This window comes from Kitasatospora sp. NPDC032150, from assembly GCF_055579945.1.
On the sequence record NZ_JBVIMH010000002.1, the window covers coordinates 1 to 111,373 of the forward strand.

A 111,373-nucleotide genomic window follows, 5' to 3' on the forward strand; every position below is an offset into this window, starting at 1 on the left:
CGGTGATCTGGTGGGTGCCGCCGGGGACGGTGGTGGTGTCCCAGGTGATGCTGGGGTTGTTGCCGGTGTCGGAGCCGACCGCCTGGCCGTCCACGAAGAACTGGGTGCTCAGCGAGACCGCACCCGAACCCGACGCGGACGCGGACAGGAACACCGTCCCGGACTGGTCACCGACCGGCTGGTTCACACCCACCGACGGCGCAGCCACGTCGTCGACGACCTTGTTGTAACGCAGGGCCTTGTAGTCGCCGTTCGGGTGGCTGTCGAGCAAGTCGGCGTTGATGGAGACGCCGGTGCGGTGCTTCACCGGCGTGGAGCCGAACGAGTAGTAGGAGAAGGTCGTGTGGGCGTCGTCGTCCCACTTCTCGAACAGGATCACGTGGTCGTAGTAGCTGTTGAGGATGTCGCCGGCCTTGAGGTCGCTACGCGGGATCTCGTAGGCGAGGCCGGGCAGCCCCTGGGTGTTCGGGCTCCAACTGAGGTGCCAGGCCATGGAAACGTAACCGGAGCAGTCCGTACGGTAGTTGCGACCGTCCTGATCGGGGTAGGAGCTGCCCTGGTCGTAGGGGATGCCCTTGCCGAGCCAGTACTGGGCCCGGGCGATGATCTCGGAGCGGGTGATCTGGCCGTCGACGGACGAGGTGCTCGCCGCATGGGCGGCTGTCGTGCTGAAGGCGGCGGTGGTGACCGCGCCGGAGACGGCGATGGCAGCGGCGAGGGCGATCCGGGTGAACTTCGAGGCCTGGGAAGACATGGCGGCAGTCCTGACTGGGTGAGAAGAGTGAGGTGGGGTTGCCTGGTCAGAGAGCGCTGACGGCTTGCCGGCCTGCTCGGGTACGGACGGCTGCCCTGCAGGAGCAGCGGTCGACGGTGGCGGAGCGGCGGCGGTTGAACGTCGGAGCCGTCAGGCGGCGACGGGTCAGTCCCAGATGGTGTTGGCCGGGACTGCGGCGGTGGTGCGGATGTCCGTGGCGGAGGTCTGGGCGGCGGCCGGTACGGTGGCGGCGAGGGCGAGAGCGGTGACCGCGGCGGCCTTGGCGAGCGAGGTGCGAAGCATGGGAGTGGTCCTCTGCAGGAGTTGGGACGAGTGCTTTCCCGGTCTCGCGTCCCGCGGTTGACGCTTCGTCCGGTGTTGCCTGCGGGGCAGTGTTCCCTGCTGGCGAGTACTAGCTTCGTCGCAGCTCAGAGCAGGTGGAAGGGGTTTCAGGTGGACGGAACCGGCCCTGGACTGATCCGTCCAGCGAGGCCCGAAGAGGACAGCAGCCGCTCGTAGAAGGGGGTGACCAGAGGTGCTCCGATCCGGGGCACCGACCAGCCGCGCAGGGCGGGGACGGTATCGATGGCGCGCTGGCACAGCCTGGCCACCAGCGCCTCGGCGGCATCCAGGTGATCGGCGATCAGGTAGACACCGAGCACCGGTTCAGGACCTGAGCCCCTGTGCACGGCGATGTGCTCGATCTGCTCGTGCGGCATGGCGACCGCACGGACGAGTGCGCCGGTGTCCTGGGGCAGCGTCGTGTCCGGGTGCGGAGCGCGGAGGTCTGCGTGGATGAGGTACATGGCTCTACCGTTCCAAGACGCCCATGCATCCCAATAGATGGCCAATCGGGCCGATTCCGTCCATGGCCCAAACCGGCCACGGCCCGCGTTGGCCTTTCGAGCGTCTAAATGAAATGATCTTGTGTGCTTGAGTTCAGAATCTGCTCATCGGGGGATGCGCATCGTGTTGACCGCGCTCGGGTTGGATGCCGTGTCGGAGGCCGTCTATCGGTGCATGCTCGCCCATCCGAAGGACGGGGTGAGTGCACTCGCTGAGCGGCTGGCCCGGTCGGAGGACGAGATCCGGCGGAGTCTGGACGTGCTCAGTGAGTTGGCCCTGATCCGCCCCTCGTACGGGCAGACGGGCGGTCTTCGCGCGGTGTCGCCGGACGTCGGTCTGGAACTGCTGATGGCCCGCCAGCAGGCCGAGCTGGCCGCGCAGCAGCTGCGGATCGAGGCATCCCGAGCCGCGGCGGCGCAGCTGATCGCAGAGTTCGCGGACCTCAAGCCCGCCGCCTCGCAGCCCGGGGTGGAGCAGCTGGTGGGTCTCGACGAGATCCGGGACCGGATCGCCGGGCTGGCCCGCGAGCTGCGGACCGAGATCATGACCTTCGCCCCCGGGGGCGCGCACAGCCCGGAGAGCATCGAGGCGTCCAAGCCGCACGACCGGGACCTGCTGGGCCGGGGCATCCGGATGCGCACCGTGTACCTGGACAGCGTGCGCAACAGCCAGCCCACCGTGGCGTACGTGAGTTGGCTGGCGGAGCTCGGCGGCGAGGTCCGGACCGTACCGGAGCTCGCCACCCGGATGATCATCTTTGATCGGAGCGCCGCCCTCATCCCGGTGAGCAGCGAGGACACCCGGGCTGGCGCGGTGGTACTGACCGGACAGGGCACGCTGACCGCCCTGTGCGCGCTGTTCGAGCACGTCTGGACCTCGGCCCAGCCGCTGACCAGCGGCACGGTGAGGGACGAGGCGGGCCTCAGTGCCCAGGAGTCCACGATCGTCAGACTGCTGTCGCAGGGGCTCACCGACGAGGCGATCGCCAAGCGGCTCGCCGTCTCCGCCCGTACCGCCCGGCGGCAGGCCACGGACCTGATGGAGCGGCTGGGAGCGCGCAGCCGGTTCGAGTTCGGGGTGCGGGCGGTCCAGCGAGGGTGGCTGCCGCAGGGCCGGTGAGAGAAGCGGGAAGCGGCCCGCCGGCCTGCACCGGGGAGGAGCAGGGGGCGAGCCGCTTCCGGCTGGGTGAGGTGAGCTCAGCGGGCGGAACCGGCGAGAGCTCGCTGCGACGGGTCCTGCGAGTGCAGCTCGGAGGCCGGCGGCGGGACCTCGCGCTCCTTCGGCTGGAGCGAGTTCTGCCGGATCTCCGTCATGGCCCGGTCAAGGGTGGTGCGGAACCTGCGGCCGAGCGGACGCTCGACGGTGCGGTGCAGCAGCCAGGCCAGAACGATCATGGCGATCGCGGTGCCGACCACGAGCGGGACAGGGCTGACCCGCGGCTTGAGGGCGTTGATGATGGTCCAGCCGATGTTCTCGTGGAGCAGGTAGAGCGGATAGGTGAGCGCGCCCGCCGTGGTCAGCCACCGCCACTGGATGCGGTCGAACGCACCGAGGGCGATGAGGGTCATCACGGCGAACGCGACCGCGATCAGGATCTGGGCGGGCCAGGCCGCGATCGAGCGGTTCGGCTCGCTCAGGTTCAGGCCGACGCGCTTGACGATCTCGTTCTCGGCGAGCAGGAAGGAGATGACCAGGATGCCCACCAGGACCGCGTTCGGCTTGAAACGGTACACCAGGTAGAGCGCGATGCCCGCGATGAAGTACGGCGAGAAGAGCGGCATGGCCCACATGTCGAGCAGGTCGTTGGGGACCGAGTAGTCGGCGATCCCGACCACGCTCCAGACGCCGCAGAAGAGCACGCAGTTGCGGTAGTTGACGCCCCGGGTGACCACCAGCAGGGCGAACAGCAGGTAGAACTTCATCTCGGTGAACAGCGTCCAGTAGACGCCGTCCACGTCATGGACGCGCATGCCGTCCTGGAGCATGGTCAGATTGGCCGCGATCTGGGTCCAGCTCCGGATGTGCTCGACCTGCGGCCAGAGGCTGATCACGACTGCTGTGATGACCACGGCGGCCCAGTAGGCCGGGTAGAGCCGGGACGCACGCGAGACCACGAAATCGCCGAGCGACTTGCCCCAACTACTCATGCATATGACAAATCCGCTGATCAGGAAGAAAACCTCCACCCCGATCCAGGCGTACTGGGAGACGTGGTGCAGGGACGGGAAGACGGTCCGGGTGTGCCCGTCCCAGGGGGTGTCCATCGCTGTGTAGTGGTAGAGCACCACCATCAATGCCGCCACCAGACGCAGTCCGTCCAGTACCGCCAGTCGGGGCTTGCCGGACGGGGGCGGGGCCACCGGAGCTGTGGTGCGGCGGTAGCGCGGTTTCTTGATCATGCTGCTGTGACTCTCCTGATTGGCAATCCCGGGCTCTGCCATGGGGCGGGCAGTGGGCGCTGTTCCGGCTGGAGCACTCATCCGGTAGGTACGCCGTGCAGCACCGCGTCCGGGCCGAGGCCAGGGCGCCGACGACGGAGACAGATCACCGGTGGCGCGGTGGTACTCCAGGGCGGCGCAGGCAGTAGTACGGCGCGGCGGGATATTCGGCTGGGGCGGCGGACTGTCATGGGAAGCTTTCTCGAACCTGACGGAGGACTGGCTCCCCCTGTGGAGACCTGGACATCCGTACCCAGGACTATCAGATCCTTGGGATGAGGTATATGACGGGTGAACGCATGGAGTCACTCCGTCCCATGCACCTTACACGCCGCCCGCGCGGCGCCTCAGAACCGGAGGGGACGGGGCCGGGCACGGTGAAGGCGACCGCGGCGACCACCGGGAGGCCGTAGGGCAGGGTGCTCCGCTGGCGGTAGCCGTCCCCGGTGGATGCGTGGCGCACGGCACCCACCAGCACGCCCGTCGGTGATCGAACGGCCAGTTGCGCGGCCGCTGTTGCCGGTCCGCCAGCCGCACCGCCCGGGTGCTCGGCTGATCGGAACGGGCTGCATTCCTTCCGGGCAGGGAGGCTCATTCAAGGTGCAGGTCGACATGGGGCGGCCGCTCGGGACCAAGGGCGAGCATGGGATTCGAAGCTTCATCAATGATGAACGGAAGGTTTTCAATGCCTTCCCGTACAAGCCGTGAGAAGAAAGGGGATGGTGATGATGAGGTGCAGAACGTTCCGGATGACCCACCCGATCCGATGGAGAGGAGTGCCTTCCGGGACGCCCCCCGGGGCACTCCTCTGGTCTTGAAGGAGCGTTCCGTCCCACTGATGGTGCTGGTTCAGGCATCAGCCGTCCCCGCTGCGCTCTTGCAGCATGTGCCTACGGCACCGGCGCGCAGTGCAGCGCCGCGTCCGGCCCGAGGCGGGCGGGCACCGGGCGGTTGTCGACGTCGAGGGCGAGGGCCGCGGTGCCGACGACGGGACCGGGACGCTGCTCCAGCGCGCCGGCTTGCCGGAGCCGAAGGTGGCCAGGCTGGAGGAGCCGTCGTTGTTGCGGGCCGCCAGCAGGATGCCGTCGCGCAGGGCGAGCAGGGTGAGCGGGCCGAAGCCGCGGGGGGCAGGTCGAGCGGCATACGACGCCAGGATCTCCGCCGAAGCCACCGGCAAGAGCAGGACCGAGGCCGCCAACGAGGCGAGCGTCGCCAGCAGCAAAGCCTGGGTGGCGTACCTGGACAACCAGGAGTGGGAGCGGAATTTCGACAAGACTCTCCAGGATTTCCGGAACGCGCACCGCTACGACCGAGATGCCGACTTCACTGCGCTGGACGCTGTCCATCTCCTCCTCGACGTAGTCGGCCTCGTCCCTGGCGCCGGAGCACCCGCTGACCTCCTGAACTGTGCTGTCTACGGCCTGCAGAAGGACTACGTCGACGCCGGCCTGTCCTGCGCCTCCGCAATTCCGATCGAGGGTTACGCGGCCTCTGCGGTCAAATTCGCAAAGTGGGGCGACAAGGGTGAGATTCTCCTCAAGAACCTGATCCGCGACCGGCCGAGGGAATCCGGATTCGAACCCCATCTTCCCTCGTGCCTGACGCAGCCGAACAGCTTTCCCGCCGGCACGCGTGTTCTGATGGCCGATGGCACGGCGCGTCCGATCGAACAGATTCGGATAGGCGACCAGGTTCGGGCAACCGATCCCGAGACGGGGGCAATCAGCGCCCGCCGGGTCGATGCCGCCATCTACACCCCGGATGACCGTGACTTCACCGATCTCACCATCGGGTCGGCGGACGGCACTACCAGCACGATCACCTCGACGGACCACCACCCTTTCTCGTCCGAAAACCGGCGGACCTGGGCTGACGCTGTCGATCTCGCTCCGGGTGACTCCGTCCGCACGGTCGAAGGCCGGGCTGTCCCGATTGCCGCAGCCCACCACTGGAAGACCGTCCAGTCGACCTACAACCTCACCGTCAACACGATCCACACGTACTATGCACTGGCAGGTAATACGCCAGTGCTGGTACATAACGCTGGCCCGGGCTGCGGAGGTCTCGGTGGTTTCAAGGTCGGCATAACGTCAGATGAGATCTCGACAATAAACCAGGGATTTGGCGGGGCGCGACTGCTTAACGGCTCCCCCGAGAATGCCCTAATCAACGCGGATCGGTACGGTAGTTTCTGGGAGAAGTCGGCCGTGATTATTAGAGACATTGCCGGTAGTCACATGTTTGATAACGGAAATAAGCGCACTGCTGTGGCGGTTGTGCAGGAGTTGATGGACCGCAACAAAATCATGAGTGGGCCATCAGGCGATCAGCTGTGGAGCGTAGTCGGCAGGGTTGCAGACTCTCGGGAAGCTGGCCATACCATGGACGTTGGCGAGATCGCGAAGATGTTGCGAGGGTACTGATGAGTGACAATTGGATCAACATCGAGCAGTTTATGGAGCGACTGGGAAGCGCTGGTGTAACCATAATTCTCAAGGTGGACCACGAGAGGATGGCAAGTGGCGGGAAGCCTTGGACGATAGTTATGTCCGGTCCGGGAATGGGAGAGAAGGGGAGTATCCACACTGACTCTCGCAGCCTCGAGGATTGTCTGGAGTATGGAATTAGCGAGCTGCGCTCGCGACCGGGCGACTGGGAGTGGCTCGACGAGCTTTCCTGAGCGTTAAGAGAAAGAACGAAGAAGGGCCCGCCGGAATCGGATCCGGCGGGCCTTCTGGCCGTCTTGACGGCAGTATCAGCGGACGGGTGCTGCACAAAGGAGCGGATCGTCGCCGTCGTCGGGGTCGGTGGCCGCCTCGGAGGGCTGGCCCAAGGTACGGCCGAGGAGGTCAATTGTGTCGCGCTGGAGGCGGAGGCGGACGTGTGCGTAGACCGTGGCGGTGACCCCGATTTGAGCGTGGCCAAGGAGTTCCTTGATGACGACGAGTTCGACGCCCTGTTCCCAAAGGAGGGTCGCGGTCGAGCAAGCGGATCTGACGGAGGTGCGCTCGGCGGAGGAAGCGCGGCATTCGGGTTGAGCAGTCGTCGCCGTCGGCCAGCTGCGCCGGTGCCGGGCGCGTTGGAGACCTACAGCGGCCCAACACCCGAGGAGCTGAGGACCCGCCAGCGCACGGAGCACCTGGAGGATGTCCTGCCCGGCGAGCTGGAGCAGATCGAGGAGATGCGCGAGCGCATCGAAGCCCTGGAAGCCGCCGCCAGGCCGAAGAAGAGCACCGCACGGAAGCACAGCTGATCCCTGATAGGCAGTGTTGCCCAGCCAGGTGCAGTCACCAGCTGTTCACGCTGAAGGCAGGGCAGGCGGCGTACGGTTGGCGGGGAACGAAGTCACGTGTGCAGGGGTGGCCATGGCGGAGAGCATCGGGGACCGGATCGGCCGGGTCCGTCGGCGCAGGGGCATGACCCAGGAACAGCTGGCGGAGGCGTCCGGAGTATCGGTGGCGACCATCCGCAAGCTGGAGCGCAACGATCGCGAAAGCGCCCGCATGGGTACGTTGCGTCAGCTTGCCGAAGCCCTCGGCGTGAAGACCACGGACCTCATGCAGACCGGCCCGATCGAACCACCGGTCGCCCCCGAGGTCGACCCCGCCGGGATCCTGGCGATCCGCCGAGTCATCACGCCCGCTCGTGGCCTGGGCCGGGTCGCCCTGGCCGACGACACCGCCGACGCCCCGACCCTCACCGGCCTGCGAATCTCGGTGCGCGAGGGCAACCGCCTCTATCTGGGCGACGACTACGCCGCCACCGTCGGAGCCCTGCCGAACATCCTGACCGAGGCCGCCCAGCTCGCCGAATTCGCTGATGGTGATGCCCAGTTGGCCGCACTGGAAGTGCAGGCGCAGGCGTACCAGCTGACCGGTTCCACGCTGATCCACCTCCGGCACGACGACCTCGCCTACCAGGCGCTGAGCCGGGCCATCGACCTGGCCGAGCAGAGCGGCAACCGGGTCCTCGCCGCCTCGGCCGTGGTCTCCCTGTGCTGGCTCCTGCTGCGGCAACGGCGCTTCGACGAGGCCGAGCAGGTCGCCGTCGAGACGGCCGACGTGATCGAACCGTCCTTCCGGAACTCCGACGCCAGCCACCTCGGCACCTGGGGCTGGCTGCTGCTGCGAGGGTCGGCCGCCGCCGTCCGCAACAACCGCAGCCCGGAGGCCGCTGAGATGATCCGGCAGGCCAGGGCCGCCGCCGTCCTGGTCGGCCGAGAGGTGATCGACTACCACGAGTACTGGACCACCTTCGGCCCCACCACCGTGGCCATGAAGGAAGTCGAGAACGCCATGGTCCAGCGCGAGTACGGCAAGGCCCTCGCACTCTCGGCCCAGGTCACGGTGCCGAGGCGGTCGACCTCCAACAACCGCAACCGCCACCTGCTCGACCTCGCCGCCGCCCACACCGAGCAGCGCGACTACACGCGGGCCGTAGAGATCCTGACCGGCATCAAGCGGGCCGCCCCCGAGTGGCTGCGCTATCAGCGCTACGCGCGCGACATCACCACCACCCTGGTCACCCGCCGCAAGCGCGGCCTGTCCCCCCAACTCGTCCAACTCGCCGACTTCCTTGCCGTCGAACTCTGACCAGCGCAGCTGAGACACCACGTATCAGTTGCTGACCCGATGACAGGCGGACTGACCCCGCACGGTCCTGGGACGCTCCGACCTGGGACGACACGATCTCAGTAACCGCACGCGCACGCATTGGCACGACTTCACCTGTCGTCCGGTGCCGCGCCGCTACCGAGATCGGATGAAGGATGACCAAGCCCACGAAGCCCATCGCTGTCATCTACCTGTGCACCGCCAAGGGCGAGCCCATTGTCACTCGCAAGGCCATGTGCGAACGCGTCGCCCGCGACTCCGGACACCACCTCGCCGGAGTGATCCACGACGACGAGGGCGCCACCGACCCCACCCAGCGCCGCGGACTCACCTGCGCCCTCCAGATGCTCCGCGACGGCGAGGCCGACGTCATCATCGTCCCGACCGAGGAGATGCTCTCCGTGCTGCCTGCCGAGAAGGCGCGCGTGAGCCGGTCCGTCGCCAAGGCCGGCGGCCGCCTCCTCGTGGCCCGTGAGCTGATCAACCGCTGAGCCGTTGTGGCCGGACCATTGCGCGCCACCTTCCGCCTTGAGTTCGGGGTGCGGGCGGTCCAGCGCGGTTGGCTGCCGTTCCAGCCGTGACCAGCGGTTCCGGCGCGTCCTCGGGAACGGCGCTGCGCTCTTGCAGCGTGTGCCTACGGCACCGGCGCGCAGTGCAGCGCCGCGTCCGGCCCGAGACGGGCGAGCACCGGCCGGTTGTCGACGTCGAGGGCGAGGGCCGCCGTGCCGACGACGGGACCGGGGACGGTGTTCCAGCGTGCCGGCTTGCCGGAGCCGAAGGTGGCCAGGCTGGTGGAGCCGTCGTTGTTGCGGGCCGCCAGCAGGATGCCGTCGCGCAAGGCGAGGAGGGTGAGCGGGCCGAAGCCGCGGGGGGTCAGGTCGAGCGGCTCGTCCTTCCAGGTGCCGCCGGCCTCCAGGCGGTGGGCGAGGGGGCGGGCGGTCTTGGCCTCGCGGTGGGCGAGCAGCACGGTGCCGTCGGGGCGGACGACCGCGCTCGGCGGGTCGGCGGGTGCCGGCAGGCCGGTCGCCACCACGGTGAACGGCCCGTTCGGCTGCTGCTGGGCCCAGTGGTGGACGGTGTCGTGGCCGGCGCCGAAGACGTGGATCCGGCCCGAGCCGTCGGTGACGGCGGCCAGGCCCTCCTGGACATCCGCGCCGCCCAGGTCCGTCCAGTCGCTCCAGCTGCCGTCGGTGCGCTGCTGCCGGGTGGAGATGCCCTTGGCCCAGTTGCGGACGAACAGCTGGGTGGTGCCGTCCGCGTTGCGGGCGAGGACCGGGCCGCCCACCCGGCGGCCGTGGTCGGGGTCGGACTCGGGGTTGCCGAGCGAGGTCCAGGCGCCGAACTGGCCGCCCTTGGCGCTCTGCACCGCCGTGACTATCTCGCGCCGGTTGTCGGCGGCGGCCGGTCCCAGTGAGGCCATCCGTTCGGCGAACAGCTGCCAGCGGCCGTCCTCGGTGAGCGAGGCGGTGATGCCCGGCAACAGGTCGGCGCCGTCGAGCAGTTGCGGCTCACCCCACCTGCCGCTGCCGGGAGCGGTCTCCTGCCACATGGCGGCCTGCCGGTCGAGCAGGCCGAAGGCGGTCAGTCGGTGGTCGGCGTCCAGCCGGAGCCACGGGGCGGTGGCCGGGTAGCGCACGCTGGTGCGCTGCAGCCAGCCGGTGCCGTAGGAGCGGTCCTGGCCCACGTCGTAGTCGCCGCAGCCGGCCGTGAAGGTGCAGCCGTTGTCCGGGGAGCCGCCGTAGGCGTTGAGGACGTCGGCCTTGCGGCGGGCCAGCTGCGCCGGGAGGTTCTGCGGCCAGCGCTCGTTGTAGTAGCCGCGGTAGGCGGTGACGGTGTAGTGGCGGCCGCCGGCCGCGCGGTGGCGCTCCAGGGCGGCGTGGGTGAACAGCGCGGCCGCGGTGTGGTCCGGGTGGTCGGAGTAGCCGTCCTGGTCGTGGTGCTGCTTGTGCTGGTCGTCGTGGACCTGCATGTCCGGGTCCGGGTCCAGGGTCCGCACCAGGGTCGGCTGGTACCGGTCGAGCAGATGCACCAGGGCGGCGATGAGGCTGTCGTGGGTGACCTGGTGGGCGCTCTTCACCGGGGAGCCGGTGCTGACCAGGGTCCGGCTGACCGCGGCGGGGTTCGCCCACAGGTCCGGCAGGCTGACGCTGTCTCCGCTCGCCGTCTTGAAGTGCTGGCTTATTCCGAGGAAGACCAACTGGACGCCCTGGTGTCCGCCCAGGGTGTCCACCTCGACCACGGTGCCGTCCGGCAGGGTCTCGGTGGACACGTCCCAGGGGGCCAGGTGGTTCCCGGTGGCCATCAGCCCGTACGCCTGCCGCAGTCCCTGGCGCCGGGCGCCCGCGTACGCCGCCTCGTCCGGCTCGGGGGGGTTCTTCGCGCCAGGGACCTTGTTGACCCCGCCGCTCTCGCCGCAGTTCAGGTAGACGCTGACCAGCCGGTCGTTGGCGTCGATGGACTGTTCCAGGTCCGGGTTCATGAAGTACAGGTCGTCGTCCGGGTGGGCGACGACCTGCACGATCGTGCTGCCGCTGGTCCCGTCCCTCTCGGGCGACAGCGAGGCGCGCGGCCGGGGCACCGGCGGGGCGGCCGGTTTGGCCGTGCAGCCCGCCACCGCCAGCGCCGCGATCCCCGCGAGCACGGCACGGCGGGATATTCGGCTGGGGCGGCGCACTGTCACGGAAAACTTCCTCGAACCCGGTGGAGGGCTGCCGCCCCCTGCTGAGACCTGGACATCTGTTCCCGGGACCACCAGGTCTTCGGGCCGAGGTGAACGACAGATGAACACATGGACCACCCCGTCTCATGCACCTTACACGCCGCCCGCCGGGCGGCTCAGGCCCGGAGGGGGCGGGGCGGGGTGCGGGTGAGGACGATCGCGACGATCACCAGGAGGCCGCCGAGGGCGGTGTTCCAGTGCACGGGTTCGGCGAGCAGCAGGGCGCCCAGGGCGGTGGACCAGAGCGGGGTGACATAGGTGACGGTGGCCGCGACGGTGGCGCCGGCGGTGCGGACCAGGTTCAGGTTGAGGATGTAGGCGACACCGGTGCCCAGGGCGCCGAGTACCAGCAGGGCCAGTGCGGCGGCGGCTCCGGGCCAGTGCGGTGCGCCGGCCGCCGCCGGGGCGATGAGGGCCAACTCGGCCGTGGCGCAGCTGATCTGGAGGGTGGCCAGGCTGGTCGTGCTGTGCGGGAGGTCGGAGAGGAAGCGGCGGGTGTAGGCGAAGCCGGCGCCGTAGCAGGCCGTGGCGAGCAGACAGGCCAGGCTGCCGGCGGGCTGGCCCGACTCGATGCCCCGCCACACCCCGAGCACCACCATGACCCCGGTGAAGCCGAGGGCGAGCCCGGTGGCCCGGCGCGCTCCCAGGCGTTCACCACTCGCGGTCAGCAGCGCGAACAGCAGGGTGAACAGGGGAGTGGTGGCGTTCCACACCCCGGCCAGCACCGAGCTGATCCGGGTCTCGCCGAAGGAGAACATGACGAACGGCGCCGCGTTCAGCAGCACCGCCACCACCGCCGAGTGCGCCCAGGCACGGGCCTCGCACGGTACCGCCTCGCGCCGGACGGCGAGGATCGTCCACAGCGCGGCGGCGCCCAGTACGCAGCGCCACAGTGCAACCCAGACCGGTGGCACGCCGGCGTCCACCGCCACCTTGATCAGTGCGAAGCTCGCACCCCAGATCGCCGACAGCGCCATGAAACCCGGCCACCACTGCCGCACCTCGTCACCTGCTTCCGTTCCGGGACCGGCCGGGCCACGGGCAGGGACCCTGGCGCCGGCCGGTCCGACCCACCGGGCCCGAGCGGGCCCGTGGACACACCGTGCCGAAGCGGGTGATCATGAGTCCAACAAGTGACAGCACGGCAGGGATGAGGGTTGCTCATGTCGGGCGGAGTGAACCTGGCGCAGTTGAGGGCGCTGGTCGCCGTCGCGGAGAGCGGTGGATTCGGCGCCGCGGCAGGGGAGTTGGGCATCAGCCAGTCCGCGGTCTCGCACGCCGTCGCGGCCCTGGAACGCGCCGTGGGCGCACCCGTGGTGCACCGCACCGGCCGGGTCAGGCCCACTCCGCTGGGCGAACAGCTGCTGCCGCACGCCCGCGCCGCCACCGCCTCCGCCGACGCCATCGCGGTCATCGCCGCCCGGCACCGGGGCGGCCCCGCCGGCACCGTGCGGTTGGCCGCGCCCACCACCGTGTGCCAGGGGCTGCTGCCCGGGCTGCTGGGAGAGTGGCGCGCGGCGCATCCGCGGGTCAAGGTCCGGATCTTCGAGGGTGAGGACGACGAACTCGCCGCGTGGCTGGCGACCGGTACGGTCGACGCCGCAGTCCTGATCGACCCGGACCCCGCCCCCGCCGGGTCGCTGCAACTCGCCCAGGACTCCATGCACGCGCTGCTGCGCCGGGACCATCCGCTGGCCGGGCAGCCGGTGGTCGACGTCCGGGACCTGGAGGACGACGTCTTCCTGCTCTCCGAGGGTGGCTGCGAGCGCCACATCCGGGAGATCTACCGCCGGATCGGCGCCCGCTTCACCCCCACCCACCGGATCCGCGACGTGGGCACCCTGATCAGCATGGTGCACGCGGGCATCGGGGTCTCGGTGATGCCCGCGCTGGCCCACGCCATGATCCCGGCGGGCTGTGTGCTGGTCCCGCTGCTCCCGCGGGTGACCCGCCGGCTCGTCCTCACCGGGCCGTCGGACCGGCCCTGGCATCCGGCCCTCACCGCGCTGGTGGCGACGGCCGGCGGCGTCCCTGCCGGATAGCGGTCAGCGGAAGCAGTACGAGTCCGAGGAGGCGTCACCGCCGCTCAGGTGGGTCTGGTGCACCCGCAGGCCCCGGAAGTCCGCGCCGTGCGGGAAGAAGCGCGGATCCACGGTGAGCCCGCCGTTGACGGTGTCAGCGTCGAGCTTGATCATCCACGGGTCGATGCCTCCGGGGTAGAACTGGTCGTCCCAGGAGCCGTAGAGGGAGTTGGTCAGGTAGACCCGCTTCCCGTCCCGGCTCAGCTCGACCATCTGCGGGCCGCCGGTCAGCGGGACGTCGGGCGCGGTGGGGTGCGGGGCCCGGCCGGTGATGCCGCCGAGCCGGACCGAGCCGGTCTTCCTGGGGTGGAACGGGTCGGTCACGTCGTACTGGAAGAGCTCGCCGGTGCCCCAGGCCGAGACGTACAGCCAGCGGTCGTCCACCGACAGGTTGATGTCGGTGACCAGCGGCGGCACCGCGCCGAAGGGCTGCAGGGCGGGCGGCAGGTCCTCGGTCTTGGCCGGCTCGGCGGGGATCTCGATCACCTTGCGGGCGGCGAAGGCGGCGCCGTCGCGGTACCAGAGCCAGACCGAGGCGGACAGGTCCTCGACGTTGGTCACCACCCCGACGAAGCCCCACTGCTGCTCCGGATCGTGCGCCGGGCGGAGTTCCAGCACCATCTGGTGCTCGTCGCCGAGGTCGATCCGCTGCAGGTGCCGGCCGGAGTCGAGCTCCCAGAAGTGCAGGGCGTGGCCGTACTTGCGGCCCAGCAGCAGCTCGGGCACCACCCCCTCCTCCACCATCGACGGGGTGCCCCACTCGCTGGTGATGCCGACGTTGCCGGCCAGGTGCCACCAGATGTCGTAGGCGAGGTGCTGGGGGCCCCGGTCACTCTCCCAGGCGCGCAGCACCTCGAAGGTGGTGTGGTCCAGCAGCGCCACGCCGCCGGGGCCGTCCGCGCCGTCCGCACCGCCCAGGCAGGAGAGGAAGACGCCGTCCGGACCGCAGTGCAGCGTGTGCGGGCGCGAGTACCCGGCCGTGGCGGCGAGTTCCTCGGCGCTCACGGTCTTCACCAGCTTCGGCCGCACCGGGTCGGGCCGGGTGTCCATGACGTGCAGCCGGGAGGACCGCAGCCCCGGCAGCAGCAGGAACCTCCGCTCGGGGTTGCTGTGGCAGGCGTGGGCCAGCGCGCTGGAGCAGGCGTTCCAGCCGAAGTGGTGCAACTCGTCGCCGGTCTCCGGAAGTTCGGCGAAGTTGAGCACCCGGCCGTAGCCGGGTGAGTCGGGATCGGTGTCGACGGTGATCAGGGCGTCAGGACGGCTCGCGGACCGGTCGAACCCGACGACGTACGCGAGCTTCTCCGGAGGTGCGGCCACCGCCTCCGCGGGGGTCCGGTACAGCGACGGATCCGTGTGTCCTTGGGCGGCGTGCGCGTCTGCCATGACGACTCCTCAACTCGACCGGGAGCCCGGCCGGGAACAGGTACGGGGGAGTGCGATCGGAATGAGACAACTGCCCAGGCAGCCTTCCACACAACCGCGGGCGCGCCACGGGGCGCACGGGGGCGAAGGGGCGCGCGCTACGGCTGCGGTGCACCGGCGGACGGGATGCCGGGATCCACCTGAGTGGACGTCAAGCGGCCAGAGTGGAACGTGATGTGCGAGCGACTCGATGGGATGCTGTGAGCCAAGAGCGACCGGCATGCGACGCCACGGGCCCCGTTGCCGGTCGGTCCACGCACAACGCCCCTTGATCGGAGACGCCGGTGACCGAGACCAAGAACCCCACGCTCACGCCCGAGCTCTACGCCTACGTGCTGAGCCAGAACCCGCCGCTCGATGCGGTGCAGCAGGAGCTGGTCGAGATCACACACAGCACGTACGCAGACAGCGCCGGCCTGCAGACCGCCCAGGAGCAGGGGCCGCTGCTGGCGTTCCTGGTCCGGCTGATCGGGGCCCGCAGGATCGTCGAGGTCGGCACCTTCACCGGGCTGTCCGCACTGTCGATGGCCCGGGCGCTGCCCGAGGACGGCAAGTTGATCACCTGCGACATCTCCGAGGAGTGGACCGGGGTCGGCCGGCGGGCGTGGGCCAAGGCGGGTGTCGCCGACCGGATCGAGCTACGGATCGCGCCCGCGATCGAGACGCTGCGCGCGCTGCCCGAGGAGCGCTGGATCGACCTGTCCTTCATCGACGCGGACAAGGCCAACTACCCGCTGTACTGGGAGGAACTGGTCCGCCGGACGCGGCCCGGCGGGCTGATCGTCCTGGACAACACCCTCTTCCAGGGGCAGGTCGTCGATCCGGACGCCACCGGCAGCGCGGGGGCGATCCGGGACTTCAACGAGGTGGTCCGCACCGACAAGAGGGTCGAGGCGGTGCTGCTCACGGTCGCGGACGGGCTCACCCTGGCCCGCCGGCTGGACTGAGCCGGACCGCCCCGGCGGTCCGCACTCCGAAGCGGCATGGTCATGACGGAGTATCGGTGGAGCCCGCATGGAGCGGCCGCGCCGGTGGTAGGTCCTGGAGGTTCGCGGTTGGTGCCGGCCCGAGGACGACCGGCCACCACCGGCTCCAGCCGACCGACCAGCCGACCGGCCGGGCGACCGACCGGGCGGCCGACCTCCAGGGGATGACCGGATGCACTCTGCGCGCAGGACCAGATCCACCGGAGCCCGCGGGGCGCTGCTCCCGCTGCTCGGTGCCGTGCCGTTCGCCGGGATCCTCGGCGGCGTCTTCTTCGCCAACCGGGTGACGCCCTATGTGCTCGGGATGCCCTTCCTGCTGTTCTGGATGGTCCTCTGGCTGGTGCTGGGATCCGTGGTGACGGGGGTGGTCTACCGGCTGGATCCGAGCAACCGGGAGCCGGCCGAGGCCGAGGAGGCCGGCTCGTGACCGCACTCGCCGTCATCGCGGCCTTCCTGCTGCTCGCCGTCGGCCTGGGGCTGCGGGCACGGCGGGGCAAGGACATGGACCTGGAGCAGTGGTCGGTCGGCGGCCGGGGCTTCGGTTCGGTCTTCGTCTTCCTGCTGCTGGCCGGGGAGATCTACACCACCTTCACCTTCCTCGGGGCCTCGGGCTGGGCGTACGGGAAGGGCGGACCGGCCTTCTACGTCCTCGCCTACGCCTCGCTCGCGTATGTGATCTCGTACTGGCTGCTGCCGGTGGTCTGGCGCTTCGCCAAGGAGCACCGGCTGCTGTCCCAGTCCGACTTCTTCGCGCGGAAGTTCGACAGCCCGGCGCTCGGAGCGCTGGTCGCGCTGGTGGGTGTGGTGGCGATGGTGCCGTACCTGGTGCTGCAGCTCACCGGGCTGGGCATCATCGTCTCCACCGCCTCGTACGGGCACGTCTCGCCGCACACCGCGGTGGTGATCGGCACGGTCGCGCTCACCGGGTACGTCACCATCTCCGGGATCCACGGGGCGGCCTGGACCGCGGTGGTCAAGGACGTGCTGATCCTCGGGGTCGTGGTGTTCCTCGGGATCTACCTGCCGCTGCACTACTCCGGCGGGATCGGGCGGATGTTCCACGCCATCGATGCCGCCAGGCCGGGTTTCCTGACCCTGCCGCACCAGGGGCTGAGTCCGTGGTGGTTCGTCTCCACGGTGCTGCTCTCGGCGCTCGGCTTCTACATGTGGCCGCACACCTTCAGCGCCACCTTCAGTGCCAGGGACCCGAAGGTGTTCCGGCGCAACGCGGTCGTCCTGCCGCTGTACCAGCTGATCCTGCTGTTCGTGTTCTTCGCCGGGTTCGCCGCCGTGATCGCGGTGCCCGGCCTCAAGGGTGCCGACGGGGACCTCTCGCTGCTGAAGGTCACGGTCAAATCCTTCGACCCGTGGTTCGTGGGGGTCGTCGGCGGCGCCGGGCTGCTGACCGCGCTGGTGCCCGGCTCACTGCTGCTGATGACCTCGGCCACCTGCCTGGCCAGGAACGTCCTCCTGCCGCTGCGGCCGGGTACCGACGAGCGGACCGCAGGCCGGCTCACGAAGCTGCTGGTCCCGCTGCTCGCGGCCCTGGCCCTGGTGTTCACCTTCAACGGCGGCAGCACCATCGTGAACCTGCTGCTCATGGGGTACGCGCTGGTCACCCAGCTGTTCCCGGCGCTGCTGTTCGCGCTGGCCGCCAGGCGGTCGGTCACCAAGCAGGGCGCCGCGGCCGGGATCGTCGCGGGCGTGGCCACGGTCGCCGCCACCACGCTGACCCACACCACCGCCGGCGGCCTGCTCCCCTTCCTGCCGCAGGCGGTGAAGGACGTCAACATCGGGGTGATCGCGCTGCTGGTGAACACCGTAGTGCTGCTGGCGGTCTCCGCGGTCACCCGGCCGTCGGCCGTGGCGGCGGCGGTGCCCGCGGCCGGGGACGCGGGGTGAACGGGAGTTGCACGTTCCCACAGCAGCGAACTCGGCTGCCGCCCGGGCGAGTTGAGCCCGGCGCGCCGGCTGCGGGAGTGTGGACCTACCGGTCCCCGCCGGACCTGTGGAGCGAGGAGTACCTGAACCTGGTGGCCCTGGCCTGACACGGGACCGGTGCGGCCCGGGGCGCTGTACCCCGGGCCGCACGCCGGCTCAGGCGTCCGTCCGAACGGGCTTGCGGGCCTCGATCAGGAACCGGGTGGCGTGGGCGACGAACGGCCCCTCGCGCCGGATCAGCTCGTGCAGTTCCGCGAGGCGGTCCCGGTACTCGGCGACGGTGAAGCCCGGCACCATCCAGATCACCTTCCGCAGGAAGTAGACCACGGCGCCGATGTCGAAGAACTCCGTCCGCAGGGACTCGATCCGCAGGTCAAGCACCTCGAGGCCGGCGGCCTCGGCGGCCGCGCGGGCGTCCCCGTGGTGGCGCCCGCGCCGTACTTCCTCGGACTGCGGTCCGAGGAAGTACTCCACCAGCTCGAAGACGCTGGAGTGGCCGACGTGCTGGGCGAGGTACGTCCCGCCGGGCCGCAGGACGCGGGCGATCTCCGTCCAGTGGGCGGTCACGGGGTGCCGGGAGGCCACCAGGTCGAACGCCTCGTCGGCGAACGGCAGCGGCGGCTCGTCCCGGTCGGCGACCACCACGATCCCGCGCGGGTGCAGCAGCCTGGTCGCCTTGGCGACGTTGGGCGGCCAGCCCTCGGTCGCCACCGTCAGCCGGGGGAAGTTCCCCGCGCCCGCCAGGACCTCCCCGCCGCCGGTCTGGATGTCCAGCGCGGCGGAGGCGAGGGCCAGCCGCTCGCCCAGCAGTCGCTGGTACCCCCAGGAGGGCCGCTGCTCGGTCGCCCGACCCTCCAGCCAGGAGAAGTCCCAGCCCTCCACCGGGGCGGCTTCGGCCTCGGCCACCAGTTCGTCAAAGCTTCGCGTCGTCTGTGACATATCGGGATCATTGCGGCATTTCCGAGCGCAATCCAGCGAATTAACGTGTGCAGGGAAGGTGAAGGCGGCTGCGCGAGGGCGCGGTGGCGCGCGGGGTGGGCGTTCCCCGGGTGGTGTGTATGCCCTCTGAGCTGCGATGTCCCCGCTGGTTTTGCCGGGGGTTGACGCTTCGGGGATCGAAGCGTGTCTGCGTCGAGGCCGGGCCGAGATCTGACGGCTAGAAACTTGTTAGGCAAGCCTTTCCTGTCCTAGGTTTCTGTGTCGCCAGGCCGGTCCCGGCGCTTCCCGCCCGGGCGTGCGGGGGTGCCCCCGCATCCGACTGGCCCAGCCACTCGGGGTGCCGCCGTCAGGCCGGCCCCGCTCATCGCGGAGGACCCTCACCATGTTCGGAACCAGGATCGGTGCTGTCCGTCCGGCCGCGGCGCTGTCGCTGGCGACCGCGTGCGTGCTTGCGCTGGCCGCCTGCTCCAGCTCGGGCGGCAGCTCGTCGGACGGCCCCTCGCAGGCCGCCACCGGCGCCCAGGCGCTCGCCGGACAGACCATCACCGTCTACAGCGGCCAGCACGAGCAGACCGTCAAGGCGCTGGCCGCCGACTTCGAGAAGCGCACCGGCGTCAAGGTCGACCTGCGCTCCGGTGACGAGGCCGAACTCGCCAACCAGATCCTCCAGGAGGGCAAGGCCTCCCCGGCCGACGTCTTCTACGCCGAGAACCCGCCCGCGCTCACCGTCCTGGAGGAGCAGGGCCTGCTCGCCGCCGTCCAGCCGGACACCCTCAAGTCCGTTCCCGCCGGGGACAGTTCACCCAAGGGCGACTGGGTCGGCGTGTCCGCCCGCACCGCCGCCTTCCTGGCCGCCGAGGGCAAGCCCGCCGACACCGCGCCGCCGGCCTCGGTCCGCGACCTGGCCAAGCCCGAGTGGAAGGGCCGTCTGGGCATCGCACCCAGCGAGACCGACTTCGCGCCGATCGTCACCCGGATGATCAAGACCGACGGCGCGGACGCCACCAAGCAGTGGCTGCTCGGCCTCAAGGCCAACGCCAAGAGCTACGACAGCAACGAGAGCCTTGCCGCCGCGATCAACAGCGGCGAGGTCGAGGGCGGCGTGATCGACCACTACTACTTCTACCGCCTGCGCGACGAGAAGACCGCCGCCCAGACCCACGCCAAGCTGCACTACTTCACCAAGACCGACCCGGGCGCCCTGGTCGACGTCTCCGGTGCCGGCGTGCTCAAGGGCGGCAAGCACCAGCAGGCCGCCCAGGCATTCCTCGCCTACCTCGACAGCGCCCCCGCGCAGACGCTGATCGCCACCTCGGAGAGCTACGAGTACCCGCTGGTCGCGGGTGTCAAGGGGAAGGCCGAACTGCCCGCGCTGGACGCCGTCGGCGCGGTCGCCTCCGCCGCCGACCTCGGCGACGGCAAGGAGGCCCTCCAGCTGCTCCAGGACACCGGTCTCCTCGCGTGAGCACCCCGCACTCCGCACGGAGCACCGACAGCCCGTCACCGCTGCCGCGGTGGCGGGCCGCCGGCCTGCTCGCGCCGCTCGCCTTCGCGATCGTCGCCGTGGTCGCCTCACCGCTGGCCTTCGTCGTCGTCCAGGCCGGGCAGGCGGGCTGGGACCAGGCGCAGCGGCTGCTCGGCCGCCCGCTGATCGCCACCCTGCTCTGGAACACCGCCACCCTCGCCGCCGCCGTGACCGCGGCCACCGCCGTGCTCGGCTTCGGCGCCGCCTACCTGGTCGAGCGCACCGACCTGCCCGGCCGTCGCTGGTGGACCGTCGCCCTCGTGCTCCCGCTCGCCGTACCGGAGTTCGTCCGCGGCTACTCCTGGGTCTCGCTGTTCTCCTCGGTGCGCGGCTACTGGGGGGCGGTCCTGGTGATGACCTGCTCCCTCTACCCGCTGGTCTTCCTGCCGGTCGCCGCCACCCTGCGGCGCGCCGACACCGCCGCGGAGGAGGTCTCCCGCAGCCTCGGCCGAGGCCCGCTCGCCACCCTGTGGCGGGTCACCCTGCCGCTGACCCGGCCCGCGCTGGCCGGCGGCGCGCTGCTGGTCTCGCTCTACCTGCTCGGTGAGTACGGCGCCTTCGCGATGCTGCGCTTCACCACCTTCGCCACCGCCATCTTCACCCAGTACAAGTTGGGCTTCGACGCCGCCTCGGCCGCCCAGCTCACCCTGGTCCTGGTGGCGCTCGCCCTGCTGCTGGTCCTGCTGGAGGCCGGATGCGGCCGTCGGGGACGGGTCGCCCGCAGGGGCGCCGTGGGCCGCCGGGCGGCAGTGGTCCGGCTCGGGCGCTGGAAGCCGCCGGCCCTCGCGGCGCTGGCCGCCCTGGTCGCCACCGCGGTCGGCGTACCGCTGTACGCCCTCGGGTACTGGCTGGTGGTCGGCAGCTCCACCACCCTGCCGTCCGCGTCCGTGCTCTCCGCCGCGCTCACCACCCTCGGCTACGCCGCCACCGCCGCGCTGGTGGCCACCGCGGCCGCCGTCCCCGTGGCGCTGTACGGCTGGCGGCGCGGCACCCGCCTGGCCAGGGCCGCCGAGCGCGCCGCCTACCTCACCCGCGCGCTGCCCGGAATCGCCGTCGCGCTCTCGGTGGTGCACTTCGCGATCCGCTACGCCGAGCCGGTGTACCAGCAGCCGCCGCTGCTGGTCGCCGGGTACGTGATCCTGTTCTTCCCGCTCGCGCTCACCGCCGTACGGGCCGCCCTCGCCCAGGTGCCGCCCGGCGTCGAGGAGGTGGCCCGCTCGCTGGGTACGCCACCGCTCGGCGTGCTGCTGCGGGTCACCCTGCCGCTCGTGCTGCCCGGCCTCGGCGCGGCCGCCGCGATGGTCGCGCTCACCGCGGGCACCGAGCTCACCGCCACCCTGCTGCTCCGCCCGACCGGCACCCAGACCCTGGCGACCCAGTTCTGGGTCTACACCAGCGGCCTCGCGTACGGCGCGGCCGCACCCTACGCGGCACTGATGACGGCGATGTCCGTGCCGCCCGTGCTGTTGCTCACCCGCCGCACGCTCGGCACCAACTCCCGTACGGAGGATTCGCGTTGAGTGGACTCAAGGTCAGTGGACTGCGCGCCGGGCACGGCCGGGCCGAGATCCTCTCCGGGGTCGACCTGGTGGTCGAGGACGGGGCGCTGGCCTGCGTCCTGGGGCCGTCCGGCTGCGGGAAGAGCACCCTGCTGCGGGTGATCGCCGGGTTCCACCCGGCCGCGGCCGGCCGGGTGTCCCTCGGGGAACGGACCCTGGACGACGGCCGGTCACGGCTGCCGGCCGAACGGCGGCGGATCGGGTACGTGCCGCAGGACGGCGCGCTCTTCCCGCACCTCACCGTCGCGGGCAACATCGGCTTCGGCCTGCCGCGCGGCAGGCGCCGCGAGAAGGCCGCCGAACTCCTGGCCCTGGTCGGCCTCGACGGCCTCGGTGACCGCCACCCGCACCAGCTCTCCGGCGGTCAGCAGCAGCGCGTGGCGCTCGCCCGCGCGCTCGCCACCGAACCCGAACTCCTGCTGCTGGACGAGCCGTTCGCGGCACTGGACGCCGCGCTGCGCACCGAGCTGCGGACCGAGGTCGCGGCCACCCTGCGCCGGGCCGGGGCCACCGCGATCCTGGTCACCCACGACCAGGAGGAGGCGCTCTCCTTCGCCGACACCATCGCCGTGATGCGCGCGGGCCGGATCGCCCAGCAGGCCGCCCCGCACGAGCTGTACCACGCACCCGCCGACGCCGCCGTCGCCCGCTTCCTCGGCGAGGCCAACCTGGTCCCCGCCCAGCTGGACGGGGCCAAGGCCGACACCGCCTTCGGCAGCCTCCCGCTGACCGCCGACGCGGGCACGGCCCGCCGGGGCCTGGTCCTGCTGCGCCCCCGTCAGCTCTCCCTCACGGCCGACCCCCTCCCCGGGGCCGTCCGGGCCCGGGTGACCCGCTCCCACTTCCGCGGTCACGACCACCGCGTCGAACTCCGGCCGGACCCGCAGGACGGCCTGCCCGGCAGCCTGATCGCCTACACCGACGGCCCGTGGCCGCACGACGATGCCTACGTCCGGGCGCAGGGCCTCGCCCACCCGCTGGACGAGTCCGAGGACACCCCCGCCGCCGTCGGCAGCTGAGACGGCCGGGGAGTCGTAGCCGGTCAGGAGGGGAGGACCAGGCGGTTCTCGTAGGCGAAGACCACGGCCTGGACACGGTCGCGCAGGCCGAGCTTGAGCAGGATCCGGCTGACGTGGGTCTTCACGGTGGCCTCGGCGAGGTTGAGCTCGGCGGCGATCTCGGCGTTGGACAGGCCCCGGGCGAGCAGGACCAGGACGCTGCGCTCCCTGGCGGTGAGGGCCTCGACCGCCTCGTCGGCGCGGGCCCGGCTGCCACCGTCGGTGGGCAGTTGGGACGCGAAGGTGTCGAGCAGGCGGCGGGTGATGCGGGGGGCGACCACCGCGTCCCCGGCTGCGACGGAGCGGATCGCCGCGAGCAGCTCGTCCGGCTGGGCGTTCTTGAGCAGGAAGCCGGAGGCACCGGCGCGCAGCCCGGCGAAGGCGTACTCGTCCAGGTCGAAGGTGGTGAGGATGAGGACCTTGGTGTCGGGGTTGGCCGCGACGATCCGGCTGGTGGCCTCGATGCCGTCCATCCCGGGCATCCGGACGTCCATCAGCACCACGTCCACCTGGCCCTCGGCGACCAGGCGGACCGCCTCGGCGCCGTCCTCGGCCTCCCCGGCCACCGCCATGTCCGGCTGGGAGCCGAGCACCAGTGAGAAGGCGACCCGCATCAGGGGCTGGTCATCGACCAGCAGGACTCGGATGGTCATCGGGTGTTCAGCTCCTGTCGTCGGGGACGGTGTCCGGCGCGGGGCCGTCGAAATCCGGTGCGGCACCGTCGGAGTCCAGTCCGGTGTCGTCCAGCACCAGGGTGGTGGCCACCCGCCAGCCGCCGCCGGGCAGCGGGCCTGCGACGAGCTCGCCGCCGTACGAGGCCGCGCGGGAACGCATACCGGTGAGCCCCTGGCCGGTGTGGCCGGTCGGACTGGTGTGGCCCTGGTGGGGTTTGGGGAACCCGTTGTCGCAGACCTCGACCGTGACGGTGGACGGGCCGCAGGCCACCCGGACCCGGGCGGTGGCGCCGGGGGCGGTGTGCTTGAGGGTGTTGGTCAGTGACTCCTGGACCAGCCGGTAGACGGTGAGCTGGGCGCCGGCCGAGACGGCCGAGTGGTCGCCCTCCAGGTGGAGTCCGGTACGCAGCCCGGCCGCCCTGACCTGCTCGACCAGCGCGGTGAGCTGGGCGATGCCGGGCTGCGGGTGGCGCAGCGCGTCGGGTTCGTCGGAGCGCAGCACACCGAGGAAGCGCCGCATGTCGGTGAGGGCGCGGCGGCCGGTTTCGGCGGACTGCCGCATCGCGGCGGTGGCCTTCTCGGGCGCGTGGGCGTTGGCGTAGACCGCGCCGTCGGCCAGGGCGACCATCACGGACAGGTTGTGGGTGACGATGTCGTGCATCTCCCGGGCGATCCGGGAGCGCTCCTCGGCCACCGCGAGCGCCGCTTGCTGGTCGCGCTGCCGCTCCAGGTCGTGGGCGCGCTGCCGCAGGGCGGCCAGCTGGGCGCGCCGGGCCCGGAGGTTGAGACCGAGCACCGCTGCCGCGGTGACGGTGCCGGAGAGCATGACGAAGACCTTGACCGAGGTGGCGAGCGGGCTGCCGCCGTGTTCGGTGATCGGTGTCCAGCGCAGTACGGCCAGCACCACGCCGAGCTCGGCGACCAGGTACGCGATCATGGTGCGCCGGCGCCTGCAGTGGGCGCCGACGGTGTAGAGCGCGAACAGCACGGCGATGTCGGCGGGCATGCCCCAGGCGGTGAGCCACTGCACGAAGGCGACGGCCGCGGTGACCCCGAAGACCGCGAACGGCACCCGGCGGCGGAAGGTCAGCGGCAGGATCAGGCCGATCTGCAGGGCCCACAGCCACGAGTGCGCGGAGAGGTAGCGGTGCTGGGGCGCCGAGGTGACCAGCAGCAGGGCGAGGGCACAGCCGAAGTCGACCAGGGTGGGGTAGCGCTCGGTGAGGATCCGCACCCGCAGCTGCCCGAGCTGCCCCCGCAGCCGGGCGACGAGCCCCCCGAACCCGGCGAGCCCCCGGGGCGCGCCGGTGCGGCGCGCCCCGGGGGCTGCGGAGGTCTGGTCGAGGCCGGTCACCGGGCCATTCTCTCCCAGCCGGCGGCACGGGCCGTCACGCGTCGCGCCGCTTGAGCACGACGGCGGCGCCGACCAGGGACGCCAGGACGTAGAGGCACATCACCCCGAAGCCCGTCCACGGGGCCAGGTCGTGCGGGCCCTGGTGCAGGGTGGCGAGGGCCTGGCCGGCGTTGCCGGGCAGGTACGGGACGATGTCGTCCTGCCAGGAGCTGGGCAGGGCCTCGGCCAGCAGCGGCAGGACCAGCAGGGTGCCGAAGACGGCGGCGATGCCACCGGCCGTGTTGCGGATCAGGGTGCCGATCCCGATGGCGAGCAGGCCGACCGCCGTCAGGTAGAGGCCCATGCCGAGGACGACCCGGGTGACGCCGGGCGCGGAGAGCGTGGTGTCCAGGTGCTTGCCGGCCAGGATGGTCTGGCCGACGAAGAACGCGATCACGCAGGAGACGGTGGCGACCACCCAGGTGATCGCGCCGAACACGGCGGTCTTGGCCCACAGCACCGGCAGCCGCTTGGGCACGGCGGTCAGCGAGGCGCGGATCATGCCGGTGGAGTACTCACCGGTGACCACCAGGACACCGAGCACGCCGATCGCCATCTGGGCCATGAAGTAGCCGCGCAGGCTGTGCTCGACCGGGGTGAAGTGGACCCGCTCCTCGGCCGGGAGGTGGTCCCAGCGGCTCATGGTGGCCCAGCAGAACAGTGCGCCGAAGCCGACGGTGAGCGCCACGCTCACCGCGAGGGTGATGTAACTGGAGCGCAGCGAACGGAACTTGATCCACTCGGAGTGGATCACCCGGGGCAGGGTGACCCGGCCGTCGCCGGCCCTGGTCGACGTCACGGTGGCGGTGCTCATGCTGCGACCTCCTGGGCCGGCGCGGTGGTGGTGACGGTGGCCTCGTACTCGACGGCGTCCCTGGTCAGCTCCATGAACGCCTCCTCCAGCGAGGCCTGCTGCGGGGTCAGCTCGAACAGGACCAGGCCGTGCTCGGCGGCCAGCCGGCCGATCCGCTCGCTGTCGGCACCGGAGACCTCCAGCACCTCCGTGCCCTGCTCGGCCGCCACCTCGACGTCCGGGAGGTCGCGCAGCAGCTTGCCCAGGTGCTCCGCGTCCGGGGTGCGGACGTGCACCTTGCCGCTGGACGCCTGGCGGGTGAACTCCTCGACCGAGGTGTCGGCGATCAGCCGGCCCCGGCCGATCACGATCAGGTGCTCGGCGGTGAGCGCCATCTCGCTCATCAGGTGCGAGGAGACGAGCACCGTACGGCCTTCGGCGGCAAGGGACTTGAGCAGGTTGCGGATCCACAGGATGCCCTCGGGGTCGAGCCCGTTGACCGGCTCGTCGAGGATCAGCGTGGCAGGGTCGCCGAGCAGTGCGGAGGCGATGCCCAGGCGCTGCCCCATGCCCAGCGAGAAGCCGCCGGCCCGCTTGCGGGCGACCTGGCGCAGACCGACCAGGTCGACCACCTCCTCCACCCGGCGGCGCGGGATGCCGTGGGTGGCGGCGAGGGCGAGCAGGTGGTTGAAGGCGCTGCGGCCGGTGTGCACCGCGCGGGCCTCCAGCATCGCGCCGACCTCGTGCAGCGGGGCGGCGTGGTCGGCGTACCGCCGGCCGTTCAGCGTGGCGTGGCCGGAGCTCGGCGTGTCCAGGCCGAGCAGCATCCGCATGGTGGTGGACTTCCCGGCGCCGTTGGGGCCGAGGAAGCCGGTGACGGCACCGGGGCGGACGGTGAAGCTCAGGTCGTGGACGGCGGTTTTGGGGCCGTAGCGCTTGCTCAGGCCGACGGCTTCGATCATGGTGTGGTCCTCGGGGGAGGGACTGTCGGGGCAGTCCAACGCTATTTTCCGGGATCGGCCGGGACGAGCGGCGCCAGGACGATTCACCCCGGGCGCCGGTGCGACGCGCGATGCAGCCCGACTACATCTCAAGACGGATGGCCGCCCGAACGGACGCGGCCACCCGTGGGCGGCCGGGCTACCGGAGGCCCTGGTCCAGCACCAGCCGGAAGGCCACCCGGGCCTGGCCGAGGCCGTCGTGGTCGGGCTGCGCCGGGATGCCGCCGATCTCCGCCTCGCCCGGGTCCGGGGTGAAACCCATCGCCCGGTGGAACGCGATCGAGCCGAGGTCGGCCGGCGAGGTGACGGCGCGTACCTGGTGGCGCCCCGCCGCGAGGGCGCCCGCGCAGAACCGGGTGTAGAGCCCCCGGGCCACCCCCTGGCCCCGGTGCGCGGATGCACTCCGACGAAGTGGATGTACGCCTGGGACCGGCCGTTCCCGGACCGGCCGTTCCCGGACCGGCCGTTCCCGGACCGGCCGGGGCCGCGACCGGCCCGGGGTCGCGGTCAGCCGGCCGGCCGCCCGAGCACGGCGGAGAGTTCGCCTGCCCCGACGGCCCGGGCGCGGACCCGCAGTTCGGGGCTGCGGCGGAAGCGGAGCGTGAACTCCGCCCACTGCCCGGCGCGCAGCGCGGGCGGGTCGGATATCAGGATGTCCGCGCCGTCCGGTGACATCGCCAGCTCGCCCCTGGCCGGGACGGTAACGGTCGGCGAGTAGGACCAGCTGCCGGTGGCGCCGAGCATCCGGTGCTCCTTCAGCGCGAGCCGGCCGGACCGGTCCCAGCTGACGCCGGTCAGTTCGTCGGGCACGTCACCGGGGTTGCGGACGGTGAGGAAGGCGGAGGCCGGTCCCGCGCCGGCCGGGACCAGGATCCAGCCCGTCCCCTCGGCCAGGACCGGCCGGGCCCGGCCGGCGCCGCCGAACGCCGTCCAGCCGGACAGCAGGACCAGGCACGCGGCGGCCGCCGTCAGCGGCGGGAGTGCGGCCCGTTTCACCGTGGCCTCCGGGCGGTCGCGCCGGTGCGGCCGGGGGCAGGCCGCCAGGTGCGCAGCCGCAGACTGTTGCCGACCACCAGGAGCGAGCTGGCCGACATCGCGAGGGCGGCGAGCATCGGGTTGAGCAGGCCGACCGCCGCCAGCGGCAGCAGGACGGCGTTGTAGCCGAAGGCCCAGAGCAGGTTGACCCGGATGGTGGCCAGGGTGCGCCGCGCCAGGCGCACCGCGTCGACCACCGCCTCGATGTCGCCGCGCATCAGGGTCAGCCCCGCCGCGCCGATCGCCGCGTCGGTGCCGGAGTCGAGCGCGATGCCGAGGTCCGCCGAGGCCAGTGCGACCGCGTCGTTGACGCCGTCGCCGACCACCGCCACCACCCGACCCGCCGCGCGAAGTCCGGCTACCACCTCGGCCTTGCGCTCCGGCGAGGCGTCGGCGTGCACCTCGGTGATCCCCAGCTGCCCGGCGACGGCGCGGGCCGCGCCCGGACGGTCGCCGGTCAGCAGTACGGTCTCCAGACCCAGCCCGCGCAGCCGGTGCACCGCCCGGTAGCTGCCCGGCCGCAGCCGGTCGCCGACCAGCAGGACCGCCGCCGTGCGGCCGTCCAGCTCCACCACCACCGCGGTCCGGCCGTCGGACTCGGCCCGGTTCAGCGCGTCCCGCAGGGCCGGCGGAAGGGCCGAGGGGTCGCCGGGCCGCCGGATCCGCACGCTCCGGCCACAGGCCGTGCCGTGGACGCCGTCACCCGGGGTGGCCGCGAAGCCGGTGGTCCTCGGCAGCTCGGACCCGCACCGCCGGCGGGCCGCCGCCGCGACGGCGCGGCCGATCGGATGCTCGGAGTGGTGTTCGACGGCGCCGGCCAGCAGCAGCACCTCGTCGGCCGACTCGCCCGGGGCGGTGACCGTTTCGGCGAGCTCCATGTGCCCGCTGGTCAGGGTGCCGGTCTTGTCCAGCACCACGGTGTCGATCCGGCGCAGGCTCTCCAGCACCTCGGGACCCCGGACCAGGACGCCGAGTTCGGCGCCGCGTCCGGTGGCCGCGAGCAGCGCGGTCGGGGTGGCGAGGCCGAGCGCGCACGGGCAGGCGACCACCAGCACCGCCACCGCCGCGGTGACCGCCGCCTGCGGATCGGCGCCCGCCCCCAGCCAGAAGCCCAGCACGCACACGGCGACCGCCAGCACACAGGGGACGAACACGCCGGCGACGGCGTCCGCCAGCCGCTGGGCGCGCGCCTTGCCGCTCTGGGCGTCGGCCACCAGCGCGGTGATCCGGGCGAGCCGGGTGTCCGCGCCGACCGCGGTGGCGCGTACCAGCAGCGAGCCGCCGGCGTTCACGGTGCCGCCGGCCACCCGGTCGCCGGGGCCGACCTCCACCGGGACGCTCTCCCCGGTCAGCAGGCTCAGATCGAGCGCCGAGGTGCCCTCCACCACCACCCCGTCGGTGGCCACCTTCTCACCAGGACGGACCACGAACTCCTGCCCCGGCAGCAGCTGTTCGACCGGGATCAGCCGCTCGGCCCCCTCCTGGCGGACGCAGACCTCCTTCGCCCCCAGCTCGGCGAGCGCCCGGAGCGCGGAGGCGCTGCGCCGCCGCACCCGGCCCTCCAGCATCCGTCCGCACAGCACGAACGCCGGGACGCCGACCGCGGCCTCCAGATAGACGTGTGCCGCACCGCCGCCGGCGGCGGTCAGCGAGAGGGGCATCCGCATGCCGGGCTCGCCCGCCCCGCCCAGGAACAGCGCGTACGCGGACCAGCCGAAGGCGGCCAGAACGCCCAGGCTCACCAGGGTGTCCATGGTGGCGGTGGCGTGCCGCAGCCCCTGCCAGGCGCGGCGGTGGAAGCCGTACGAGCCCCAGCCGACCACCGGCAGCGCAAGCGCGAAGCAGACCCACTGCCAGGCCCGGAACTGGAGCGAGGGCACCATCGACAGCACGATGACCACGGCCGCCAGGACGGCCGTCACCACCAGCCGCGGCCGGTCCTCGGCGGGTTCGGCCCAGTCGGCGGCGGTGGCGGCGCGGTCCAGGACCGGTTCGGCGGTGTAACCGGCGCGCTCGACCGCCGCGACCAGCTCGGCCGCGCCGACCTCGACCGGGTGCACCACCCTGGCCCGGCCGGTGGCCAGGTTGACGCCCGCACTCACGCCCGCGATGCGGGCCAGCCGCTTCTCCACCCGGGAGACGCACGCCGCGCAGGTCATCCCGCCGACGGCCAGGTCCGTGGTGGTGACCTCACCGGCCTTGGTGGGGGCGCTCATCGGCCCGCCCCCGTGTCGTGCCCGCCCATGCCGTGCCCGCCCATGCCGGGCATCCGGTCACCCGGGTCGGCCGGGCCGCTGCCGCCCGGTGCCAGGCCGGGTGCGACCGGGCCGGCTGCCCGGCCCGCCGCGAAGGCGCCCAGGAAGACGACGAGGAGGAGCAGGGCGAAGCCCAGCAGGACGACGGATGGGCGGGTGCCCGGTTCGGTTGCTTCCACACCACACCAGTCGGACCGCCGGGCGCGCGAGTTCCCGGGTGGTACGGCCGGGGCGCAAGGGGCGGGAACGGCGGCAGGGCCGCGGCGGCAGCGGTGGGGGTGCAGAGCTGTGGGCCCGGACGCGGTGGTGCTCGGAGCGGAACGGCCGCGATGCGCGGTCATATGACTTGTGCGGCGGCCGCGCGGCCATTAGGAGGATTCTGGCCACACGGAAAATGACGCCGAGTCATGTGCCCCTGCTTGCTGGCATCTTGAGGGGAAAAGCCGCAGTTCCCGGAAGGCGCAGCCATGCAGGCACCCCCCACCGACGGCATCACGTCGCTACCGCAGCAAACGACTCGCGAGCAACGGCCCGTACCGGACCCGTCCGCCGAGAGCCGCACCCAACTCACCTGGTGGATCTGGACCCTGGCCGCAGCGCTGTTCTTCGTCTACATGCTGCTGTCCCTGCGCATCCATCAGCGGATCCTCTCCAACAGCTATGACCTGGGAGTCTTCGAACAGGCCGTGCGCTCCTACGCGGAGGGCCACCTGCCCGTCTCCGAGCTGAAGGCGCCGGGCTTCCCCGTCCTCGGGGACCACTTCTCCCCGGTGCTGGCCCTGCTGGCACCCCTGTACCGGTTGTGGCCGTCGGCGATGGCCCTGCTGGTGGCGCAGGCGGCGCTGATCGCCTTCAGCGTCCTCCCGCTGACCTGCTGGGCCCGGCGGGCGCTCGGCTCGCGGGCCGCCGCGGTCGTCGGCGTCTGCTACGGGCTCTCGTGGGGGATTGCGAGCGGAGTCGGCTACGACTTCCACGAGGTGGCCTTCGCCGTCCCGCTCCTCGCCTGCTCGCTGTCCGCGCTCGGCAGCGGCCGGCTGCGCGCCGCGGTGTGGTGGGCACTGCCGCTGCTGGTGGTGAAGGAGGACCTCGGGGTCACGGTGGCGGTGATCGGCGTGTTGGTCGCGCGGCGCGGTGGACGCCGGCTCGGGTTCGGCACCGTCATGGCCGGTCTGATCGGAACGGTGCTGGGGCTGGCCGTGCTGTCCGCCCTCAGCCCGGACGGCGTGATGGCCCACTGGTTCCTGCCGAACAGCCCGGGCGGAGGCAGGGGCGGGCCGATGGATCTGCTGTTCCAGGGCACGATCGGAATGATCACCCCGGACACCAAGGTCATGACCCTGCTGCTGGTGCTGGCCCCGACCCTGTTCCTGGCGCTGCGCTCCCCGCTGCTGTGGACCGCCCTGCCGACCATGCTCTGGCGGTTCGCCTCGGGGCTGTCCCCGCACTGGGGCACCGGTTTCCACTACTCGCTGGTGCTGATGCCGATCGTCTTCGCGGCCTTCGTCGACGCGCTGAACCGGCGCAGCTCGCACCCGGCCAGTGTGCGCCGCTACCTCGCGGGCTCCGCCGCGGTCACCTGCCTGCTCCTGCCGCAGTTCCCGTTCTGGCAGCTGGTCCAGTCGGCCACCTGGCGGCCCGATCCCCGGGTCGCCACGGCGCACAGCCTGATGGACCGCATCCCTGACGGAGCCACGGTGCAGGCCTCCACCTTCCTGGTGCCCCAGCTCACCAACCGCACCAGCGTCAGCCTCTTCGGCTGGGCCGCGAGCCGCCCCAACCCCCAGTGGATCATGGTGGACACCCGGATGCCGATGAACAAGCGGTGGCCGCTGAGCATCCCGGACGAGCAGGCCGCCCTGGGCCGGGCCCTCTCGCACGGCTACCGCACCGTCGCCGAGCAGGACGGTTTCGTCCTGCTCAACCGCCCGGACTGAGCGGAGGGCGGAGCAGACGAGTGGGGTGCCGGTCGAGCCCGACCGGCACCCCACTCGTCTGTCCGCGCGGCGTACCGCTACCGCCCGTCAGTCCTCTGTCGCACCGTCACCGACTTGATGACGACGGGATTCTTCGGCTTCCCGTCGGTCGAGCCGTCCGCCGTCCCGTTCCTGGCGATCTCCTTCAGGACGTCCAGGCCGCTCGTGACCTTCCCGAACGGGGTCCACTCGGGCGGCATCCGGAGCTCGGGGTCGGCGTAACTGATGAAGAACTGGCTGCCGTTCCGGCCCGGGACCACCTTGGACATCGCCACCGTGCCGGCCGGGTACGAGGCGCCGGCCAGGTTCTCGTCGCGGAAGAAGTACCCCGGATCGGCCGCGCCCTCCCCGGTGGGATCCCCGCAGTCCAGGACGAAGATCCCCTTGGTGGTCAGCCGATGGCACCTGCTGCCGTCGAAGTAGCCCTTCCGGGCGAGGAAGGCGAAGGAGTTGGTGGCGCACGGCGCGCGGCTGGTCAGGGCCTCGATGGTGACGGTCCCCAGATTGGTGACCAGCGTCGCCGTGTACGGCCGGGCCGCGGCCGCGGAGTCGAAGGAGGGGAGCGCGGACTTTCCGGTCCCGGTACGGGTGTAGGTGCAGTCCGGCGGTGGCGGGGCCGGCGGCCTGGCGCCGGCGTTCTCGCCGGTCAGCAGGACGGCGCCCCAGGCGAGTGCGGTGCAGGCCGTGACGGCCGCGAGCGCGGTCGCCGCCGCCCTGGCCGCCCGTCGCCGTCCCACGGTGGTGGTTCGCGGATTCTGTTGCCGATCGCTGTCGGACATTCGGGCCCCGATGTTGGTGAGTGGCGGTGGGTCACGCGACAACGGGAGCGTATCCAGGCACTCGTGAATCAGCGGGCCGACGGGCCGTTCGCCGAAATGGTGTGCAAATCGGCCCGGTTGGGCGGGGCTTGGCGGTGTTCCGGGCCGCCGGGTGCCCGAGGACGGCGGACTCCTCCGGCCTCGGGCACGGGGGAGTCCGCCGCGATCCGGTGTCAGCCGTGCGTCACGCACTTGTCGGCGCTGTTGGACCACAGGCCCTGGAGGTCGAAGGTGCCGGTGCTCAGGGTGACGTAGGCGTCGAGCTGCACGCAGGCGTCGCCGATCTCGCCGCCGCCGCCGTTCCAACCGATGCTGGGCCAGAAGTCGGTGACGGTCTCGGCGTACTCATGGGTCTCGGTCGACTCGATGCCGGAGAGCAGACGGCCGTCGGTGAAGGTGGTGCAGGCGCCGGCGCCGCTGTCCGGGATGTACGGCAGGTTGGTGTAGGCGAGCTTGCCGTAGCTGGTGGTGGTGTAGTCGTGCCAGGCGCAGAAACCCGAGCCGGGGAAGCCGTCCGGGTGGGTGCCGGTGGGGGAGAGCACCACGTACTGGGCGTTGAGGTTGGGCGTCTGGGTGGTGTTGCCGAAGTGCGCGGCGGCCTTGCCGGCCTCGGCGGCGATCTGCGCGGTGGTCGCACTGCCCGGCGCCGCGGCCGAGTTGTCGAACCAGACCCCGCCCAGCGGCGAGGAGCTCGGGTGGTTGACGTGGATCCCCTTGCTGCCGCAGGTGGCGGTGCCCTTGGCGACACCCTCGCAGTACTGGTCGAGGATGGTGCCCCAGGTGTCCTGGGTGCCGTAGAGGCCCTTGAACAGCTTCTGCATGTCGGTGGCCACCCCGGCCGGGTCCGAGGACCACTGCGAGCCCCAGAAGACCAGGTAGACCTTGGGGTTGGGGGAGACCACGCCCTGGCTGGCGCTGGAGCCGACCTTCAGGGTGTCGGTGGAGGCGCGCTGCTGCTGCGCGGTGCCGCGGACCAGCGGCTTGACGCCGTGGTGGGCGGCGGCCGGGGCGGGTTGCGCCTCGGCGGTGGCGGCGGCGAGCGAGGTGGTGCCGAGCGCGGCCAGGGCCGCTGCGGCCAGGGTGTGGGCGGCGGCCTTGAGCGGGCGAATGCGCATGCGTCTGCTCCCGGGTGTGGGGGTGGGGGAGGGGCGAACTGCGTGCGTTCCGAGCGCCGACACCCAATCAGCTGGGTCCCCCTCCGTCCATAGGTTGGGATGACACTGCGCGAAGATTTTGCTGCTTCTATGCCAAAGGTCTTCTGTCGTACCGCTGTTGAGCACCGTGCGGGTGATGTGCGGAGCCGGAGCCGGCCAGTGGGGCAGCAGGTGGCCCGCGTCCTGCGCGAGCGTCGGCTGACCGTCATGCCGCTGTCCCTGCACGCCGTCAACGCGCTGGTCGGCGCACCCCGGCTGAAGTTGCTGCTGCCCGGCGGGGAACCGCGCCCGGGCGAGCTCGGCCTGACCGGTCCGCCGGCCGAGGCCTCGCTGGCCGCGCTGCGCTTCGACACCGCCGCCATCGGCTGCTGCGGGCTGAGCACGGCGAACGGCCTGACCGCCTACGACCTGGCCGACGCCGCCGTCAAGCGGGCCGCGAGCGCCTCGGCCCGCCGGGTCGTCGCCGTCGCGGACGCCGCCGAGTTCTCCCGCACCGTGCTCGCCCACGTCACCCCGGCGGCCGCCCTGCATGCCGTGATCACCGACGAGGCGGCCCCGGAGGAGGAGACGGCCGCCCTCCGCGCGGCAGGTGTGACGGTACGAGCGGTTCGAGCCGCGGGCCTACGAGGCCGTGCGCGGGATCCGCTGCTCCCAGTCGCGTTCGAAGACGACCGAGCCGCCCTCCAGCGCACTCAGATGGCTGTGCGCGATGAAGTGCGTCGCGTCGCAGGTGATCTGGGAGCGGGCGCGGACGGTGACGTCCCACCCGACGTCGGGGCGCTCCAGACGGATCGTCCAGTCCGTGCGGGTCTCGGCGCTGAGCGGGTCGTCGCTCAGGATCCGGTACGCCTCCACCGCGTGCTCGTCGTAGACCAGCCCGTCCGGATAGGTGCGCGAGCCGCCGTAGCCGGGGTCGACCTCCAGCCGCCACTCCCCGGTGGCGACGTCGTGGACCACCTGGCGCTCGGGCCGGGCGACCAGCGGTTCGGTGATGTGCACCCCCAGGCCGCCCGCCTGCTCGGGCGACTCGAAGGCGATCGGCGCCTTGCCGGCGTCGGCGGCCGTTCGGCGCACCGGCAGTGCCAGCACACTGTGCCCGGGGTCCAGTTCGAAGCCACCGGCCCACGGCTGCGGCCACACCCACGGCCAGTACGCGGAGGACAGCGCCAGCCTGATCCGGTGCCCGGCCGGGAACGCGTGCGCGATCCCGGCCAGCTCGAACTCCACGTCCTCGACGGCACCCGGGGTCCACTCCACCACGCGGTCGGGACCGTGGCGGGCCGTCAGGTTGAGCGCTCCCCGGGTGACCAGCGTGGACGATCCGTCCGGCGCCACGTCGCAGAGCCGGGCGACCACCTGCCCGCGCCGCCCCTCGCTCCGCACCCGCAGCCGCAGTCCGGCCCGGCCGAGGATCTCGACCGGTTCCGGCAGCGGCGGCGAGTCGAAGCAGACCGAGCGCCCGTCCTCGGCGCGCTGGTCGGGCGGCAGGTCGGCGGCGTGCCCGAACGGGACGAACCGCCCGGCGTCGACCCCGGTGTGCTGCGGCGAGCGGACATGGACGAAGCGGTCGTCGGACGGTGTTCCGGCCGTCCGCAGCACCTCGTCCAGGTCGTAGTGCACCTCCCGTACGTCCGGCGAGGGCCAGGACTCCTCGCGCACCCACCGCCCGGGGCGGTTGGCGTAGCGCGTGGCCGGCGGCACGGACTCGTTCATCCAGCCGCGCAGCGCCGGCTCCTTCAGGACGCCGGTGTCGACGTCCTTCAACCAGTGGTCCCACCAGCGCAGGGTCTCCTGGAGGAAGCCGATCGCCGGGCCGGGCGGCTGGCCGCGGTCGGGGTACTGGTGCGGCCACGGGCCGATGATCCCGCGGACGGGCGCGTCCAGGTGCTCGACCAGCCGCAGCACGGTGTCCCGGTACGGGTCGGCCCAGCCGCCCACGGCCAGCACTGCGGCCCTGATCGCGCCGTAGTCCTCCCGGACGCTGCCGCGCCGCCACTGCTCGTCCCGGGTCTGGTGGCCCAGCCAGCGGTGGACGGGCGGCTCCACCGCCGCCAGCCGCTCCAGCCACATCCGGCGCCAGTCGTCCCCGACGTACCGGGGGTCCGGCGGGCGCGCGCTGAAGGCCAGCATCGCGGCCGACCGGGAGTGCATGTCCACCGCCAGCAGCGAGCCGCCGAGGTAGTGGACGTCGTTGCGGTAGCGGTCGTCGGTGGAGCAGACGGTCACCACGGCCCCCAGCGCCTCGGGGGCCCGCGCCGCGATCTGCAGGCTGTTGCTGCCGCCCCAGCCGATCCCGATCAGCCCCACCCGGCCGCTGCACCAGGGCTGTGCGGCCAGCCACTCCACCACGGCGACGCCGTCGGCGGTCTCCTGCTCGCAGTACTGGTCGCCGGGCACCCCGCCCGAGTTGCCGTGTCCCCGGATGTCGACCCGGACGCTCGCGTAGCCGTGCCCGGCGTACCACGGGTGGCGCTGGGTGTCGCGCGGCGCGGTCCGGTCGCTGAGCCGGTACGGCAGGTACTCCAGCAGTGCGGGCACCGGCTCGTCGGTCACCGGCCGCCAGATCCGGGCGAACAGTTCCACGCCGTCCGCGAGCGGGATGCGCCGGTCCTCGCGGACGGTGGGGTACGGATACGAGGCGGAGTGCTGCATGGCGGGCTCCCGAGTGGTCAGTGTCCACGGTGCCTGATCGACGACCGAATCAGACAATAATGGACACTTCCTCCCAAATGAGACAGGGAATGGTTGGCCGTCAGCTCGCCCCGCCCGGTCGGGCAGTCACGTTCGGAGCGAGCGTGGCGCTGGCCTCGGCCGGGCCGTTCGAGCTGTCGTGGACCTTCTCGCCGCTCTCGCCCGTGCCGTCGTCGACGGCCGGGCCGTCGCCCCGGATCGCGACCACGATGCTGGCGAACGGGCTGGTGGCGAAGGGTGCGCCGGTGTTGCCGCCGACCCCGGTGCTGGTCATCGTCCGTCCTGACCAAGTGAGTTGATGGAGCACCGGATGTCGATGCCCACGGGTGGGGCCGAGTCTCCGCGCACCGAAGGGGGTGGTTGAAGGGGCTGGAGGTGGCGGAGCTCCGTACGGTCGACGACTGTCCGCGGACGGGAATCCGCGAATGAGTGGCCGTCGGGGGAATTTGCGGGAGCTGCGTGCGGGCGCCCTGTAGTTGCACATGGCTTGCAAATACGCATCGGTAGGGGGAAGGATGTCCCAGCTCAGCTGTGCCGCCATTCGGAGAGGACCCGTCATGTCTGCGCCAAGCCGTCTCCGTGACCGGCTCACCCGGGACGAGTGGATCCGCCTCGCCGGTATGGGAGGCTTCGTCCTCGCACTCCATGTCATCGGGTGGTTCACCCTGCTCGCGGTCATCGCGCCCAAGCACTACGACGTCGGCGGACAGGTCTTCGGCGCCGGGATGGGCCTGACCGCCTACACCCTGGGCATGCGCCACGCCTTCGACGCCGACCACATCGCCGCCATCGACAACACCACCCGCAAGCTGATGGGTCAGGGCAAGCGGCCGCTCTCGGTCGGCTTCTGGTTCTCGCTCGGGCACTCCTCGATCGTCTTCGGCCTCTGCGCCCTGCTCGCCTTCGGCATCCGCTCGCTGGCCGGCCAGGTCGAGTCCGACGACTCCAACCTGCACAAGGTCACCGGCCTGATCGGCACCGGCGTCTCCGGCACCTTCCTGCTGCTGATCGGCCTGATCAACCTCGGCGCGTTCAACGGCATCCTCAAGGTCTTCCGCAGGATGCGGCAGGGCGAGTTCGACGAGGCCGAGCTGGAGAAGCAGCTCGACAAGCGCGGCTTCCTGAACCGCATCCTCGGCCGGGTCACCAGGGCCGTCACCAAGCCCTGGCACATGTACCCGGTCGGCCTGCTCTTCGGCCTCGGCTTCGACACCGCGACCGAGGTCTCGCTGCTGGTCCTGGCCGGCGGTGCGGCGGCCTTCTCGCTGCCCTGGTACGCGCTGCTGGTGCTGCCGGTCCTGTTCGCGGCCGGCATGAGCCTGCTCGACACCATCGACGGCTCGTTCATGAACTTCGCCTACGAGTGGGCCTTCTCCAAGCCGGTCCGCAAGATCTACTACAACCTCACCGTCACCGGGCTGTCCGTTCTGGTCGCCCTGGTGATCGGCCTGATCGAACTGATCGGCCTGCTCGGTGAGAAGTTCGACATCACCACCGGCCCGATCGGCTGGATCGCCTCCCTCGACCTCAATCTGGTCGGCTACGCGATCGTCGGCCTCTTCGTGGTCACCTGGGCCGGGGCACTCGCCTTCTGGAAGCTCGGCAAGGTCGAGCAGAAGTGGTCCGCCGGCATGCGCGAGGCCGTCCCGGTGGCCGGCGACGGCGAGTAGGAACCGAAGCCGCACACCGCAGGGCCGCGACCGGGGTTGCCCCGATCGCGGCCCTGCGGTGTGTCTGCGGCTGTGTGTCCGCGGCTGTGCGTCAGCAGCGCCCGGGCGGGCCGGCCGTCCGGTCAGCGGCCCAGCGCCGCCAGTACCGCCCTGGCCATCACCCGCTCGCCGGTCACGTTCGGGTGGAAGGGCACGGCGGGGGAGCCGGGGAGGGCACCCTCGACCCAGCGGTCCGTGGAGCAGGCGTCGTGGCCCTTGGTGGGGGTGAGGGTGTCGACGTAGGTGGCGCCGCCCGCGGCGGCGGTGGTGGCGAGCATGGTGTTGAGCCGGCCGAGGATGGAGCGCAGGTAGGCGACGTCGCCGGTGGTGACCGGCTGGCGGCCGAAGCAGTCGTGCTCGTTGTCGGGGAGGACGGCCGGGTAACCGACCAGTAGGACCTTGGCGTTGGGGGCCTTGGCGTGGATCCGCTGGAGGGTGTCCGCGAGTTGCGGGGCGGCGGCGTTGATGCGGTCCACCAGGGTGTCCTCGCCGTACTGCCAGGACCAGGTGCTGAAGTCCCAGTGGCCGTGGGCGTAGTGGTCGTGGCAGGGGGTGCCGAGCGGGTTGACCACGGCGCCGGCGATGCAGGTGGCGATGACGTCGCCGATGCCGATGTCCGAGGTGCCGAGGTCGTTTCCGCCGATGCCGAGGGTGACCAGGTCGGTGTCGGCCTTCACCGCGTCCAGCTGCGGGTCGTTGACCCGGATGAAGAGGTCGTACTGGGGTGAGGTCATCGCCTTGATCTTGGCGGCCGCACAGGTCACATCGGTGTAGCTGGAGGTGCCGAGGGCGGCGGCGACCAGATGTCCGTAGTTGTGGTCGGAGCGCAGGCAGAGTCCGGCCGACTGGCCGGGCACGCCGGCCCCGGCGGCATAGGAGTCGCCGAGTGCGACGTAGTTGCGGCCCGTGGAGGCGTGGGCGGCCGGCGCACCGAACGCGGTGAGCGCGGCGGCCGCGAGGACGCCGCTGACCAGGGCGGTTGTGCGCTTCAGGGCATGGCGGAGCACGGGTTCCTCCTGGGGGAGAGAAACAGGCGGTCGGGTGGGGGCGGCCTTGTCATGGACGTTTCCGGCTACCGCTTAGTAAGTTACTGACGCGTTAACAGGTTGTCCAGATATTCGACCGGAGAAATCCGGGAATCTCCGCGGGGTATTCGCGGAATTACGCTCCTCGGTGGAGCGAATCGGTAATTCGGATACGCCGTGGAGCGAAATGCGCCGAGCGCTTGTTACCGACCGGTTGACCGGCGGCGGCCAAAGGCGCAGGATCGGACCGCCCCGCCCGCCAGTTCAGCCCAGCCGACCTCCGGAGGACCCCGCATGGCACTGGACGCCGACGTCATCGTCATCGGAGCCGGCCTGGCAGGCCTGGTGGCCACCGCCGAACTCGCCGACGCCGGGCGGAAGGTGATCCTGCTGGACCAGGAGCCGAGGGCCTCGCTCGGTGGTCAGGCGCACTGGTCCTTCGGTGGCCTGTTCCTGGTCGACTCGCCCGAGCAGCGCCGGATGCGGATCCGCGACTCGCACCAACTCGCCTGGCAGGACTGGCTCGGAACGGCGGGCTTCGACCGGGCCGAGGACCACTGGCCGCGCCGCTGGGCCGAGGCGTACGTCGACTTCGCAGCCGGCGAGAAGCGCAACTGGTTGCGCGCACAGGGGATCCGGTTCTTCCCGGTGGTCGGCTGGGCCGAGCGCGGCGGGCTGCTGGCCAGCGGCCCGGGCAACTCGGTGCCCCGCTTCCACATCACCTGGGGGACCGGCCCCGGCGTCGTGGAGCCGTTCGCCAGAAGGGTGTCGGCGGCCGCCGCCCGCGGACGGGTGGAACTGCGCTTCCGCCACCGGGTCACCGGCCTGTCGGCGAGCGCCGGAGTGACGGACACCGTCAGCGGCGAGGTGCTGGCGCCGAGCAACGTCCCGCGCGGCCGGGCCAGTTCGCGCGAGGCCACGGGGAGCTTCGAACTGCGCGCGCAGGCGGTCATCGTCGCCTCGGGCGGTATCGGCGGCAACCACGACCTGGTCCGCAAGGCGTGGCCCGCCCGGCTCGGCACACCGCCGGAGCGGATGCTCTCGGGCGTGCCCGCGCACGTGGACGGTCTGATGCTGGAGATCGCGGGCGAGGCCGGCGGCCATCTGATCAACGGCGACCGGATGTGGCACTACACCGAGGGCATCCGGAACTGGAACCCGATCTGGCCGAGCCACGGCATCCGGATCCTGCCCGGACCCTCCTCGCTCTGGCTGGACGCGCGCGGGCGGCGCCTTCCCGTGCCGCTGTTCCCGGGCTTCGACACCCTCGGCACGCTCGAACACATCATGACCACCGGCCACGACCACACCTGGTTCGTGCTCACCCAGAAGATCATCGAGAAGGAGTTCGCCCTCTCCGGCTCCGAGCAGAACCCCGACCTGACCGGCCGCAGCATCAAGGACGTCCTGGGCCGGGCGCGGTCGGGCGCACAGGGACCGGTCGAGGCGTTCAAGCGCAACGGCGCGGACTTCGTGGTCGCCCGTACGCTGCCGGAGCTGGTCCGGGGGATGAACGCGAAGACGGACCAGCCGCTCATCGACGAGGCCGAGCTGCGCCGCGAGATCGAGGCGCGCGACCGCGAGATGGCCAACCCGTTCAGCAAGGATCTCCAGGTGACGGCGATCCACGGCGCCCGCCGCTATCTGGGTGACCGGCTGACCCGTACCGCCGCCCCGCACCGGCTGCTCGACCCCGGGGCGGGCCCGCTGATCGCGGTACGGCTCAACATCCTCACCCGCAAGTCGCTCGGCGGACTGGAGACCGACCTCTCCGCCCGGGTGCTGCGGGCGGACGGATCGCCGCTGGAGGGCGTGTACGCGGCCGGGGAGGCGGCCGGCTTCGGCGGCGGCGGGGTGCACGGCTACCGCTCCCTGGAGGGGACCTTCCTGGGCGGCTGCCTGTTCTCCGGCCGGATCGCCGGCCGGGCGGCGGCCCGCGCCACGGCGTGAGACCCGCACCCGCTCGTCTGCGACCCCTCACCGAACGCCGTCCAAGGAGCGCGAGCAGCACTGGTGCGCTCCCTCCGTACCTCGAGGCGCCCAGGTGGGCGGTCCGGGGCGGTACGCCGGGGCGACATGCGGCGAAGGAGCGCCACCCGGCGCGGCCGGACGGGCCGCGGGGTGACGCTCCCGACGAGCGGTGGCGTCAGCGGTTGACGTAGACGCTGTCCATGAAGTCCATGAGCTGCTTGTCCGTGAGGCGCTGCCCCTCACGGTGGCCCATGGCCAGGTCGGCCTCGCTGATCATGCCGACCAGTCGCTCGTTCTCGATCACCGGGATGCGGCGGATCTGGTGCTGCTCCATCTTCTTCAGCACCGTGTCCATGTCGTCGTCGGCGCGGACGCAGTGCAGATGGCCGGCCAGGTCCATGGCCCTCATGTTGGCCGGGTCCTTTCCCTCGGCGATACATCGGATGACGATGTCCCGGTCGGTGATGATGCCCTTGAGCTTCTGGTCGGTACCGCAGATGGGCAGGGCGCCGACGCCCTTGTCCCGCATGATCTTCGCGGCCTTGTCCAGGGTCTCGTCGGCGTTGATGCACTGGGCGCCGGCGTGCATGACGTCACGTGCTGTGATCACGGTCTAATCCTCCTCGGTCGCTCCGCTCCGGCGGCAGCGCCGTTCGCAACCGCTCGAGACGCGGGCGGAGAGTGGCGATGTGGTCACCATAAGCACCGGCGGGCCGGCGCGCGCGGCGGAGCAGGTGGAGGAGGGGCGAGGGCAGGTGGAGGAGGGGCGAGGGCAGGTGTCCCTCCGTCGTGGCGGGCGGTCCGCCCAGGCGCCGCCCACTGACCGCCGCCCCGCACCACCGGTTCGGCCCCGGCGGCCGGTGGTGCAGAATCTGGTGATCACGGGGGTGTTCATCGCCGCTCCGGTGACCTGGGACCTGATCGGCGCGCCAACTGCCGCCCGGTGTCGCGGGGGCACGGGGGTCCACCGTGATCGTCGGTCTCAACGGCCTGCGGCTGCCGCGCGATCGGGTGCGGCGGCGGGCCCTGACGGAAGGAAACCGATGGCTCGTCGTGCCGCCGGTAAGCAGCTGCCCACCGACCCGGCTGCGGCCAACGCGTCCAAGCAGGCCCGGCGTTCGAAGGCGTCCGGTGCCGACGCGGGCTGCACGGTGACGGTCTGCCGGGGTTGCTGCTGCGGCACCACGGCCAAGCACCCCGAGGTGGACCACGCGGCACAGCTGGTACGGCTGCGCGAAGGCGTCGGCGAGGCGGGCCGGGTGCGGGCGGTGCCCTGCCTGGACGCCTGCGACCACTCCAACGTGGTCGTGGTCAGCCCGTCGGCGGCCGGACGGCTGGCGGGCGGCCGCCCGGTCTGGCTCGGCTGGGTGCTGGCCGACGACATGCTGGACGAGATAACCGAGTGGGTACGGGCAGGCGGCCCCGGCATCGCCGAACCGCCAGGCACCCTGGACCTCCAGGAGTTCGCGGTCTCCCGTCGCGTCCGCGAGGGCCTGCGCGACTGACGGTGCGCCCCGGCACGGGTCCCGGGGGCCGGCTCCCGTGCCGTACCCAGGGGCACGGCGAGCCGCGCGAGCCCGCCGCTGGGCGCGCACCCGAGGGCCCGCACCCGAGCGCCTCGGCTGCACGGGCGCTGCGACGAGCTGCCATGATGGGCCGCATGGAAGACCAGCGCGCACCCGGCACGGCGGAGCTGAACGGAAGGCCGGTGAGCCCGGCTGAGCTCCAGGCGCTGGCGCTCACCGGTTACGGGCACTTCACCACGATGCTGGTGGAGGACGGCCGGGTGCGCGGCCTGCCGCTGCATCTGGAGCGGCTGGCCCGGGACTGCCGCACGGTCTTCGGGACCGAGCTGGACCTCGGCCGGGTACGGGAGTTCGCGCGCCGGGCAGTACCGGCCCGGGGAGCGGTGGTGGTCCGGGTGACCGTCTTCGACCCGGCACTGGACCTCGGCACGATCGGCTCGCCCGCCGAGCCGCAGCTGCTGGTGACCTCCCGCCCGGCGGGCGGGGCGGGGCCGCTCCCGCCGCTGCGGGTGCGTTCGGTGGCGTACCGCAGGGACCTGCCCGCGGTGAAGAGCGTGGGCCTGTTCGGCTCGCTCTGGCACCGCCGCCAGGCGCAGCGGGCGGGCTTCGACGACGTGCTGTTCGTGGACGGTGAGCGGGGGATCTCCGAGGGCAGCACCTGGAACATCGGGTTCGTCCGCGGCCGGCAGGTGGTCTGGCCCGAGGCCGACCACCTGGTGGGGACCACGATGGAGCTGCTGCGGGGGCTCTACCGCTGCGACTTCGAGCGGGTGGGCCTGGCGGAGGCGGCGGGTTTCGAGGCCGCGTTCGCGACCAATGCCGCCATCGGCGTGCGGGCCGTCGGCGGGCTGGACGGGCTGACCCTGCCGGCCGAGCACCCGGTGATCGAGGAACTGCGCGCACGGTACGCGGCGCTGCCCGGCGATCAGCTCTGAGCGGATCCGGTCCGCTCACGGCGAAGTCGGGTTCCGGTCAGGCGGGCCGCGATGAAGGATCGGCGGCATGGAGACCTTGGAGATCCTTCCGGAACGGCTGTACCTGTTGGGTTGCGGGATCGGGCACGTCTACCTGTGGTGTGACCCCGGGGAGTTGACGCTGGTCGATACGGGCGTGGCCGGCTCCGGGACGGCGATCGCGGAGGCGATCCGGGGGATCGGACGCGACCCCGGCGAGCTGCGCCGAGTGCTGCTGACCCACTGTCACGAGGACCACGCGGGTTCGGCGGCGGAGATCGGCGCGTGGAACGGCGGCTCGGTCCAGGTGCTGGCGCACCGGCTGGACGCTCCGGTGATCCGGGGCGAACGGCCCGTGCTGCCACCGGTGTTCGACGACGCCCCGACGTGGGAGCGTGAACTCTGGGCGGCCAAGCCCGAGTTGCCGGCGGCACCGCCCGCTCGGGTGGACGTCGAGCTGACGGACGGCGACACCGTCGAGTTCGGCGGCGGGGCGAGGGTGGTGGCGGTGCCGGGGCACACGGAGGGGAGCGCCGCGTTCCACCTGCCCGGCCCGGGCGTGCTGTTCACGGGGGACGCGGTGGCCAACGTCGCCGGACGGACCATGCTCGGGGTCTTCAACCTGGACCGGGCGCGGGCGATCGAGTCCTTCCGCCGGCTGGCGGAACTGGACGTGCGGGTGGCGGTCTTCGGTCACGGCGAGCCGATCACCAGCGGCGGCGCCGCCGCCCTGAAGGCCGCGGCGGCGACCGCCGTCTGAGGGTGGAGCCGAGCGGTCAGGCGGTGTTCTCGGCCTGGGCCATCCAGGAGTACTTCTCCAGGTCGGCGGTGAGCCCGATCAGGATGTCCTGACTGACCGGGTCGGGGTCGGCGGTGGCGGCGATCCGCTCGCGCATCCGGACGATCACCGCGCCCAGTGCCGCGACCAGGGTGCCCACCGTGGCGGAGTCGGTGACGGCGCCCTCGGGAGCGGTGGCGATGCCGCTGCTCCCGGACACCGTCTTGGCCCGCCCGTCCGGGGAGACGCCGATGGCCGCCGCCCGCTCGGCCACGGTGTCGGCGTGCTGCCGGGCGATGCCGACCACCTCGTCCAGCTGGAGGTGCACCGAGCGGAAGCGCGGCCCGACCACGTTCCAGTGCAACTGCTTCGCCACCAGGGACAGATCGATCAGATCGACCAGTGCGCCCTGCAGTGCCTCCCCGACCACCTTGCGGTCGGCCTCCGGCAGGGGGCTCTTGACTCCGTACATCGGCTCGGTTCCTTCCGGTGCGACTTCGGTGACTGGTGTGCGACTCCGGTGACTGGTTCGACTTCAGCGGCTGCTGCTGTGGTGACCATGGCCCGGTTTCGCGGGTCAGCCTCTCACAGCAGCACCACAAAACGGTCATATCGCTCAATGTGCCGGGGTGTCCCCGCCGCTGCTCCTCGCCTGCTCGGCACCGGCGCGGGTCGTCCGGCCTCGTCCCGCACTCGACGAGGAGCCTTCAGTCAAACCATCGTCAAATGACTGCCGGTCAGGAGACCCTCCATCACAGGTGAATCACCGATTCTTTGCGAACACATGGGCGAAACTTGCGGTCTGGCACATCGACACGACAACGGTTGTTCACCGGATGTCCGTGTGCAGGCAATCCACCGCTGCGAATCTCCACGCCATGGATATCCCACGCATGGGCGTGCCCGAGAAGCTCGCCGACCGGATGAGCATGGCCGAGCAGCACGAGTACCTGCGCAGCAGGTTCTCCCGTCGCAAGGCGCTGCGGATCGGCGCCATCTCGGTCGGTGCGGTGGCCGTCGGCGGCGCGCTGGGCAGCGGCACCGCTTTCGCCGCCCCCGCCACTCCGGGCCTGCTCGCGGCGAGCGCCACGGAGGGCATCAACGGTTCGCTGGTCGCCCCGATCGGCCGTCACCTGGCCTTCGGCGCCGAGCCGGACACCCAGTTCCGGATCTCCTGGCAGGTCCCGGCCCCGGTCAAGCGGCCGTTCCTGCGCTTCGGCAAGCACCCCTGGTCGCTCAGCCACAAGATCCAGGCCGAGGTGCGCGCCCTGCACACCCCTGCGCTGACCCCGACCGGCACCCCGGTCGACCAGTACTACCTGCACGTCTCGCTGGACGACCTCGACCCGGACACCACCTACTACTACGGTGTCGGCCACGACGGCTTCGACCCGGCCTCGCAGCAGGCCATCTCCACCCTCAGCACCTTCCGCACCGCGCCGTCCCGGGACTGGCGCTGGGGCAAGCCGTACGCGCCGTTCACCTTCACCGCCTTCGGTGACCAGGGCGTCAGCTCGCACGCCGCCGGGAACGACCACGTCATCCTGGCCCAGAAGCCGTCATTCCACCTGCACGCCGGCGACATCTGCTACGCCGACCCGATGGGCCAGGGTCAGGACTCGGACAAGACCGCGTACAACGCCAAGACCTGGGACGACTTCCTGGTCCAGACCGAGACCGTCGCCTCGAGGATCCCGTGGATGGTCTCCTACGGCAACCACGACATGGAGGCCTGGTACTCGCACAACGGGTACGGCGGCGAGGACGCCCGCTTCTACCTGCCCGACAACGGCCCGGACCCGCGCAAGGCCCCCGGTGTCTACGCCTTCAAGTACGGCAACGTCGGCGTCATCTCGCTGGACGCCAACGACGTCTCGTACGAGATCCCGGCCAACCTCGGCCTCACCGCGGGCAAGCAGACCAAGTGGCTGGACCGCAAGCTGTGCGAGCTGCGCTCGGACGACAGCATCGACTTCATCGTGGTCTTCTTCCACCACTGCGCCTTCTCCACCACCCACCAGCACGCCTCCGAGGGCGGTGTCCGCGAGGCCTGGGTGCCGCTGTTCGAGAAGTACCGCGTGGACCTGGTGATCAACGGCCACAACCACGTCTACGAGCGCACCGACGCGATCCTCGGCAACAAGGTCTCCAAGGCCGTGCCGAGCGGTGAGACCATCGAGCCGGCCAAGGACGGCGTCGTCTACGTCACCGCCGGTGCGGCCGGCCGCAGCCTGTACAGCTTCGACTACCCCGACACCTACGAGGGCCACGAGCACCGGGTGGACGAGGTCAAGACCTTCCACTTCGGCAAGGGCGGCGCGAAGGTCGAGGAGACCGTCGAGTGGTCCCGGGTCCGCTACACCGGCTACTCCTTCATCAAGGTGGACGTCACCCCGGCCCACCCCGGCCGCAAGTCCTCGATGAAGGTCACCGCCCTGGCGGAGGACGGCACCCAGATCGACCACTACACCATCCTGCGCAAGGCCGGTGAGAGCTGGGACGACGACGGCGACGACTGGTCGTGGCCGAGCCGCTGACCCTCTCCGCCTGACCCCGATCCGAAGGTGGCGCCACCGGACCGCACCCGGTGGCGCCACCTTCGCCATGCACGTGGTCAGGCCTCCAGCGCCGCCAGCTGCTCGGCGAGGGTGTCGCCGTGCCGGAAGGTGAGGCCGGCCAGCGCCACGTGCTTCCAGCGCACCGCCCCGTCCCCGTCCAGGACGAACACCGAGCGGCGCAGGCCGAGGCCGGGCACCGCGATCCCGTACGCCCTGGCCACCGCCCGGTCCGGATCGGCCAGCAGCGGGAAGCCCAGGCCGTGCTTGCGCGCGAACCGCTCGTGGCCAGGGCTCGACGGCGACCACGGAGCGATCATCGTGTGGCTGACTCGGCGATGCATGCAGCACCGGCCCGATCTCGCGTACAGCGAGCAGGGCCTGCGGGTACAGCGGTACCGCAACGGCTGCGCCAGGCCGGACGCTTCGCCAGTGCCGATTGACTACTTCGTCGGCCAGGGCGAGTGGGCGGATCCTCCGGAGTCCTGATGGCGGTGAAGGTGACCTCCTACGATCGGGACACCGATCGGCGTGATCGAGTGGAGAAGCCGTCTGCGTATGCCGGGACCGGTATCCCGGTGTATCTGCTCATCGACCGGGAGAACTACGAGGCCACCGTGTACAGCAGGCCGGAAGACGGGAAGTACCGGACCTGCGTGACCAAGGCATTCGGTGACGACGTGGAGCTGCCCAGCCCGGTCGGCTTCGTCCTGGAGACCGAAGCCTTCAAGAACTACGTGCGCTGAGGGCACCTCCGGTCGCACCGTTAAGCTCGCTGGTCATGACCGTCGTACGCTCCGCCCTGCTGTTCGTCCTCGCCGCGATCCTGGAGATCGGGGGTGCGTGGATGGTGTGGCAGGGGGTCCGCGAGCACCGGGGGCCGGTCTGGATCGGTGCGGGCGTGGTCACCCTCGGGGCGTACGGGTTCGTGGCCACGCTGCAGGCGGACAGCCACTTCGGGCGGGTGCTGGCCGCCTACGGCGGGGTGTTCGTTGCGGGTTCGCTGCTGTGGGGCGTGCTGATGGACGGCTACCGGCCGGACCGGGCGGACGTCATCGGTGCGCTGATCTGCCTGGCCGGTGTCGCCGTCATCATGTACGGACCGCGGGGGAGTTGAGCCCCGTCGCCTACTGCCGGTAGGTGGCCAGGAACCGGCCGATGCGGCTGATCGCGGTCTCCAGGTCGTCGGTGCGCGGGAGGGTGACGAAGCGGAAGTGGTCCGGGCGGGGCCAGTTGAAGCCGGTGCCCTGGACGATGTGGATCTTCTCGCGGAGCAGCAGGTCCAGCACGAACCGCTCGTCGTCCACGATCCGGTGCACCGCCGGGTCCAGCTTGGCGAAGGCGTACAGCGCGCCCTTGGGCTTGACGCAGCTGACACCGGGCAGCTCGTTGAGCGCCCGCCAGGCGACGTCGCGCTGCTCGGTGAGGCGGCCGTTCGGCAGGGTGAGGTCGTGGATGGACTGGTGGCCGCCGAGTGCCGCCTGCACCGCGTACTGGGCCGGGACGTTGGGGCACAGCCGCATCCCGGCGAGCATGGTGAGGCCCTCCAGGTAGTCCACGGCGTGCTGCTTGGGGCCGGAGACCGTCAGCCAGCCGCTGCGGAAGCCCGCCACCCGGTACGCCTTGGAGAGGCCGTTGAAGGTGAGCGTGAGGACGTCGTCGCTGAGCGCGGCCAGGCAGTGGTGCTCGGTGCCGTCGTAGAGGATCTTGTCGTAGATCTCGTCGGCGAAGACCATCAGCCCGTGGCGGCGGGCGAGTTCGAGGATGCCCTCCAGCAGCTCCTTCGAGTAGACCGCGCCGGTCGGGTTGTTGGGGTTGATCACGACGATGGCCTTGGTGCGGCTGGTGATCTTGGCGGCGATGTCGTCGAGGTCGGGGAACCAGTCCGCCTCCTCGTCGCACATGTAGTGCACCGCCTTGCCGCCGGCGAACCGCACCACCGCCGTCCAGAGCGGGTAGTCCGGCATCGGGACCAGTACCTCGTCGCCGTCGTCCACCAGTGCCTGCACGCTCATCTGGATCAGCTCGGAGGCGCCGTTGCCGAGGAAGACGTCGTCGACCGTGACGCCCTTGACGCCGCGCTGCTGGTAGTACTGCACCACGGCCCGGCGGGCCGGCAGGATGCCGCGCGAGTCGCTGTAGCCGTGCGCGTTCGGGAGGTTGCGGATGATGTCCTGGAGGATCTCCGCCGGCGCCTCGAAGCCGAACGGTGCCGGGTTGCCGGTGTTCAGCCGCAGGACGGTGTGGCCGGCCTCCTCCAGCGCGTTGGCCTGGTCGACCACCGGGCCACGGATCTCGTAGCACACGTCCTTCAGCTTGCTGGACTGCCGAAACTCCATCAGTGGTCTCCCGAGGCGTCCGTCATCGCACGGTCAGTCTGGTCGCTTTGTTCTACCAATTATCCACTTGGAAAGTCCAACCTATTGGCTATGCTGATCCACATGCCACGCCGAAGCTACGACCAGTACTGCGCCGTCGCCCGGGCCCTGGACGCGGTGGGGGAGCGCTGGAGCCTCCTGATCGTCCGTGAACTCCTCGGCGGCCCACGCCGCTACACCGACCTGCACGCGGATCTGCCAGGTGTCTCCACCGACATCCTGGCCACGCGCCTCAAGCAGCTGGAGAGCGAGGGCCTGGCGGTCCGCCGCAAGCTGGAACGCCCGGCCAGCGCGACGGTCTACCAGCTGACCGAACGCGGCCTGGCGCTCCGCCAGGTCATCGACGCCCTCGGCAGCTGGGGCCTGGAAGCCCTCGGCGAACCCCGGCCCACCGACGCCGTCCGCTCGCACTGGGTGACGAGAGCCTAGGGCCTGACCCTGACGCGTCGGCGCCCCGGTCCACCGGGCGGCCGCCATGCCCCGGCCCCTGACACGCCGGCGCCCCGCTCCGTGGTGGGGCGCCGGCGGGGAACGTCAGGCGGGTTCGGCGATCAGGGCGGTGCCGACCGGACGGAAGCCGACGGCGGCGTAGACCCGGGCGACGTCCTCGTCCCCGGCGGAGAGGAAGACGGTGCGGACGCCGCGGGCGCGGGCGTCGGCCACCAGGGCGGCCGTGACCGCGCGGGCGAGCCCCCGGCGGCGGGCGGTGGGCAGGGTGCCGACGCCGACGATCTCGCTGACCCCGTCCACCGGCTGGTGCATGCCCGAGCACAGCACGACGCCGTCCTCGATCGCGACCGCGACCCGGGTCAGACCCGCGCGGATCCGGCCGGCGACGCGGTCGAGCGAGCCGTCCCGGGTGGCGGTCAGCGTCGCCGTGGCGAGCTCGGCCGGGCCCGCGGTGCCGAGCCGGGTGCCGGGCTCGGCGAAGGCCAGCTGAGGCACCGCCACCGCGGCGGCCAGCGCCGGGTCGCCGGCGTCGAGCAGCCGGACGGCCATGCCGGAGCCGGCCGAGGGCAGGGCTGCCGGCTCGTCCGGGCCGAGCACCATCAGCGGATGCGCGTGCACCCGCAGCCCGGTGGCCTCGGCGGCGGCGCGCAACGACGGGGTCGTCTCGGCCACCCACTCGAAGGCCTCCGGCTGGCCCAGCTCCCGCTGCCGGGCCCGGACCCGCTCGACGTCCTCGGCCCCCACCGGCCCGGCGAAACCCAGTGTCGGCCGGGCGTAGAACGGCCAGCCCGCGCCCTCGCGGACGAACAGCGAGAGCGGGCCGAAGTCCTCGACCCGGGCGCTGCTCCTCGGCACGCCGTCGTAGTACTGCTCAAGGGCGTCCAGCACGGGTGCGGACTCGGGATTGCGGCGATCGGTTGAAGTCACGCGCCGCATCAAAGCAGCGGGAGCCGGTGTTGTCACGGGATTTCACCGGCCGGCGGAGCCGGACCCGCCGGCCTCGGGCGGCCCCGCCGTGGTCCGGCCTCACAGCCGTACCACCGCACCGTCTCACCGCCGGAGCGCGAGCACCGGGGCTCCGGTCCCGGCCGGCGAATGCCGCGCGTACGATCCAGTAACGATGAATCCTGTACCGACGAACGAGACCACCTCCACCGCCCTGGCCCCGTACGGTGGTTGTGACGGTCGGGCGGCCGCGCCCGGGAGCGCCGCGTACTCCCGTTACGTCGCCGTCGGCGACTCCTTCACCGAGGGGATGTGCGACGAGCTGCTGCCCGGCGGCCAGTTCCGGGGCTGGGCCGACCGGGTCGCCGCCGCGCTGGCGGCCGAGCGGCCCGGGGAGGAGTTCCGCTACGCCAACCTCGCCGTGCGCGGCAAGCTCATCGGCCAGATCCACGCGGAACAGGCGGGCCGGGCCGCCGCGATGAACGCCGAACTGGTCACCCTGGCGGGCGGACTGAACGACGTGCTGCGGCCGGGCTGCGACATCGCCGAGGTCAAACGGCTGCTCGGCAGGGCGGCCACCGGACTGCTGGCCGGCGACGGCACCGGACCGGCCCCGACCGTGGTGATGTTCACCAGCACCGACCCGACCCGCAGGTTGGCCGGAAGCGCCCGGCTGCTCCCGGCGATCCTGGAGATGAAGGCCTTCGTCGAGGGACTGGCCAGGCAGCACCCGAACGTCCTGGTGGTGGACCTGTTCTCGGCGCCCTGCTTCGACGACCGGCGGCTGTGGGCGGAGGACCGGCTGCACCTCTCCCCGGAGGGGCACCGCCGGGTCGCGGCCGCCGTGCTGGAGGTGCTCGGCCGCCCGGCGGGCTTCGACTGGCGTGCGCCGCTGCCGCCGGCCGCCCCGCGCGGCCGGGGCGAACGGCTCCGGTCCGACCTGCGCTGGCTGCGGATCCACCTGGGCCCGTGGATCGGCCGCCGCCTCACCGGCCGCTCCTCCGGCGACAACCGCCCGCCCAAGCGGGCTGAACTCCTCCCCTACGAAGGCTGACCCGGGGGTCAGGTCGCACAGGGCGGGCGCCGGCACCGTGCTGAGCACCGCGAAGCCCGGCTTGTACCGGTTCCGGCTGGTGGTCGAGCTGGAGCAGGAGGGCACCAAGGAGAAGCTGTACCTCAACACGGTCGACCACCCGGCGCTGCGGGTGATCGTGGTCTGACGTCCGATGACGCACGAGAGCGGTGCCGCCCGGCCGTTGAGGTCAGGCGGCACCGCTCCAACGTGCCGTACGGGTCACTCGGTACGCAGGCCGTCGGCGCGCATCATCCGCCACAGGGACGGCAGGCTGGCCGCCGTGACCAGCAGCACCACGGCGGCGCCGACCGAACCGAGACCGAGGACGGAACCCCAGTCCGGACTCACCGGGTGGTCGACCATGCTCAGCAGGGCCGTGCCCAGGCCGATCCCGGTGAGGGTCGCCAGCGCGATGCCGAGCACCACGGGCACGGCCGTCTGCCAGAGCACCGAGGCGCAGAGCGTGCCGCGCCGGGTGCCGAAGGCGATCAGCACCGCCAGCAGCCTGCGCCGCTCGCGCAGCTGCTCGACCGTGCCGACCAGCATGCTCGCGCCGATCAGCAGCAGGGTGGCGGTGACCCCGGCGAACAGCGCGCGCTTGATCTGGGCGAACCGGCGGTTCTCGTCGACCGACTGGAACTGGTACACGGCGCCGGTCGGGTCCACCGCGGCGACGGAGTTGCGCAGCCGGTCGTAGGCGTCCGGGTCGCTCTCGTCCACCTTGACGTAGCCGGTGATCCGGGCTCGGCCCAGTGGTACGTCCTTGGCGGCGCCGGGCGTGAGCAGGAGCCCGGGGTGCATCCCGAGCACCGAATCGGGCCGCGGTGTGATCGGGCGGAACGAAGCCGGCAGGGTCCAGTTCGGACGGGGCGCGGGCGGCTGGGAGCCGAAGCCGTAGCCGTAGCCCGCCTCGACCCGCTGGCCCGGCCCGAACCCGGCCGCCTGAGCGGACCGCTCGTCGGTGCCGTCGAGCGAGAAGGCATCGCCGTCGCGGCAGTCACCGACCTCGGCGAGGCTCTGCAGCGCCTCGCACGAGCCGACGGAGAGCGACCAGATGGTGAGCTGCCCGGGGGCGTCGCCGCCGGTGGCGATGCTGAGCACCAGCAGGGAGTGGGCGCCGGTGACCCCCGGGGTGGCGCGCAGCCGCCGGTCGAACTCGGCGGGGGCGATCCGGCCCTGGGCCGCCAGAACGGTCACACGGGCCTGCGCCTTGCTCAGATCAAGGCCGGTCTGCTCGCGGAAGTCGCCCTCGATGCCGCTGAACAGCATCTGCAGCGCGATCGCCCCGGCCGCCGCGACGGCGATACCGCTGACCACCCGGGCCGAGGTGCCGCTGTCCAGCTGGAGCCGGCGGACCGCCAGCTGCCAGGCCACCGGTCCGCCGTGCAGCCGGGCCACCACGGACTCGATCAGCCACGGCAGCAGTGCGGTGACACCGACCAGGACCAGCACCACGCCGCCGGCCACCTGGTACTCGTTGAAGCCCTGCCGGGCGCCCGAGCCGCCGAACAGCGGGGTCAGCAGGGCGACACCGGCGACCGGCGGCAGCAGCCGCCACCAGACCCGCCGGCGCGGCGCCCGGGCCTGCCGGAACACGCCGAGCGGCTCCACCACCACGCCGCGCATGGCGAGCAGGGTGACCGCGATGGCGGCCGCCGGGACGGCCAGTACGGTGAGCGCGGCCAGCGGCGGGCTCGGTCGGAGGTCGGCCGGGAACAGGCTGATGTCGAACAGTACGATGCCGCGCACCAGTTGACGGCCGAAGAGGAACGTCACCGCACCGACCAGCACGCCGATCAGCGCCCCGAACGCGGCCTCCCCGGCGGCGATCCGCCGGATCATCCGGGTGTCCGCGCCGACCAGCCGCAGTGCCGCCAGCCGGCGGTCGCGGCGCTCGCCGCCGAACCGGACGGCCGCGGCCACGAACACGGCGACCGGCAGCAGCAGCACCACGAAACCGATGATCACCAGTAGCACCAGGATCGGGCTCATCGGCTCGGTTTCGGGCCGGCTCCCGAAGGAGCTGATCCGGTAGCCCACCCCGCCCGCGGGGTCGAGCCGGTCGGTGCCCGCGTAGTAGTAGTACTCGGCCGGGCCGATCAGTCCGGCGTCGCCGATGGTGCCGATGATCCGCTGCGGGAGGCGTTCGCGCAGCAGTGCGTTGCCGGGGGCCTCCAGCAGCCCGCGCAGCGCGGGTGAGACGACCATCTCACCGGGCCCCGGCATGGCACGGAGGCCGGGCGGCAGCGGGGCCTTCGGGCCGTCGGGCTGGAGCAGCCGGCCGGTGATGGCCTCGTCGCGGAACTTGGTGGAGACGGTGTCGAGGACCAGGGTGTCCGCGGCGGGCTTGTCGGCCCGGTCGAAGTCGAGCCGGGCGTAGCTCCGGTCTTGGCGGGCCTGGAGGGCGTCCGGGATCGAGGTCGCGACCAGCAGCAGGGCGACACCGAGACCGACCCCGAAGGCGGTCATCGCGGTGCGCAGCCAGCCCTGGCGGCCCCCGCTCAGCGCGAGGCGGCCGCCGAACAGCAGGTCGGCGGCCCAGGCCCGGAGCGGCCCGCGGGCCGGGACCGGGGCGGGCGCTGAAGTCCCTTGCTGGCCCTGGGTATCGTGGCCCTTGGTCCCGGTCGAGCCGGCGGTGGTCGGGCTCATCCGATCCGCTCCGCGTTCAGCGCCCGGCCGTCCCGGACGACCACCTCGCGGTCCGAGTAGGCGGCGACCCGGGGCTCGTGCGTCACCAGCACCACGGCCGCGCCGGACTCCTTGGCGGCGGCGGTGAACAACTGCATCACCCGCTCGCCGTTGAGCGAGTCCAGGGCGCCGGTCGGCTCGTCGGCGAAGATCACCCGAGGGCCGGTGACCAGCGAGCGTGCGACCGCCACCCGCTGGCCCTGCCCGCCGGAGACCTCGCCGGGGCGCTTGCGGCCCAGGTCGTCGACCTCCAGGCGGGCCATCCACTCGGCGGACCGCCGCTCGGCCTCGGCGCGCCGTACGCCGGCCAGCCGCAGCGGCAGGGCGACGTTCTCCAGACAGCTCAACTCCGGTACCAGCTGGCCGAACTGGAAGACGAAGCCGAACTCGCTCCGGCGCAGCGCACTGCGCTCGGCGTCGCTCATCGCGGTCAGCAGCCGCCCGTCGTAGTAGACCTGGCCGGAGTCCGGCGGGACGATCCCGGCCAGGCAGTGCAGCATGGTGGACTTGCCGGAGCCGGAGGGCCCCATCACGGCGACCACCTCACCGGCCCGGACGTGCATCTCGGCGCCGACCAGGGCCTCGGTGGGGCCGAAGGACTTGTGCAGGTCGACGGCGGAGAGCAGTGGCGGGGGCGTGGAGAGGTCGGACGTACCGTTCGTCGGCATGCCGGTCATCGGCGGACCTCCGCGGCTAGCTGGTCGAGCCGCGCGGCGGTGAGCTCCAGCCAGCGCAGGTCGGCCTCCAGGTGGAACAGGGCGTGGTCGCAGACCAGCTGGTCGGCGAGGTCGCCGCCGACCTTGCGGCGGGTGAGTTCGCGCATCAGCCGCAGGTGCTCGGCGCGCTGGACGTCCAGGATCTCGGTGGCCGGTCGGCCGGTGAGCAGTGCGAGCACCACCTTGGTGTAGAGGGTGCTCTGCAGGTACGGCTCGGGCTTCTCGGGGCGGCCGAGCCACTCGGCCATGTCGGCCACCCCGGCGTCGGTGATCGCGTACCGCTTGCGCTCGGGGCCGTCGCCCGGTTCGGTGCCGTCGACCTCGACCAGCCCGTTCTTCAGCAGGCGCGAGAGGGTCGCGTACACCTGCCCGTACGCGAGCGGGCGGCCCTGGCCGAAGCGCTGGTCGTAGGTCCGCTTGAGGTCGTAACCGTGTCTGGGCCCGGTCTCCAGGAGCCCGAGAAATGCCTGTCCGATTGCCATGGCAGGACCATACACCAGGTGTATACACGTGGTGTATACACCTGGTGGCTACGGGGTCGGGCAGACGGTCGGGGTAGCGGGGAGGGGGTGCGCGGCGCAGGCGGGGAAGCCCCGGTCGCCCGGGGGTGCGGGGAGCCGCGCGGGCTGGCTTCCCGCACCCCCGGGCGTTCCTCGGTCAGGCCACCCGGATGGGCCCGCGGCGCAGCTGCGGGGCCGGCTGCCGCGCGGCAGCCGGGGAGACGGTGGCACGCCAGAGGCGGGCGGCGGACGAGAGCGAGGCGGCCAGCAGCAGACCGTTGCGCACCACGATGACCAGGGTGCCCTTCCAGCCGCCGCTGATCAGCGCGTCGAAGAAGAGCGGGTAGTCGACGGTGGTGACCGCGGTCGCGAGCAGGACCAGCAGCGCGACCGGCCGCTGGCTGGAGCCGCGCTGGGTGAGGCAGACCGCCGCGAGCCCGATCAGCCAGATCAGGTACTGCGGGCTGATCACCCGGCTGGTCACGGTGAACAGCAGCACCGCGGTGAGCGCCGCGTCGTACGGCGTGGCGGCACTCCAGCGCTGCGCGCGGAAGCGCCAGAGCAGTAGCCAGCCGAAGGCGAGCGCGGTGAGCAGCAGCGAGGCCCGGGCGACGGTGTGGACGTAGGGGCCGAGGAACTCCAGCGAGCCGTAGTGCTGGTCGACGTCACCGGGCCAGCCGAGGACGCGGGCCACCTGGAGCAGGCTGCCCCCCAGCGACTCGATCTCCACACCGCGCCCCTTCTGGGCGGTGAGGAAGTCGAACGCGCCGTGGAAGAGCGTGGCCAGCACCAGCAGCAGCGCGGCGGCCGAGGCGCACATCGCCACCCAGACCTGCCGACTGCCGCGGCCGCGCGGCGCACCGAGCACCACAAGCGCGGGCCAGACCTTGACCATGGCGGCGATCCCGGCGAGCGCCCCGCCCATCCTCGGGCGACTGGGCAGCAGAAGCAGCGCGGCCATCGCGAGGGCGGTGACCGGCAGGTCGTACCGGCCGTAGGGCAGGCCGAGCATCAGCGGCAGCGCCATCGCCCACATCCACGCCCCGGCGGTGGAACGGCCGCGGTGCACACCGCCGTTGCGGCGCAGTGAGACCCGGACCAGAGCGGCCTGGGTGACCGCGTCGGTGGCGAGCATCAGCAGCGCGAACGCCTGGAGGTAGGTCAGGAAGGGCAGCAGGGCGGGGGCGAGCATCGCCAGCGCGGCGCCGGGCGGGTACTGCCAGGTGACATCGCCGACGGGGAAGGTGCCGGTCTGGAGGATCTGGAACCAGCCGTGGTAGGTCCGGTGGACCTCGATGGCCTGTTCGGCCTTGCCGGACTTGAGCATCCCGATCATGACCATGCGGCTGGCGAGCCAGTAGCCGGCCAGGGCGAGCGCCTCGCGCGGCCAGGTTTCCGGTCTGGTCCAGCGGAACGGACCCGCCTGGGGCATGCCCCACTGGGTGACCGGTGTCGGGGCCTGAGCCACCATCGCCTCCACGAGAAGGTGCTGTGTGATCTATCTCATATCAGAAGGATCAGGTCGGATGATCACCGTTCGGTTGCGTGTCACCGACCGTCAGCACAACGCGCCACGCCGCTCGAAGGACACGCCCGCACCCCCCTCCGGGCGGCGGTACCTGCCAGAATGCAGGCGAACCGCAGGACGTCCGCACGCTGTGTGAAACGGTCGACGCGGAACGCTCAACTCTGAACCAGGAGAAGGTGGCCGGCTTCGTGACCATGCCAGTCGAACGCAAGATCGCCGAAGAACTGGGCGTCCGCGAAGGGCAGGTGAAGGCGGCCGTCGACCTGCTCGACGGCGGAGCCACCGTCCCCTTCGTCGCCCGCTACCGCAAGGAAGCCACCGGTTCGCTCGACGACGCCCAGCTGCGAACCCTGGAGGAGCGGCTGCGCTACCTGCGCGAGTTGGAGGAGCGGCGCACCGCCGTCCTGGAGTCCATCGAGGCCCAGGGCAAGCTCGACGACACCCTGCGCGCCCAGATCCTCGGGGCCGACTCCAAGGCGCGGCTGGAGGACATCTACCTGCCGTACAAGCCCAAGCGGCGGACCAAGGCGCAGATCGCCCGCGAGGCCGGGCTCGAACCGCTCGCCGACTCCCTGCTCGCCGACCCCGGCCAGGACCCGAAGGAGCTGGCCGCCGGCTACCTGAACGACTCGGTCACCGACCAGGCCGCCGCGCTGGAGGGGGCCCGCGCCATCCTGGTGGAGCGCTTCGGCGAGGACGCCGACCTGGTGGGCGGCCTGCGCGAGCGGATGTGGACCCGCGGCCGGCTGGTCGCCACCGTCCGCGAGGGCAAGGAGCAGGAAGGCGCCAAGTTCGCCGACTACTTCGACTTCGCCGAGCCCTACACCAAGCTCCCCTCGCACCGCATCCTGGCCATGCTGCGCGGTGAGAAGGAGGAGATCCTCGACCTCGAACTCTCGCCCCTGGACGGCGAGGAGAGCACCGACCTGCCCGGGACGAGCGACTACGAGCAGCGGATCGCCGCCCGCTTCGGCATCGCCGACCGGGGCCGCCCCGCCGACAAGTGGCTCACCGACACCGTCCGCTGGGCCTGGCGCACCCGCATCCTGGTCCGGCTCGGCATCGACCTGCGCACCCGGTTGCGCCAGGAGGCCGAGGACGAGGCGGTCCGGGTCTTCGCCGCCAACCTGCGCGACCTGCTGCTCGCCGCCCCCGCCGGCACCCGCGCCACGATGGGCCTGGACCCCGGCTTCCGTACCGGCGTGAAGGTCGCCGTGGTGGACGCCACCGGCAAGGTCGTCGCGCACAGCACCATCTACCCGCACCAGCCCGCCAACAAGTGGGACGCCGCCCTGGCCACCCTCGCCGAGCTGGCGAAGAAGCACTCGGTGGAGCTGGTCGCCATCGGCAACGGCACCGCTTCCCGGGAGACCGACAAGCTCGCCGACGACCTGATCAAGCGCCACCCCGAGCTGAAGCTCACCAAGGCGATGGTCTCCGAGGCCGGCGCCTCGGTCTACTCGGCCTCCGCGTTCGCCTCCCAGGAACTGCCCGACCTGGACGTCTCCATCCGGGGCGCGGTCTCCATCGCCCGCCGGCTCCAGGACCCGCTGGCCGAACTGGTCAAGATCGACCCCAAGTCGATCGGCGTCGGCCAGTACCAGCACGACCTCAGCGAGGTGAAGCTCTCCCGCTCGCTGGACGCCGTGGTCGAGGACTGCGTCAACGCCGTCGGCGTCGACGTCAACACCGCCTCCGCCCCGCTGCTCACCCGGGTCTCGGGCGTCACCGCCACCCTCGCCGACAACATCGTGGCCCACCGCGACGCCAACGGCCCGTTCCACACCCGCAAGGACCTCAAGGGCGTGGCCCGGCTCGGACCGAAGGCCTTCGAGCAGTGCGCCGGCTTCCTGCGCATCCCCGGCGGCGACGACCCGCTGGACGCCTCCAGCGTGCACCCCGAGGCGTACCCGGTGGTCCGCCGGATCCTCGCCCAGGCCGGCGGGGCGCTGGGCGAGCTGATCGGCAACAGCGAACGACTGCGCACCCTGCGCCCGGCCGACTTCGCCGACGAGACCTTCGGCGTGCCGACCGTCACCGACATCCTCGCCGAGCTGGACAAGCCGGGCCGCGACCCGCGCCCGGCCTTCCGCACCGCCGTCTTCAAGGAGGGCGTCGACAAGATCGGCGACCTGGAGGTCGGCATGGTGCTGGAGGGCGTGGTCACCAACGTCGCCGCGTTCGGCGCGTTCGTGGACGTGGGCGTGCACCAGGACGGCCTGGTCCACGTCTCGGCGCTGTCGCGGAACTTCGTCAAGGACCCGCGCGAGGTGGTCAAGCCCGGCGACATCGTCCGGGTCCGGGTCACCTCGGTGGACGTCCAGCGCAAGCGGATCGGCCTCACCCTCCGGCTGGACGACGAGGTCGCCCCGGGCACCGGCGGCTCCGGCGGGGAGGGACGGCGCGACCGCGGCCCGCGTCCGCCGCGCCAGGAGCGGCGCGGAATGGGTGACCGGCGTGAGGGCGAGCGCCGCGGCGGCGACCGTCGCGGCGGGGGACCGGCCCCGATCGCCAACAGCGCGATGGCCGACGCACTGCGCCGGGCCGGCCTGACCGGCGGCGACTCCGGCAGGCGCTGACCCTTCCGCGGTAGCCCGGTGACAGCTGACCGGATGTCACCGGGCTTCCGCTGCAGGATGGTTACGAATCCTCCTGCGGTCCCATCGGAACGCCGGATACCACACCTAGAGTGGCGACATGTTCGTCTACGCGGTGCCCGGTCTGTTCCTGCTGCTCTTCGTCGTCGGTGTACTGCGGGACCGCCGCCGGTTCAGCAACGCCGTCCACCTCGGCCTGCTCGTCACCTCGCTCTCCGTCGCGGTGATCGGCGCGCACGACCGGCTCCCGCCGGCGGCGGTCGCACTGCTGGCCGCGGCGATCCTGCTGCTCCCCACGCTGGGCACGCTGGTGCTCGCCGTCCTGCTGATCCTCAACGGCCGGACGATGCTGCGCAAGGAGGGGCGGAGCCTGCCCAACCTGCTGTCGCTGCTGGTGGGTCTGGGCATCCTCGGCCTCATCGGGCTGATGGCGCAGGCCGCGTTCACCCACTCCCGCACGCTGGCGGTGCTGACCGGCACCCTGCTGCTGGTGACCGGCTACGTCGCGTTCCTGTTCGTCTGCTTCGTCGGCTACGCCTTCCTCTACGGCCGCTACGGCCGGCTGACGGCGGCCGGGAAGGCGGACTTCGTGGTGGTGCTCGGCTCCGGGCTGATCGGCGGCTCCCGGGTCTCGCCGCTGCTGGCCAGCCGGCTGGAGCGCGGCCGCGCCGTGTACGAGCGGCAGGTCGCGCGCGGGCACGCACCGGTACTGATCACCTCGGGCGGCCGGGGCCCCGACGAGCACCTGTCCGAGGCCGAGGCGATGGCCGACTACCTGACGGAGCGCGGCTTCCCGGCCGATCGAATAGTCCGCGAGGACCGCTCCCGGACCACCGAGGAGAACCTGACGTACAGCAGGGCGATCATGGAGCAGGCCGAGCCCGGCTACCGGTGCGTGATCGTCACCAACAACTTCCACGCCTTCCGGGCCGCGCTGCTGGCCCGCAGCACCGGGGTCAACGGCCACGTCGTGGGCTCGCACACCGCCGCGTACTACTGGCCCAGCGCGACCATCCGCGAGTTCGCCGCCGTCTTCCTCGCCCACCGGGCGGTCAACTTCGGCGTGTGCCTGCTGATCGGCCTGCTCGGGCTGGCCGCCTGGTGGCGGCTGTGACCGGCCGGGGCCGGCCGGCCGACTGCCGTGCGCGGCAGGTCAGTCGGCCCGCGATCGGGACTCGGCATGGTGGCCGGGGCCGGCCGACTGCCGTACGGGGCAGGTCAGTCGGCCCGCGCTCGGGACTCGACGGCGAGATCGACGAGCTCGCCCCACCAGGCCTCCCGGCCCTGGGTGAGCAGTCGACGGGCTTCCTCGGGGGCCACCGCGCGGACCTCGACGACCTGTTCGCCGTCCTCCGGGTTGGTCGGGGCGGAGTCCACCGTCACCTCGGCCCAGCCCCAGAGCCAGGCCTTCTCCGGGTGCGGCTGCCACGGCCGGTACGGCACCGGCCGGTCCGTCACACACCGGTGCGCGCCGATCCACGCCGGCGCCCCGGCCAGCCGCGCACCGGCCTCCTCGCGCAACTCCCTCACCAGGCACGACTCGATGCTCTCCGCTTCCTCCCGGGTGCCGCCCGGCAGGAACCAGTGCCCGCGCGCGTCGCGGCAGAGCACCACCCCGCCGTCCGAGAACCCCACCAGATGGATGTTGGTGATCAGTGCGTCCGGTGGCAGCTCGGCCGAGAACCGGGCGTCGATACCGCCCCAGGCCCAACGCTGCGGCGCGTGCAGTCGGGGGAAGCGGGCTGCCAGGTCGGCGAGTTCTGCTGCTCTGTCAGTGGTGTCCGTCATCGGAAAATCGTAGTCCCGGCGGACGGTGGGCGCTGCTGGCCGCTCACGGTGCTGTCGTCGGCAACGGGATTCCGGCTGGGCAAGCCGCCCCCGGAGGCCATCCGGGGGCGGGAGCCGGGGGTTCGTCAGCCGGCGTACTGGGCGAAGACCTTCGAGAACTCGTACGGCGACTGCGGGATGTTGGTGCACTTGAAGAGCGGGCCGGTGCAGGCGGCGGCGTCCCGGGTCATCTCCCAGAAGGCCAGCACCCCGAGGTGGTGCTGCTGGGCGAAGGCCACCAGTTGCCGCGCGGCGGCCTGGTTGAAGACGCCGTGGTCGTCGTTCTCGCCGAGCATCGGGGTGACCCCGGTCATCGCCCAGAGCCGGGCGTCGGTGCTCGCCGGGTAGAGCGCGGCGAGCTGGTCGTGGGTGGACTGCGCGGCCTGGACGGCGTCGGCGCCGTAGTCGGTGCTCGGCCGGTTGTAGTCCATCGCCATCACGTTCACCAGGTCCAGGTCGACCCCGGCGTCGCGGGCGGAGCTGACCACGGCGAGGCCGTCGGCGGTCAGGCCCTCCGGCAGCACCGGCAGGGTGAGCGAGACCTTCAGGCCGGGGTGGGCGTGCTGGAGCCTGGCCAGCGCGGCCGAACGGCGGTCGTTGGCGGCCGTGTCGACCACGGCGGTGCCCTCGATGTCGAAGTCCACGTACTTCAGGTTGTAGGCGTTCACCACGGCGTCGTACTCGGCGAAGAGCGAGTCCACCGTCGAGCAGGCCTGGGCGAGTTCGGTGCCGGAGGCTCCGCCGAAGGAGACCTTGACGTCACCGCCGGCCGCGCGGACGGCGTCGATCTGGTCCTCGGCCCAACCGCTGCGGGGATCATAGGCGTTGAACCAGGACGCCTTGCAGCCGGCCGGCGCGGTGATGAACGCCAGGGTGAAGGACTTGAGGTTTCCCTTGGCCGACATGTCCCCGAGCGAGGGGGTCGGCCAGGCACCCATGTCCACGTACGGGGCCACCGGGACCGCGACGTTCGGTGGCGGGGGCGCGGTCCGGCTGGAGCTCGGCGAGGGCGAGGGCGAAGTGCTGCCCGGCGGCGGGGAGGTGGGCGGCGGCGTGCCGCCCGGCCCGGCGAGCACCACGTCGTCGGCGAGGTAGGCGCCCTGGCCGTACCAGCCGTGCAGGTAGACGGTGACGCTGGTGGTGCTCGGGCCGGTGGTGAAGCCGGTGCTCAGCTGCTGCCAGGAATTGCCGCCGGGCGTCCAGACGGCCGGGTCGGTGACCCCGGATCCGGTCGCGCCGAGGTAGACGTACCGGCCCCGGATCCAGGCGCTCAGCGAGTACGTGGTGTTCGGCTGGACACTGACGCTCTGCTCGCACTGGGCGGTGTCGCTGCCGCTCGCGGCGCCCTGGAGGGCGTACGAGCCGCTGTGCGCGCTGGAGTTGACCACTGAGCCGGTGCCGCCGGAACAGCTCCACGGGCCGAGCGAACCGCTCTCGAAGCCGGGGTTGGCGAGCAGGTTCCCGTCCGCCGCACTGGCGTTGACGCCCAGTGCGGTCAGCGCGCCGGCGGCGAGCGCGGCGGCGCAGCCGATCGGCAGGAGCTTGGCTGCCCGTCCGGTGCGCCGGGAGGACGTTCGGGTGGGGCGGTTGAGAGCGCGTGGCATGCGGGGCTGCCTTTCGGGACACGCCGAGGAGACCGGGCACGGGGGCATGGGGGAGCGGCCGGCGGTCGGCTGTTGGGGTGGTCCTGAGGACGGCGGGTGGGCCCGCCCTGCCCATCAAAATGGACTGGACCACTGTGCACGTCAAGCGTTCCGCCGGGTTTTGCGGCGTACTTGGGGTGATCTCGCAGCCGTGGGCGCGGGCTCCGGTGGTGATCCGGAGCCCCGCGCCCGCGGCGTCCGGTCAGGTGTTCGCGGCAGCGCGCAGCACCGCGGCGGCCATCTCCCCGTCGATCATGCGATAGTCAACGGGCACCAATGGTCCGACGGTCAGTCAGAATTCATGCTTCGGTCGAGGTTTTCGTTCCATCGGTCCGGGGCGCGGTGGCCCGGTACGTGGGGCCGGGTGCGCCGTGGACCGCGGGAAGCCGTGGAGCTCCCCGCGGCCCACGGCGCGCCGGTGGGCGGACGCTCCGGGGAAGCGTTCAGGCGGCGGGCCGCTCCGTGATCCAGATCAGCCTGCGGCCGGTCTCGGCGGGTGCGGTGGGCTCGAAGTCGTCCACCCGGTCCAGCCGGTAGCCGAGCTTGCGCGGGACGGCGGCGCTGGCCAGGTTGCCCTCGTCGCAGTGGATCTCCACCCGGCCGACGCCCGGTAGGGCGAGCGCGGCCTCGGTCAGTGCGCGGGCCGCGGCGGTCGCCAGGCCGCGGCCGACGTGGTCGACGGCGACCCAGTAGCCGATCTCCAACGCGCCCGGGCCGATCCGCCCGTGCAGGCCGAAGGCGCCGACCACGCTCCCCGGCCGGTCGTCCGCGCCGAGCAGGTACATGAAGTCGCTGCCCGCCTGCCAGGCGTTCACCCCGGCCCGGGCCATCTCCCGGGTGTGGTCCAGGCTCGGCGTCTCCCCTGCCCATTCCATCCACGGCCGCAGGTGGTCGAGGCTGGCTGTCACGGCGGCGTTCAGCTCGGGGGCGTCCACCACCGTACGGCGGCGTAGCGAGAACCCGCCCGGCAGCGGGATCAGCTCGGGCGGGTGCCCCTCGGTGACGGCGGCGAGCTCGTTGGTGCTTTGACTCATGACCGGATTATTTCCCTCCGGTATCAGCGCCGAACAGCGGTTTTCTGGGGGCATGTCAGCTCTCGGGGGCGCATGGGCGAGCGGTGCGGGCCGGTTGCGGACCGTTGCGGTGGCGGTGCGACGGCGCGGAGGGTGCGAGCGGCACTCGCGGCGCGGGCGGCGGTGGGCTGCGGCGGGCGGCGGCCGGCCGGGTCAGAGGCGGATCAGGACCCGGTCGAGGTCCTTTCGGCGCAGGTCCGGCACCCGTGCGCCCTCCGCCGGGTAGCCGACCGGGACGACGTACGCGGCACGCTCCTCGGCCGGGCGTCCGCACACCTCGTTGAGGAAGCGCATCGGGCTGGGCGTGTGGGTGAGGGTGGCGAGGCCGGCCTGGTGCAGGGCGGCGAGCAGCAGGCCGACGGCGATGCCGACCGACTCCTTGGTGTAGTACGGGCGCGGCGACTGCGGGCCCTTGTGTACCTCGAAGACCACGATCACGGCGGGGGCGTCCTCCAGGAACGGCTTGCGCCAGTCCGTTCCGATCGGCCGGAGGGCTTCGAGCCACTCCTCGGAGGCGCGGTGCCCGTAGAACTCGCGCTCCTCCGCCTCGGCGGCCTCGCGCAGGCGCCGCTTGCGCTCCGGGTCGGTGATCACCACGAACCGCCAGGGCTGGACGTGCGCGCCGCTGGGTGCGGTGGCGGCGGTACGGACCGCCCACTCGATCACATCGTCGGGGATCGGGCGGGTGGAGTAGTCGCGGACGGTCCGGCGCTGCGACATCACGTCGTGGAAGGCCCTGCAGCGGGCTGCGGCCTCGTCGGCGGGCACCGTCATGGGGCGGAGCGGAACCGTCGGGCATCCGGCTGCTGTCGATGCACTGTCAACCATGTCGCCCAGCACAGCACATGACACGGCGCGACGGAAGGGCAGCGCAGGGCCGCGGCAGCGAGCAGCCGCCGCACGCGCGGCCCTGCCCTGCCCTTCCGCCGCGGCGCCGCGGTCTCAGCGCTCCCGGACCCGGCCCGCGGTGACCTCGATGCGGCGGTTGACCGAAACGGTGTCGAGCATCCGTCGGTCGTGGGTCACCAGCAGCAGGGTGCCGGTGTACGAGGCGAGGGCGGACTCCAGCTGCTCGATGGCGGGCAGGTCCAGGTGGTTGGTGGGCTCGTCCAGGACCAGCAGGTTCACCCCGCGGGCCTGGAGCAGGGCGAGCGCCGCCCGGGTCCGCTCGCCGGGGGAGAGGGTGTCGGCCGGGCGCAGCACATGGGCCGCCTTCAGGCCGAACTTGGCCAGCAGGGTGCGGACCTCCTCCGGCGGGAGCTCCGGCGTCGCCGCCGCGAACGCCTCCACCAGCGGCTGTGCGCCGAGGAACAGGCCGCGCGCCTGGTCCACCTCGCCGACCACCACGCCCGAGCCCAACGAGGCGCTGCCGCCGTCCAGTTCGAGCCGCCCGAGCAGCGCGGCCAGCAGCGTGGACTTGCCCGCGCCGTTGGCGCCGGTGATCGCGACCCGGTCGGCCCAGTCGATCTGCAGGTCCACCGGCCCGAAGACGAAGTCCCCGCGCTCGACCGAAGCCGCGCGCAGGGTGGCGACCACCGAGCCGGAGCGCGGCGCGGTGGCGATCTCCATCCGCAGCTCCCACTCCTTGCGCGGCTCCTCGACCACCTCCAGGCGCTCGATCATGCGCTGGGTCTGCCGGGCCTTGGCGGCCTGCTTCTCGGTCGACTCCTGCCGCATCGCGCGGCCGATCTTGTCGTTGTCGCCGCCCTTGCGGCGGGCGTTGCGGACGCCGTGCTCCATCCAGTTCCGCTGCGTCCGGGCCCGCACCTCCAGGCCCGCCCTGGTGTCCGCGTACTCCTCGTACTGCTCGCGGGCGTGGCGGCGGGCCACCGCGCGCTCCTCCAGGTAGGCCTCGTAGCCGCCGCCGTATAGGTTGACCTGCTGCTGGTGCAGGTCCAGTTCCAGCACCCGGGTGACCGTGCGGGCCAGGAACTCGCGGTCGTGGCTGACCAGCAGGGTGCCCGCGCGCAGGCCCTTGACGAAGGACTCCAGGCGCTCCAGGCCGTCCAGGTCCAGGTCGTTGGTGGGCTCGTCCAGCAGGAACACGTCGTAGCGGGAGAGCAACAGCGAGGCCAGCCCCGCGCGGGCGGCCTGGCCGCCGGAGAGCCCGGTCATCGGCGCGTCCAGGCTCACCTTGAGACCCAGCGAGTCGGCGACCTCCTCCGAGCGCTCCTCCAGGTCGGCGCCGCCCAGGTCCAGCCAGCGGTCCAGACCGGCCGCGTAAGCGTCGTCCGCGCCCGGACGGCCCTCGACCAGGCCCTCGGTGGCCTCGTCCAGTGCGGCCTGCGCCGCGGCCACGCCGGTACGGCGGGCCAGGAAGTCGCGGACCGACTCACCCGCGCGGCGCTCCGGCTCCTGCGGCAGGTGGCCGACGTTGGCGGTCGGCGGGTTCAGCCTGATGGTGCCGCTCTCGGGGGTGGAGAGACCGGCCAGCGTCCGCAGCAGGGTGGACTTGCCCGCACCGTTGACCCCGACCAGGCCGACCACGTCGCCGGGGGCGACGACCAGGTCCAGGCCGGAGAACAGGGTGCGGTCGCCGTGGCCGGCGGAGAGGTCGTTGATTACGAGAGTGGCGCTCATGATGCCCCCGATCCTATCCGCGACGGCGGAGGACCCTCTTCGGCGGCGGAAAACCCCTTTGCGGGCGCGGGGCGGGCTCCCTACCGTTGATCCCGTTGCCGCCAGACGAGGAGAAGGCCGTTGCTCTACTGAGGTTGCGAGACATCGCCCCCACGCACCCCGACGTGTGCGTGGCGTGAGCGTGCGACCTCGGCGGCGGGCACCTTCCCTGCGCCTCCTCGCGATCTCCTTCCCTTCGCGACCGCACCGCGCGGTGTCTCCCGTGTAGCTCCCCACCCGCAGCGAACACACCGGAGGCCTCCATGGCACATTCCACCACCACCGTCCTCTGCGCCGACCTGGGCTTCGAGTGGGCCGACGGCACCGTCGTCCTGAACGGATTCCACCTCGCAGTCGGCACCGGCCGCACCGGCCTGATCGGGCTCAACGGAGCGGGCAAGTCCACTCTGCTGCGCCTGATCGCAGGCGAACTCACCCCCGCCACCGGCACCGTCCACATCAGCGGCGAGTTCGGCTACCTGCCCCAGGACCTCACCCTGGACACCGCGCAGCGCGTGGACGAGGCGCTCGGCATCCGGGCCGCCCGCGAGGCGCTGCACGCCATCGAGTCCGGCGACACCGACGAGCGGCACTTCGCCGCGATCGGCGAGGACTGGGACGTCGAGGAGCGCGCCCGCGCCACCCTCGACAAGCTCGGCCTCGGACGCCTTGACCTCGACCGCACCACCGGCGAACTCTCCGGCGGCGAGGCGGTGCTGCTGCACCTGGCCGCGCTGCTGCTGCGCCGCCCGGACGTACTGCTGCTGGACGAGCCGACCAACAACCTTGATCGGCACGCCCGTTCACTGCTCTACCAGGCCGTCGAGAGCTGGCCCGGGGTCATGGTCATCGTCAGCCACGACCGCGAACTGCTCCAGCACGTCGACCAGATCGCCGAGCTGCGCGACGGCATGGTCACCTGGTACGGCGGCAACTTCGCGGCCTACGAGCGCACCGTGGCCGCCCAGCAGGAGACCGCCGAGCGGCTGGTACGGGTCGCCGAGGCCGACGTCCAGCGGCAGCAGCGCGACCTGATCGAGGCCCGTACCAAGCTCGCCCGCAGCGCCAGCTACGGCAAGAAGCGCTCGGTGCAGCGCAACGACCCGAAGATCTTCGCCGGCAAGTTCAAACGACAGGCCGAGGAGACGGCCGGGCGGGTGAAGGGCATGCACGCCGAACGCCTCGCCGAGGCCAAGGAGCGGCTCACCGCAGCGGAGGAGGCCGTCCGGGACGACGCCGAGATCCGGATCGACCTCCCGCGCACCTTCGTCCCGCCGGGCCGCACCGTGCTGCACCTCGACCGGGTCCGGCTGCCGTACGGCGCCCACGCCGACCTGGAGCTGCGCGGGCCCGAGCGGATCGCGCTGGTCGGCCGGAACGGCGCGGGCAAGACCACCCTGCTGCGCACCATCGCGGGTGAACTCGCCCCGTCAGCCGGGGAGATCAGCGTGCCGGTGCCCATGCGCTACCTGCCGCAGCGCCTCGACCTGCTGGACGACGGCCGCTCGGTGGCCGACAACGTCAAGGCGTACGCGCCCGGGGCGGGCGACAATGCGATCCGGGCCCGGCTGGCCCGTTTCCAGTTCCGGGGCGCGCGGGCCGAACAGCTCGCGGGCACCCTCTCCGGCGGCGAGCGCTTCCGGGCCGCACTGGCCGCCCTGCTGCTCGCCGACCCGCCGCCGCAACTGCTGCTGCTGGACGAGCCGACCAACAGCCTCGACCTGGCCAGCGTCCGCCAGCTCACCCAGGCGCTGGCCGGCTACCAGGGCGCGCTCATCGTGGCCAGCCACGACGTGCCGTTCCTGCGCGGGATCGGGATCACCCGATGGCTGGAGCTGGACGGCGAGTTGCGGACCGTCGACGCACTCTGACGGTTACTCGCCCGCTCGCCTACGGGCCCTCGTACCCGGTGCCGACGCTCGTCCCTCGCCCTCCTTGCCCGCCATCGGGCGGGTCCCCCCAGCCTCCGGCCGGGGGGACCCGCCCCCAGCCTCCGGCCGGGGGGACCCCCGCTGCTCGGGGCGGGACGTTGAGGGACGACCGGAGGGGTGCCACGAGTCGGTGCCCCTCCGGTAGCATCCCCGCATGCCAGCGCTCAGTATTGAGTACACGGAGCTCGAACTCGCGGCGATCCGCGAGGCCGCCGCCGCGGACGGCAAGAGTGTCAAGGCGTATGTGCACGACCTGAGCGTCCGTGAGCAGAAGCGGCGCACCTTCGTCAGCCATGCGGTGGCCTTCTGGAACGCCCACGTCGAGGAGTTCGACGCGGCCTTCCCCGAGGACGCCCCCGACGCCGAACACCGCGGCGGTGCGCGCCCCGATCCGGCCGCCGCCTGACAATGCTCCGGGTCGACATCCGCTGGCTGCTCGACGTCCAGGAGCTGGCCTCACCCGAGGACCTCAGCGTGCGCGACTACTCCGCCCTGCAGGCCGCCGTCGCCCGCCACCGGGTCAACACCGTGCAGCTCGGCCATGACGCCGATCCGGCCTGGTGTGCGGCCGCCCTGATGCACACCATCGTGCTGCTGCGGCCGCTGCCCGTCCGCAACAACCTCTACGCCTGCATGGCCACCGCCGCCTACATGCACGCCGCCGACGAGGGCATCGACCCGCCGTACGGTGCCTTGGTCGAACTGGCCCGCGACGTGGCCGAGGGCACCGCGGACGTCTTCACCGCTGCCCGGCGCATCCGCGCCTGGCGGATCTGAACCGCTCCGCGCGCCGGGCCGACGCCTCCGGTCGGTGACCGTCCGAACACGTGCGGCCGGACATCGGTGCGATCCCTTGACAGCTGGAACACCTGCTGGATTACTGGCGTTCACACCGCCGATGACCGAATGTTCGGTCGGCATGCGGGCTGGCGGCATGACCGACGGCAGGGCCGGCCGCAGCCGATCCGAGAGGACGTGCCGATGAGCCACACCCCGACCGAAAGCTCCGGAGGCGGCCGGCGCCTCGGCGAGCCGACCCCGGCGGAACTCCTCGACGCCGGGGAGCGGATGGGCCGCGAGGAGCTCAGGGCCCACCAACTCGTCCAGCTGCGCGCCACGCTGCGCCACGCGTACGACCATGTCGAGCTCTACCGGCGGAAGTTCGACGCGGCCGGGGTGGGTCCCGAGGACTGCCGCACGCTGGAGGACATCGCCCGGTTCCCCTTCACCACCAAGGCGGACCTGCGGGACTCCTACCCGTTCGGGATGTTCGCCGTCCCGATGGCCGAGGTTCGCCGGCTGCACGCCTCCAGCGGGACCACCGGGCGGCCCACCGTGGTCGGCTACACCGAGCACGACCTCTCGCTCTGGGCCGACCTGGTGGCCCGCTGCATCCGCGCGGCCGGCGGCCGCCCCGGGCACCGGGTGCACATCGCCTACGGGTACGGGCTGTTCACCGGGGGGCTGGGCGCGCACTACGGGGCGGAGCGGCTCGGCTGCACCGTCATCCCCGCCTCCGGCGGCATGACCGCCCGGCAGGTCCAGCTGATCCAGGACCTCCGGCCCGAGATCATCATGATCACGCCGTCCTATCTGCTCACCCTGTTGGACGAGTTCGAGCGCCAGGGCATCGACCCGCGCGGAACCTCGCTGCGGACCGGCATCTTCGGCGCCGAGCCGTGGACCGAGGAGATGCGCCGCGAGATCGAGCAGCGGATGGGCATCCACGCGGTGGACATCTATGGGCTGTCCGAGGCGCTCGGTCCCGGTGTGGCGCAGGAGTGCGTGGACACCAAGGACGGACTGCACCTGTGGGAGGACCACTTCCTGCCCGAGATCGTGGACCCGCTCACCGACCAGGTGCTGCCCGACGGAACGGGCGGCGAGTTGATCCTCACCTCGCTCACCAAGGAGGCGCTGCCGGTCATCCGCTACCGAACCCGCGATCTGACCCGGCTGCTGCCCGGCACCGCACGTCCGGCCTTCCGCCGGATCGAGAAGATCACCGCGCGCTGCGACGACATGATCATCCTTCGCGGGGTCAACGTGTTCCCGAGCCAGATCGAGGAGATCGCGCTGCGAACGCCCGGCGTGGCACCGCACTTCCAGCTGCGGCTGTCCCGGCGCGGCCGGCTGGACCACATGACGGTCCGGGTCGAGGCACGTCCGGACACCGGGCCCGAGCGGCGCGCGGCGGCCGCCGAGGAGATCGCCAGGAGCGTCAAGGACGGAGTGGGCGTCACGGTCGAGGTGGAGGTCGTCGAACCGGAGACGCTGGAGCGCTCGGTCGGCAAGATCCGCCGCGTGGTCGACCTCCGGGAACGTTGAGGCCCTGCGGCGGGCTCGGTTCGCCCGGAAGCCACAACCCGGCCGACCGGCCATCGCTCATCCACGTCGGCGGCGACCGACCGGCACGTCGTACAGGCCGTCGCCCTGGAGGGCTTGGTCAGGTCGGTGCGGCGATCGGTATGTCGCGGTGGCAGGTTGGGCATGTGCCGGCCCTGAGCACGAGGGGTGTCTGCAGGTCACGGACGACCTGGTAGGGACTCAGGCCGGGCGGAGCTTGCGACGGATGGTGGTGCCCAGGCGGTCGAGGGCGACCACGGCGGCGCCGAGGGCGATGAACTCGACGGTCAGCTGGACGATCTGGCCGCCGACCCAGGCGTAGCCGTTCTGGGTGGGGTCCAGGAAGAAGTACGGGTACTTGTTGTCGAAGTGCGGGAAGAGCGCGGCGCGCAGCTCGGTGATCGCGGCGTAGCCGAGCGGGAAGGAGAGCCAGAGCGGCAGGTCGCGCCAGTGCGAGACGTTGCGGGGCTTCAGGCAGAGCCAGTCCAGCATGACCATCACCGGTGACACGTAGTGCAGGAAGAAGCTGGACCAGTTCTGCAGGCGGTCGGGTCCGGAGACCAGGCCCGGCAGCGGGTCCGCGCCGTGGTTGAGGATGATGTGGGCGACCAGGCCGGTGATGGTGATGTAGAGCACGGCGGCGCCGCGCAGCCGGGGCGCCGGGGCGTCGGTGGTGTTGCGTCTGAGCATCCAGTACACCGCGCCCGTGAAGTAGCCGAGCACCATGACGTTGCTCTGGATGGTGAAGTAGACGAGGGAACCGGTGCCGAGGATCAGCCCGAGTCCGGCCGAGAGCACGATCGCCAGGCGCCACCAGAGGGCAGGGCGGGTCCATACAGACATGCGCTCACCGGTTCTTCTCGTACGGTCCGTGGGATCGTCGCACTCTACCCACGGGTACGGGCTGGGCGAAACCCGCCAAAGCCGACTTCCGGGACGGGCGCTGCCCGGCCGGCGACCGCTCCGGGCCGTCGGCCGTCGGCTCAGCGGGGGCGGACGAAGCCGGACTCGTAGGCGGCGATCACGGCCTGGGTGCGGTCCCGGACGCCCAGCTTGCCGAGGACGCTGGCGACGTGGGTCTTGACCGTCTCCGGGCTCACCACCAGCCGTTCGGCGATCTCGCCGTTGGCCAGCCCGGCGGACATCAGCCGCAGGATCTCGCCCTCCCGCTCGGTCAGCCGGGGGAGCGGGGCGGGGGTGCGCCCGCGCCCGGCGGCGTGGTGCACGGCCAGCTCGCGGACGGCGGCCGGGAAGAGCAGCGAGTCGCCGTGCGCCACCAGCCGGACGGCCTGCACCATCTCCTCGGCGCGGGCCCGCTTCAGCAGGAAGCCGGCGGCGCCGGCGCGCAGCGCCTCGTACACGTGGTCGTCGTTCTCGAAGGTGGTGACCACCAGGACCTTCGGCGGCGGCTGGAGCGCGTCCAGGACCAGCTCGGTGGCCCGGATGCCGTCCAGGCCGGGCATCCGGATGTCCATCAGGATGACGTCCGGCCGCAGTTCGCGGGCCAGCGGGAGGACTTCGGCGCCGTCCGCCGCCTCACCCACCACGGTGATTCCGGGCTCGGCGTCGAGCACCACCCGCAGGCCGGTCCGTACCAGCCGTTCGTCATCGGCGATCACTACGCGGATCACGGCCGTCCCCCTCTGCTGTACTCGGTGCCGCCGTGCGCGGCGGTCGTGCGGTCGGTGCGGTTGCGCGGTCAGTGCGGTTGTGCGGCGTCCGCCGGCGGTGCGGGCGGTGCGGAGACGGGGAGCCGGACGGAGAGCCGCCAGTTGCCGTCCGGCTGCGGCCCGGCCCGGTAGTCGCCGCGCCGGGACTCGGCGCGCTCGGCTATCCCGCGCAGTCCCCGGCCGCCGCCGGGGCGGCTGGGGCGGCCGGCGCCGAGCGGGTTCTCCAGGTCCACCTCCAGCCTTCCGTCGGAGAGCCGGAGCCGCAGCCGGGCGGGGACCGGGCCGGCGTGCCGGAGCACGTTGGTGAGGCCCTCCTGGACTACCCGGTAGGCCTCGCGGGAGAGTTCGGGCGGAAGGTCGTTGAGCCCGGGGCCGGTGTGGGTCTCCACGCGCACTCCGGCCAGGCCCATCTGCCGCACCAGGGTGTCGAGTCCGGCGAGTGTCGGGCCGCCGTCGGCGCGGCGGCCGTCGGCGGTGTCCCCGGCGGTGTCCTCGCGCAACAGGCCGAGGACGGTGTCGAGTTCGGCGACCGCCGCGCGGGCGGTCTCCTCGATGGCCTGCAGCGCTTCCGCGGCGAACTCCGGGTCCGAACGCAGGACCCTGCCCGCCGCTGCCGCCTGGATGGTCACCGCGCTGAGCGCATGGCCCACCGAGTCGTGCAACTCCCGTGCCAGCCGGTTGCGGTGGGCCAGTTCGGCGGCGCGCTGTTCGGCGGCGGCCAGCCGCTCGTCGGGGGTCGGGCCGAGCAGTAGGGGCGCGCAGCGGGCCAGCAGGGCACCGGAGAGGGCGTTGGTCGTCAGCAGCAGGAGCAGCAGGGCCGGTGCGATCAGCAGCTCCGGCGGCGCGTACCCGCCGAAGGCGCGGCGGAGCGTGTCCCGTCCGGTGTGCCCGAACGCACCGGACGAGGAGACCAGGAGGAACAGTACGGTGGGCGGCACCGCGAGCGACATCCCGCTGACGATGCCGCCGAGCAGGACGTGCAGTACGAACCACGCCGACGTCCGCCGGCGCGCCGCCCAGCTGCGGGCGGGTGAACTCGCCAACTCCCGTACCGGGCCGCCGCGTCGGGGCGCGAGCGCGCCCGCGCACAGCGCCCGGGCCGCCGCGCCTTCGAGTGGCCGGACCATCGGGACCAGCGCCGTGACCGCCGCCATCGGCAGCGAGAGCGGGAGCGCGAGCAGTTGGGCCAGGAGCTGCTGTCCGGCGTCCGTGCTCCCCCTCGGGAGGAACGGGGTCAGCAGCACGGTGGACAGCAGCCAGTACGGCATCAGCAGCGCGCCGCCGAGCACCAGGTGCACCCAGCGCAGCGCGGCGCGCCGTCCGACCAGGGCACCCAGCACCGTACTCACCGTGCTGACCCTACGTCAGCTGCGGTCCGTGTGAGGACACAGGTCCGTGTGAGGACACAGCCGGAGACGGCCGCTGCCATCAGTGGTCCGCATCCGAGATCCCGCCGTCCGGCAGGAGCGGTTCGAGTGCCGAAGGCGGGACGGTGGCGGTGGTCACGGCGCCGCTGCTGCGCAGGTCAGCGCTGAGCGTGCCGCGCACACTGCCGTGGCGGGAGAGGTCGGTGAGGCCCATGGCCACGACTCTCCCGCTGCCGGCCCGGTGCGGTCATCGCCCCCGGCTACGATCCGCCTCCCTCTGGCGGGGGAGGCCGACCTCCTCCCGGAGGCCGGTCGGTCCGGGCGTGGTCAGCCGGCCGGGCCGGAGGGAGCGGGCGAGTGGCCGGGGTCAGGAGAGATCCGAGTCAAAAGATCAGGTGGGCACGCTCGTGGGTGCGGACCTCGATTCCGGTGGCGGCCTTGTTGATCAGTTCGTGCGCCAGGTTGGAGCAGGCGCGGGCGGCGGCCAGCTCCTCGCCGACCGTGGCGTCCGGGGTGTCGTCCGGATTGCGCCGGGCCACACCGAGGCCCTGGACGCCGGGAGCGCTGAACCCGCTCAGCGAGGCGGTGCAGGTGGTGCGGTCCTCGTCCTCTTCGAAGTTGAGGTCGACGATCCAGTGGTTGTGCATGGCGGCTCATCTCCTCGGATGGAGAGATCGTAAGCATCAGAATCCGCCGGGCGACGGGCGTTGGCAAGGCGTGGCCGGGGTCCGGGGGTTCTCCGATCCCGGGTGTTGACCCTCGGTGACGCGGCGCCGCAGGACGGGTGACAGTGGGTGACAGCGGCGCGGCCCCGACTCACGGCGCGGAGACGCGGCGGCGTGCCCGGTACCCCGTCACCGCAGCGGCACCGAGGGCTGCCAGCGCGAGCACCAGGCCACCCACCAGCACCGGGTTGACCCAGGACGGCACCAGTTCGCAGTCCGGTCCGCATCGCACGCTCACCGGAAATCCGGGTGACGACCCCGTCCGCGGAGAAGCCCCGAGCGTTGCAGTACTCGCGGGCGGACGTCCACATCGGCCCCGACGTCAGACCGGTGCTGAACGCCCAGTACGCCGCACAGACACCCAGGAGGGACAGTCGGACGAGCGTGCCGCCGTGGAGGGGGAGCGCCGCTCACTCCGGGCGTGCACCACCCGGCGCACCACCACGACAGGCCGCCGCACGGTGCCAGCGGCCCGGACGGTGCAGGTCGCAGGCGATGAGCCGGAGGTGGGCCGGCTGTGCGGTTCCCCGCGCCCCGGGGCGCCGCGCCCCTTGTTACCGGTGAGTCGGATCCCTATCATCACGACTGTGACAGCCAAACTGTCAAACACATCGGACAGGGGAGAGCCGCCGGTGCCGGAACGCAGCAGTGGGCCGCTCGCAGGGGTGCGCGTGGTGGAGCTGGCGGGGATCGGCCCCGGCCCGTTCGCCGCGATGCTGCTGGCCGATCTCGGCGCGGACGTGGTCCGGGTGGACCGCCCCGGCCCGCCGGCGATAGGGCCGGATCCCGGCCACGACGTCACCAACCGCAACAAGCGCTCCGTGGTGATCGACCTCAAGTCGCCCGAGGGGCCCGGCCTGGTGCTCGAACTCGTCGAACGCGCCGACCTGTTGATCGAGGGCTACCGCCCCGGGGTGGCCGAGCGGCTCGGCGTCGGACCCGAGGCGTGCCTGGCCCGCAACCCCGCGCTGGTCTACGGCCGGATCACCGGCTGGGGTCAGGACGGGCCGCTCGCCGCGAGCGCCGGCCATGACATCGGGTACGCCGCCACGGCGGGGGTGCTCGGGCTGATCGGCGCGCCCGGCCAGGCCCCGGCCATCCCCGCGAACCTGCTCGGCGACTACGCGGGCGGCTCGCTCTACCTGGTCGTGGGCCTGCTGGCCGCGCTGCACCACGCCCGCGCCACCGGCACCGGCCAGGTCGTGGACGCGGCCATCGTGGACGGCGCCGCGCACCTCACCGCGATCCTCTGGGGCCTGCTCGCCGCCGGGCAGTGGCAGGACCGGCGCGGCGTCAACCTGCTCGACGGCGGTGCCCCCTGCTACTCGGTCTACCGCACCGCCGACGGCGAGTACATGGCGGTCGGCGCGCTGGAGCCGCAGTTCTACGCCGAGTTCACCACACTGCTGGAGCTGGAGGCCGACGCCCCGGGCCAGTTCGACCCGGCTCGCTGGCCCGAGCTGCGCGAGCGGATCGCGGCCCGCTTCGCCACCCGCACCCAGGCCGAGTGGACGGCGGTGTTCGAGGGCACCGACGCCTGCACCGCACCCGTTCTGACGCTCGGTCAGGCCGCCGGTCACCCGCACCTCGCGGCACGCGGCACCTACACCGCACACCAGGGCCTCACCCAGCCGGCGCCCGCGCCGCGCTTCTCGGCCACCCCGGGCGGGCTGCGCCGCCCGCCCGCCCAGCCGGGCGCGCACACCGAGGAGGTGGCCCGCGACTGGGGCGTGGCCGGACTGCTGCCCGGCTCCGAGCCGACAACCGATCGCTGACCCGGAGGAGAGCGCAGTGCAGCGCGAGATCTACACCGAGGAGCACGAGGCGTTCCGCGAGAGCGTCCGGGCATTCCTGGTCCGTGAGGTGCTCCCGCACAACGACCGCTGGGAGCAGGCGGGCATCGTCGACCGCTCGGCCTGGCTGGCGGCGGGCAAGCAGGGGCTGCTCGGCCTCGCCGTCCCGGAGGAGCACGGGGGCGGCGGCACCCACGACTTCCGCTATCCGGCCGTGCTGGCCGAGGAGTTCGCCAGGGCCGGGGTCAGCGGGCTGGCCCTGGGGCTGCACAACGACATCATCGGTCCCTACCTGACCTCGCTCGCCACCGAGGAGCAGAAGCGGCGCTGGCTGCCCGGATTCTGCAGCGGCGAGATCGTCACCGCGATCGCGATGACCGAGCCGGGCGCCGGGTCCGACCTCCAGGGCATCCGCACCACCGCGGTCGACCAGGGCGACCACTACCTGCTCAACGGCGCCAAGACCTTCATCTCCAACGGCATCCTCGCCGACCTGGTGGTGGTCGTCGCCAGGACCACCCCCGAGGGCGGTGCGCACGGCCTCAGCCTGCTGGTGGTGGAGCGCGGGATGGCGGGCTTCGAGCGGGGCCGCAACCTCGACAAGATCGGCCAGAAGGCCCAGGACACCGCCGAGCTGTTCTTCGACGACGTGCGCGTCCCGAAGGAGAACCTGCTCGGCGAGGAGAACCAGGGCTTCATGCACCTGATGCGCAACCTCGCCCAGGAGCGCCTGGCGATCGCGGTCTCCGCGATCGCTGGAGCCGAGCACCTGGTCGAACTCACCACCGCGTACGTCAAGGACCGCACCGCCTTCGGCCGGCCGCTCGCCAAGCTGCAGCACGTCCGGTTCGAGATCGCCGAGCTGGCGACCGAGTGCGCGGTCACCCGGACGTTCGTCGACCGCTGCATCACCGAGCACAACCGGTCCGCACTCACCCCGGTGGACGCCTCGATGGCCAAGTGGTGGGCCACCGAACTACAGAAGCGCACCGCCGACCGCTGCCTCCAACTCCACGGCGGATACGGCTACATGGCGGAGTACCCGGTCGCCAAGGCGTTCACCGACGGCCGGATCCAGACCATCTACGGCGGTACTACCGAGATCATGAAAGAGATCATCGGCCGCTCCCTGCTCGGCTGAACTCAAGGCTCCGACCTCCTGAAAGGCATCCCAGCGTGACCACCGAAGCGTATGTCTACGACGCGATCCGCACCCCGCGCGGGCGGGGCAAGGCCACCGGATCGCTGCACGGCACCAAGCCGATCGACCTGGTGGTCGGCCTGATCCACGAGATCCGCGCCCGCTTCCCGGACCTCGACCCCGCCGCGATCGACGACATCGTGCTCGGCGTGGTCAGCCCGCTCGGCGACCAGGGCTCCGACATCGCCCGGATCGCCGCCGTCGCCGCCGGACTGCCGGACTCGGTGGCGGGCGTCCAGGAGAACCGCTTCTGCGCCTCCGGTCTGGAGGCCGTCAACCTGGCCGCGGCGAAGGTCCGTTCGGGGTGGGAGGACCTGATCCTGGCCGGAGGCGTGGAGTCGATGTCCCGGGTGCCGATGGGCTCGGACGGCGGCGCCTGGGCGATGGACCCGATGACCAGCTTCCAGGTCGGGTTCGTCCCGCAGGGCGTCGGCGCCGACCTGATCGCCACCATCGAGGGCTTCTCCCGCACCGACGTGGACACCTTCGCCGCCGAGTCCCAGGCCCGCGCCGCGAAGGCCTGGGCGGACGGCAAGTTCGACCGCTCGGTGGTACCGGTCAAGGACCGCAACGGACTCGTGGTGCTGGAGCGTGACGAGTTCTTCCGCCCCGGCACCACCGTGGAGACGCTGGCCGGCCTCAAGCCCTCCTTCGCCGTCATCGGCGAGCAGGGCGGATTCGACGCGGTCGCGCTGCAGAAGTACCACTGGGTCGAGTCGATCGACCACGTGCACACCGCGGGCAACTCCTCCGGGATCGTGGACGGCGCCGCCCTGGTCGCCATCGGCTCGCGCGAGATCGGCGAGCGGTACGGGCTGCGCCCGCGGGCCCGGATCGTCTCGGCCGCCGTCTCCGGCTCCGAGCCGACCATCATGCTCACCGGCCCCGCCCCGGCCACCCGCAAGGCGCTCGCCAAGGCGAACCTGGGACCTGAGGACATCGACCTGGTCGAGATCAACGAGGCCTTCGCCGCGGTCGCGCTGCGCTTCATGCGCGAACTCGGCTTCAGCCACGACAAGGTGAACGTCAACGGCGGCGCCATCGCGCTCGGCCACCCCCTCGGCGCGACCGGAGCGATGCTGATCGGCACCCTGATCGACGAGCTGGAGCGCCGCGACCTGCGCTACGGCCTGGCCACCCTCTGCGTCGGCGGCGGCATGGGCATCGCCACCGTCATCGAGCGCGTCTGACCACCTCCTGACTCCCGCATCCCAAGGACTCACCCATGACCGAAGCAACCGCCATCCGCTGGGAGCAGGACGAGGAGGGCGTGGTCACCCTCGTCCTCGACGACCCAGCCCAGTCCGTCAACACCATGAACGCCGCCTTCACCGAGGCGTTCATCGCCGTGGTCGAGCGCCTCAAGGCGACCGGGAACCTACGCGGCGTCATCATCACCTCGGCCAAGAAGACCTTCTTCGCCGGCGGTGACCTGCACCTGCTGCGCGCCGTGAAGCCCGAGCAGGCGGGCGAGTTCCTGGAGAACACGCTGAGGCTCAAGCGCGCCATGCGCGAGCTGGAGACGCTGGGCAGGCCGGTGGTCGCCGCGGTCAACGGCGCCGCCCTCGGCGGCGGTCTGGAGCTCGCGCTCGCCTGCCACCACCGGATCGCGCTGGACGTGCCCGGCAGCAGGATCGGCCTGCCCGAGGTCACCCTCGGCCTGCTCCCCGGGGGCGGCGGCGTGGTCCGTACGGTGCGGATGCTCGGCATCGCCGACGCCCTGCTCAAGGTGCTGCTGCAGGGCCGGCAGTACCGGCCGGCGCAGGCGCTGGAGATCGGCCTGGTGGACGAACTCGCCCAGGACGCCCAGGAGATGACCGCCAAGGCGCGCGCCTTCATCGACGCCAACCCCGAGGCGGTGCAGCGCTGGGACGTCAAGGGCTACAAGATCCCCGGCGGCACTCCGGCCACTCCGGCCCTCGCGGCCAACCTCCCCGCGTTCCCGGCCAACCTGCGCAAGCAGCTGAACGGCGCGCCCTACCCCGCCCCGCGGAACATCCTGGCCGCCGCGGTGGAGAGCGCCCAGGTGGACGTGGACACCGCGCTGGTGATCGAGTCCCGGTACTTCACCGAGCTGGCCTGCGGGCAGACCGCCAAGAACATGATCCAGGCGTTCTTCTTCGACATGCAGGCCGTCAACTCCGGTGCCGGCCGGCCGAAGGACGTGCCCGCCCGCAAGGTGGGCAAGGTCGCCGTGCTCGGTGCCGGGATGATGGGCGCGGGCATCGCGTACTCCTGCGCCGAGGCCGGGATGCAGGTGCTGCTCAAGGACGTCTCGCTGGAGGCCGCCGAGCACGGAAAGGCGTACTCCGCCGGGCTGCTGGACAAGGCGGTGGCACGCGGGCGGACCACGCCCGAGGAGCGGGAGGAGTTCCTGGCCCGGATCACGCCGACCGCCGAGGCGGCGGACCTGGCGGGCTGCGAGGCGGTGATCGAGGCGGTCTTCGAGAACCCGGAGCTCAAGCACAAGGTCTTCCGAGAGATCGAGGACATCGTCGCGCCGGACGCGCTGCTCTGCTCCAACACCTCCACCCTGCCGATCGGCCTGCTCGCCGAAGGGGTCACCCGCAGCGCCGACTTCATCGGCCTGCACTTCTTCTCGCCGGTCGACAAGATGCCGCTGGTGGAGATCATCCGGGGCCCGCGGACCGGTGACGAGGCACTGGCCCGCGCCTTCGACCTGGTCCGGCAGATCCACAAGACCCCGATCGTGGTCAACGACTCGCGCGGCTTCTTCACCTCGCGCGTCATCGGCCAGTTCATCAACGAGGGCGTGGCGATGGTCGGCGAGGGCGCCGACCCGGTCTCCGTCGAGCAGGCCGCCGCCCAGGCCGGGTACCCCGCGAAGGTGCTCTCGCTGCTGGACGAGCTGACCCTCACCCTGCCGCGCAAGATCCGCAACGAGGCCCGGCGCGCCGTCGAGGAGGCGGGCGGGACCTGGCAGCCGCACCCCGCGGACGCGGTGATGGACCGGATGCTCGACGAGTTCGACCGGCCGGGGCGCAGCGGCGGCGCCGGCTTCTACGAGTACCAGGACGGCAGGCGCGTCCGGCTGTGGCCGGGGCTGCGGGAGCACTTCGGGAAGCCCGGGGCGGAGATCCCGTTCGAGGACATGAAGGAGCGGATGCTCTTCGCGGAGGCGCTGGACTCGGTGCGCTGCCTGGAGGAGGGCGTGCTGACCTCGGTCGCGGACGCCAACGTCGGCTCCGTCCTGGGCATCGGCTTCCCGGCCTGGACGGGCGGCGTGCTCCAGTACGTCAACGGCTACCGGGGCGGGCTGCCCGGGTTCCTCGCCCGCGCACGGGAGCTGGCGGCGGCGTATGGCGAGCGCTTCGAGCCGCCCGCGCTGCTGGAGCGCCTCGCGGCGGAGGGCGGGCGCTTCCAGGACTGACCGGGCTTGCGCGGCAGGGGCGCGGGGAGCTTCGCCGGCAACCCCGCGACTTCGTAGTGGATGCCGCGAACCCGGACCCGCACTGTCCTCGCGTGCTCGCCCGCCGGCGCCGTGCCGGCGGCGCCTACGGCCGCTGCGCGGCCAGCTCGTCGGCGAGGGAGCGCTGGAAGGCCGTCACCAGGGCCTGGACCACCATCGGCTGGATCCGGTCGGTCAGTTCCTTCATCCGCTCCAGTTCCGCCGGCGGCGGGTCGCTCTCGCGGTAGGGCTTCCAGACCGTCTCGCGGAACAGCCGGTGCAGGTCGTGGGCGGTCGCCTGGCTGTGCAGGCGGACCACCGCGCGGGCCGCGACCAGCGTCTCCAGCGGGATGGGCACGTCCAACACCCGTACCCCGAGTGGGAGCAGACCCGGGTCGATCTTGAAGACCTCGGGGTCGGCGGTGCGGTGCAGCGCGCCCATCGCGGCCAGCCGGTCCACGTCGGCGTCCGAGAGCGCCCGGCCGGCCCGTCGGCCGAGCTGGTCGCGGGTGGCCTCCTCGGCGGCTTCCGGGGTCCAGGAGGCCACCAGTGCCCGGTGGATGGCCAGGTCCAGGGAGCTGATGTCCTCGGGCAGTTGGGCCAGGTACCGTTCGATCGCCGCCAGGGTGAGGCCCTGCCGTTGCAGCTCCTCGATCAGTTCCAGCCGCCCGAGGTGCTCGGGTCCGTACAGTCCGACCCGGCGCGGTCCCAGCTCCGGCGGCGGCAGCAGGCCCCTGGTGCTGTAGAACCGCAGCGTCCGCACCGTCACCCCGGCCCTGGCCGCCAGTTCGTCGACGGTGAGCCGCGGCGGCCCGGCCGGCGTTGCTGTCATGGAACGAAACCTCATGCTGAGTCAGGGAGGGCCAGATATGGCAGATCTGCTGTAACAGCATCAGTGTGACACTGCTCCGGCCCCGGGGTCCATGCCGGCGTGGCGGCACGGCCTCCGTCGCGGGGCCGGTACCCGGTCGGACCTCCCCGCAGAGTTCTACAGGTCTGTAGAGTTCTGGGGGCAGTCGCCCACAGAGCAGGGGAGCGGACGGTGTACGGAACACAGGGGCGCTCCGGCGCAGCTCGGCGTCCCGGCGGCGGGGCCTTCCAGCCGCCGGAGGCGGAGGTGTGCCGGGTGTACCAGCCGGTCGAGGTGCACCATGGGGACGGGACCTGGGCGCTGGGCCGGATCAACGCCTGGTGGCATCCGGCCGACGGTGAGGCCTGGTGCCGGGTGCGGACCATCGGCAAGGGCAGCGCGTTGGCCTGGATGCCCTTCGACCCCGAGCGGCTGGTCCTGCTGCCGCAGTCGGGGATCTGAGCGGATCCGGAAGGCGTGAGGGCCGTCGGGCCGCGCCGCCCGACGGCCCTGGCCGGCGCAGGCCGGACTACAGCGGCGTGGCGGCCTTGAGCACGAGCAGCAGGGCGACGGCCGCGTTCAGCGCGGACAGCGCCGAGGCCGCGGTGCCGGCGGCGGCGACCATCGCGGCCAGGCCGACCGGGCTGTGCGCCGGGGGCCAGGTCTCGGGCAGCACCTCGGGGTTGAGCAGTGCGGCCACCCGGCGCGGGACTGGGCCGGGGGCGGCGAAGGCGGCGAACCCGGGCGCGGGTACGTGCCGGGTGACGAGGGCGGCCTTGGCGACCGCCCGGGCCGTCACCCGGCGGCTGCCGACGGTGTGCGCGGCCTCCTCGTCGGCCCAGCGCTCGGTGCCGTAGGCGACGGCCTTCTCCAGCGGCCGCAGGAACGGGTTGACGCAGCTGGCCAGTTGGGTCGCCAGCAGGTAGCGGTGGTGCCGGTTGGCCAGGTGGGAGCGCTCGTGCGCGATCAGGGCCCGGCGCTCCTCGACCCCGAGACTGTCGATCATGCCGGTGGAAACGACGATCCGCCCGGGCGCGCCGGGCACCGCGTAGGCGTACGGGTTGCTGTCGGGCAGCACCGCCAGGTCGGAGTCGCGCGGCACGAACTCCAGGGCGTGCTGGGCGCGGGCCCTGATCCGCAGGTGCCGCCGCAGGGTGACCGAGCACATGGTGAGCACGGTGACCAGGACGATCACCGCCGCCGTACCGACCTCCTCGTGGAACGGCACCGCCGCGCGCACCTCGGGATCGGACCAGTTGTCCGGCAGCGGGTTGCCCGGGATCTGCGCGGTGCCGACCACGAAGAGCAGGCCGAGGCAGAGCGAACTGCAGACCGCCATGCTCACGCTGATCCAGGTGAGCAACCGGACCGCGTTGCGCGGGTGCAGGTGGTGCTCGGCGAGGCGGGCGATCGGCAGCGCCGTCAGGGGCAGGATCAGCGGGAGGAAGACGAAGACGCCCACGGCTCAGCGCTCCCGTCGCCCGGCCGGGCGGTCCAGCGGCGAGTACCCGTCCGCCGGGCGTCCCTCGGCGGAGCCGTCCAGCAGGGCCCGCAGCCGGCGCTCGTCCTCGGGGAGCAGCGCGCTGACGAAGCTGGCCAGTACCGCGTCCCGGTCGGACTCGGTGTCGAGCACCCTGCGCATCCTCATCGCGGCCAGCCCCGCCGCGTCCGAGGAGGCCAGCCACAGATAGACCCGGCCCGAGCGGCTGCGGGAGACCGCCTGCTTGGCGAGCAGCCGGGAGAGGATGGTCATCACCGTGGTGTAGGCCAGTTCGCCGCCGAGGCGCTCCTGCACCCAGCCCGCGGTGACCGGCTCGGTGGCTCTGCTGAGCACCTCCAGGACCTGGCTCTCCAGTTCGCCCTGGCCCCGCTTGCGCGGCCGCCTGCCGAGATCGCCTCTGCTCCGGTCCATGGTGTCTCCTCCCGGCGGGCCCGCCCGTGCGCGCAGCGCGCGTCCGGCTGCGCGCCTCATCCTAGTGAGCGCGCGGCGCGGCGATGAGCGCGGGGCGGGCGGCCGTCACCCGCCCTCCGGCGGGGAACCGGCTCCTCTACACTGCTGTAGATTCAGTGTGCCGCACGCTTCATCCGCGACTCGGACAGCCGGCCGGTCCGGTCCGGCGTCCCACGCATCGGAGGACACCTGTGGACGTACCTCCCCGGCTTCGGCAGCAGGACCAGGTCGACTTCGAGCGTGCGCTCACCCAGGCCCTGGCCAGCGACGACATCCGGGCGGCGCTCGCACGCGGCGCCCAGGGCCTGGACCGGGCGGGCCTGCGCGCCCTGGCCCGGTCCGCCGCCGCGGAGATCCTCTCCGCGGCGGCGGACGAGTACGACGAGTACGCCAGGCTGCGGGCCGCCGCCGACCTGGCCGGACCGCTCGGCGGACGGCCGCGCGAGGAGGGGGAGGGCCGGCGCGACGGTGGCCTGCTGAGCGCGCTCGCGGTCTTCACCCCGGTACTGGCGGGTGCCGCCGCGGTGCTCTGCTACCTGATCGGCAGCCTGCTCAGGTTCTTCGCGCGCTCCGAACGCCACCTGGCCGACTCGGTGATCGAGATCGCCTGGTCCGCGGCGATCGCCGCGGCGGCCGGGGCGTTCGTCGGCGTGGTCGGACTGCTGGTCACGGCGGCCCGGCACCGCTCGGCCGCGCTGGCGCACGCCGGGGTCGCGGAGCCCGTCCCGGACAGTCTCCTGCTGGCCCGCGAGGCATGGCGGGCAGCCCTGCTCGAACGCGGGATGCTCCCCTTCCTGCTGGGTCGGCTGGAGCCCGCACCCGGCGGGGACCTGCCGCTCTGACCCGTCGGCCCGGCCGGTGGGAAAGCCGGCGCGCCGCCGACGGGGCGCTGCCCGCCGGTGGCGCGGTCCGCCGGGCCCGGCTACGCGCTGGGCACCAGGCCGGCGTGGTGGCGGCTGGTGACCTCGGGGTGGGCTCGGAGGTACCCCTTCAACTCGTTGAACCCGAAGTCGGCGTAGAGCGGGTTGGCCGGGTCCTGGGTGGTGCCGGGCGCGTCCCCGGCGCCCGGGAAGTCCAGCGGCTCGATGTGGGCGTCCAGGCGCGGGTTGTAGAAGAACGGGACCGAGAACCGCTCGCGCGCTCCGGGCGGGCTGACCACCCGGTGGTCGGTGGCCTTGAGGTAGCCGTTGGTGGCGACCTCGAGCAGCTCGCCGAGGTTGACCACGAAGGCGCCGGGCATCGGCGGCACGTCCAGGTAGGACCCGTCGTGCTCCACCTGGAGCCCGCCGACCTCGTCCTGGAGCAGCAGGGTGATGAACCCGTAGTCCTTGTGCGAGCCCACGCCCTGTCCGGCGCCGTCGGGCGCGGTACCCGGGTAGCGGACCAGCTTGAGTCGCAGGTGCGGGTGCCCGGCGAAGGCGTGGTCGTAGAAGTCCGGCTCGGCGCCGATCGCGGTGAGCAGTTCGTGCAGCAGCCGTTCGGCGACACCGCTCAGCCGGTCGATCCAGCCCAGTGCCGCGGTGCGCAGCTCCGGCAGCGCCTGGGGCCACTGGTTGGGGCCCTCCAGCCACCAGTACGCGGGCTCCTCGGGGCCGGGGACGTGCGGGGGCAGCTCGGCGCCGATGTCCAGCTGGTCGCGCCAGTCCTGGCTGCCGCCGGTGCGCTCGTCGCCGGTGCGGGTGTAGCCGCGGAAGTGCGGGGAGTTGAGGTTGGAGACGGAGAGCCGGTCGGCCTCGGGGAGGGCGAAGAAGGCCCGCATCGCGTCGGTGAGGACGGCCGTCTCGGCCGGGGTTACGCCATGGCCGGTGAGCTGGAAGAAGCCCACTTCGGTCGCCGCCTCCCGCAGGTTGCGGTGCAGGAGGGCGCGGTCCTCGGCGCCGCCGTCGGCGAGTGAGAGGTCGATCACGGGAAGGGCGATGGAGCGCGACTGCTGAGTCATGGGTGACATCCGCTGAGTTCGGTGCCCCGGCTGCTCCGGTGGTCGCCGGAAGGCCGTCGCTGTCACGCCACGGGTGGGGCGGCGCAGCGGTGCCGGGGGAGGGTGGTGCCCGGGGGGCGGGGAAGGGCGGGATCAGTCGGAGCGTCGACAGGACATGCTCGTGACGCGGCACAGGTCCACGTGGCGACGACTCATAAGAATAAGCATGCCATCAGGTTAGATGAACTTATGGGGGTGGTCGAACACGTTTCGATAACCACCCGCGGCCCGTGGCCGCCTCCGGTGCGCTCATCGCAGCAGCTCCCGGGTCGCCATCTCGCGCAGTTCGGTCTTGCGGACCTTGCCGCTCACCGTCATCGGGAACGTCCGTACCACCCGCACGTGGCGCGGTGTCTTGAAGCGCGCGAGCCGCCCCGCGCAGTACGCGGTCACGTCCTCGGTACTGAGCGTGGCCGCAGGGTCGCGCAGCACGACGAAGGCGAAGATCTCCTCGCCCAGCCGGTCGTCCGGTACCCCGACCACCTGGACGTCCGCGATCGCCGGATGGGTGTGCAGGAACTCCTCGATCTCGCGCGGATAGACGTTCTCCCCGCCGCGGATGATCATGTCCTTGATCCGCCCGACCGCGGACAGGTAGCCGTCCTCGCGCATCACGGCCAGGTCGCCGGTGTGCATCCAGCCCTCGGCGTCGACCGCCTCCGCGGTGCGCTCGGGCTCGTCCCAGTAGCCGAGCATCACCGAGTACCCCCGGGTGCACAGCTCGCCCGCCTCGCCGCGCGGCGCCGTCCGTCCGCTCTCCGGGTCGACCACCTTCACCTCGACGTGCGGCATCGCCCGGCCGACGGTCTCGGTGCGGCGGGCCAGGTCGTCCGTGCGCCGGGTCATGGTGGAGACCGGCGAGGTCTCGGTCATCCCGTACACGATGGCGACCTCGGCCATGTGCATGTCCGACTGGACCCGCTTCATCACCTCCACCGGGCACGGTGAACCGCCCATCAGCCCGGTCCGCAGTGAGGAGAGGTCGTAGGAGTCGAAGTCCGCCAGGCCGAGTTCGGCGATGAACATGGTCGGCACCCCGTACAGCGAGGTGGCCCGCTCGGCGGCGACGGCGCGCAGGGCGGCGGCCGGGTCGAAGCCCTGCGAGGGGATCACCACGCAGGCGCCGTGGCTGAGCGCCGCGAGGTTGCCGATCACCATGCCGAAGCAGTGGTAGAACGGCACTGGCACGCAGATCCGGTCCTGCTCGGTGTAGCCGAGCAACTCGCCTACCGAGTGGGCGTTGTTGAGGATGTTGCGGTGCGAGAGGGTGGCGCCCTTGGGGAAGCCGGTGGTGCCGGAGGTGTACTGGATGTTGATCGGCTCCTCGCAGTGCAGCGCCGGGAAGTCGCCCGCGGGGCCGGTCAGTCGTTGCCAATGCGGGTCGCCGATCCACAGCGTCCCGCGCAGCGCGGGACAGCGGCCCTCGGTCGCCGCCTCGTCGACCATCGCCCGGTAGTCGCTGCCGCGGTGGGCGGGCTGGGCCACCAGCAGGCTGACCCCGGACTGGTTCAGCACGTACGCCAGTTCATGGCTGCGGTAGGCCGGGTTGATGTTCACCAGGACGGCGCCGAGCCGGGCGGTGGCGTACTGCACCAGTACCCACTCCGGGCAGTTGAGCGCCCAGATGCCCACCCGGTCGCCCTTGGCCACCCCGTGTGCCCGCAGCCCCCGGGCCAACCGGTCGACGTCCTCGGCGAGTTCGCGGTACGTCCAGCGCCGCCCGCTCGGTACGTCCACCAGCGCCTCCCGGTCCGGGAAGGCGGACGTCACCTGGTCGAGGCGTTCTGCGATGGTGCAGGTCAACAGCGGACTCCCGGTGCTGCCAAGGGAGTAGGACGCCTGCTCGGTCACCGTTGACCTCCGGCTCATGGGCGGGTGGAGCGGGTGCGTTGGGCTGTGCTCGACCAGGCTTGGCCACGGTCCACGGTTCGTCAAGAGCGCGCGCCAGCGGGCGCGGGGGGTGCTACTCGCCCGCTCGCCTCCGGGTCCTCGTGCCCGGTGCCGACGCTCGTCCCTCGCCCTCCTCGCCCGCCATCGGCCGGGAGGTGCCCCCGGGCCGGAGGCTGGGGGATGGGTGCCCCCTCGGCCTGGGGCGTTGCGCCCCGGCCGTCCTCGGCCGTTTGCCGTGGACGGCCGGTCCCGCCCCTGGTGGCCCGGGTCGGCGCCGGCGGTGAACCCGCCCGCGCCGCCGTCCCGGCCGCCGTTCACCTCGGCCCGGATCATCGGGTCATCCGGCGCCGGAGGCCACCCTCGGTGCCGCCGCGCGTACGGGAAGTGGTGAGGGTGACGTGGGTCGAAGAGGTTCACCCGGAGGTATTGACCTGCGCCGAATACGGAGGAAACTGGTCATTACACCGGAAAACCGGACAAAGCCATTCTGGCTGGTGGAGACGTTCATCGACCCCAATGGTGATGATCCAGGATCTGGCTAAGCCCCCGGCAAGTTCGCCCGGCACCGGAATCATCAGCGACGACTGAAGGTTTCAGGACGAGATCGGAGCTACCGGGGACTGACATGTCCGGGGTCGGTGTCGTCAGCGGGGGTAGGGCCCGCGGCCTTGAACGGGCACCCGCCGCTCCCCTCGAAGGTGCCAAGATCGCTCAGCCGGTAGCCGTTCGGATACCCCCTGACCTGGCTGCTCTCCCGGGCCGGTGCCGGCTTGCGGCGTGGCGGCAACAGTCGTACCACCCGCCCGCGCAGCCGCAGTGAGGACCGGACCGCCTTCCGCAGCAGGGCGGGCGGCCGGGGGTAGCCGAAGGCTTCGCGCAGCGGGTCGTCCAGCAGGCAGATCGAGGCGGCGTGCACCGCCTCGCCGAGTGCTTTCGGGTACCAGCTCGCGGTCAGTGCCAGGGTGGCGTCGGAGACGTCCCGGCCGCCCTGGTCGAAGCCGAAGTGGGCCCGCTCGTAGTCGTCGAGCAGCCGCTCGAACTCCTGGTAGGTCTCCGGGACGCCCCGCAGGCCCATGTGGCGGCCCAGTTCGCGGTAGTAGTTGACGGCGGCCCGTAGCTCGTGCGGGGAGTACGGCCGCCAGCCGTACTCGTCCAGCCAGCGCTTGGGCACCACGACGAAGGTGGACAGGACGTAGAGGTAGTCCTCGTCGGAGATGTCGTAGCGCCGGTGCATCTGGTTCATCCGGCGGATCGCCTCGCGGCCCTGCGCGGAGTCGAAGCCGTGCTCGACCACCGCGTCCAGGATCAGCACCGTGTCGTCGTACCGCTTCTGCGTCCGCTCGGTGAACTCGCCCGTCCTGGCGAGCAGCCGGCCGATGCTCGGCACGGCGTAGGTGCGGTAGAGGGCGAAGCCCAGCGACTGGTTGGTGTCCCAGGGGAACTCGTACTGGCTGCTGATCCGGTAGATCTCGGTGAAGTCGGTCTCGGGGTCGAGCTGGTGTATCCGGTCCAACCACACGTGACGCTTCATCGGGTTCCTTCGCCGGCCGCCGCTGCCGCGACTTTCTGTTACTGAACGGTCGGCGAGACTCTACGGCCTGACGCGACGTCGGCGCGAGAGGGCCCGGCCGGTAGCCGCCCGGCCCCGGAGTCCGGCCCTGAGCCCTGTAGGTGGGGCGGCGGTGCCGCGACCGCTTGGACACCACGGCCGGGTGTCCGCTTCGAGGTCGGGTTTACCATGAAATGCGAGGTTCTCTCGGTACCCGTACCGCAGCGGTAGGGAGGCCGGTATGGCATTCGACAACGCCGGTTTTGGGGGCGTGGACGGCTCGCGCTATCTGCCGATCGCCGAGCACGGGTTGATCGGCGACCTCCGCACCGCCGCGCTGGTGGGCACCGACGGCACCATCGACTGGTACTGCTGCCCGCGCTTCGACGCACCCAGCGTGTTCGGGGCGATCCTCGACGCCGAGCGGGGCGGATTCTTCGAGCTGGCCGCCGATGTGCCGAGCCGCACCAGGCAGTTCTACTTCCCCGACACCAACGTGCTGATCACACGGTTCTTCGCCGCCGACGGGGTGGCGGAGATCCAGGACTTCATGCCGGTCGTCGACGAGTCCCGGGAGGCTGGCCGGCACCGGCTGATCCGGCGGGTGGTGTGCGTGCGCGGCGTGCTGCCGTTCCGGGTCCGGGTGGCGCCCCGGTTCGGTTACGGGGCCGAACCGCACACGGTGCGGCTGGCGGGCCATGAGGCGATCTTCGAGTCGCGGTCGCTGTCGCTGGCGCTCTCCGCCACCACGACACTGGAGTGCGACGGGAAGGACGTCATCTCGCACTTCAAGCTCCTGGAGGGCGAGTCCGCGGTGTTCGCCCTGGACCGGATCGGCGACCAGGTGGGGCCCAGGGCCTGCCCCAAGGCCGAGGCGGAGGACGAGTTCTGCGCCACGGTCGGGTTCTGGCGCCGCTGGCTGGCCGGTTCGCGCTACCACGGGCGTTGGCGGGAGACGGTGCACCGCTCCGCGCTGGTGCTGAAGCTGCTCACCTACGCGCCGACCGGCGCCATCGTGGCCGCACCGACCACCAGCCTCCCCGAGCAGATCGGCGGCGAGCGCAACTGGGACTACCGGTACGTCTGGGTCCGCGACGCCGCCTTCTGCATCTACGCCATGCTCCGGCTGGGCTTCACTTCGGAGGCCGAGGCGTTCATGGGGTTCCTGGACGAGCGGGCGGTCCGGCTGGACTCCGGGCAGGACCTCGACGCCACCGGCCCGCTGCAGATCATGTACGGCATCGACGGACGCCGCGAACTGCCCGAGTACGAGCTCGCCCACCTGGCGGGCCACCTGGGATCGGCCCCGGTCAGGATCGGCAACGCCGCCACCGACCAGCTCCAGCTGGACATCTACGGCGCGCTGATCGACTCGGTCTACCTGTACGACAAGTGGGGGCAGCCGATCGGCAGCGACCGGTGGGACGAGGTCGGCGCCGTGGTGGACTGGCTCTGCGACCACTGGGACCAGCCGGACGAAGGCGTCTGGGAGACCCGGGGCGGCCGGAGGAACTTCCTGTACTCCCGGCTGATGTGCTGGGTGGCGATCGAGCGGGCGATCCGGATGGCGAACCGGCGCGGTCTGCCCGCGGACCTCCAGCGCTGGCAGCAGAGCCGTGACGCGATCTACCGGCAGATCATGTGGCGCGGCTGGTCGGCCGAGCGGAAAGCGTTCGTCCAGTGCCTGGACGGCGACGTGCTCGACGCCGCCCTGCTGATGATGCCGATGGCCAAGTTCGTCTCGCCCACCGATCCCAAGTGGCTCTCCACCCTGGACGCGCTCACCGCGGAGCTGGTGTCGGACTCGCTGGTCTACCGTTACGACCCCGAGTCCAGCCCCGACGGCCTGCGCGGCACCGAGGGCACCTTCTCGATCTGCTCCTTCTGGTACGTCGAGGCCCTGGCCCGCGCCGGGCGCCTGGAGGAGGCCCGGCTGGCCTTCGAGAAGATGCTCACCTACGCCAACCACCTCGGCCTCTACGCAGAGGAGATCGGCCCGACCGGCGAGCAACTGGGCAACTTCCCCCAGGCGTTCACCCATCTCTCGCTGATCAGTGCCGCGTTCAACCTGGACCGGGCGCTTGGGTGACGCAACGTCAGGATCTGGCTGTCAGGATCTGCCGTGCGAAGGTCTGCCCGGTGGAGCGCAACCCCGGCCCTTGCCGGGGAAGTTGTCCGGATCCAACCTGCGCAAGCGTCAATTCCCGGCGTCCATGGGAATGTTCACGCCTTCGTTCAACGTGCACCGCGACGCCGCCCGGCCCTATGCCCGGGCCCTCTTCCGGATCGTCATGGGCATCCTCATCGCCTGCCACGGCGCGCCCCGCCGTTCGGGGTTCTCGGTGGCGCGCCGGGCGGCGGTTCCGCCCCGCCGGTGGCTGGCCTCCATCGCCGGCGCTGTCCTCGGGTGGTGTCGGCAGCGAGCCCGCAAGCTGGGTGTTCGATTTTGACGTCCGAATGCGGAGCGTGATCGAACGATCTCGGATTTCCTCGTTTGGGCAGGTCAGGGCGTTTCTGTCGTCCTATCAGATAGTTGGACTTGAATATCACTGAACATATGTTCGATCCTGAAGTGTGCCCACTTTCGATTCCGCGCTGATCCGGCCGGCCGCCCTCGCGCCGACCGGAGAAGACCTGCTGCCCGTCCTCCCCGCGCTGGCACCACTGCTGCCCGGCGGCGGGCTGCGGCGAGGCACGGCGGTGTCGGTCCTGGGCGACACCGGACTGCTGCTGGCCCTGGCGGCCGGTGCGGCGGCGGTCGAGGGCACCTGGTCGGCGGCCGTGGGGCTGCCCGACCTCGGGCTGACGGCCGCCGCCGGATACGGGTTCGACCTGCGACGACTGCTACTCGTGGACGACCCGGGGCAGCACTGGCCGGAGGTCGTCGCGGCCCTGGCCGGAGCGGTCGGGTTGATCCTGCTGCGCCCGGAGGGGCCGGTGTCCGCGCAGCTGGCGGCCAGGCTCACCGCCGTGCTGCGGCGCGGTGGCTGTGCGCTGCTGGTCGCGGGCCCCTGGCCGGGCGCCGGGCTGCGGCTGGCCGTGAAGTCCGCCCGCTGGTTCGGCCTCGGTGAGGGGTACGGACAGCTGGTGGGACGGCAGGCCGAGATCACGGCGGAGGGGCGCGGGGCCGGAGCGCGCGCACGTTCGGCGCACCTGTGGCTGCCGGACGAACACGGCACGGCGCGGGTGATCGAATCCGCGGAGTCGGTCGAGACGGTGCCCGCCGGGTCTTCCGGGGCTGCTGTGTGCTCCGGGACTGCTGTGCCTCCCGGGGTCACTGTGTTCTCCGGACCCGCCGTGCTTTCCGGACCCGCCGTGCTTTCCGGACCCGACGAGGCGGAGCCCGCGCTCGGCGGTCTCGGGCTGGCGGTGGTGTGAGCGGTGGTTCGGACAGCGGTGTGGCGACGGTGTGAGTGGTACGGCGGTGTGAGATGGCGGTGACGGCGGAGCGGGGTCCGAACCCGGACGGGGGCGCAGGCGCCGGTCCGGGCCCGGACGTGCCGCGGGTACTGGTGGTGTGGTGCCCGGACTGGCCGGTCGTGGCCACGGCGCCGGAAGCCGCCGGTACGGACCGGGCGGTCGCGGTGCTGGAGGCCGGGCGGGTGCTGGCCTGTTCGGACGCGGCCCGGGCCGCGGGCGTCCGCCGCGGACAGCGGCTGCGGCTGGCCCAGCGGCTCTGCCCTGCGCTGGAGCTCCACGACCGTGACCCGGAGGCCGAGACCCGCCTGTTCGAACCGGTGGTCGCCGCGGTGGAGGCGTTCACGCCCCGGGTCGAGGTGCTGCGCCCGGGGATGTGCGCGATCCCGGTCAAGGGGCCCGGCCGCTACTTCGGCGGCGAGGCGGCGCTGGCCACCCGGGTGCACGCGGCGGTCGCCGCGGCCCTCGCCCGGGGCACGTCCCGGCCCGCCCCGGACGCCCCGGCCGACGCACCGCCGGAGGCGGGGGTGCGGCTGCCGACCGGGCAGCGAGTCCCCGGCGACGGGCCGGAGGCCGCGAACCCCGAGGCTCGGGTGCGGCTGCCGACCGGGCAGCGAGTCCCCGGCGACGGGCCGGAGGCCGCGAACCCCGAGGCTCGGGTGCTGCCGCACTGCCAGGTCGGGGTGGCCGACGGGCTGTTCGCGGCGGTGCTGGCGGCCCGTGCCGGGGTACTCGTACCGGACGGCAGGACGGCGGAGTTCCTCGCCCCGTACCCCGTGGCCGCGCTCGGTGACGAGCCGCTGGCCGAACTGCTGGTCCGGCTCGGAGTGCACACCGTCGGCGACTTCGCCACGCTCTCCGGCCGGGCGGTCGCCGACCGCTTCGGCCCGACCGGGACGGCCGCGCACCGTCGCGCCCGAGGGCTCCAGTCCCGTCCGCTGGTGCCCCGCCCCGAGGGCCTCGACCTCGCGGTGGAACACCGCTTCGACCCGCCGGAGCTGCTCGCCGAACCACTGATCTTCATCGCCCGTACGCTCGCCGAACAGCTGCACACCCGGCTGGCCGCGGCCGGACTGGCCTGCCGGCGCTTCGCCGTCGAGGTGACCTGCGCCGACGGCCGGAGTGCCACCCGCCTCTGGCGGCACGAGGGCAAGCTCGGTCCCTTCGCACTCGCCGAACGCGTCCGCTGGCAGCTCCAGGCCTGGCAGACCGCGGGCACCTTCACGGCGGCTTCCGCCGCCGCCGCTGACGCCGCCGATGCCGACGCCGCTGACCCTGCCGACGCCGCAGGTTCCGGTGAACCCGCCGCCTCCGCCGGCTTCACCACGCTGCGCCTCGTCCCCGACGGCCTGGTGCCCGATCAGGGACGGCAGTTGGCGCTCTGGGGCCAGGCCGTGGCCGAGGACCGGGTCGAACGCGCCGTCGCCCGGGTGCAGGCGGTGCTCGGGCACGCCGGCCTGCGGCGGGCCGAGCCCGCCGGCGGCCGCGGCCCGGCCGAGCAACTGGCGCGCGTCCCCTGGGGCGAGGCGTACGAGGCACCCGCACCCGCCCCCTGGCCGGGCCGGGTGCAGGACCCGGCGCCCAGCGTGGTGCCGCGCAGCCCGGTACCGGCCACCGTCCTGGACCCGGACGGCCTGCCCGTCACCGTCAGCGGCCGGGCCGAGGTGTCCGCCCCGCCGGCCCGGCTCGTCCTGGACGGCAGGCTGCTGGAGGTCACCGGCTGGACCGGGCCCTGGCCCGCCGTCGAGTACTGGTGGGACCCGGCCCGGCGCCGCCGCCGGGCCCGCTTCCAGATCACGGTGGCCGGCGAACGGGCTCTGATGCTCACCGCCGAGGGCGGCCGCTGGTCCGTGGAGGCCGCCTACGACTGAAACCGCCCGCGACCGGCGCCGTCCGGAACCGGCGCCGGCGTACCGCCGCTACCGCACCCGCGACCGCGCGCGGACGGACGGCACGAAGGAGGCTCCGGCAGGCCGAACCGCACCACCCCGCACCACCCCGCACCACCCCGACGGAGCACGACCCGCGATGGGATTCACCAGTCACCCCTCACTCGCCTGGAACGAGTTGCGCCGCCGCATGGCCGGCCGACCGGGTGAGTCCGCGCCCGCGCCCGCGCGTACCGGCAGGTTCGAGCCGGGGGCCGACCGGACCGGCGGGCCCGCGCCCGTGCGTACCGGCGGCGATGTCGTACCGCTGCGCCGCCGCCCGTCCCCGCGTACGCCGTCGCCGTCCGGGCTCCCGCCCGGGGCGGCCGTCCCGTGGGCGGAGCTGCACACCCACTCGGCGTTCAGCTTCCTCGACGGCGCGAGCGATCCCGAGGTGCTGGCCGAGGAGGCGGTCCGGCTCGGTATCGAGACCGTCGGGCTCACCGATCACAACGGTCTGTACGGGGCGGTCCGGTTCGCCGACGCGGCAAGGGACCTGGGGCTGCGGACCGTCTTCGGCGCAGAGCTCGGGCTGAGCCCCGACGAGCACCTGCTGGTCCTGGCCCGCGGCCCGGCCGGCTACCGCCGCCTGTCCGCCGAGATCAGTGCCGCCCAGCTCGCGGGCGGTGCCAAGAACCGTCCGGCGTACGACTTCGCCAGGCTCGCCGCCGCCCATCAGGGCCAGTGGGCGGTGCTCACCGGCTGCCGCAAGGGACGGGTACCCGCCGCGCTGGCCTCCGGCGGTCCGGCGGCGGCGAAGCGCGAACTCCAGCTGCTGGTGGAGGCGTTCGGCCGGGAGAACGTCCATGTCGAACTGATCGACCAGCGCCTGCCCGGCGACGACCTGCGCAACGACCGGCTGGCCGCGCTCGCGGCGGAGCTCGGCCTGACCGTCGTCGCCTCCAACAACGTGCACCACGCCACCCCGGCCGAGGCCAGGCTGGCCCAGGGGCTGGCCGCACTGCACGAGCGCCGCACCGTCGAGCAGGCGGCCGGCTGGACGCAGGCCTCCGGCACGGCCCATCTGCGCTCCGGCCGCGAGATGGCCGCCCGGCTGGCCCGCTACCCGGGCGTCCAGCAGGCCACCGTGGAACTGGGCCGCGCCTGCGCCTTCGACTTCGGCGGGCTGGACCCCCGGCTCCCGGGCTTCCCGGTGCCCGAGGGGCAGAGCGAGATCGGCCGGCTGCGCGCCCTGGTCGCCGAGGCCGGCCCGGTCCGGTTCGGTGCCGGCAACGAGCCCGCGCTGCGCCAGCTCGTCCGCGAACTCGACGTCATCGAACAGCTGGACCTGGCGGGGTACTTCCTCATCGTCCACGACATCGTGGACTTCTGCCGGGAGCAGGACATCTGGTGCCAGGGCCGGGGCTCCGCCGCCAACTCCGCCGTCTGCTACGCCCTCGGCATCACCGCCGTGGACCCGATCCGCTACCGGCTGCTCTTCGAGCGCTTCCTCAGCGTCGAACGCGACGGGCCGCCCGACATCGACCTCGACATCGAGAACCGCCGCCGCGAGGAGGTCATCCAGTACGTCTACCGCCGCTACGGGCGCGAGCACGCCGCCCAGGTCGCCAACGTCATCACCTACCGGCCCCGGCTGGCGCTGCGCGACGCGGCCCGGGTGCTCGGCTACCCGCAGGGGCAGATCGAGGACTTCACCCGGCAGGTCGACTTCCACGGCCCACCGGGAGCGGACGCGGTGATCCCCGCCGACGTGCTCGACCTCGGCCGCCAACTCCACGGGCTGCCGAGGCACCTGGGCATCCACTCGGGCGGCATGGTGCTCACCCGGGAACCGGTCGGCGAGATCTGCCCCACCGAGTGGGCCCGGATGCCCGGGCGCTCGGTGCTGCAGTGGGACAAGGACTCCACCGCCGGGGCCGGGCTGGTCAAGATCGACCTGCTCGGTCTCGGCATGCTCTCCGCCCTGCACGACACCTGCGACCTGATCGCCGCCCACCACGGCCGCCAGCTCGACCTGGCGGCCATTCCGCCGGATGACGGGGCGGTGTACGAGATGCTCTGCCGGGCCGACACGGTCGGCGTCTTCCAGGTCGAGTCGCGGGCCCAGATGGCCACCCTGCCGAGACTGAAGCCGCGCGAGTTCTACGACCTGGTGGTCGAGGTCGCGCTGATCCGGCCCGGACCGATCCAGGGCGGCTCCGTCCACCCCTACCTGCGCCGCCGCGCCGGGGTCGAACCGGCCCACTGCGCGCACCCGTTGATGGAGAACGCCCTGAGCAAGACCCTCGGGGTGCCGCTGTTCCAGGAGCAGATGATGCAACTGGCCATCGACTGCGCCGGGTTCACCCCGGCCGAGGCCGACCGGCTGCGCCAGGCGATGGGCGCCAAACGCTCCCACCGGCGGGTCGCCGAACTGCGGCAGCGCCTGTTGGACGGCATGGCAGAGCGCGGCATCCGCGCCGACATCGCCGAGGACGTCTACGCCAAGATCGAGGCGTTCTCCAACTACGGCTTCCCGGAGAGCCACGCGATCAGCTTCGCCTACCTGGTGTACGCCAGCGCCTGGCTCAAGCACCACTACCCGGCCGCCTTCACCTGCGCCCTGCTGGCCAACCAACCCATGGGCTTCTACTCGCCGTTGAGCCTGGTCGCCGATGTCCGGCGGCACGGCGTCCAGGTCCTCGGGGTGGACGTCAACGCCAGTGCCCCGAGGCCCACCCTGGAACCCGACCCGGACCTGCCCGGCCGCGGCCGGGCAGGTCGGCCCGTCAACCCGCGGCCCGCCACCCCGCAGCCCGCCATCCGGCTCGGGCTGACCACCGTCCGGGGGATCGGTGCCCCGCAGGCCGAGGCGATCGCCGCCGGGCAGCCCTACGCGGACCTGGAGGACTTCGCCCGGCGCACGGCCCTGCCCGCGCCGGTCCTGGAGGCACTGGCCACGGCCGGGGCCTTCGGCTGCTTCGGGCTGACCAGGCGCCAGGCGCTGTGGTCCGCCGGGGTGTACGCGACCGTCTCGCCGGACACCCTGCCGGGAACCGCCCCCGGTGTGGATGCGCCGCCGCTGCCCGCCATGACCCCGGTCGAGGAGACCATCGCCGACCTCTGGGCCACCGGCACCTCCGCCACCAGCCACCCCATGCAGCATCTGCGCCCCACCCTCGACCGGGGCGGAGTCCTCCCGGCATCGGCCCTCCCGGGGATCGAGCCCGGCACCTCCGTCCTGGTCGGCGGACTGGTGACGCACCGCCAGCGTCCACCGACCGCAGGCGGTGTCCTCTTCCTCAGCCTGGAGGACGAGACCGGCCTGATCAACGTGGTCTGCAGCCGCCCGGTGTGGGAGCCCAACCGCCGTACCGCCCTGGACCGGGCGGGCCTCCTCGTCCACGGCCTGGTGGAGCGCGACCACGGCGCCACCAACCTGGTCGCCACCCGTCTGACCGCGCTCCGCATCGGTGTCTGAGGCATCGGTGTCTGAGGCATCGGTATCGAGCGCCGGGGGTCTGGCGTCCGGCCCTCATCGGTCAGGTACGTGCCCTGAAGCCGTCGGACGGGGCCCCGGGTTGTGTGCCACGGCGCGCCGGAGCCCAGGCCGGGGTCACCCGTGCCGGGGCTGTCGGACGGTGTAGCTGCCTGGTCGGACAGGAGATCTCCTGCCTTGACTCCGGCGACGGACGCCGACCATGCGTCGGCGGGTCCGGTCAGCCGGCCGCCCCCGGCGGTCGGCCGCCTCCGGGGGGACCGGCGAACGCCTGGGCGATCGGCAGCCAGGCCGACGCCGTGGCGCCCTCGGCGTGCAGTGCCAGGTCGTCCCGGTGCCGACGCTGGGTCACCAGCAGGCAGAAGTCCAGTGCGGGACCGCTCACCCCCTCCGCCGCGTCCTCGGGGCCCCAGGTCCACGATTCGCCGGTGGGCGCGGTGAGTTCGACCCGGAGCGGCAGGTCCGGTGGCGGTACCGGCAGCCCGTGGAGGGCGAACGCGAACCCCATGGTCCGCACGCCCAGGTGGGCCACCTGCCGCAGCCGGCCCGTCGGCTCGCGCTCCACGCCGAGGGCGTCCGCGACGTCCTGCCCGTGCGCCCAGGTCTCCATCAGCCGGGCGGTGGCCATGGTGGCGGGCTTCATCGGCGGCCCGAACCACGGCAGTCGGAGCCCCGCGGCCTCCGCCTCGCGCAGGGCGGACGCCAACTCCGGCCGCCCCGCACGCCAACGGCCCAGCAGCGCGGCCACTTCCTCGCCCGCGCCCTCCGCCGCGCCCGCCTCGATCGGATCCGCGCCGGAGGTGAACTCGCGCTCGGCGGCGGTCCGGAAGCCCTCCGGGTCGCGGGCCGCCAGCAGCGACCAGCGGTCCGTCCAGGCCAGGTGGGCGATCTGGTGGGCGATGGTCCAGCCGGCGGCCGGGGTCGGGGTGGCCAGCCCGGCCCGGTCCAGTCCGGCGACCAGGCCGTCCAGGTCGGCGCTCTCGGCCCGCAGGTCGTCCAGCAGCGAGGTGAGCTCTGCCATCCGGGTGCCCTTCCTTCGTCTCCAGCGGCGAGGTGCTGCGGCGTCCACAGCGTAACGGCCTGACCGGGCCGGGCGGTCGGGATTCCGGTCGGAAGTCCGCCGCCCGGCCCGGACCGATCTGAGGAACCGCCACCCGGCCCACCCTGGTCAGTTGACCTGCCGCTCGTGTCCCTCCCAGTAGGGCGAGCGCAGCCGGAACTTCTGCAGCTTGCCGGTGGCGGTCCTGGGCAGCGCGTCGCGGAACTCCACCGAGGTCGGGCACTTGTAGCCGGCCAGCCGCTGTTTGCAGTGCGCGATCAGCTCGGCCTCGTCGGCGCGGTGCCCGTCCTTGAGGACGACCAGCGCCTTGACGGTCTCGCCCCACTTGGCGTCCGGCACGCCGATCACCGCGACCTCCAGGACCGCCGGGTGGCGGTAGAGGCAGTCCTCCACCTCGATCGAGGAGACGTTCTCGCCACCGGAGATGATGACGTCCTTCTTCCGGTCGGCGATGGCGAGGTAGCCGTCAGTCAGGGTGCCGCCGTCGCCGCTGTGGAACCAGCCGTCCTTCAGCACCGCCTCCGTCTCCTCCGCCTGCTGCCAGTAGCCCTCCAGCACCGTGTTGGAGCGGACGAGCACCTCACCCTGCCCGTCCACCCGCAGCCGGGTGCCCAGCGCGGGCGCACCGGCCTGTGCCAGCTTCTCCGCACGCTCGGTGGCGGGGAGCGCGTCCCACTCGGCCCGGCCCCGGTTGACCGTGACCAGGGGAGAGGTCTCGGTCAGGCCGTAGAGCTGCATGAACTCCCAGCCCAGCTCGTCCTCGAAGCGCTGCACCATCGCGGTGGGCGGCGGTGCGCCCGCGATGACCATACGGACCCGGTCCCGTCCGGGGACCGGCCCCTCCCAGTCGGCGGCGGCCTCCAGGATCATCGCCGCGACGGCGGGTGCGCCGCTCAGGAAGGTCACCCCGTGCCGCTCGACCCGGCGCAGGATCTCGGCGCCGTCCACCTTGCGCAGGATGACGTGCTGGGCGCCGAGCCCGGTCAGCCCGAACGGCAGGCCCCAGCCGTTGACGTGGAACAGCGGCAGCGTGTGCAGGTAGACGTCCCGGTCGCTCGCCCCGAAGTGCAGTCCCATCAGCACCGCGTTGAGCCACAGGTTGCGGTGGGTGAGCTGGACTCCCTTGGGACGGGCGGTGGTTCCGCTGGTGTAGTTGACGGTCGCGGTCTGCGACTCGCCGACCGGGTGCCGGACCGGCTCGTTCGCGAAGTCGTACAGCACCTCGTCGCTCTCGGCGCCGAACACGAACCGGTGCTTGACCGCGATCCCGGCGAGCGCCTCGTCCAGTTCCGGGTCCACCAATAGGACGGAGGCGCCGCTCTGTTCGACGATGTACGCCACCTCCTCCGCCTTCAGCCGGAAGTTGACCGGTACCAGGATCCGGCCGTGGCCGCTCACCCCGTACAGCGAGGTCATCAGGCGGGCCGAGTTGTGCGAGACGACGGCGACCCGCTCGCCGGGACCGACGCCGAGCCGGTCCAGGCCGGCGGCCTGGGCGCGGGCCAGCTCGGCCATCCGTCGGTACGTCACCTCGCCCCAGGATTCGGCTGGTTGGACCGGCTCGTCGATCAGACCGACGCGGCCCGGGTAGACCAGCTCGGCCCGGTCGAGGAAGTCCATCACGGTGAGTGGTGTCTGCATGACGCCACTCTGCCCGGCCTCGCCGCCTCCCGGCTATCCCTGATCGAGAGCGCGGCCGTGATGTTCACTCCCGGCCGATAACTGTGCCCGTCAGTCCGGCCGTCACCCGGATCGTCACCCTGCCGTCACCCCTGTCACTCCGGGCGTCACCCCGACCGAGTGCAGGGCGGCCGCGAGGCGATCGCGCACCTCGCGCTGCGCCGCGATCCGCCGTTCCAGCACGGCGAGCCGGTCCAACGCCACCTGCAGGCCCTTCGCGGAGGGGGCGGCGGTGGTCAAGTCGCCGTCCAGGCAGGGCAGGAAGACCCGGACGTCGTCCAGCGTCAGGCCGGCTTCCAGCAGATGGCGGATGTTGCGCACCCGGTTGACGGCTTCGACGCCGTACGAGCGGTAGCCGTTGTCCGAACGCTCGGAGTGGATCAGGCCGGCCTGCTCGTAGTGCCGCAGGGCGCGGACCGACACGCCAGAGGCCGTGGCCAGTTCACCGATCCGCACCGTCCGTCGCCCCCACGCACCCCGCCGGTCTCACGAGACGACCGCGCCGCCGTCCACGGGGAAGACTACGCCGGTGACGAAGGAGCTCTGCGGGCAGGCCAGCCGGGTGATCGCCCAGGCGACCTCCTCGGGCCGGCCGAGCCGGCCGAGCGGGGTGTGGGCGATCTGCCAGTCGCGGATCCGGGCGCTCTGCTCCGGCGTGTGTCCCGAGTGCTCGCCGATCGGCGTCTCGATCGCACCCGGGGCGACGGCGACCACCCGGACGCCGCGCGGAGCGAGCTCCACCGCCCAGCTGGGGCGGCGGCTCAGCCGAGTTGGATCGAGCGCTTGGCGAGGCCCATCCAGAAGCCGTCGATGACGCTGCGCTGCGAGTCGAGGTCGGCCTCTCCCGCGCCGAGGGTGACGAAGAGCGGTGCGAAGTGCTCGGTCCGGGGGTGGGCCAACCTCGCGGCGGGAGCCTTGCGTTCGAAGTCGAGCAGTGCGTCCAGGTCCTGGGCGGCCATGGCGCGCCGGCCCCAGTCGTCGAACTCGGCCATCACGGAGGGCACTCGGCCGTCGGGGCTGATCGCCCGCAGGTTGTGGGTGAAGAAGCCACTGCCGACGATCAGCACGCCCTCGTCGCGCAGCGGAGCCAGCCGGCGGCCGATCTCCAGTAGCCGCTGGGGGTCGAGGGTCGGCATCGAGACCTGGAGCACCGGGATGTCGGCGTCCGGGAACATTTCCGCCAGCGGCACGTAGGCGCCGTGGTCCAGCCCGCGGTCGGGGATGTCCTGGAGCGGGACGCCGGGGGCGCGCAGCAGCTTGCGCACGTTCTCCGCGAGCTCCGGTGCGCCGGGGGCGGTGTACTGGACCCGGTAGTAGTGCTCGGGGAAGCCCCAGAAGTCGTAGACCAGTGGCACGGGGGTGGTCGCACCCAGGGCAAGCGGGGCCTCCTCCCAGTGCGCGGAGATCATCAGGATCGCCCTCGGTCGGGGCAACTCGGCCGACCAGGCCGCCAGCTCACCGGGCCAGACCGGATCGTCGGCCAGCGGGGGTGCGCCGTGCGAGAGGTAGAGGGTGGGCATGCGCGTGGGGGCGGCGGTGGTCATGGTGTGCTCGACTCCCGGCTAAGTAGTTCAAATTTGAACCTCGCGTTCGACGGTACACCTTCGTTCGAATTTGAACAACAGGGTAGAATGGCGTCATGGACGAACCCCGTTGGCTCGACGAGCAGGAGATGGCCGCCTGGCGGGGCTTCGTCGTCGCCAGCAACCTGATCGAACGGCGCTTGGAGCAGCAGCTCAAGGAGAACGCCGGACTCTCCCACACCCAGTACGAGATCCTGGTGCAGCTCTCCGCGGCGCCCGACGGCTCGCTGCGGATGACCGACCTGGCCGACCGGCTGGTCACCTCCAAGAGTGGCCTGACCTACCAGGTCACCCAGATGGAGAAGGCGGGGATGGTCCGCCGCCGCTCCTGTGCCAGCGATGTGCGCGGGGTGTTCGCCGAGCTGACCGAGGAGGGCTGGCGGGTCCTGCGGGAGGCCGCGCCGGGGCATGTCGCCACCGTGCGCGAAGTGCTGATCGACGTGCTGAGCCGGGAGCAGCTGGCGATGCTGGGCGAGAGCCTGGGTGAGGTCAGCGATCGGCTGCGGGCGGCCGAGCGCCGGAGTTCGGAACGCCGGGGCGCGGAGCGCTGACGGTGGTGCGCGGCCGACGGGTCGGTGCGCGGGTCGATCCGGTCCTCGGGGTTGGCGGGCCGCCGCGGCCGGTGGGCGAGGGCCCGATCGACCTGGTCGCCCCCGCCGGCGCCTTCCCGCCTCCGCCCCCGCCGGCGCCTTCCCGCCTCCGCCCCCGCCGGCGCCTTCCCGCCTCCGCCGGCGCCTTCCCGCCTCCGCCCCCGCCGGCGCCTTCCCGCCCTGGTCCTCGTCCTCGTCGCAGGGTCGGTGCGATCGCCGCTGAAGCACTGCGGCTACCGTTCGGCCGCCGCGGCTTTCCTCAAGTCAACTGGTCAGCAGTGGAAGCGACCTGAGGCCGGTGAGGTCAGGGGAGGCCATGAAGGTCGGCGGGTTGTCCGGGTCGGTGCGCAGCACCGGGAACCGGTCCAACAGGATGTTCAGCGCGATCCGGCCCTCCAGTCGGGCCAGCGGCGCGCCCAGGCAGAAGTGGATGCCACGGCCGAACCCGAGGTGGGGGTTCGGGTCCCGGGTGGGGTCGAAGGCGTCCGGGTCGGCGAACTGACGCTGGTCCCGGTTGGCGGCCGCGAGCCGCACCGCGAGCACCTCGTCCTTGGGCACCCGCTGCCCGGCGATCTCCACCTCAGTGGTGGTGACGCGGAGGACGGCCGTAAACGGGGTCAGGAGCCGCAGCGACTCCTCGATCGCGCCCGGTATCAGCGAGCGGTCCTCGCGCGCCCGAGTCGCCTGCTCGGGGTTGGCGTCCAGGCACAGCACCGTGTTGCCCAGCAGCATGGTGGTGGTGATGTGTCCGGCGGTCAGCAGCAGGTTCGCGAAGTTCGCCACCTCCCGGTCGGTGAGCCGCTCGCCGTCGACCTCCGCCTGCACGAGCAAGGTCAGCAAGTCCTCCCGGGGCTGCCGCCTGCGCTCGTCGGCGTGCGCGCCGAGGTAGTCGATCATGACCTGCACCTGTTCCATCCGCCGCTGGAGGAGGCGCTTCTGCTCTTCGCTCTGGTTGGCCACCGAGAACTGGTCGTCGTTGTCGAAGAGTTGGTCCACCCACTCCCGGAACTTCGTGCGGTCACTGCTCGGCACGCCCAGCAGCTCGGCGATGACGGTGACCGGGAGCGGATACGCCAAGTCGTTGACCAGCTCGAGCCGGTTCCGGTCGGCCACCTGGTCGAGGAACTCGTGGGTGAGCCTGCCGATCCGCGGTTCGAGTTCGGCCACGACCTTCGGGGTGAAGGCGTGGCTGACCAGCTTGCGCAGCTTGCGGTGCTCCGGCGGATCCAGCTGCACCAGGTTGCCGGCCGTGAGCGAGTCGTCGGCGTCGGGGATGAACCGCCGGGTGGTGTCGGAGGAGTAGGTGCCCGGGTCACCGAGGATCTCGAGCGCCTCCTGATAGCCGTAGACGTTCCAGAAGCCGAGCTTCTCGTCGTACTGGATGCGCTGCTCCGGCTGCCTTCCGCGCAGCCAGAACTGCTTCGGGTGGCCACCCCATTCGTCGACAGGGATGATCATCGTTGGTTTCCCTCCAGTGGAGTCCAGTGGATGGTGTTCCGATGGTGTGTCGAGCGGACGGTGCATCAGGTGAACGATGCGCTGGGTGGGTGGAGTTCCGCGTGGTTGGTATCCGTACGGACGGATGAGGAAGCGGCAGGTCGGGCGCGCCGGACCAGGATGTCGCCGTAGGCGGTGTGGGCCTCGCCTCGGAGTCGTCTCGCGTGCAGCCGCGTCGAGTGGGAGCGGGCTCAGGCGGTGGCGAGTGCGACCTCGGTGGCCTTGATCAGGGCGACGACCGGAGTGCCGGCCGCGAGCCCGAGCTCTGCCGCGGCGTCCGCGGTGATCGCCGCGGTCAGCTCGCCGCCCGCGACCGCGATCTTGACGCCGGCCATCGCGCCGCCGGTGACGACCTCGGACACGGTGCCCGGCAGCTGGTTGCGGATGCTCAGCCCGGTGACCGGGCCGGTGGCGAGCGCGACCTCGGTGGCCTTGACCAGCGCGCGGACCTCACTGCCCGCACCGAGACCGAGCTCCCGTACGGCGTCCAGCGTGATTGCCGCGGTGAGTTCCTGTCCGCCCGTCAGGCTGACCTTGACGCTGGCCATGACCTCGCCGGCGGCGATGGCGGTGACCCTGCCGAGCAGCTGGTTGCGGATGCTCAGGCTCATGGGATGACCTCGATTCGGGATCGCTCGCAGCCGCCGTCCCACGGCTGCCCTCATTCTCTCCGGGCCCTGTTCCGCGCCTGCCGTCACGGAGTTGCTCCCGCGGTCGCCACCTCGGAGCTGTTCACGGTGCGGCTCTCTCGAAGCCGCTCGCAGGGCAACTCGCTCAGGACGCCTCCGCCCGGAGCGGTGCCGCGACGCCCCCTCGCTCAGGCCAGCGCCGCCGCCCGGACGCAGAGCACGTCCGGCAGGTGCGAGGTGATCAGCGTCCAGCTGTCGCCGTCGTTCGCGCTGCCGTAGACCTCGCCGTTGCGGTTGCCGAAGTACACCCCGGCCGGTTCGCCGTCGTCGGTGCAGAGCGCGTCGCGCAGCACCACACCGTAGTGGTCTCCTTCCGGCAGGCCGTCGGAGAGCGGGTGCCAGCTGGCACCCGCGTCCTGGGTGCGGAAGATCCGGCAGCGGTGGCCGACCGGGAGCCGGGCGTAGTCGGCGTCGAGCGGGAAGAGGTAGGCCGTGCCGGGCTGGCGGGGGTGGGTGGCGACGCCGAACCCGAACGTCGCGGGGAGGTCACTGCCGACGTCCTGCCAGTGGCCGCCGCCGTCGTCGCTGCGATAGACCCCGCCGTGGTTCTGCAGGTACAGGCGATCGCGGTCGACGGGGTCGGCCGCCACCTTGTGCACGCACTGGCCGAACTCCGGGTACTGGTTCGGCAGGAACGGCGCCCGGATGCCGGTGTTGGCGGGATGCCAGGCCCGGCCGCCGTCCGCCGTGCGGTACACCCCGCCGGCGGAGACCGCGACCGTCAGCACGTTCGCGTCGCGCGGATCGGTGATGACGGTGTGCAGGCCCTGGCCGCCGAACCCGGCCGCCCAGTCCTTTCGCTGCGGGTGCGACCAGAGCGACTCGTCCAGGGTGAAGCTCTCGCCGCGGTCCTCCGAGCGGAACAGGGCGGCGGGCTGTGTCCCCGCGTACACCACGCCGGGGGCCTCCTCTCCCGCGGGCTGGAGCTGCCAGACCCGCTCCAGCGAGGTCCCGGTGTGCGCGGGGAAGCGTACGGCCGGGCGGGGCGGGTCCTGCCAGCTCGTGCCCAGGTCGTCGGACCACTGCACGGACGGTCCCCAGTGGCTGCTGTCGGCCCCGACCAGCAGCCGCACCCGTCCGTCCCGCCGGTCGATCCCGATCGAGTAGATCGCGTTCATCTGGAAGTGCGGCCCGCTGAACTCCCACCGCACCCGGTCGGGGCTGCGTCCCAGGAAGAGGCCCTTCCGCGTGCCGACGGCCAACAGTGTCTCGCTCATGACGCAACCATCCGGGCGGTGAGGTACGGCCCCCCGCCCGTCAGTCTCCTCCCGCAGCCGCAGGCCCCGCACGTCTTCGCCCCGGCGAGTCGGGGGGATCGTCCCGGGTCAAGGGGCCGTCGCGGGCCCTGCCACACGCGGGGGAGGGCCCTGGAGGTCGCGGGCCCCGCCACGCACGGGAGGCGGTGCCCTGGGGGCGCGAGCAACCGGGCGAGGCACCGGCGGCGGAGGCATCCGCGCTCCGCGCACTGCCCCGCGCCATGCCCCGCACCCGGGACACCCACTGCCTCAGGCAGGCCCGCACCATGCCGCGCGCCCACCGGCGTGCAGACCGCCTCGACAGCTCATCCGCTGTCCCGGCAGGTCTCCAGCAGTCGCAGCCACACCTCGCTGATGGTCGGGAAGGCCGGGACCGCGTGCCAGAGCCGGTCGATCGGGACCTCGCCGACCACGGCGACGGTGGCGGAGTGCAGCAGTTCGGCCACGGCCGGGCCGACGAAGGTCGCGCCGACGATCACCCGGCGCTCCAGGTCGAGCACGATCCGGGCCCGCCCCTGGTAACCGTCGGTGTAGAGCGAGGCACCGGAGACCTGGCCGAGTTCGTAGTCGATAGCCCGCACGCGCAATCCCGCGCGCTCGGCGGCGTCGAGGGTCAGACCGACCGCCGCCGCTTCCGGCTCGGTGAAGACCACCTGGGGCGGCCCCGCGGTGTCCGCGCTGGCCGCGTACTCGCCCCAGCGCACGGAGGTGTCCGGCTGCTCCCCACGGGCGCGGGCGACGATCGCGGCGCCGGCGATCCGCGCCTGGTACTTCCCCTGGTGGGTGAGCAGGTTGCGGTGGTTGACGTCCCCGACGGCGTAGAGCCAGCCGCCCTGCACCGCCGTGACCAGGCAACCGTCGTCCACCTCGAGCCAGTTGCCGGGGGAGAGGCCGATGCTTTCCATCCCGATGTCGTCGGTGCGGGGCAACCGCCCGGTGGCGTACAGCACTTGGTCGGCCACCAGCTCCCCGTCGCCGCCGAGGGTGAGCGTCACCGGCCCGTCACGGTGCAGCGCGGTGACCTCGGTGCGGAACCGTACGTCAACTCCGGCCTCCCGCAGGCCCTCGGCGACCAGCTCGCCCGCGAAGGACTCCATCCGTCCCAGCAGCCGCCCGCCGCGGGCCAGCAGGGTGACCTCGGAGCCCAGTGAGCGCCAGGCGGCCGCCATCTCGACGGCGACCACGCCGCCGCCGACCACCGCCAGCCGGGGCGGTACGACGGCGGAGCTGGTGGCGTCCCGGCTCGTCCAGGGGTGGGCCTCGGCCAGCCCGGGGACGTGCGGCAGGGCGGGCCGGCTGCCGGTGCACACGGCGACGGCGTGCCGGGCGGTCAGCAGCCGTTCGTCGTCGACCAGCACGGCCCGCTCACCCGCCAGCCGGCCGTGCCCGCGCACCAGGTCGATCCCGGCCGAGCGGAGCCACTCGACCTGGCCGTCGTCGTGCCAGTGGGAGGTGAACTCGTCCCGGTGGGCCAGTACGGCGGCCGTGTCCAGACCGCCGTTGACGGCCTGCTTGGCACCGGGCAGGGCGCGCACGTGGGCCAGCGCGCTGCCCGGCCGCAGTAGTGCCTTGCTCGGGATGCAGGCCCAGTACGAGCACTCGCCGCCGATCAACTGGCTCTCCACGATGACGGTGCTCAGCCCGGCGGTGCGGGTGCGGTCGGCGACGTTCTCGCCGGCCGGACCCGCGCCGAGGACCACCACGTCGTACTGCTCGGGTTGCGGGGTCATGGCTCTCGCTCTCGCTCTGCTGCCGCTGTGCGTGCGCTGCCGCCGCCACCCGGCGGGGCGGAACCATCCTCCGACGGGCCCACCCCGCCCGGCGGCCGCGCCGACGGCGTGTCGTCGGCAATAACAGCGCGGACCGGAGCTGCAGCGGGCGCCCGTTCACGGGATCCGGTCCGTCCGGGGGCGTGTCCGCACAGCAGCCGCTGCGGGTGGCGCGGGGAGCAGGTGGCCGGACCGTCCACGGCCGACCCGACCCGATGGGTACGGACCGGACCCCGTACCAGGCCACGCCGGCCACCGCGCCCGGGGAGCCGCACGACAGTCGGCCGGCCCCCGGAAAGGGTCGGCCCGGCCGTCGTGGAGAGCCGCTCCAGGCCGGTCACCCCCGGGCGTTCGCCTGCTCCTCCGCCACCTTGGCGCGGACCTCGTCCATGTCCAGCGCCCGGGCCTTGCCGATCAAGTCCTCCAGCACCGGCTCCGGAAGCGCGCCCGGCTGCGAGAACACCAGGACCCCGTCACGGATGATCGCGAGGGTCGGGATCGAGCGGATCTCGAACGCCGCCGCCAGCTCCTGCTGCGCCTCGGTGTCCACCTTGGCGAAGACCAGGTCGGGGTGGCGCTCGGAAGCCTTCTCGTACACCGGGGCGAACTGCCGGCACGGCCCGCACCAGCTCGCCCAGAAGTCGATGAAGACGAAGCCCTTGCCATCCGGGCCCTGGACGACCTCGTCGAAGTTGTCCTTGGTCAGCTCGACGGTGCTCATCTCGGGACACCTGCCCTTCCAGTGCGGTCGGTGGACGTACGACCCGCGTCAACCAGAGCCCGCGGCCCGCTATTCCTGGCGCGGAGCTCCGGTCACCCGAACGCCGGCACGTAGTCGGATCTCGGCGTCAGCCCGCCGGGCAGCGAAAGCGCCTTCGGGCCCGGGCGGCCGGTGTACGTGGTGCCCAGTCTGACGTTCTCGCGCTGCAGCCGGCTCCCGGTCTCCTCGCTCAGGTCCGGGTGGGCGCTGCCCCAGGGCGAGACGTGGGCGGCGCCGGGGATCTCGCGGACGGCGGCGGCCGTGCCGGTGGTCGTGCCGAGCCCGAGCGGTGCGGCGAGCGCGGCGACGGCGGCGAGGATCGCCAACCTCCAGGAAACACGCACGGGGTCACGCAGGTGATGCCACTCCGTCAAGTGTGATGGTGCGTCAATGTGTGTCCTGTGCAGGCAGCGCGGGGAAGCCAGTCGTCGGACGGCGGCGGCAAGGGCGGTTCGTGGTCGCACGCCATCGACGCCGAGCTCGAACGCCCGTGCCTACGGTGGCCCGGATGTCCTCCGATCGTGAATTCTTGATCCTTACGGGGGAATTCGGTGGCCCATCCGGCGTGTGACCGGGGTCGCGCGTGCGCGAAGATCAACCGCCGCCTTAGGTTGTGGCACGGCCGGACGGCCCGCGAGTTCCCGGCGGTTGGACGCGCGCGCACCCGCCCTCGGATCGACTCCCGCCCCGTTGCCTGGAGGGAAGAGTGTCCTGGCCGCCGGCGAGCTCGGCCGGGCCCGGCGTCGGGCCGGCTGCGACCGGGGAGGCCCTCGACCTGGCTCGCCGGGCCGCCGAAACCGGTGGGTCCGGTGCGGTGTTCGCCCGCCACCGGGGCGCGATCGAGCACTCGCTCGGCGTGCCCGAGGCCGACGGCCAGCTGTGCGAGGCCGGCCAGCTCAACCGGTACTTCTCGCCGTACCGCGCCGGGAAGGCCAGAACACCGTTGGGAGAAGGACGTTGTTGACGCTGATCCGGACACTGGTGTGGACGGTCGACGCATGCGCGGCACTGTGGGTGCGCCCGGTTGGGGCCGTCCTGCGCGCCGGGCGGGCCCTGCGGCGGCTCGGCCGGTGAGAGCTCCCGTGGACGGGGTGGCCGCGGTGCCCGGGCCGCCCTCGCGGTCGGCGCGTACGCCGGCGACGCGCCGGGTGCTGCGGCGCGGATGCGAGCCGCTGCGCTGCTCGGCGCGGTCGCCCGCGGCCGGACCTCCTTCGGTGTCCCGCCGGTGATCGGATACGGCCTCGGCCTGGCACTGGTCGCCGCCGGTCGTTCCGCTCCTCGCACGCTTCGAACGCTTGCTCAGCCGCAGCCGGCCAGCCGCCGCAGGGTGCGGCCGCAGTGCCGGGCGTAACACAGCTGCAGGTGGGGCACGATCGGCCCGACCAGCCGGGTGTACCAGCGGCCCGGCCGGCTGAAAGCGGTCACGGTGAACCAGACGGCCTTGTCCGGGCCCATCTCGACGACGAAGGACTCCTCGCCGCACTCGGGGTGCCCGTTGCGGGTGCCGTACGCGAAGCCGATCCGGTCGCTCCGGTAGCTGCTCCAGACCACCTCGCACGGCGCGGTCAGCCGGAGCGGCCCGATGCCGATCGCGCACTCGACCGCGACCCCCGGTTCCGCCCGGACCGCGGTCGTCCGCATCCGGACTCCGGCCGCACGGTGCATCCGCCAGCCGGTGACGGCCGCGCCCGCGGCCTCCAGGACGTCCCGGCCGTGGCCGATCAGGACCCGGTGGTGGAGGTGGTTGTAGCCGGCGGGCAGTGCCTGGCCGGGGACCGTGGTACGGCCGACCTCCGGGTAGTTGAGCTTGCTGGTCACGGG

101 protein-coding genes and 4 pseudogenes (1 of these 105 cut by a window edge) are annotated in these 111,373 nt (G+C 72.3%); 43 read left to right on the forward strand and 62 right to left on the reverse strand.

The features are described 5' to 3' along the window. From ACZ5ON_RS02325 to ACZ5ON_RS02335, 3 genes are all read right to left on the reverse strand, one after another. A partial coding sequence (locus ACZ5ON_RS02325) for an Ig-like domain-containing protein (protein WP_465584004.1) occupies window positions 1-754 on the reverse strand: 754 nt, incomplete at its 3' end. A gap of 165 nt (window positions 755-919) precedes the next feature. Further along, window positions 920-1,057 (reverse strand): hypothetical protein, encoded by a 138-nt coding sequence (locus ACZ5ON_RS02330; RefSeq protein ID WP_465584007.1) that lies wholly within the window; start codon window positions 1,055-1,057, stop codon window positions 920-922. Window positions 1,058-1,203: 146 nt separating this feature from the next. Then, window positions 1,204-1,560: a hypothetical protein gene (locus tag ACZ5ON_RS02335; protein WP_465584010.1), complete on the reverse strand. Its 357-nt coding sequence runs from the start codon at window positions 1,558-1,560 to the stop codon at window positions 1,204-1,206. A 163-nt stretch (window positions 1,561-1,723) separates the two neighbouring features. Between ACZ5ON_RS02335 and ACZ5ON_RS02340 the strand changes: the two genes are divergently transcribed. Next, window positions 1,724-2,719, forward strand: coding sequence for a LuxR C-terminal-related transcriptional regulator (locus tag ACZ5ON_RS02340; protein ID WP_465585282.1), 996 nt, complete (start codon window positions 1,724-1,726; stop codon window positions 2,717-2,719). Window positions 2,720-2,796: 77 nt separating this feature from the next. Here ACZ5ON_RS02340 and ACZ5ON_RS02345 read toward each other — a convergent pair whose 3' ends face one another. Beyond that, the gene (locus ACZ5ON_RS02345) at window positions 2,797-3,999 is read right to left on the reverse strand and encodes an acyltransferase family protein (protein WP_465584014.1); all 1,203 of its coding nucleotides are present in this window, start codon (window positions 3,997-3,999) and stop codon (window positions 2,797-2,799) included. A 525-nt stretch (window positions 4,000-4,524) separates the two neighbouring features. Between ACZ5ON_RS02345 and ACZ5ON_RS02350 the strand changes: the two genes are divergently transcribed. Together ACZ5ON_RS02350 and ACZ5ON_RS02355 are read left to right on the forward strand one after the other, a co-directional pair. Then, window positions 4,525-4,746 (forward strand): hypothetical protein, encoded by a 222-nt coding sequence (locus ACZ5ON_RS02350; protein ID WP_465584018.1) that lies wholly within the window; start codon window positions 4,525-4,527, stop codon window positions 4,744-4,746. A gap of 200 nt (window positions 4,747-4,946) precedes the next feature. Beyond that, entirely contained in the window at window positions 4,947-6,461 is a 1,515-nt protein-coding gene (locus tag ACZ5ON_RS02355) for a polymorphic toxin-type HINT domain-containing protein (RefSeq protein WP_465584023.1), read from the forward strand. Window positions 6,462-6,793: 332 nt separating this feature from the next. Here the strand turns inward: ACZ5ON_RS02355 and ACZ5ON_RS02360 are convergent. Further along, a pseudogene (locus ACZ5ON_RS02360) lies at window positions 6,794-7,021 on the reverse strand (site-specific integrase); the annotation flags it as partial. A 382-nt stretch (window positions 7,022-7,403) separates the two neighbouring features. Here ACZ5ON_RS02360 and ACZ5ON_RS02365 point away from each other — a divergent pair. Both ACZ5ON_RS02365 and ACZ5ON_RS02370 read left to right on the forward strand, forming a co-directional pair. Next, entirely contained in the window at window positions 7,404-8,630 is a 1,227-nt protein-coding gene (locus tag ACZ5ON_RS02365) for a helix-turn-helix domain-containing protein (RefSeq protein WP_465584026.1), read from the forward strand. Window positions 8,631-8,806: 176 nt separating this feature from the next. Then, window positions 8,807-9,142: a hypothetical protein gene (locus ACZ5ON_RS02370; RefSeq protein WP_465584029.1), complete on the forward strand. Its 336-nt coding sequence runs from the start codon at window positions 8,807-8,809 to the stop codon at window positions 9,140-9,142. Between the two features lie 143 nt (window positions 9,143-9,285). Here the strand turns inward: ACZ5ON_RS02370 and ACZ5ON_RS02375 are convergent, their stop codons facing one another. Both ACZ5ON_RS02375 and ACZ5ON_RS02380 read right to left on the reverse strand, forming a co-directional pair. Continuing rightward, window positions 9,286-11,292, reverse strand: coding sequence for a PIG-L family deacetylase (locus tag ACZ5ON_RS02375; RefSeq protein WP_465584032.1), 2,007 nt, complete (start codon window positions 11,290-11,292; stop codon window positions 9,286-9,288). Between the two features lie 194 nt (window positions 11,293-11,486). Then, window positions 11,487-12,371 carry a DMT family transporter gene (locus tag ACZ5ON_RS02380; RefSeq protein ID WP_465584035.1) on the reverse strand — a complete coding sequence of 295 codons (885 nt, stop codon included), beginning with the start codon at window positions 12,369-12,371 and terminating at the stop codon, window positions 11,487-11,489. A 162-nt stretch (window positions 12,372-12,533) separates the two neighbouring features. Between ACZ5ON_RS02380 and ACZ5ON_RS02385 the strand changes: the two genes are divergently transcribed. Further along, entirely contained in the window at window positions 12,534-13,412 is an 879-nt protein-coding gene (locus ACZ5ON_RS02385) for a LysR family transcriptional regulator (protein ID WP_465584039.1), read from the forward strand. A gap of 3 nt (window positions 13,413-13,415) precedes the next feature. Here the strand turns inward: ACZ5ON_RS02385 and ACZ5ON_RS02390 are convergent, their stop codons facing one another. Continuing rightward, complete coding sequence (locus ACZ5ON_RS02390) at window positions 13,416-14,834, reverse strand: selenium-binding protein SBP56-related protein (protein WP_465584042.1); 1,419 nt, start codon at window positions 14,832-14,834, stop codon at window positions 13,416-13,418. A 323-nt stretch (window positions 14,835-15,157) separates the two neighbouring features. Between ACZ5ON_RS02390 and ACZ5ON_RS02395 the strand changes: the two genes are divergently transcribed. The 3 genes from ACZ5ON_RS02395 (at window position 15,158) to ACZ5ON_RS02405 (ending at window position 17,761) form a co-directional block, all read left to right on the forward strand. Then, entirely contained in the window at window positions 15,158-15,820 is a 663-nt protein-coding gene (locus tag ACZ5ON_RS02395; protein ID WP_465584047.1) for an O-methyltransferase, read from the forward strand. Window positions 15,821-16,031: 211 nt separating this feature from the next. After that, on the forward strand, window positions 16,032-16,286 hold the full coding sequence (locus tag ACZ5ON_RS02400) for a DUF3311 domain-containing protein (RefSeq protein ID WP_465584050.1): 255 nt from the start codon (window positions 16,032-16,034) through the stop codon (window positions 16,284-16,286). After that, a complete protein-coding gene (locus tag ACZ5ON_RS02405; RefSeq protein ID WP_465584053.1) occupies window positions 16,283-17,761 on the forward strand; it encodes a sodium:solute symporter family protein in 1,479 nt (492 codons plus the stop codon). Before ACZ5ON_RS02400 ends, ACZ5ON_RS02405 begins: the two co-directional genes overlap by 4 nt. Before the next feature lie 195 nt (window positions 17,762-17,956). On the opposite strand, the gene ACZ5ON_RS02410 is transcribed toward ACZ5ON_RS02405, so the two are convergent. Continuing rightward, on the reverse strand, window positions 17,957-18,739 hold the full coding sequence (locus ACZ5ON_RS02410) for a class I SAM-dependent methyltransferase (protein WP_465584056.1): 783 nt from the start codon (window positions 18,737-18,739) through the stop codon (window positions 17,957-17,959). A 382-nt stretch (window positions 18,740-19,121) separates the two neighbouring features. Here ACZ5ON_RS02410 and ACZ5ON_RS02415 point away from each other — a divergent pair, with 382 nt between their 5' ends. The 3 genes from ACZ5ON_RS02415 to ACZ5ON_RS02425 are packed head-to-tail and all read left to right on the forward strand — an operon-like array spanning window position 19,122 to window position 22,842. Next, entirely contained in the window at window positions 19,122-20,204 is a 1,083-nt protein-coding gene (locus tag ACZ5ON_RS02415) for an extracellular solute-binding protein (RefSeq protein WP_465584059.1), read from the forward strand. Then, a complete protein-coding gene (locus tag ACZ5ON_RS02420; RefSeq protein WP_465584063.1) occupies window positions 20,201-21,784 on the forward strand; it encodes an ABC transporter permease in 1,584 nt (527 codons plus the stop codon). The genes ACZ5ON_RS02415 and ACZ5ON_RS02420 overlap by 4 nt, the downstream gene beginning before the upstream one ends. Further along, complete coding sequence (locus ACZ5ON_RS02425) at window positions 21,781-22,842, forward strand: ABC transporter ATP-binding protein (RefSeq protein ID WP_465584066.1); 1,062 nt, start codon at window positions 21,781-21,783, stop codon at window positions 22,840-22,842. The genes ACZ5ON_RS02420 and ACZ5ON_RS02425 overlap by 4 nt, the downstream gene beginning before the upstream one ends. A gap of 23 nt (window positions 22,843-22,865) precedes the next feature. On the opposite strand, the gene ACZ5ON_RS02430 is transcribed toward ACZ5ON_RS02425, so the two are convergent. The 8 genes from ACZ5ON_RS02430 to ACZ5ON_RS02465 all read right to left on the reverse strand — a co-directional run bounded on the left by ACZ5ON_RS02430 (window position 22,866) and on the right by ACZ5ON_RS02465 (window position 30,211). Next, a complete protein-coding gene (locus ACZ5ON_RS02430; protein ID WP_465584069.1) occupies window positions 22,866-23,534 on the reverse strand; it encodes a response regulator in 669 nt (222 codons plus the stop codon). A gap of 7 nt (window positions 23,535-23,541) precedes the next feature. After that, window positions 23,542-24,909 carry a sensor histidine kinase gene (locus ACZ5ON_RS02435; protein ID WP_465584072.1) on the reverse strand — a complete coding sequence of 456 codons (1,368 nt, stop codon included), beginning with the start codon at window positions 24,907-24,909 and terminating at the stop codon, window positions 23,542-23,544. 34 nt (window positions 24,910-24,943) lie between these two features. Beyond that, the gene (locus ACZ5ON_RS02440; protein ID WP_465584075.1) at window positions 24,944-25,762 is read right to left on the reverse strand and encodes an ABC transporter permease; all 819 of its coding nucleotides are present in this window, start codon (window positions 25,760-25,762) and stop codon (window positions 24,944-24,946) included. Beyond that, on the reverse strand, window positions 25,759-26,703 hold the full coding sequence (locus tag ACZ5ON_RS02445; protein WP_465584078.1) for an ATP-binding cassette domain-containing protein: 945 nt from the start codon (window positions 26,701-26,703) through the stop codon (window positions 25,759-25,761). The genes ACZ5ON_RS02440 and ACZ5ON_RS02445 overlap by 4 nt, the downstream gene beginning before the upstream one ends. A 178-nt stretch (window positions 26,704-26,881) precedes the next feature. After that, window positions 26,882-27,118, reverse strand: coding sequence for a GNAT family N-acetyltransferase (locus ACZ5ON_RS02450; RefSeq protein ID WP_465584082.1), 237 nt, complete (start codon window positions 27,116-27,118; stop codon window positions 26,882-26,884). A gap of 131 nt (window positions 27,119-27,249) precedes the next feature. Then, window positions 27,250-27,738 carry a copper chaperone PCu(A)C gene (locus tag ACZ5ON_RS02455; RefSeq protein WP_465584087.1) on the reverse strand — a complete coding sequence of 163 codons (489 nt, stop codon included), beginning with the start codon at window positions 27,736-27,738 and terminating at the stop codon, window positions 27,250-27,252. After that, window positions 27,735-29,993 (reverse strand): heavy metal translocating P-type ATPase, encoded by a 2,259-nt coding sequence (locus tag ACZ5ON_RS02460; protein WP_465584090.1) that lies wholly within the window; start codon window positions 29,991-29,993, stop codon window positions 27,735-27,737. The genes ACZ5ON_RS02455 and ACZ5ON_RS02460 overlap by 4 nt, the downstream gene beginning before the upstream one ends. Continuing rightward, complete coding sequence (locus ACZ5ON_RS02465; protein WP_465584093.1) at window positions 29,990-30,211, reverse strand: hypothetical protein; 222 nt, start codon at window positions 30,209-30,211, stop codon at window positions 29,990-29,992. The genes ACZ5ON_RS02460 and ACZ5ON_RS02465 overlap by 4 nt, the downstream gene beginning before the upstream one ends. 288 nt (window positions 30,212-30,499) lie before the next feature. Between ACZ5ON_RS02465 and ACZ5ON_RS02470 the strand changes: the two genes are divergently transcribed. Then, complete coding sequence (locus tag ACZ5ON_RS02470; protein ID WP_465584096.1) at window positions 30,500-31,966, forward strand: DUF2079 domain-containing protein; 1,467 nt, start codon at window positions 30,500-30,502, stop codon at window positions 31,964-31,966. 77 nt (window positions 31,967-32,043) lie between these two features. On the opposite strand, the gene ACZ5ON_RS02475 is transcribed toward ACZ5ON_RS02470, so the two are convergent. Then, window positions 32,044-32,784 carry a peptidylprolyl isomerase gene (locus ACZ5ON_RS02475; protein WP_465584099.1) on the reverse strand — a complete coding sequence of 247 codons (741 nt, stop codon included), beginning with the start codon at window positions 32,782-32,784 and terminating at the stop codon, window positions 32,044-32,046. Window positions 32,785-32,996: 212 nt separating this feature from the next. After that, window positions 32,997-33,938 (reverse strand): hypothetical protein, encoded by a 942-nt coding sequence (locus ACZ5ON_RS02480; protein ID WP_465584102.1) that lies wholly within the window; start codon window positions 33,936-33,938, stop codon window positions 32,997-32,999. A gap of 207 nt (window positions 33,939-34,145) precedes the next feature. Between ACZ5ON_RS02480 and ACZ5ON_RS02485 the strand changes: the two are divergent. Further along, window positions 34,146-34,586, forward strand: a pseudogene (locus ACZ5ON_RS02485) (DeoR/GlpR family DNA-binding transcription regulator); the annotation flags it as partial. A 12-nt stretch (window positions 34,587-34,598) separates the two neighbouring features. Here ACZ5ON_RS02485 and ACZ5ON_RS02490 read toward each other — a convergent pair. Together ACZ5ON_RS02490 and ACZ5ON_RS02495 are read right to left on the reverse strand one after the other, a co-directional pair. Then, complete coding sequence (locus ACZ5ON_RS02490; RefSeq protein WP_465584109.1) at window positions 34,599-36,629, reverse strand: CocE/NonD family hydrolase; 2,031 nt, start codon at window positions 36,627-36,629, stop codon at window positions 34,599-34,601. A 100-nt stretch (window positions 36,630-36,729) separates the two neighbouring features. Next, window positions 36,730-36,942: a hypothetical protein gene (locus ACZ5ON_RS02495; RefSeq protein ID WP_465584112.1), complete on the reverse strand. Its 213-nt coding sequence runs from the start codon at window positions 36,940-36,942 to the stop codon at window positions 36,730-36,732. Between the two features lie 283 nt (window positions 36,943-37,225). Here ACZ5ON_RS02495 and nicT point away from each other — a divergent pair, with 283 nt between their 5' ends. Beyond that, window positions 37,226-38,338 carry a Nickel transporter NicT gene (gene nicT / locus ACZ5ON_RS02500; protein WP_465584115.1) on the forward strand — a complete coding sequence of 371 codons (1,113 nt, stop codon included), beginning with the start codon at window positions 37,226-37,228 and terminating at the stop codon, window positions 38,336-38,338. Between the two features lie 122 nt (window positions 38,339-38,460). Here the strand turns inward: nicT and ACZ5ON_RS02505 are convergent, their stop codons facing one another. Next, entirely contained in the window at window positions 38,461-39,384 is a 924-nt protein-coding gene (locus ACZ5ON_RS02505; RefSeq protein WP_465584118.1) for an SGNH/GDSL hydrolase family protein, read from the reverse strand. 312 nt (window positions 39,385-39,696) lie between these two features. On the opposite strand from ACZ5ON_RS02505, the gene ACZ5ON_RS02510 reads away from it, so the two are divergent. Beyond that, window positions 39,697-41,352 (forward strand): FAD-binding dehydrogenase, encoded by a 1,656-nt coding sequence (locus ACZ5ON_RS02510; RefSeq protein WP_465584122.1) that lies wholly within the window; start codon window positions 39,697-39,699, stop codon window positions 41,350-41,352. A gap of 196 nt (window positions 41,353-41,548) precedes the next feature. Here ACZ5ON_RS02510 and ACZ5ON_RS02515 read toward each other — a convergent pair whose 3' ends face one another. Next, window positions 41,549-41,983 (reverse strand): CBS domain-containing protein, encoded by a 435-nt coding sequence (locus ACZ5ON_RS02515; RefSeq protein ID WP_465584125.1) that lies wholly within the window; start codon window positions 41,981-41,983, stop codon window positions 41,549-41,551. 433 nt (window positions 41,984-42,416) lie between these two features. Here ACZ5ON_RS02515 and ACZ5ON_RS02520 point away from each other — a divergent pair, with 433 nt between their 5' ends. From ACZ5ON_RS02520 to ACZ5ON_RS02530, 3 genes are all read left to right on the forward strand, one after another. Beyond that, the gene (locus ACZ5ON_RS02520; RefSeq protein WP_465584130.1) at window positions 42,417-42,878 is read left to right on the forward strand and encodes a (2Fe-2S) ferredoxin domain-containing protein; all 462 of its coding nucleotides are present in this window, start codon (window positions 42,417-42,419) and stop codon (window positions 42,876-42,878) included. A 155-nt stretch (window positions 42,879-43,033) separates the two neighbouring features. Continuing rightward, window positions 43,034-43,834 (forward strand): aminotransferase class IV, encoded by an 801-nt coding sequence (locus tag ACZ5ON_RS02525; protein ID WP_465584134.1) that lies wholly within the window; start codon window positions 43,034-43,036, stop codon window positions 43,832-43,834. 67 nt (window positions 43,835-43,901) lie between these two features. Then, window positions 43,902-44,612: an MBL fold metallo-hydrolase gene (locus ACZ5ON_RS02530; protein ID WP_465584137.1), complete on the forward strand. Its 711-nt coding sequence runs from the start codon at window positions 43,902-43,904 to the stop codon at window positions 44,610-44,612. Window positions 44,613-44,628: 16 nt separating this feature from the next. Here the strand turns inward: ACZ5ON_RS02530 and ACZ5ON_RS02535 are convergent, their stop codons facing one another. Beyond that, complete coding sequence (locus tag ACZ5ON_RS02535) at window positions 44,629-45,102, reverse strand: Dps family protein (RefSeq protein ID WP_344635654.1); 474 nt, start codon at window positions 45,100-45,102, stop codon at window positions 44,629-44,631. 406 nt (window positions 45,103-45,508) lie between these two features. Here ACZ5ON_RS02535 and ACZ5ON_RS02540 point away from each other — a divergent pair, with 406 nt between their 5' ends. Continuing rightward, on the forward strand, window positions 45,509-47,167 hold the full coding sequence (locus tag ACZ5ON_RS02540; RefSeq protein WP_465584142.1) for a purple acid phosphatase family protein: 1,659 nt from the start codon (window positions 45,509-45,511) through the stop codon (window positions 47,165-47,167). Window positions 47,168-47,244: 77 nt separating this feature from the next. Here ACZ5ON_RS02540 and ACZ5ON_RS02545 read toward each other — a convergent pair whose 3' ends face one another. Continuing rightward, on the reverse strand, window positions 47,245-47,505 hold the full coding sequence (locus ACZ5ON_RS02545) for a redoxin domain-containing protein (RefSeq protein WP_465584145.1): 261 nt from the start codon (window positions 47,503-47,505) through the stop codon (window positions 47,245-47,247). A gap of 168 nt (window positions 47,506-47,673) precedes the next feature. Here ACZ5ON_RS02545 and ACZ5ON_RS02550 point away from each other — a divergent pair, with 168 nt between their 5' ends. Together ACZ5ON_RS02550 and ACZ5ON_RS02555 are read left to right on the forward strand one after the other, a co-directional pair. Continuing rightward, a complete protein-coding gene (locus tag ACZ5ON_RS02550) occupies window positions 47,674-47,931 on the forward strand; it encodes a Uma2 family endonuclease (RefSeq protein ID WP_465584148.1) in 258 nt (85 codons plus the stop codon). A gap of 35 nt (window positions 47,932-47,966) precedes the next feature. Beyond that, complete coding sequence (locus ACZ5ON_RS02555; protein WP_465584154.1) at window positions 47,967-48,302, forward strand: YnfA family protein; 336 nt, start codon at window positions 47,967-47,969, stop codon at window positions 48,300-48,302. Between the two features lie 10 nt (window positions 48,303-48,312). Here the strand turns inward: ACZ5ON_RS02555 and ACZ5ON_RS02560 are convergent, their stop codons facing one another. Beyond that, window positions 48,313-49,524: a pyridoxal phosphate-dependent aminotransferase gene (locus ACZ5ON_RS02560; RefSeq protein WP_465584157.1), complete on the reverse strand. Its 1,212-nt coding sequence runs from the start codon at window positions 49,522-49,524 to the stop codon at window positions 48,313-48,315. 102 nt (window positions 49,525-49,626) lie between these two features. On the opposite strand from ACZ5ON_RS02560, the pseudogene ACZ5ON_RS02565 reads away from it, so the two are divergent. Next, a pseudogene (locus tag ACZ5ON_RS02565) lies at window positions 49,627-49,977 on the forward strand (winged helix-turn-helix transcriptional regulator); the annotation flags it as partial. 120 nt (window positions 49,978-50,097) lie between these two features. Here ACZ5ON_RS02565 and ACZ5ON_RS02570 read toward each other — a convergent pair. Continuing rightward, entirely contained in the window at window positions 50,098-50,949 is an 852-nt protein-coding gene (locus ACZ5ON_RS02570; RefSeq protein ID WP_465584160.1) for a GNAT family N-acetyltransferase, read from the reverse strand. Window positions 50,950-51,133: 184 nt separating this feature from the next. Here ACZ5ON_RS02570 and ACZ5ON_RS02575 point away from each other — a divergent pair, with 184 nt between their 5' ends. Both ACZ5ON_RS02575 and ACZ5ON_RS02580 read left to right on the forward strand, forming a co-directional pair. Then, window positions 51,134-52,012, forward strand: a complete 879-nt coding sequence (locus ACZ5ON_RS02575; protein ID WP_465584164.1) for an SGNH/GDSL hydrolase family protein — start codon at window positions 51,134-51,136, stop codon at window positions 52,010-52,012. 37 nt (window positions 52,013-52,049) lie between these two features. Further along, complete coding sequence (locus tag ACZ5ON_RS02580) at window positions 52,050-52,178, forward strand: hypothetical protein (RefSeq protein ID WP_465584167.1); 129 nt, start codon at window positions 52,050-52,052, stop codon at window positions 52,176-52,178. A gap of 74 nt (window positions 52,179-52,252) precedes the next feature. Here the strand turns inward: ACZ5ON_RS02580 and ACZ5ON_RS02585 are convergent, their stop codons facing one another. The 4 genes from ACZ5ON_RS02585 to ACZ5ON_RS02600 all read right to left on the reverse strand — a co-directional run bounded on the left by ACZ5ON_RS02585 (window position 52,253) and on the right by ACZ5ON_RS02600 (window position 57,408). Then, window positions 52,253-54,682 carry an FtsX-like permease family protein gene (locus tag ACZ5ON_RS02585; RefSeq protein ID WP_465584172.1) on the reverse strand — a complete coding sequence of 810 codons (2,430 nt, stop codon included), beginning with the start codon at window positions 54,680-54,682 and terminating at the stop codon, window positions 52,253-52,255. Next, window positions 54,679-55,389, reverse strand: a complete 711-nt coding sequence (locus ACZ5ON_RS02590; RefSeq protein ID WP_465585284.1) for an ABC transporter ATP-binding protein — start codon at window positions 55,387-55,389, stop codon at window positions 54,679-54,681. The genes ACZ5ON_RS02585 and ACZ5ON_RS02590 overlap by 4 nt, the downstream gene beginning before the upstream one ends. Window positions 55,390-55,394: 5 nt before the next feature. Beyond that, window positions 55,395-55,919, reverse strand: a complete 525-nt coding sequence (locus tag ACZ5ON_RS02595) for a PadR family transcriptional regulator (protein WP_465584177.1) — start codon at window positions 55,917-55,919, stop codon at window positions 55,395-55,397. A gap of 175 nt (window positions 55,920-56,094) precedes the next feature. Beyond that, a complete protein-coding gene (locus ACZ5ON_RS02600) occupies window positions 56,095-57,408 on the reverse strand; it encodes a glycosyltransferase 87 family protein (RefSeq protein ID WP_465584180.1) in 1,314 nt (437 codons plus the stop codon). A gap of 251 nt (window positions 57,409-57,659) precedes the next feature. On the opposite strand from ACZ5ON_RS02600, the gene ACZ5ON_RS02605 reads away from it, so the two are divergent. Continuing rightward, complete coding sequence (locus ACZ5ON_RS02605) at window positions 57,660-60,044, forward strand: Tex family protein (protein WP_465585286.1); 2,385 nt, start codon at window positions 57,660-57,662, stop codon at window positions 60,042-60,044. Window positions 60,045-60,162: 118 nt separating this feature from the next. Next, complete coding sequence (locus ACZ5ON_RS02610; protein WP_465584184.1) at window positions 60,163-61,176, forward strand: YdcF family protein; 1,014 nt, start codon at window positions 60,163-60,165, stop codon at window positions 61,174-61,176. A 104-nt stretch (window positions 61,177-61,280) separates the two neighbouring features. Here the strand turns inward: ACZ5ON_RS02610 and ACZ5ON_RS02615 are convergent, their stop codons facing one another. From ACZ5ON_RS02615 to ACZ5ON_RS02635, 5 genes are all read right to left on the reverse strand, one after another. Continuing rightward, a complete protein-coding gene (locus tag ACZ5ON_RS02615) occupies window positions 61,281-61,850 on the reverse strand; it encodes an NUDIX domain-containing protein (protein ID WP_465584187.1) in 570 nt (189 codons plus the stop codon). A 125-nt stretch (window positions 61,851-61,975) separates the two neighbouring features. Beyond that, window positions 61,976-63,493: a carbohydrate binding domain-containing protein gene (locus ACZ5ON_RS02620; RefSeq protein WP_465584191.1), complete on the reverse strand. Its 1,518-nt coding sequence runs from the start codon at window positions 63,491-63,493 to the stop codon at window positions 61,976-61,978. A 482-nt stretch (window positions 63,494-63,975) separates the two neighbouring features. Next, window positions 63,976-64,566, reverse strand: a complete 591-nt coding sequence (locus ACZ5ON_RS02625; RefSeq protein ID WP_465584198.1) for a GNAT family N-acetyltransferase — start codon at window positions 64,564-64,566, stop codon at window positions 63,976-63,978. Between the two features lie 192 nt (window positions 64,567-64,758). After that, the gene (locus ACZ5ON_RS02630; protein WP_465584201.1) at window positions 64,759-65,433 is read right to left on the reverse strand and encodes a nitroreductase family protein; all 675 of its coding nucleotides are present in this window, start codon (window positions 65,431-65,433) and stop codon (window positions 64,759-64,761) included. Window positions 65,434-65,547: 114 nt separating this feature from the next. Continuing rightward, window positions 65,548-67,185: an ABC-F family ATP-binding cassette domain-containing protein gene (locus ACZ5ON_RS02635; RefSeq protein ID WP_465584206.1), complete on the reverse strand. Its 1,638-nt coding sequence runs from the start codon at window positions 67,183-67,185 to the stop codon at window positions 65,548-65,550. A gap of 302 nt (window positions 67,186-67,487) precedes the next feature. On the opposite strand from ACZ5ON_RS02635, the gene ACZ5ON_RS02640 reads away from it, so the two are divergent. The 4 genes from ACZ5ON_RS02640 to paaK all read left to right on the forward strand — a co-directional run bounded on the left by ACZ5ON_RS02640 (window position 67,488) and on the right by paaK (window position 71,483). Beyond that, window positions 67,488-69,095 (forward strand): ABC-F family ATP-binding cassette domain-containing protein, encoded by a 1,608-nt coding sequence (locus ACZ5ON_RS02640; RefSeq protein ID WP_465584209.1) that lies wholly within the window; start codon window positions 67,488-67,490, stop codon window positions 69,093-69,095. A 214-nt stretch (window positions 69,096-69,309) separates the two neighbouring features. Next, window positions 69,310-69,561: a hypothetical protein gene (locus ACZ5ON_RS02645; protein ID WP_465584212.1), complete on the forward strand. Its 252-nt coding sequence runs from the start codon at window positions 69,310-69,312 to the stop codon at window positions 69,559-69,561. 2 nt (window positions 69,562-69,563) lie between these two features. Then, the gene (locus ACZ5ON_RS02650) at window positions 69,564-69,932 is read left to right on the forward strand and encodes a toxin Doc (protein ID WP_465584215.1); all 369 of its coding nucleotides are present in this window, start codon (window positions 69,564-69,566) and stop codon (window positions 69,930-69,932) included. A 204-nt stretch (window positions 69,933-70,136) separates the two neighbouring features. Further along, entirely contained in the window at window positions 70,137-71,483 is a 1,347-nt protein-coding gene (paaK, locus tag ACZ5ON_RS02655) for a phenylacetate--CoA ligase PaaK (RefSeq protein WP_465584218.1), read from the forward strand. Window positions 71,484-71,702: 219 nt separating this feature from the next. Here the strand turns inward: paaK and ACZ5ON_RS02660 are convergent, their stop codons facing one another. The 6 genes from ACZ5ON_RS02660 to ACZ5ON_RS02685 form a co-directional block, all read right to left on the reverse strand. After that, window positions 71,703-72,344, reverse strand: coding sequence for a Pr6Pr family membrane protein (locus ACZ5ON_RS02660; protein WP_465584223.1), 642 nt, complete (start codon window positions 72,342-72,344; stop codon window positions 71,703-71,705). A 140-nt stretch (window positions 72,345-72,484) separates the two neighbouring features. After that, window positions 72,485-73,129, reverse strand: coding sequence for a response regulator transcription factor (locus ACZ5ON_RS02665; RefSeq protein WP_465585288.1), 645 nt, complete (start codon window positions 73,127-73,129; stop codon window positions 72,485-72,487). A gap of 71 nt (window positions 73,130-73,200) precedes the next feature. Then, entirely contained in the window at window positions 73,201-74,520 is a 1,320-nt protein-coding gene (locus ACZ5ON_RS02670; protein WP_465584225.1) for a sensor histidine kinase, read from the reverse strand. Window positions 74,521-74,599: 79 nt separating this feature from the next. Further along, window positions 74,600-74,752: a hypothetical protein gene (locus ACZ5ON_RS02675; RefSeq protein ID WP_465584228.1), complete on the reverse strand. Its 153-nt coding sequence runs from the start codon at window positions 74,750-74,752 to the stop codon at window positions 74,600-74,602. 169 nt (window positions 74,753-74,921) lie between these two features. Then, window positions 74,922-75,185: a DUF1876 domain-containing protein gene (locus ACZ5ON_RS02680; RefSeq protein ID WP_344635620.1), complete on the reverse strand. Its 264-nt coding sequence runs from the start codon at window positions 75,183-75,185 to the stop codon at window positions 74,922-74,924. Between the two features lie 169 nt (window positions 75,186-75,354). Further along, the gene (locus ACZ5ON_RS02685; RefSeq protein ID WP_465584233.1) at window positions 75,355-75,501 is read right to left on the reverse strand and encodes a hypothetical protein; all 147 of its coding nucleotides are present in this window, start codon (window positions 75,499-75,501) and stop codon (window positions 75,355-75,357) included. A gap of 394 nt (window positions 75,502-75,895) precedes the next feature. Between ACZ5ON_RS02685 and ACZ5ON_RS02690 the strand changes: the two genes are divergently transcribed. The 4 genes from ACZ5ON_RS02690 to ACZ5ON_RS02705 are packed head-to-tail and all read left to right on the forward strand — an operon-like array spanning window position 75,896 to window position 81,648. Beyond that, complete coding sequence (locus tag ACZ5ON_RS02690; RefSeq protein WP_465584236.1) at window positions 75,896-77,038, forward strand: CaiB/BaiF CoA transferase family protein; 1,143 nt, start codon at window positions 75,896-75,898, stop codon at window positions 77,036-77,038. 16 nt (window positions 77,039-77,054) lie between these two features. Then, on the forward strand, window positions 77,055-78,197 hold the full coding sequence (locus tag ACZ5ON_RS02695; RefSeq protein ID WP_465584239.1) for an acyl-CoA dehydrogenase family protein: 1,143 nt from the start codon (window positions 77,055-77,057) through the stop codon (window positions 78,195-78,197). 35 nt (window positions 78,198-78,232) lie between these two features. After that, on the forward strand, window positions 78,233-79,447 hold the full coding sequence (locus tag ACZ5ON_RS02700; protein ID WP_465584242.1) for an acetyl-CoA C-acetyltransferase: 1,215 nt from the start codon (window positions 78,233-78,235) through the stop codon (window positions 79,445-79,447). Window positions 79,448-79,482: 35 nt separating this feature from the next. Beyond that, window positions 79,483-81,648, forward strand: a complete 2,166-nt coding sequence (locus ACZ5ON_RS02705; RefSeq protein WP_465584247.1) for a 3-hydroxyacyl-CoA dehydrogenase NAD-binding domain-containing protein — start codon at window positions 79,483-79,485, stop codon at window positions 81,646-81,648. A gap of 124 nt (window positions 81,649-81,772) precedes the next feature. On the opposite strand, the gene ACZ5ON_RS02710 is transcribed toward ACZ5ON_RS02705, so the two are convergent. Continuing rightward, complete coding sequence (locus ACZ5ON_RS02710) at window positions 81,773-82,498, reverse strand: MerR family transcriptional regulator (protein WP_465584251.1); 726 nt, start codon at window positions 82,496-82,498, stop codon at window positions 81,773-81,775. Window positions 82,499-82,708: 210 nt separating this feature from the next. Here ACZ5ON_RS02710 and ACZ5ON_RS02715 point away from each other — a divergent pair, with 210 nt between their 5' ends. Beyond that, complete coding sequence (locus tag ACZ5ON_RS02715) at window positions 82,709-82,978, forward strand: hypothetical protein (protein WP_465584253.1); 270 nt, start codon at window positions 82,709-82,711, stop codon at window positions 82,976-82,978. 67 nt (window positions 82,979-83,045) lie between these two features. On the opposite strand, the gene ACZ5ON_RS02720 is transcribed toward ACZ5ON_RS02715, so the two are convergent. Next, window positions 83,046-83,978: a M56 family metallopeptidase gene (locus ACZ5ON_RS02720; protein WP_465584256.1), complete on the reverse strand. Its 933-nt coding sequence runs from the start codon at window positions 83,976-83,978 to the stop codon at window positions 83,046-83,048. Between the two features lie 3 nt (window positions 83,979-83,981). Beyond that, on the reverse strand, window positions 83,982-84,428 hold the full coding sequence (locus ACZ5ON_RS02725; protein WP_465584259.1) for a BlaI/MecI/CopY family transcriptional regulator: 447 nt from the start codon (window positions 84,426-84,428) through the stop codon (window positions 83,982-83,984). A gap of 230 nt (window positions 84,429-84,658) precedes the next feature. Between ACZ5ON_RS02725 and ACZ5ON_RS02730 the strand changes: the two genes are divergently transcribed. Further along, on the forward strand, window positions 84,659-85,309 hold the full coding sequence (locus ACZ5ON_RS02730; protein WP_465584262.1) for a hypothetical protein: 651 nt from the start codon (window positions 84,659-84,661) through the stop codon (window positions 85,307-85,309). 80 nt (window positions 85,310-85,389) lie between these two features. On the opposite strand, the gene ACZ5ON_RS02735 is transcribed toward ACZ5ON_RS02730, so the two are convergent. The 4 genes from ACZ5ON_RS02735 to ACZ5ON_RS02750 all read right to left on the reverse strand — a co-directional run bounded on the left by ACZ5ON_RS02735 (window position 85,390) and on the right by ACZ5ON_RS02750 (window position 89,866). Next, window positions 85,390-86,406: an isopenicillin N synthase family dioxygenase gene (locus ACZ5ON_RS02735; RefSeq protein ID WP_465584265.1), complete on the reverse strand. Its 1,017-nt coding sequence runs from the start codon at window positions 86,404-86,406 to the stop codon at window positions 85,390-85,392. Between the two features lie 132 nt (window positions 86,407-86,538). Then, a complete protein-coding gene (locus ACZ5ON_RS02740) occupies window positions 86,539-86,613 on the reverse strand; it encodes a putative leader peptide (protein ID WP_425557563.1) in 75 nt (24 codons plus the stop codon). An 81-nt stretch (window positions 86,614-86,694) separates the two neighbouring features. Next, window positions 86,695-88,314 (reverse strand): AMP-binding protein, encoded by a 1,620-nt coding sequence (locus ACZ5ON_RS02745; protein ID WP_465584271.1) that lies wholly within the window; start codon window positions 88,312-88,314, stop codon window positions 86,695-86,697. Window positions 88,315-88,945: 631 nt separating this feature from the next. Then, window positions 88,946-89,866 (reverse strand): oxygenase MpaB family protein, encoded by a 921-nt coding sequence (locus tag ACZ5ON_RS02750; RefSeq protein WP_465584274.1) that lies wholly within the window; start codon window positions 89,864-89,866, stop codon window positions 88,946-88,948. Between the two features lie 259 nt (window positions 89,867-90,125). On the opposite strand from ACZ5ON_RS02750, the gene ACZ5ON_RS02755 reads away from it, so the two are divergent. The 4 genes from ACZ5ON_RS02755 (at window position 90,126) to ACZ5ON_RS02770 (ending at window position 98,650) form a co-directional block, all read left to right on the forward strand. Then, window positions 90,126-91,973 (forward strand): glycoside hydrolase family 15 protein, encoded by a 1,848-nt coding sequence (locus tag ACZ5ON_RS02755; protein WP_465584277.1) that lies wholly within the window; start codon window positions 90,126-90,128, stop codon window positions 91,971-91,973. A 485-nt stretch (window positions 91,974-92,458) separates the two neighbouring features. Then, on the forward strand, window positions 92,459-93,262 hold the full coding sequence (locus ACZ5ON_RS02760; RefSeq protein WP_465584280.1) for a hypothetical protein: 804 nt from the start codon (window positions 92,459-92,461) through the stop codon (window positions 93,260-93,262). Window positions 93,263-93,423: 161 nt separating this feature from the next. Further along, complete coding sequence (locus ACZ5ON_RS02765; RefSeq protein WP_465584284.1) at window positions 93,424-95,172, forward strand: DNA polymerase Y family protein; 1,749 nt, start codon at window positions 93,424-93,426, stop codon at window positions 95,170-95,172. Between the two features lie 157 nt (window positions 95,173-95,329). Beyond that, a complete protein-coding gene (locus tag ACZ5ON_RS02770; protein ID WP_465584287.1) occupies window positions 95,330-98,650 on the forward strand; it encodes an error-prone DNA polymerase in 3,321 nt (1,106 codons plus the stop codon). Window positions 98,651-98,888: 238 nt separating this feature from the next. Here ACZ5ON_RS02770 and ACZ5ON_RS02775 read toward each other — a convergent pair whose 3' ends face one another. The 5 genes and pseudogenes from ACZ5ON_RS02775 to ACZ5ON_RS02795 form a co-directional block, all read right to left on the reverse strand. Further along, entirely contained in the window at window positions 98,889-99,689 is an 801-nt protein-coding gene (locus ACZ5ON_RS02775; protein ID WP_465584290.1) for a TIGR03084 family metal-binding protein, read from the reverse strand. A gap of 147 nt (window positions 99,690-99,836) precedes the next feature. After that, the gene (locus ACZ5ON_RS02780; RefSeq protein WP_465584294.1) at window positions 99,837-101,369 is read right to left on the reverse strand and encodes an AMP-binding protein; all 1,533 of its coding nucleotides are present in this window, start codon (window positions 101,367-101,369) and stop codon (window positions 99,837-99,839) included. A gap of 114 nt (window positions 101,370-101,483) precedes the next feature. Then, window positions 101,484-101,864 carry a MerR family transcriptional regulator gene (locus ACZ5ON_RS02785; protein ID WP_465584297.1) on the reverse strand — a complete coding sequence of 127 codons (381 nt, stop codon included), beginning with the start codon at window positions 101,862-101,864 and terminating at the stop codon, window positions 101,484-101,486. 30 nt (window positions 101,865-101,894) lie between these two features. Next, window positions 101,895-102,158 (reverse strand): annotated as a pseudogene (locus ACZ5ON_RS02790) (SDR family NAD(P)-dependent oxidoreductase); the annotation flags it as partial. An 11-nt stretch (window positions 102,159-102,169) separates the two neighbouring features. After that, window positions 102,170-102,952 (reverse strand): dioxygenase family protein, encoded by a 783-nt coding sequence (locus tag ACZ5ON_RS02795; RefSeq protein WP_465584301.1) that lies wholly within the window; start codon window positions 102,950-102,952, stop codon window positions 102,170-102,172. A 95-nt stretch (window positions 102,953-103,047) separates the two neighbouring features. Between ACZ5ON_RS02795 and ACZ5ON_RS02800 the strand changes: the two genes are divergently transcribed. Further along, complete coding sequence (locus ACZ5ON_RS02800) at window positions 103,048-103,542, forward strand: MarR family winged helix-turn-helix transcriptional regulator (protein ID WP_465584304.1); 495 nt, start codon at window positions 103,048-103,050, stop codon at window positions 103,540-103,542. 303 nt (window positions 103,543-103,845) lie between these two features. Here the strand turns inward: ACZ5ON_RS02800 and ACZ5ON_RS02805 are convergent, their stop codons facing one another. The 6 genes from ACZ5ON_RS02805 to ACZ5ON_RS02830 all read right to left on the reverse strand — a co-directional run bounded on the left by ACZ5ON_RS02805 (window position 103,846) and on the right by ACZ5ON_RS02830 (window position 109,896). Further along, window positions 103,846-105,039 (reverse strand): cytochrome P450, encoded by a 1,194-nt coding sequence (locus ACZ5ON_RS02805; RefSeq protein WP_465584307.1) that lies wholly within the window; start codon window positions 105,037-105,039, stop codon window positions 103,846-103,848. A 230-nt stretch (window positions 105,040-105,269) separates the two neighbouring features. Further along, on the reverse strand, window positions 105,270-105,689 hold the full coding sequence (locus ACZ5ON_RS02810) for a TOBE domain-containing protein (protein ID WP_465584310.1): 420 nt from the start codon (window positions 105,687-105,689) through the stop codon (window positions 105,270-105,272). Between the two features lie 206 nt (window positions 105,690-105,895). After that, window positions 105,896-106,984 carry a WD40/YVTN/BNR-like repeat-containing protein gene (locus tag ACZ5ON_RS02815; RefSeq protein WP_465584313.1) on the reverse strand — a complete coding sequence of 363 codons (1,089 nt, stop codon included), beginning with the start codon at window positions 106,982-106,984 and terminating at the stop codon, window positions 105,896-105,898. A 344-nt stretch (window positions 106,985-107,328) separates the two neighbouring features. Continuing rightward, window positions 107,329-108,753, reverse strand: a complete 1,425-nt coding sequence (locus ACZ5ON_RS02820; RefSeq protein WP_465584316.1) for a dihydrolipoyl dehydrogenase family protein — start codon at window positions 108,751-108,753, stop codon at window positions 107,329-107,331. Between the two features lie 376 nt (window positions 108,754-109,129). After that, the gene (locus ACZ5ON_RS02825; RefSeq protein ID WP_465584323.1) at window positions 109,130-109,513 is read right to left on the reverse strand and encodes a thioredoxin family protein; all 384 of its coding nucleotides are present in this window, start codon (window positions 109,511-109,513) and stop codon (window positions 109,130-109,132) included. 92 nt (window positions 109,514-109,605) lie between these two features. Then, the gene (locus ACZ5ON_RS02830) at window positions 109,606-109,896 is read right to left on the reverse strand and encodes a hypothetical protein (protein WP_465584326.1); all 291 of its coding nucleotides are present in this window, start codon (window positions 109,894-109,896) and stop codon (window positions 109,606-109,608) included. Between the two features lie 362 nt (window positions 109,897-110,258). Here ACZ5ON_RS02830 and ACZ5ON_RS02835 point away from each other — a divergent pair, with 362 nt between their 5' ends. Next, window positions 110,259-110,516, forward strand: coding sequence for a hypothetical protein (locus ACZ5ON_RS02835; protein ID WP_465584331.1), 258 nt, complete (start codon window positions 110,259-110,261; stop codon window positions 110,514-110,516). 335 nt (window positions 110,517-110,851) lie between these two features. Here ACZ5ON_RS02835 and ACZ5ON_RS02840 read toward each other — a convergent pair whose 3' ends face one another. Continuing rightward, a complete protein-coding gene (locus ACZ5ON_RS02840; protein ID WP_465584335.1) occupies window positions 110,852-111,370 on the reverse strand; it encodes a DUF1990 family protein in 519 nt (172 codons plus the stop codon). Further along, window positions 111,367-111,373 carry the end of a YndJ family protein gene (locus tag ACZ5ON_RS02845; protein WP_465584341.1) on the reverse strand. 821 nt of this gene lie beyond the right edge of the window, so the window shows 7 of its 828 coding nt (coding positions 822-828); its start codon lies off the right edge, out of view — the gene reads right to left on this strand; its stop codon occupies window positions 111,367-111,369. Before ACZ5ON_RS02845 ends, ACZ5ON_RS02840 begins: the two co-directional genes overlap by 4 nt.

What these genes read in the sequence shown, in the direction of transcription:
- ACZ5ON_RS02510 (WP_465584122.1), top strand. Translation starts at nt 39,697, where the DNA reads ATGGCACTGGACGCCGACGTCATCGTCATCGGAGCCGGCCTGGCAGGC.
- paaK (WP_465584218.1), top strand. Translation starts at nt 70,137, where the DNA reads ATGAGCCACACCCCGACCGAAAGCTCCGGAGGCGGCCGGCGCCTCGGC.
- ACZ5ON_RS02795 (WP_465584301.1), bottom strand. Translation starts at nt 102,952, where the DNA reads ATGACCACCGCCGCCCCCACGCGCATGCCCACCCTCTACCTCTCGCAC.
- ACZ5ON_RS02585 (WP_465584172.1), bottom strand. Translation starts at nt 54,682, where the DNA reads ATGAGCCCGACCACCGCCGGCTCGACCGGGACCAAGGGCCACGATACC.
- ACZ5ON_RS02490 (WP_465584109.1), bottom strand. Translation starts at nt 36,629, where the DNA reads ATGCAGCACTCCGCCTCGTATCCGTACCCCACCGTCCGCGAGGACCGG.
- ACZ5ON_RS02775 (WP_465584290.1), bottom strand. Translation starts at nt 99,689, where the DNA reads ATGGCAGAGCTCACCTCGCTGCTGGACGACCTGCGGGCCGAGAGCGCC.
- ACZ5ON_RS02480 (WP_465584102.1), bottom strand. Translation starts at nt 33,938, where the DNA reads ATGCGCATTCGCCCGCTCAAGGCCGCCGCCCACACCCTGGCCGCAGCG.
- ACZ5ON_RS02710 (WP_465584251.1), bottom strand. Translation starts at nt 82,498, where the DNA reads ATGACAGCAACGCCGGCCGGGCCGCCGCGGCTCACCGTCGACGAACTG.
- ACZ5ON_RS02520 (WP_465584130.1), top strand. Translation starts at nt 42,417, where the DNA reads ATGGCTCGTCGTGCCGCCGGTAAGCAGCTGCCCACCGACCCGGCTGCG.
- ACZ5ON_RS02330 (WP_465584007.1), bottom strand. Translation starts at nt 1,057, where the DNA reads ATGCTTCGCACCTCGCTCGCCAAGGCCGCCGCGGTCACCGCTCTCGCC.
- ACZ5ON_RS02630 (WP_465584201.1), bottom strand. Translation starts at nt 65,433, where the DNA reads ATGGTTGACAGTGCATCGACAGCAGCCGGATGCCCGACGGTTCCGCTC.
- ACZ5ON_RS02625 (WP_465584198.1), bottom strand. Translation starts at nt 64,566, where the DNA reads ATGAGTCAAAGCACCAACGAGCTCGCCGCCGTCACCGAGGGGCACCCG.
- ACZ5ON_RS02365 (WP_465584026.1), top strand. Translation starts at nt 7,404, where the DNA reads ATGGCGGAGAGCATCGGGGACCGGATCGGCCGGGTCCGTCGGCGCAGG.
- ACZ5ON_RS02815 (WP_465584313.1), bottom strand. Translation starts at nt 106,984, where the DNA reads ATGAGCGAGACACTGTTGGCCGTCGGCACGCGGAAGGGCCTCTTCCTG.
- ACZ5ON_RS02810 (WP_465584310.1), bottom strand. Translation starts at nt 105,689, where the DNA reads ATGAGCCTGAGCATCCGCAACCAGCTGCTCGGCAGGGTCACCGCCATC.
- ACZ5ON_RS02440 (WP_465584075.1), bottom strand. Translation starts at nt 25,762, where the DNA reads ATGAGCACCGCCACCGTGACGTCGACCAGGGCCGGCGACGGCCGGGTC.
- ACZ5ON_RS02755 (WP_465584277.1), top strand. Translation starts at nt 90,126, where the DNA reads ATGGCATTCGACAACGCCGGTTTTGGGGGCGTGGACGGCTCGCGCTAT.
- ACZ5ON_RS02745 (WP_465584271.1), bottom strand. Translation starts at nt 88,314, where the DNA reads ATGAGCCGGAGGTCAACGGTGACCGAGCAGGCGTCCTACTCCCTTGGC.
- ACZ5ON_RS02675 (WP_465584228.1), bottom strand. Translation starts at nt 74,752, where the DNA reads ATGGGCCTCACCGACCTCTCCCGCCACGGCAGTGTGCGCGGCACGCTC.
- ACZ5ON_RS02530 (WP_465584137.1), top strand. Translation starts at nt 43,902, where the DNA reads ATGGAGACCTTGGAGATCCTTCCGGAACGGCTGTACCTGTTGGGTTGC.
- ACZ5ON_RS02535 (WP_344635654.1), bottom strand. Translation starts at nt 45,102, where the DNA reads ATGTACGGAGTCAAGAGCCCCCTGCCGGAGGCCGACCGCAAGGTGGTC.
- ACZ5ON_RS02575 (WP_465584164.1), top strand. Translation starts at nt 51,134, where the DNA reads ATGAATCCTGTACCGACGAACGAGACCACCTCCACCGCCCTGGCCCCG.
- ACZ5ON_RS02660 (WP_465584223.1), bottom strand. Translation starts at nt 72,344, where the DNA reads ATGTCTGTATGGACCCGCCCTGCCCTCTGGTGGCGCCTGGCGATCGTG.
- nicT (WP_465584115.1), top strand. Translation starts at nt 37,226, where the DNA reads ATGTCTGCGCCAAGCCGTCTCCGTGACCGGCTCACCCGGGACGAGTGG.
- ACZ5ON_RS02640 (WP_465584209.1), top strand. Translation starts at nt 67,488, where the DNA reads ATGGCACATTCCACCACCACCGTCCTCTGCGCCGACCTGGGCTTCGAG.
- ACZ5ON_RS02800 (WP_465584304.1), top strand. Translation starts at nt 103,048, where the DNA reads ATGGACGAACCCCGTTGGCTCGACGAGCAGGAGATGGCCGCCTGGCGG.
- ACZ5ON_RS02570 (WP_465584160.1), bottom strand. Translation starts at nt 50,949, where the DNA reads ATGCGGCGCGTGACTTCAACCGATCGCCGCAATCCCGAGTCCGCACCC.
- ACZ5ON_RS02735 (WP_465584265.1), bottom strand. Translation starts at nt 86,406, where the DNA reads ATGACTCAGCAGTCGCGCTCCATCGCCCTTCCCGTGATCGACCTCTCA.
- ACZ5ON_RS02820 (WP_465584316.1), bottom strand. Translation starts at nt 108,753, where the DNA reads ATGACCCCGCAACCCGAGCAGTACGACGTGGTGGTCCTCGGCGCGGGT.
- ACZ5ON_RS02635 (WP_465584206.1), bottom strand. Translation starts at nt 67,185, where the DNA reads ATGAGCGCCACTCTCGTAATCAACGACCTCTCCGCCGGCCACGGCGAC.
- ACZ5ON_RS02495 (WP_465584112.1), bottom strand. Translation starts at nt 36,942, where the DNA reads ATGACCAGCACCGGGGTCGGCGGCAACACCGGCGCACCCTTCGCCACC.
- ACZ5ON_RS02645 (WP_465584212.1), top strand. Translation starts at nt 69,310, where the DNA reads ATGCCAGCGCTCAGTATTGAGTACACGGAGCTCGAACTCGCGGCGATC.
- ACZ5ON_RS02335 (WP_465584010.1), bottom strand. Translation starts at nt 1,560, where the DNA reads ATGTACCTCATCCACGCAGACCTCCGCGCTCCGCACCCGGACACGACG.
- ACZ5ON_RS02410 (WP_465584056.1), bottom strand. Translation starts at nt 18,739, where the DNA reads ATGTCACAGACGACGCGAAGCTTTGACGAACTGGTGGCCGAGGCCGAA.
- ACZ5ON_RS02415 (WP_465584059.1), top strand. Translation starts at nt 19,122, where the DNA reads ATGTTCGGAACCAGGATCGGTGCTGTCCGTCCGGCCGCGGCGCTGTCG.
- ACZ5ON_RS02725 (WP_465584259.1), bottom strand. Translation starts at nt 84,428, where the DNA reads ATGGACCGGAGCAGAGGCGATCTCGGCAGGCGGCCGCGCAAGCGGGGC.
- ACZ5ON_RS02650 (WP_465584215.1), top strand. Translation starts at nt 69,564, where the DNA reads ATGCTCCGGGTCGACATCCGCTGGCTGCTCGACGTCCAGGAGCTGGCC.
- ACZ5ON_RS02780 (WP_465584294.1), bottom strand. Translation starts at nt 101,369, where the DNA reads ATGCAGACACCACTCACCGTGATGGACTTCCTCGACCGGGCCGAGCTG.
- ACZ5ON_RS02825 (WP_465584323.1), bottom strand. Translation starts at nt 109,513, where the DNA reads ATGAGCACCGTCGAGCTGACCAAGGACAACTTCGACGAGGTCGTCCAG.
- ACZ5ON_RS02390 (WP_465584042.1), bottom strand. Translation starts at nt 14,834, where the DNA reads ATGGCAGACGCGCACGCCGCCCAAGGACACACGGATCCGTCGCTGTAC.
- ACZ5ON_RS02770 (WP_465584287.1), top strand. Translation starts at nt 95,330, where the DNA reads ATGGGATTCACCAGTCACCCCTCACTCGCCTGGAACGAGTTGCGCCGC.
- ACZ5ON_RS02445 (WP_465584078.1), bottom strand. Translation starts at nt 26,703, where the DNA reads ATGATCGAAGCCGTCGGCCTGAGCAAGCGCTACGGCCCCAAAACCGCC.
- ACZ5ON_RS02705 (WP_465584247.1), top strand. Translation starts at nt 79,483, where the DNA reads ATGACCGAAGCAACCGCCATCCGCTGGGAGCAGGACGAGGAGGGCGTG.
- ACZ5ON_RS02680 (WP_344635620.1), bottom strand. Translation starts at nt 75,185, where the DNA reads ATGCACAACCACTGGATCGTCGACCTCAACTTCGAAGAGGACGAGGAC.
- ACZ5ON_RS02555 (WP_465584154.1), top strand. Translation starts at nt 47,967, where the DNA reads ATGACCGTCGTACGCTCCGCCCTGCTGTTCGTCCTCGCCGCGATCCTG.
- ACZ5ON_RS02540 (WP_465584142.1), top strand. Translation starts at nt 45,509, where the DNA reads ATGGATATCCCACGCATGGGCGTGCCCGAGAAGCTCGCCGACCGGATG.
- ACZ5ON_RS02610 (WP_465584184.1), top strand. Translation starts at nt 60,163, where the DNA reads ATGTTCGTCTACGCGGTGCCCGGTCTGTTCCTGCTGCTCTTCGTCGTC.
- ACZ5ON_RS02600 (WP_465584180.1), bottom strand. Translation starts at nt 57,408, where the DNA reads ATGGTGGCTCAGGCCCCGACACCGGTCACCCAGTGGGGCATGCCCCAG.
- ACZ5ON_RS02550 (WP_465584148.1), top strand. Translation starts at nt 47,674, where the DNA reads ATGGCGGTGAAGGTGACCTCCTACGATCGGGACACCGATCGGCGTGAT.
- ACZ5ON_RS02460 (WP_465584090.1), bottom strand. Translation starts at nt 29,993, where the DNA reads ATGAGCGCCCCCACCAAGGCCGGTGAGGTCACCACCACGGACCTGGCC.
- ACZ5ON_RS02385 (WP_465584039.1), top strand. Translation starts at nt 12,534, where the DNA reads ATGTCGGGCGGAGTGAACCTGGCGCAGTTGAGGGCGCTGGTCGCCGTC.
- ACZ5ON_RS02595 (WP_465584177.1), bottom strand. Translation starts at nt 55,919, where the DNA reads ATGGCAATCGGACAGGCATTTCTCGGGCTCCTGGAGACCGGGCCCAGA.
- ACZ5ON_RS02590 (WP_465585284.1), bottom strand. Translation starts at nt 55,389, where the DNA reads ATGCCGACGAACGGTACGTCCGACCTCTCCACGCCCCCGCCACTGCTC.
- ACZ5ON_RS02345 (WP_465584014.1), bottom strand. Translation starts at nt 3,999, where the DNA reads ATGATCAAGAAACCGCGCTACCGCCGCACCACAGCTCCGGTGGCCCCG.
- ACZ5ON_RS02430 (WP_465584069.1), bottom strand. Translation starts at nt 23,534, where the DNA reads ATGACCATCCGAGTCCTGCTGGTCGATGACCAGCCCCTGATGCGGGTC.
- ACZ5ON_RS02605 (WP_465585286.1), top strand. Translation starts at nt 57,660, where the DNA reads ATGCCAGTCGAACGCAAGATCGCCGAAGAACTGGGCGTCCGCGAAGGG.
- ACZ5ON_RS02750 (WP_465584274.1), bottom strand. Translation starts at nt 89,866, where the DNA reads ATGAAGCGTCACGTGTGGTTGGACCGGATACACCAGCTCGACCCCGAG.
- ACZ5ON_RS02370 (WP_465584029.1), top strand. Translation starts at nt 8,807, where the DNA reads ATGACCAAGCCCACGAAGCCCATCGCTGTCATCTACCTGTGCACCGCC.
- ACZ5ON_RS02525 (WP_465584134.1), top strand. Translation starts at nt 43,034, where the DNA reads ATGGAAGACCAGCGCGCACCCGGCACGGCGGAGCTGAACGGAAGGCCG.
- ACZ5ON_RS02475 (WP_465584099.1), bottom strand. Translation starts at nt 32,784, where the DNA reads ATGTCCGACAGCGATCGGCAACAGAATCCGCGAACCACCACCGTGGGA.
- ACZ5ON_RS02560 (WP_465584157.1), bottom strand. Translation starts at nt 49,524, where the DNA reads ATGGAGTTTCGGCAGTCCAGCAAGCTGAAGGACGTGTGCTACGAGATC.
- ACZ5ON_RS02400 (WP_465584050.1), top strand. Translation starts at nt 16,032, where the DNA reads ATGCACTCTGCGCGCAGGACCAGATCCACCGGAGCCCGCGGGGCGCTG.
- ACZ5ON_RS02545 (WP_465584145.1), bottom strand. Translation starts at nt 47,505, where the DNA reads ATGATCGCTCCGTGGTCGCCGTCGAGCCCTGGCCACGAGCGGTTCGCG.
- ACZ5ON_RS02470 (WP_465584096.1), top strand. Translation starts at nt 30,500, where the DNA reads ATGCAGGCACCCCCCACCGACGGCATCACGTCGCTACCGCAGCAAACG.
- ACZ5ON_RS02615 (WP_465584187.1), bottom strand. Translation starts at nt 61,850, where the DNA reads ATGACGGACACCACTGACAGAGCAGCAGAACTCGCCGACCTGGCAGCC.
- ACZ5ON_RS02805 (WP_465584307.1), bottom strand. Translation starts at nt 105,039, where the DNA reads ATGATCATCCCTGTCGACGAATGGGGTGGCCACCCGAAGCAGTTCTGG.
- ACZ5ON_RS02620 (WP_465584191.1), bottom strand. Translation starts at nt 63,493, where the DNA reads ATGCCACGCGCTCTCAACCGCCCCACCCGAACGTCCTCCCGGCGCACC.